Annotated in this window: 99 protein-coding genes and 1 pseudogene (2 of these 100 only partly in view); 49 read left to right on the top strand and 51 right to left on the bottom strand. The window is 42.0% G+C overall.

Features of this window, described 5'->3' with window-relative positions:
- Positions 1–100 carry the beginning of an STAS domain-containing protein gene (locus QNM16_RS08450; RefSeq protein WP_039608683.1) on the bottom strand. The gene continues 206 nt to the left of window position 1, outside the view, so only the first 100 of its 306 coding nucleotides appear in the window; it begins with the start codon at positions 98–100; the stop codon falls past the left edge of the window.
- A gap of 145 nt (positions 101–245) precedes the next feature.
- Here QNM16_RS08450 and yciH point away from each other — a divergent pair, with 145 nt between their 5' ends.
- A complete protein-coding gene (yciH, locus tag QNM16_RS08455) occupies positions 246–575 on the top strand; it encodes a stress response translation initiation inhibitor YciH (RefSeq protein WP_284020081.1) in 330 nt (109 codons plus the stop codon).
- Here yciH and QNM16_RS08460 read toward each other — a convergent pair.
- Positions 572–3,550 (bottom strand): bifunctional diguanylate cyclase/phosphodiesterase, encoded by a 2,979-nt coding sequence (locus tag QNM16_RS08460; RefSeq protein ID WP_284020082.1) that lies wholly within the window; start codon positions 3,548–3,550, stop codon positions 572–574. The genes yciH and QNM16_RS08460 overlap by 4 nt on opposite strands.
- 311 nt (positions 3,551–3,861) lie before the next feature.
- Between QNM16_RS08460 and QNM16_RS08465 the strand changes: the two genes are divergently transcribed.
- Positions 3,862–5,016 carry a chorismate mutase gene (locus QNM16_RS08465; RefSeq protein WP_284020083.1) on the top strand — a complete coding sequence of 385 codons (1,155 nt, stop codon included), beginning with the start codon at positions 3,862–3,864 and terminating at the stop codon, positions 5,014–5,016.
- A 79-nt stretch (positions 5,017–5,095) separates the two neighbouring features.
- On the opposite strand, the gene tyrA is transcribed toward QNM16_RS08465, so the two are convergent.
- From tyrA to QNM16_RS08495, 6 genes are all read right to left on the bottom strand, one after another.
- Positions 5,096–6,241 (bottom strand): bifunctional chorismate mutase/prephenate dehydrogenase, encoded by a 1,146-nt coding sequence (tyrA, locus tag QNM16_RS08470; protein ID WP_284020368.1) that lies wholly within the window; start codon positions 6,239–6,241, stop codon positions 5,096–5,098.
- Between the two features lie 255 nt (positions 6,242–6,496).
- Entirely contained in the window at positions 6,497–6,856 is a 360-nt protein-coding gene (rplS, locus tag QNM16_RS08475; protein WP_284020084.1) for a 50S ribosomal protein L19, read from the bottom strand.
- A gap of 33 nt (positions 6,857–6,889) precedes the next feature.
- Positions 6,890–7,654, bottom strand: coding sequence for a tRNA (guanosine(37)-N1)-methyltransferase TrmD (gene trmD, locus QNM16_RS08480; protein ID WP_065791929.1), 765 nt, complete (start codon positions 7,652–7,654; stop codon positions 6,890–6,892).
- Positions 7,654–8,187, bottom strand: a complete 534-nt coding sequence (gene rimM, locus QNM16_RS08485) for a ribosome maturation factor RimM (RefSeq protein ID WP_235405332.1) — start codon at positions 8,185–8,187, stop codon at positions 7,654–7,656. The genes trmD and rimM overlap by 1 nt, the downstream gene beginning before the upstream one ends.
- Before the next feature lie 17 nt (positions 8,188–8,204).
- Positions 8,205–8,453, bottom strand: a complete 249-nt coding sequence (gene rpsP / locus QNM16_RS08490) for a 30S ribosomal protein S16 (protein WP_284020085.1) — start codon at positions 8,451–8,453, stop codon at positions 8,205–8,207.
- Between the two features lie 270 nt (positions 8,454–8,723).
- The gene (locus QNM16_RS08495; RefSeq protein WP_284020086.1) at positions 8,724–10,823 is read right to left on the bottom strand and encodes a TonB-dependent hemoglobin/transferrin/lactoferrin family receptor; all 2,100 of its coding nucleotides are present in this window, start codon (positions 10,821–10,823) and stop codon (positions 8,724–8,726) included.
- Positions 10,824–11,065: 242 nt separating this feature from the next.
- Between QNM16_RS08495 and QNM16_RS08500 the strand changes: the two genes are divergently transcribed.
- Genes QNM16_RS08500 through QNM16_RS08515 form a run of 4 tightly spaced genes read left to right on the top strand, consistent with a single transcriptional unit; the run spans position 11,066 to position 14,456 of the window.
- The gene (locus QNM16_RS08500) at positions 11,066–11,884 is read left to right on the top strand and encodes a heme/hemin ABC transporter substrate-binding protein (RefSeq protein ID WP_284020087.1); all 819 of its coding nucleotides are present in this window, start codon (positions 11,066–11,068) and stop codon (positions 11,882–11,884) included.
- Positions 11,881–12,930, top strand: coding sequence for a FecCD family ABC transporter permease (locus tag QNM16_RS08505; RefSeq protein ID WP_284020088.1), 1,050 nt, complete (start codon positions 11,881–11,883; stop codon positions 12,928–12,930). Before QNM16_RS08500 ends, QNM16_RS08505 begins: the two co-directional genes overlap by 4 nt.
- A complete protein-coding gene (locus QNM16_RS08510) occupies positions 12,923–13,720 on the top strand; it encodes a heme ABC transporter ATP-binding protein (protein ID WP_284020089.1) in 798 nt (265 codons plus the stop codon). Before QNM16_RS08505 ends, QNM16_RS08510 begins: the two co-directional genes overlap by 8 nt.
- Positions 13,713–14,456 carry a HugZ family pyridoxamine 5'-phosphate oxidase gene (locus QNM16_RS08515; protein WP_284020090.1) on the top strand — a complete coding sequence of 248 codons (744 nt, stop codon included), beginning with the start codon at positions 13,713–13,715 and terminating at the stop codon, positions 14,454–14,456. The genes QNM16_RS08510 and QNM16_RS08515 overlap by 8 nt, the downstream gene beginning before the upstream one ends.
- 55 nt (positions 14,457–14,511) lie before the next feature.
- Here the strand turns inward: QNM16_RS08515 and ffh are convergent, their stop codons facing one another.
- Entirely contained in the window at positions 14,512–15,891 is a 1,380-nt protein-coding gene (ffh, locus tag QNM16_RS08520) for a signal recognition particle protein (protein ID WP_046354729.1), read from the bottom strand.
- Positions 15,892–16,054: 163 nt separating this feature from the next.
- On the opposite strand from ffh, the gene QNM16_RS08525 reads away from it, so the two are divergent.
- Together QNM16_RS08525 and QNM16_RS08530 are read left to right on the top strand one after the other, a co-directional pair.
- Complete coding sequence (locus QNM16_RS08525; protein ID WP_284020091.1) at positions 16,055–16,858, top strand: cytochrome C assembly family protein; 804 nt, start codon at positions 16,055–16,057, stop codon at positions 16,856–16,858.
- A gap of 82 nt (positions 16,859–16,940) precedes the next feature.
- A complete protein-coding gene (locus tag QNM16_RS08530; protein ID WP_063360235.1) occupies positions 16,941–18,218 on the top strand; it encodes an HlyC/CorC family transporter in 1,278 nt (425 codons plus the stop codon).
- A gap of 72 nt (positions 18,219–18,290) precedes the next feature.
- Here QNM16_RS08530 and QNM16_RS08535 read toward each other — a convergent pair whose 3' ends face one another.
- The 6 genes from QNM16_RS08535 to rluD all read right to left on the bottom strand — a co-directional run bounded on the left by QNM16_RS08535 (position 18,291) and on the right by rluD (position 26,093).
- Positions 18,291–18,899 (bottom strand): transglycosylase SLT domain-containing protein, encoded by a 609-nt coding sequence (locus tag QNM16_RS08535; protein ID WP_284020092.1) that lies wholly within the window; start codon positions 18,897–18,899, stop codon positions 18,291–18,293.
- Between the two features lie 117 nt (positions 18,900–19,016).
- On the bottom strand, positions 19,017–20,594 hold the full coding sequence (gene gshA, locus QNM16_RS08540) for a glutamate--cysteine ligase (protein ID WP_284020093.1): 1,578 nt from the start codon (positions 20,592–20,594) through the stop codon (positions 19,017–19,019).
- Positions 20,595–20,661: 67 nt separating this feature from the next.
- Positions 20,662–21,597: an NADP-dependent oxidoreductase gene (locus QNM16_RS08545; RefSeq protein ID WP_284020094.1), complete on the bottom strand. Its 936-nt coding sequence runs from the start codon at positions 21,595–21,597 to the stop codon at positions 20,662–20,664.
- A 133-nt stretch (positions 21,598–21,730) separates the two neighbouring features.
- Positions 21,731–24,307 (bottom strand): ATP-dependent chaperone ClpB, encoded by a 2,577-nt coding sequence (gene clpB / locus QNM16_RS08550; protein WP_284020095.1) that lies wholly within the window; start codon positions 24,305–24,307, stop codon positions 21,731–21,733.
- A gap of 78 nt (positions 24,308–24,385) precedes the next feature.
- Positions 24,386–25,111 (bottom strand): peptidoglycan editing factor PgeF, encoded by a 726-nt coding sequence (gene pgeF, locus QNM16_RS08555; RefSeq protein WP_284020096.1) that lies wholly within the window; start codon positions 25,109–25,111, stop codon positions 24,386–24,388.
- Positions 25,112–25,115: 4 nt separating this feature from the next.
- Positions 25,116–26,093, bottom strand: coding sequence for a 23S rRNA pseudouridine(1911/1915/1917) synthase RluD (gene rluD, locus QNM16_RS08560; RefSeq protein ID WP_063360241.1), 978 nt, complete (start codon positions 26,091–26,093; stop codon positions 25,116–25,118).
- Positions 26,094–26,216: 123 nt separating this feature from the next.
- Between rluD and QNM16_RS08565 the strand changes: the two genes are divergently transcribed.
- On the top strand, positions 26,217–26,975 hold the full coding sequence (locus QNM16_RS08565; protein WP_284020097.1) for an outer membrane protein assembly factor BamD: 759 nt from the start codon (positions 26,217–26,219) through the stop codon (positions 26,973–26,975).
- A gap of 50 nt (positions 26,976–27,025) precedes the next feature.
- Here the strand turns inward: QNM16_RS08565 and glnB are convergent, their stop codons facing one another.
- Positions 27,026–27,364 carry a nitrogen regulatory protein P-II gene (glnB, locus tag QNM16_RS08570; RefSeq protein WP_010382451.1) on the bottom strand — a complete coding sequence of 113 codons (339 nt, stop codon included), beginning with the start codon at positions 27,362–27,364 and terminating at the stop codon, positions 27,026–27,028.
- Positions 27,365–27,496: 132 nt separating this feature from the next.
- Between glnB and QNM16_RS08575 the strand changes: the two genes are divergently transcribed.
- Complete coding sequence (locus tag QNM16_RS08575; RefSeq protein ID WP_284020098.1) at positions 27,497–28,036, top strand: pilus assembly FimT family protein; 540 nt, start codon at positions 27,497–27,499, stop codon at positions 28,034–28,036.
- Between the two features lie 186 nt (positions 28,037–28,222).
- The gene (locus tag QNM16_RS08580; RefSeq protein WP_284020099.1) at positions 28,223–28,744 is read left to right on the top strand and encodes a GspH/FimT family pseudopilin; all 522 of its coding nucleotides are present in this window, start codon (positions 28,223–28,225) and stop codon (positions 28,742–28,744) included.
- Here the strand turns inward: QNM16_RS08580 and QNM16_RS08585 are convergent.
- The 13 genes from QNM16_RS08585 to murJ form a co-directional block, all read right to left on the bottom strand.
- A complete protein-coding gene (locus QNM16_RS08585) occupies positions 28,741–29,160 on the bottom strand; it encodes a type IV pilin protein (protein ID WP_284020100.1) in 420 nt (139 codons plus the stop codon). The genes QNM16_RS08580 and QNM16_RS08585 overlap by 4 nt on opposite strands.
- Positions 29,147–32,290 carry a pilus assembly protein gene (locus QNM16_RS08590; RefSeq protein ID WP_284020101.1) on the bottom strand — a complete coding sequence of 1,048 codons (3,144 nt, stop codon included), beginning with the start codon at positions 32,288–32,290 and terminating at the stop codon, positions 29,147–29,149. The genes QNM16_RS08585 and QNM16_RS08590 overlap by 14 nt, the downstream gene beginning before the upstream one ends.
- The gene (locus tag QNM16_RS08595) at positions 32,287–32,778 is read right to left on the bottom strand and encodes a pilus assembly PilX family protein (RefSeq protein ID WP_284020102.1); all 492 of its coding nucleotides are present in this window, start codon (positions 32,776–32,778) and stop codon (positions 32,287–32,289) included. The genes QNM16_RS08590 and QNM16_RS08595 overlap by 4 nt, the downstream gene beginning before the upstream one ends.
- Positions 32,772–33,749, bottom strand: a complete 978-nt coding sequence (locus tag QNM16_RS08600; protein WP_284020103.1) for a PilW family protein — start codon at positions 33,747–33,749, stop codon at positions 32,772–32,774. Before QNM16_RS08600 ends, QNM16_RS08595 begins: the two co-directional genes overlap by 7 nt.
- A 2-nt stretch (positions 33,750–33,751) precedes the next feature.
- Positions 33,752–34,303 (bottom strand): type IV pilus modification protein PilV, encoded by a 552-nt coding sequence (pilV, locus tag QNM16_RS08605; protein WP_284020104.1) that lies wholly within the window; start codon positions 34,301–34,303, stop codon positions 33,752–33,754.
- A gap of 98 nt (positions 34,304–34,401) precedes the next feature.
- A complete protein-coding gene (locus QNM16_RS08610) occupies positions 34,402–35,076 on the bottom strand; it encodes a LytR/AlgR family response regulator transcription factor (RefSeq protein WP_284020105.1) in 675 nt (224 codons plus the stop codon).
- Positions 35,051–36,097, bottom strand: coding sequence for a sensor histidine kinase (locus QNM16_RS08615; RefSeq protein ID WP_284020106.1), 1,047 nt, complete (start codon positions 36,095–36,097; stop codon positions 35,051–35,053). The genes QNM16_RS08610 and QNM16_RS08615 overlap by 26 nt, the downstream gene beginning before the upstream one ends.
- A 3-nt stretch (positions 36,098–36,100) precedes the next feature.
- Positions 36,101–37,030: a 4-hydroxy-3-methylbut-2-enyl diphosphate reductase gene (gene ispH / locus QNM16_RS08620; RefSeq protein ID WP_284020107.1), complete on the bottom strand. Its 930-nt coding sequence runs from the start codon at positions 37,028–37,030 to the stop codon at positions 36,101–36,103.
- Positions 37,030–37,470, bottom strand: coding sequence for an FKBP-type peptidyl-prolyl cis-trans isomerase (fkpB, locus tag QNM16_RS08625; protein ID WP_063360251.1), 441 nt, complete (start codon positions 37,468–37,470; stop codon positions 37,030–37,032). The genes ispH and fkpB overlap by 1 nt, the downstream gene beginning before the upstream one ends.
- Positions 37,467–37,973 carry a signal peptidase II gene (gene lspA / locus QNM16_RS08630; RefSeq protein ID WP_284020108.1) on the bottom strand — a complete coding sequence of 169 codons (507 nt, stop codon included), beginning with the start codon at positions 37,971–37,973 and terminating at the stop codon, positions 37,467–37,469. The genes fkpB and lspA overlap by 4 nt, the downstream gene beginning before the upstream one ends.
- A gap of 9 nt (positions 37,974–37,982) precedes the next feature.
- Complete coding sequence (gene ileS, locus QNM16_RS08635) at positions 37,983–40,811, bottom strand: isoleucine--tRNA ligase (protein ID WP_284020109.1); 2,829 nt, start codon at positions 40,809–40,811, stop codon at positions 37,983–37,985.
- Positions 40,812–40,831: 20 nt separating this feature from the next.
- The gene (gene ribF, locus QNM16_RS08640) at positions 40,832–41,761 is read right to left on the bottom strand and encodes a bifunctional riboflavin kinase/FAD synthetase (RefSeq protein ID WP_284020110.1); all 930 of its coding nucleotides are present in this window, start codon (positions 41,759–41,761) and stop codon (positions 40,832–40,834) included.
- Between the two features lie 93 nt (positions 41,762–41,854).
- Entirely contained in the window at positions 41,855–43,432 is a 1,578-nt protein-coding gene (gene murJ, locus QNM16_RS08645; RefSeq protein ID WP_284020111.1) for a murein biosynthesis integral membrane protein MurJ, read from the bottom strand.
- A gap of 412 nt (positions 43,433–43,844) precedes the next feature.
- Here murJ and rpsT point away from each other — a divergent pair, with 412 nt between their 5' ends.
- A complete protein-coding gene (gene rpsT / locus QNM16_RS08650; protein WP_010382487.1) occupies positions 43,845–44,105 on the top strand; it encodes a 30S ribosomal protein S20 in 261 nt (86 codons plus the stop codon).
- A gap of 86 nt (positions 44,106–44,191) precedes the next feature.
- Here rpsT and QNM16_RS08655 read toward each other — a convergent pair whose 3' ends face one another.
- The gene (locus QNM16_RS08655; RefSeq protein ID WP_063360256.1) at positions 44,192–44,575 is read right to left on the bottom strand and encodes a response regulator; all 384 of its coding nucleotides are present in this window, start codon (positions 44,573–44,575) and stop codon (positions 44,192–44,194) included.
- 92 nt (positions 44,576–44,667) lie between these two features.
- Between QNM16_RS08655 and QNM16_RS08660 the strand changes: the two genes are divergently transcribed.
- The 3 genes from QNM16_RS08660 to smrA all read left to right on the top strand — a co-directional run bounded on the left by QNM16_RS08660 (position 44,668) and on the right by smrA (position 46,270).
- Complete coding sequence (locus tag QNM16_RS08660; protein WP_284020112.1) at positions 44,668–45,129, top strand: hypothetical protein; 462 nt, start codon at positions 44,668–44,670, stop codon at positions 45,127–45,129.
- Positions 45,130–45,231: 102 nt separating this feature from the next.
- Positions 45,232–45,471, top strand: coding sequence for a hypothetical protein (locus QNM16_RS08665; RefSeq protein WP_284020369.1), 240 nt, complete (start codon positions 45,232–45,234; stop codon positions 45,469–45,471).
- Between the two features lie 217 nt (positions 45,472–45,688).
- Positions 45,689–46,270 carry a DNA endonuclease SmrA gene (gene smrA, locus QNM16_RS08670; RefSeq protein WP_284020113.1) on the top strand — a complete coding sequence of 194 codons (582 nt, stop codon included), beginning with the start codon at positions 45,689–45,691 and terminating at the stop codon, positions 46,268–46,270.
- A 43-nt stretch (positions 46,271–46,313) separates the two neighbouring features.
- Here the strand turns inward: smrA and QNM16_RS08675 are convergent, their stop codons facing one another.
- Positions 46,314–46,448 carry a hypothetical protein gene (locus QNM16_RS08675; RefSeq protein ID WP_284020114.1) on the bottom strand — a complete coding sequence of 45 codons (135 nt, stop codon included), beginning with the start codon at positions 46,446–46,448 and terminating at the stop codon, positions 46,314–46,316.
- 217 nt (positions 46,449–46,665) lie between these two features.
- Positions 46,666–47,586: a 2-hydroxyacid dehydrogenase gene (locus QNM16_RS08680; RefSeq protein WP_284020115.1), complete on the bottom strand. Its 921-nt coding sequence runs from the start codon at positions 47,584–47,586 to the stop codon at positions 46,666–46,668.
- Positions 47,587–47,746: 160 nt separating this feature from the next.
- Here QNM16_RS08680 and olsF point away from each other — a divergent pair, with 160 nt between their 5' ends.
- The 6 genes from olsF to QNM16_RS08710 all read left to right on the top strand — a co-directional run bounded on the left by olsF (position 47,747) and on the right by QNM16_RS08710 (position 55,086).
- Positions 47,747–49,471, top strand: coding sequence for a bifunctional ornithine lipid synthase OlsF (gene olsF / locus QNM16_RS08685; protein ID WP_284020370.1), 1,725 nt, complete (start codon positions 47,747–47,749; stop codon positions 49,469–49,471).
- Between the two features lie 117 nt (positions 49,472–49,588).
- Positions 49,589–50,074, top strand: coding sequence for a TlpA family protein disulfide reductase (locus tag QNM16_RS08690; protein ID WP_284020116.1), 486 nt, complete (start codon positions 49,589–49,591; stop codon positions 50,072–50,074).
- A gap of 113 nt (positions 50,075–50,187) precedes the next feature.
- Complete coding sequence (locus QNM16_RS08695; protein WP_284020371.1) at positions 50,188–52,260, top strand: TonB-dependent receptor plug domain-containing protein; 2,073 nt, start codon at positions 50,188–50,190, stop codon at positions 52,258–52,260.
- A gap of 140 nt (positions 52,261–52,400) precedes the next feature.
- A complete protein-coding gene (locus QNM16_RS08700) occupies positions 52,401–52,679 on the top strand; it encodes a peptidylprolyl isomerase (RefSeq protein WP_039608643.1) in 279 nt (92 codons plus the stop codon).
- Between the two features lie 128 nt (positions 52,680–52,807).
- Entirely contained in the window at positions 52,808–53,071 is a 264-nt protein-coding gene (locus tag QNM16_RS08705; RefSeq protein WP_063360264.1) for a GrxA family glutaredoxin, read from the top strand.
- Positions 53,072–53,199: 128 nt separating this feature from the next.
- Complete coding sequence (locus tag QNM16_RS08710) at positions 53,200–55,086, top strand: DEAD/DEAH box helicase (protein WP_039608641.1); 1,887 nt, start codon at positions 53,200–53,202, stop codon at positions 55,084–55,086.
- Between the two features lie 31 nt (positions 55,087–55,117).
- Here QNM16_RS08710 and QNM16_RS08715 read toward each other — a convergent pair.
- Positions 55,118–55,354 (bottom strand): annotated as a pseudogene (locus QNM16_RS08715) (zinc-dependent peptidase); the annotation flags it as partial.
- Positions 55,355–55,370: 16 nt separating this feature from the next.
- A complete protein-coding gene (locus QNM16_RS08720; protein ID WP_284020117.1) occupies positions 55,371–56,207 on the bottom strand; it encodes a M90 family metallopeptidase in 837 nt (278 codons plus the stop codon).
- Between the two features lie 104 nt (positions 56,208–56,311).
- On the opposite strand from QNM16_RS08720, the gene QNM16_RS08725 reads away from it, so the two are divergent.
- On the top strand, positions 56,312–58,642 hold the full coding sequence (locus tag QNM16_RS08725) for a DEAD/DEAH box helicase (protein ID WP_284020118.1): 2,331 nt from the start codon (positions 56,312–56,314) through the stop codon (positions 58,640–58,642).
- A gap of 219 nt (positions 58,643–58,861) precedes the next feature.
- Here the strand turns inward: QNM16_RS08725 and QNM16_RS08730 are convergent, their stop codons facing one another.
- The 6 genes from QNM16_RS08730 to QNM16_RS08755 all read right to left on the bottom strand — a co-directional run bounded on the left by QNM16_RS08730 (position 58,862) and on the right by QNM16_RS08755 (position 73,109).
- Positions 58,862–59,101 (bottom strand): hypothetical protein, encoded by a 240-nt coding sequence (locus QNM16_RS08730; RefSeq protein WP_284020119.1) that lies wholly within the window; start codon positions 59,099–59,101, stop codon positions 58,862–58,864.
- Between the two features lie 1,026 nt (positions 59,102–60,127).
- Entirely contained in the window at positions 60,128–60,367 is a 240-nt protein-coding gene (locus tag QNM16_RS08735; protein WP_284020120.1) for a hypothetical protein, read from the bottom strand.
- A 243-nt stretch (positions 60,368–60,610) separates the two neighbouring features.
- Entirely contained in the window at positions 60,611–63,430 is a 2,820-nt protein-coding gene (locus QNM16_RS08740) for a TonB-dependent receptor domain-containing protein (RefSeq protein ID WP_284020121.1), read from the bottom strand.
- A gap of 686 nt (positions 63,431–64,116) precedes the next feature.
- Positions 64,117–66,924 (bottom strand): TonB-dependent receptor, encoded by a 2,808-nt coding sequence (locus QNM16_RS08745; protein WP_284020122.1) that lies wholly within the window; start codon positions 66,922–66,924, stop codon positions 64,117–64,119.
- A gap of 682 nt (positions 66,925–67,606) precedes the next feature.
- Positions 67,607–70,243: a TonB-dependent receptor plug domain-containing protein gene (locus QNM16_RS08750; RefSeq protein WP_284020123.1), complete on the bottom strand. Its 2,637-nt coding sequence runs from the start codon at positions 70,241–70,243 to the stop codon at positions 67,607–67,609.
- A 493-nt stretch (positions 70,244–70,736) separates the two neighbouring features.
- On the bottom strand, positions 70,737–73,109 hold the full coding sequence (locus QNM16_RS08755) for a DNA polymerase II (RefSeq protein ID WP_284020124.1): 2,373 nt from the start codon (positions 73,107–73,109) through the stop codon (positions 70,737–70,739).
- A gap of 23 nt (positions 73,110–73,132) precedes the next feature.
- Between QNM16_RS08755 and dinG the strand changes: the two genes are divergently transcribed.
- From dinG to QNM16_RS08790, 7 genes are all read left to right on the top strand, one after another.
- Positions 73,133–75,202 (top strand): ATP-dependent DNA helicase DinG, encoded by a 2,070-nt coding sequence (dinG, locus tag QNM16_RS08760; RefSeq protein WP_284020125.1) that lies wholly within the window; start codon positions 73,133–73,135, stop codon positions 75,200–75,202.
- Between the two features lie 2 nt (positions 75,203–75,204).
- Entirely contained in the window at positions 75,205–75,984 is a 780-nt protein-coding gene (locus QNM16_RS08765; protein WP_284020126.1) for a sulfite exporter TauE/SafE family protein, read from the top strand.
- Positions 75,981–76,580, top strand: a complete 600-nt coding sequence (locus QNM16_RS08770) for a primosomal replication protein (protein ID WP_063360277.1) — start codon at positions 75,981–75,983, stop codon at positions 76,578–76,580. The genes QNM16_RS08765 and QNM16_RS08770 overlap by 4 nt, the downstream gene beginning before the upstream one ends.
- 1 nt (position 76,581) lies before the next feature.
- Positions 76,582–77,484, top strand: coding sequence for a histone deacetylase family protein (locus QNM16_RS08775; protein WP_284020127.1), 903 nt, complete (start codon positions 76,582–76,584; stop codon positions 77,482–77,484).
- A gap of 127 nt (positions 77,485–77,611) precedes the next feature.
- Positions 77,612–77,887 carry a late competence development ComFB family protein gene (locus tag QNM16_RS08780; protein WP_063360279.1) on the top strand — a complete coding sequence of 92 codons (276 nt, stop codon included), beginning with the start codon at positions 77,612–77,614 and terminating at the stop codon, positions 77,885–77,887.
- Positions 77,880–78,044, top strand: coding sequence for a YbaM family protein (locus QNM16_RS08785; RefSeq protein ID WP_284020128.1), 165 nt, complete (start codon positions 77,880–77,882; stop codon positions 78,042–78,044). The genes QNM16_RS08780 and QNM16_RS08785 overlap by 8 nt, the downstream gene beginning before the upstream one ends.
- Positions 78,045–78,141: 97 nt before the next feature.
- A complete protein-coding gene (locus tag QNM16_RS08790) occupies positions 78,142–78,927 on the top strand; it encodes an NPP1 family protein (protein WP_284020129.1) in 786 nt (261 codons plus the stop codon).
- Positions 78,928–78,974: 47 nt separating this feature from the next.
- Here the strand turns inward: QNM16_RS08790 and QNM16_RS08795 are convergent, their stop codons facing one another.
- On the bottom strand, positions 78,975–79,433 hold the full coding sequence (locus tag QNM16_RS08795) for a hypothetical protein (protein ID WP_284020130.1): 459 nt from the start codon (positions 79,431–79,433) through the stop codon (positions 78,975–78,977).
- A gap of 544 nt (positions 79,434–79,977) precedes the next feature.
- Here QNM16_RS08795 and QNM16_RS08800 point away from each other — a divergent pair.
- From QNM16_RS08800 to QNM16_RS08810, 3 genes are all read left to right on the top strand, one after another.
- Positions 79,978–83,100, top strand: a complete 3,123-nt coding sequence (locus QNM16_RS08800) for an efflux RND transporter permease subunit (RefSeq protein ID WP_284020131.1) — start codon at positions 79,978–79,980, stop codon at positions 83,098–83,100.
- Between the two features lie 9 nt (positions 83,101–83,109).
- Positions 83,110–84,198, top strand: a complete 1,089-nt coding sequence (locus tag QNM16_RS08805) for an efflux RND transporter periplasmic adaptor subunit (protein WP_284020132.1) — start codon at positions 83,110–83,112, stop codon at positions 84,196–84,198.
- A 181-nt stretch (positions 84,199–84,379) separates the two neighbouring features.
- Entirely contained in the window at positions 84,380–85,315 is a 936-nt protein-coding gene (locus QNM16_RS08810; RefSeq protein WP_284020133.1) for a glycoside hydrolase family 16 protein, read from the top strand.
- On the opposite strand, the gene QNM16_RS08815 is transcribed toward QNM16_RS08810, so the two are convergent.
- A complete protein-coding gene (locus tag QNM16_RS08815) occupies positions 85,312–86,946 on the bottom strand; it encodes a winged helix-turn-helix domain-containing protein (protein ID WP_284020134.1) in 1,635 nt (544 codons plus the stop codon). The genes QNM16_RS08810 and QNM16_RS08815 overlap by 4 nt on opposite strands.
- A gap of 388 nt (positions 86,947–87,334) precedes the next feature.
- On the opposite strand from QNM16_RS08815, the gene QNM16_RS08820 reads away from it, so the two are divergent.
- The 6 genes from QNM16_RS08820 to QNM16_RS08845 all read left to right on the top strand — a co-directional run bounded on the left by QNM16_RS08820 (position 87,335) and on the right by QNM16_RS08845 (position 95,096).
- Positions 87,335–89,296, top strand: coding sequence for an FAD-dependent L-amino acid oxidase (locus QNM16_RS08820; RefSeq protein WP_284020135.1), 1,962 nt, complete (start codon positions 87,335–87,337; stop codon positions 89,294–89,296).
- A gap of 73 nt (positions 89,297–89,369) precedes the next feature.
- Positions 89,370–91,160, top strand: coding sequence for an alpha-keto acid decarboxylase family protein (locus QNM16_RS08825; RefSeq protein ID WP_284020136.1), 1,791 nt, complete (start codon positions 89,370–89,372; stop codon positions 91,158–91,160).
- 154 nt (positions 91,161–91,314) lie between these two features.
- The gene (locus QNM16_RS08830) at positions 91,315–92,016 is read left to right on the top strand and encodes a spondin domain-containing protein (protein ID WP_284020137.1); all 702 of its coding nucleotides are present in this window, start codon (positions 91,315–91,317) and stop codon (positions 92,014–92,016) included.
- Positions 92,017–92,026: 10 nt separating this feature from the next.
- Complete coding sequence (locus QNM16_RS08835; protein ID WP_284020138.1) at positions 92,027–92,821, top strand: spondin domain-containing protein; 795 nt, start codon at positions 92,027–92,029, stop codon at positions 92,819–92,821.
- Between the two features lie 74 nt (positions 92,822–92,895).
- Positions 92,896–93,627, top strand: a complete 732-nt coding sequence (locus QNM16_RS08840) for a response regulator transcription factor (RefSeq protein ID WP_284020139.1) — start codon at positions 92,896–92,898, stop codon at positions 93,625–93,627.
- The gene (locus QNM16_RS08845) at positions 93,624–95,096 is read left to right on the top strand and encodes a HAMP domain-containing sensor histidine kinase (protein ID WP_284020140.1); all 1,473 of its coding nucleotides are present in this window, start codon (positions 93,624–93,626) and stop codon (positions 95,094–95,096) included. Before QNM16_RS08840 ends, QNM16_RS08845 begins: the two co-directional genes overlap by 4 nt.
- 23 nt (positions 95,097–95,119) lie before the next feature.
- Here QNM16_RS08845 and QNM16_RS08850 read toward each other — a convergent pair whose 3' ends face one another.
- Entirely contained in the window at positions 95,120–96,508 is a 1,389-nt protein-coding gene (locus QNM16_RS08850) for an MATE family efflux transporter (RefSeq protein WP_284020141.1), read from the bottom strand.
- Positions 96,509–96,734: 226 nt separating this feature from the next.
- Here QNM16_RS08850 and adhP point away from each other — a divergent pair, with 226 nt between their 5' ends.
- The gene (gene adhP, locus QNM16_RS08855) at positions 96,735–97,748 is read left to right on the top strand and encodes an alcohol dehydrogenase AdhP (protein ID WP_284020142.1); all 1,014 of its coding nucleotides are present in this window, start codon (positions 96,735–96,737) and stop codon (positions 97,746–97,748) included.
- A 57-nt stretch (positions 97,749–97,805) separates the two neighbouring features.
- Here adhP and QNM16_RS08860 read toward each other — a convergent pair whose 3' ends face one another.
- Positions 97,806–98,219, bottom strand: coding sequence for an ACT domain-containing protein (locus tag QNM16_RS08860; RefSeq protein WP_284020143.1), 414 nt, complete (start codon positions 98,217–98,219; stop codon positions 97,806–97,808).
- 43 nt (positions 98,220–98,262) lie between these two features.
- Positions 98,263–98,484 (bottom strand): hypothetical protein, encoded by a 222-nt coding sequence (locus QNM16_RS08865; RefSeq protein WP_284020144.1) that lies wholly within the window; start codon positions 98,482–98,484, stop codon positions 98,263–98,265.
- A gap of 148 nt (positions 98,485–98,632) precedes the next feature.
- Between QNM16_RS08865 and QNM16_RS08870 the strand changes: the two genes are divergently transcribed.
- Positions 98,633–99,343, top strand: a complete 711-nt coding sequence (locus tag QNM16_RS08870; protein ID WP_284020145.1) for a hypothetical protein — start codon at positions 98,633–98,635, stop codon at positions 99,341–99,343.
- On the opposite strand, the gene QNM16_RS08875 is transcribed toward QNM16_RS08870, so the two are convergent.
- The 5 genes from QNM16_RS08875 to QNM16_RS08895 all read right to left on the bottom strand — a co-directional run bounded on the left by QNM16_RS08875 (position 99,335) and on the right by QNM16_RS08895 (position 103,112).
- Positions 99,335–99,949 carry a GNAT family N-acetyltransferase gene (locus tag QNM16_RS08875; RefSeq protein WP_284020146.1) on the bottom strand — a complete coding sequence of 205 codons (615 nt, stop codon included), beginning with the start codon at positions 99,947–99,949 and terminating at the stop codon, positions 99,335–99,337. The genes QNM16_RS08870 and QNM16_RS08875 overlap by 9 nt on opposite strands.
- On the bottom strand, positions 99,933–100,658 hold the full coding sequence (locus tag QNM16_RS08880; protein WP_284020147.1) for an SIR2 family NAD-dependent protein deacylase: 726 nt from the start codon (positions 100,656–100,658) through the stop codon (positions 99,933–99,935). Before QNM16_RS08880 ends, QNM16_RS08875 begins: the two co-directional genes overlap by 17 nt.
- Before the next feature lie 84 nt (positions 100,659–100,742).
- Entirely contained in the window at positions 100,743–101,237 is a 495-nt protein-coding gene (locus QNM16_RS08885) for a proteasome subunit alpha (protein WP_284020148.1), read from the bottom strand.
- 315 nt (positions 101,238–101,552) lie between these two features.
- Positions 101,553–102,029, bottom strand: coding sequence for a winged helix-turn-helix domain-containing protein (locus QNM16_RS08890; protein WP_284020149.1), 477 nt, complete (start codon positions 102,027–102,029; stop codon positions 101,553–101,555).
- A 183-nt stretch (positions 102,030–102,212) separates the two neighbouring features.
- Positions 102,213–103,112 (bottom strand): DMT family transporter, encoded by a 900-nt coding sequence (locus QNM16_RS08895; RefSeq protein ID WP_284020150.1) that lies wholly within the window; start codon positions 103,110–103,112, stop codon positions 102,213–102,215.
- A 406-nt stretch (positions 103,113–103,518) separates the two neighbouring features.
- On the opposite strand from QNM16_RS08895, the gene QNM16_RS08900 reads away from it, so the two are divergent.
- The 9 genes from QNM16_RS08900 to QNM16_RS08940 all read left to right on the top strand — a co-directional run bounded on the left by QNM16_RS08900 (position 103,519) and on the right by QNM16_RS08940 (position 112,593).
- The gene (locus QNM16_RS08900) at positions 103,519–103,818 is read left to right on the top strand and encodes a hypothetical protein (protein ID WP_284020151.1); all 300 of its coding nucleotides are present in this window, start codon (positions 103,519–103,521) and stop codon (positions 103,816–103,818) included.
- Between the two features lie 117 nt (positions 103,819–103,935).
- The gene (locus QNM16_RS08905) at positions 103,936–105,336 is read left to right on the top strand and encodes a hypothetical protein (protein ID WP_284020152.1); all 1,401 of its coding nucleotides are present in this window, start codon (positions 103,936–103,938) and stop codon (positions 105,334–105,336) included.
- A 108-nt stretch (positions 105,337–105,444) separates the two neighbouring features.
- The gene (locus QNM16_RS08910; protein WP_284020153.1) at positions 105,445–105,891 is read left to right on the top strand and encodes a hypothetical protein; all 447 of its coding nucleotides are present in this window, start codon (positions 105,445–105,447) and stop codon (positions 105,889–105,891) included.
- Between the two features lie 116 nt (positions 105,892–106,007).
- Positions 106,008–107,069, top strand: coding sequence for a bifunctional nicotinamide-nucleotide adenylyltransferase/Nudix hydroxylase (locus QNM16_RS08915; RefSeq protein ID WP_284020154.1), 1,062 nt, complete (start codon positions 106,008–106,010; stop codon positions 107,067–107,069).
- Positions 107,070–107,125: 56 nt separating this feature from the next.
- On the top strand, positions 107,126–108,499 hold the full coding sequence (locus QNM16_RS08920; RefSeq protein ID WP_284020155.1) for a nicotinate phosphoribosyltransferase: 1,374 nt from the start codon (positions 107,126–107,128) through the stop codon (positions 108,497–108,499).
- Between the two features lie 138 nt (positions 108,500–108,637).
- Positions 108,638–109,999, top strand: a complete 1,362-nt coding sequence (locus QNM16_RS08925; protein WP_284020156.1) for a DNA-3-methyladenine glycosylase 2 family protein — start codon at positions 108,638–108,640, stop codon at positions 109,997–109,999.
- Positions 109,996–110,526: a methylated-DNA--[protein]-cysteine S-methyltransferase gene (locus QNM16_RS08930; RefSeq protein ID WP_284020157.1), complete on the top strand. Its 531-nt coding sequence runs from the start codon at positions 109,996–109,998 to the stop codon at positions 110,524–110,526. The genes QNM16_RS08925 and QNM16_RS08930 overlap by 4 nt, the downstream gene beginning before the upstream one ends.
- 264 nt (positions 110,527–110,790) lie before the next feature.
- Positions 110,791–111,828 carry a GGDEF domain-containing protein gene (locus QNM16_RS08935; protein ID WP_284020158.1) on the top strand — a complete coding sequence of 346 codons (1,038 nt, stop codon included), beginning with the start codon at positions 110,791–110,793 and terminating at the stop codon, positions 111,826–111,828.
- Positions 111,829–111,927: 99 nt separating this feature from the next.
- Positions 111,928–112,593: a hypothetical protein gene (locus tag QNM16_RS08940; RefSeq protein WP_284020159.1), complete on the top strand. Its 666-nt coding sequence runs from the start codon at positions 111,928–111,930 to the stop codon at positions 112,591–112,593.
- Positions 112,594–112,630: 37 nt separating this feature from the next.
- Here QNM16_RS08940 and QNM16_RS08945 read toward each other — a convergent pair whose 3' ends face one another.
- Positions 112,631–115,343, bottom strand: partial view of a two-component regulator propeller domain-containing protein gene (locus QNM16_RS08945; RefSeq protein ID WP_284020160.1) — the 3' portion only. It continues 1,169 nt past the right edge of the window; the window shows 2,713 of its 3,882 coding nt (coding positions 1,170–3,882); the start codon falls outside the window, past its right edge — the gene reads right to left on this strand; the stop codon is at positions 112,631–112,633.

The raw sequence follows: 115,343 nt of genomic DNA on the forward strand, positions 1-115,343 counted from the left end.
ATGCTTGGCGAAATGATTGCACTAAATTAAAGTCAAACTTCCCTTTAATCTGAATTGTTAAGGTCTTTCCGTCAGCTGAAGCATTTTTGCTCAGGCTCATTGCAAGCTCCTACTCTAAATTTGGTTTTGTTATCCATCTTTATGCTTTAAATATAATCGTATTACGTAATTTCGCCAAAAAAATATAACGACACAAAACACTTTTTGTTAGTATCCAAATTAAGGTAACTAGTTTGGAGTAAGTAATGTCAGATGGTCGTTTAGTATATTCTACCGAGCTGGGTCGAATTAAACCAGAAGACGAGCAGCCACAACATGAAGTTAAGCTGTTTAAAGATGGCCATATTCGTATCGAGCGTCAAACCAAAGGGCGAAAGGGTAAAGGTGTTATGTTAGTCGTAGGGATTGACCCTAGCGAACATGACTTGAAAAAACTCGCAAAAACACTAAAAAGCAAGATGGGACAAGGTGGTGCAGTCAAAGATGGGGTTATTGAAATTCAAGGCGACGATAGAGAAAAACTGAAAGGCCTACTGATTGCACAGGGGTTTAAAGTTAAAATCGCAGGGGGCTAATTCCCTGCTACTTTCATTATTTCTGGGTCCTGTGCAAACACCCCCTGCTCCGTCAATGGCGCACTGTAATAATACCCTTGCACTATATGACAGTTATTACGTTGCAAAAATGCCACTTGCTCGGCAGTTTCTACCCCTTCAGCAACCACTTTCATGCTAAGCTTCTGTGCCATAGCAATGATAGCCGCAGTGATTTCCATATCGTTCGTATCTTGAGGTATATCTTTAACAAATGATCTATCCACTTTAAGCACATCTACGGGGAAACGTTTCAGATAGCTGAGTGAAGAGTAACCCGTGCCAAAATCATCAATCGACAATGATACGCCTAACTTTTTCATCTCTTTTAACTGCTCAATAGCAGCTTCTACATCCCCCATCAACATACTTTCTGTCAGCTCTAAATGGAGCATTGATGGAGGAAGTCCAACTTCGTTTAAAGTGTAAGAAATGGTATCAATTAAATTTGAATCCTTAAATTGACGAGCAGACAAGTTGATTGAAATGTCTGCAGTATACCCTTTAGATTTAAGTACGGCAGAAAAGCGACATGCTTCTTTTAAAACCCATGTGCCAATTTCTACAATCAATCCAGTAGCCTCTGCAATAGGAATAAACTTCGTTGGTGGAATATTACCTTCAGTTGGGTGATTCCACCTGATCAGCGCTTCATAGCCCACTATCTTCCCTGTTCGGCTGTCAATTTGAGGCTGGTATTGCAGCGAGAATTGCTGACTTTTGATGGCTTGGCGCAGCTCATTTTCTATGTGCAGACGCTCATTTGCTGCTGCATTCAACTCCTGTGAGTAGAAGTGGAAAGTATTTCGGCCTTTTGCTTTTGCTTCATACATGGCCAGATCTGCATGCTTTAACAATTGCTCTTCTTCTTGGCTATCAAATGGTGCAAGCGTAATACCGATGCTCGCACTGACTATCACCTCATTGTTACCAAGCAGAATAGGCTGCCCTAACGTCTTTTGAATAGTGTGAGCAACGTCCATGGCATTATCTCGCGTGCTTATTCCACTGAGCAAAACAGCAAACTCGTCACCGCCTAAACGGGCAATGGTGTCTTCCGCTCTGAGGCGTTGCTTCAATCTGTCTGCAACTTCTACTAACAGTCTATCTCCAGCATCATGACCCAGTGTATCGTTAATGCGTTTAAATTCATCCAAGTCGAAATAAAACAACGCAAATGCATAATGCCCCCGAGACGCCAGCGCCATAGACTTTCGCAATTGCATACGGAAAAAAGTACGATTAGCGAGTCCAGTCAATGTATCAAAATAAGCCAATTCCTCCATTTTTCTTTGGCTTTCTTTGACAAAAGAGATGTCTTGCGCAGACGCAACATAGCTTGAAATACGTCCCCCATTCTCTCGAATTGGAGAGATGCTCAAGCTCACCCAAATTTGCTCGTTATCACTACTTTGTAGCAGTGTATCACCACGCCAGTAATTTCGGCTTTTCAAATCAAAGTCGATGTCGTCGATTAAAATCGCCATTTCGTTTGAAATAATGCCTAGTAACGGAGAGTCCAAAAAGTGAGACTCAGAGAATCCTGTCATTTCTACCATTTTAGGATTGACGTATTCTATCTTAAAACGTTCATTGGTAATCACCACGCCAGTGCCTGAGAAAGCAACTGCTTTAGACAACCTATTTGCTGCTTTTTCAGCGATTTCCTTTTCACTGATCCTTTGGTTTAAGCCATTCACCAACTTTTTAATGTCGTCACTCATATCATTAAATGATGCGTTAAGGAGTCCGATCTCATCATCACTATCAGTGAGTTTAGGGTGATCCCACTGGCCGCGTCCAAAACTAATTAGCACTTTTACCAGTTGATTTATACGCTTCAAAATCAGGTGATAAATCACTTGATGCAATAACATTGCGACGAAACCAGCATACAAAACAAATAAGCCAAAAAACTTTACTTTAAGTTCTTCGAGTGCATATAAAGCAGTATCTCTGCGTTTATACATACCCACATACCAGTCCAGCTCTCCAAGGTGCATCACATTGGCAATATGACCGGCCTTATCATGAATAAATTCGTCTTGATAACTTGGTAGCCTCACTTTCAATGCGGTGTCTATTACACGCTGAATCGCTTTTGGCAGAACCTCTTTTGTCTTTAATTCAGGCGTATCTGTCGCATCAATTAAATTGGGAGCAGACACTATTCGTCCTTGTTTATCGAAGATAATATAGCTTTGATCCGCTGTCGGCTTTGGTAAATGAGACAACAAGGTTTCTAGTTCCAAATCGCTGCCAGTAAAGCCTCGATATTCATCCCCTTCGTATAGTGGTACCAAAATGCTCACAACCCACTTATTCCAAACAGGATCATGATGCACATCAGACCAAATTGCTTCCCGAGTGGGATTTAACTCTTCATGCAGAAGTGGCTGTGCATGAATATTGGCTTGTCTATTTTGTGTACTGTCTAAAAGCACAGAATTAGGTGGTGCAATCCGGACAAAATTTTCAGTGGTATAGATATAAAAATTAAAAAAGTCCTGCAATAGAATTGGAGATAGTGTATTCCACAGTATCTCTGAGTTTTGGAAAAGTGCCTTATCAGAGTCAGTCAATGAGTCTTTTAATATATACGCTGCTGACATGCCATTTGCAGCAACACTATGTACCTTACCATCCAGTACATTAACAGGCACATCAACAGCAATGGGAGAGTTGTTAACAGGAAGCAGCTTTTTTGTCACGACTACATTCGTTTGCTGGGCTAAGTTTTTTTTCAGTTCTAGATACTGAACAAACTGCTGAAGCATTTGCTCACTTAAATCGTGTAGTTGCACAAACTCAGCTTCTATAAGGTGCTTCTCTTCAGACTTTAACATCAGAGCAGCAGCAAACACCCCCGCAATAACACACACGGCGGAAATCAAAATCGATAATTTCACACTTAGAGAATTAGCACCAAAACGTGAAGGGGGACGACGATTGCCCACGATAAACTCTTTACCCAGTTATGTTTTTTTTCATTTATTGTTTTGAATATATCAGATCAGACAAATCGTAGCCAATGCATTTCTGGTAAAATTTAAAATAGCTTGTTGTAATTGCCTTAATATCTGTGTTAATAATATTGATAACACTGTGAATATGAAAACGAACAGATTATGAACTATTTTACGCGCCGCTACTTTTTCTTTTTTAGCTTCTTTAGGTGAAGAGGCTTAACTGTTTGCGCGTGAAAACGAATAGCTAAGCCTCCCAACATTTGGGAGGCTTTTTTTTTGGCAAAATGGGAGTGAGGACCATGACGCAAGATACTTTAAATGCATTGAGAACAGAGATTAACGAAATAGACTCTGAACTATTAGTGCTACTGGCTAAACGAAGAAGAATTAGCCACGGAGTACTGGAGTATAAAATAAACAACAATAAGCCAATTCGAGATGAAGAGCGAGAGTTGGCACTACTTGAAAAGCTCATCAGTTACGGAAAATCTTTAGGTCTTGACCCGTTTTACATAAACAACGTTTTCCAAGTTATCTTGGAAGATTCTGTTCTTAATCAGCAGGCTCTATTGCAAAAGAGTTTAAATCCAGATGCAGTGAATGACACCCACCGAGTAGCTTATCTCGGTGGACAGGGCTCTTACAGCCAACTGGCATGTCACAAGTATTTTAGCCGACGTCCTGGCAAAGTGGTTGAACTAGGCTGTCAAACATTTGAAGAAATCACCACATCTGTGGAACATGGTAAAGCTGACTTTGGTATATTACCAATTGAAAATACCAGTTCAGGTAGTATCAACGAAGTATTTGATTTAATGCAGCATGCGCAAGTGTCTATCGTTGGAGAAGTGACACACAGCGTAGAGCATTGCTTGCTAGCAAAGCCAGGCACTGAACTTAAAGATGTGAAAAAGATATTTGCTCACCCTCAGCCTTTTGCCCAGTGTAGCCGATTCTTACAAAACTTAGCAGATGTCATTCATGAAACCTGTGATTCAACCTCCAGTGCTATAAAATTTGCCACAGAATGTGAGCACAGTGCCGCTATAGGTTCTGCGCAGTCTGGTCGCGCCCAAGGTTTAGAAGTCATTAAAAGTGAACTAGCGAACCAAGCTGAGAATCACAGCCGTTTTATTGTTGTGGCGAGAAAACCACTACAAGTCTCTACTCAAATACCCACTAAAACGAGTCTTATTATGGCAACCAAGCAGCATGTCGGTTCACTAGCAGATGCATTGATGGTGTTTAAAGAGAACAGTATCAATATGACAAAACTTGAATCTCGCCCAGTACCAGGTAACCCTTGGGAAGAGATATTTTATGTTGACCTTCAAGCAAACATTGCTGATCCAATTGTTCAAAAAGCTCTTGAAGCCCTTAAAGCGCACACGCAAACGGTAAGAATACTCGGCTGTTATCAAAGTGAGTCGCTCAAAGCGGTAGACCCAATCTAATAGTCAACCTTAGGTTTTCGTGAACGGGTAATAAAATAAAACAGTGGAAAAAGCGCTATATACATAGCGCTTTTCAAATTTAGGAAGCAAGCTCATCTAACACTTTCGCATCATTGGCTTTATTTAAAATCCCACGGCTTTGCGCTAAGAAGGTATACGCACTGTTAGAGAAGTAAGCCTGTGCTTTATCAAAGCCATCGATCAAGGCCTGCTTATCACCTTGCTTTAAGCTCTGCAGCGTTTGTGCAAAAGTATCTTGATAGCTGGCAAGCAGCCCTTCGACATCTTCGAACTGAGCTAACATGATATCAGCATACAATTCCGGAGACTGCGCAAATAAGCGGCCAACCATCATTAGTTCTAATTGATAAATAGGTGATGAGCAGCTGCGTAGCTCTTCCAGAGTGTGGCACTGTTTTGCTAAGAACTGCCCATAGACAAACGTTGTTAAGTGGCGCATAACCTGAATAATCTGCATTGCTTGATCATGCTTTTTCGCTTCCATTGGCACAATATGGCATCCCCATATTTGCAGCTGTTTTAATAACCCACTGCATGCGTTCTCATCACGGCCATGACAAGCAACTACAGTTTGCTTAACCCAATGCGAAATATCAGGTCCAAACATCGGGTGTAAGCCAACCACTGGGCCTGCGTGTTTATTGAGTAAACTTTTTAAAGGGCTTTGCTTAACAGAGGTAATATCTGCCAAAATGCATTCAGGGTCTAATGGCGGCAAATCTGCTATTACTTTATCTAAACTGTTTATAGGCACACTCACCAGTACGAGTTTAGCGCCTGCTAACACTGAGCTGGCATCCGTTTGCTGAGATTTGTCGAGTATTTTTACCTCATACCCTGAACGTTTAAACTGTTTTGCAAACAACTGGCCCATCGCACCTTGACCACCGACAATCACAATAGGTGAAAGTTGTGGCGCTGCACATGCCAATTTACTTTGTTGGTTTTCATAAGCTTCACGCATCATGCGACGCAAAATATCTTCTACCAACTCCGGGTTAACGCCTTTCTCTTCGGCCTGCTGACGGCGAGCAGCGATCAACGCCGCCTCTCGATCTGGAGCATGTAGCGCTGCGCCCTTCTGTTGTTTGATCTGACCAACCTGTTCGGTCAGTCTTCTTCGCTCAGCAAGTAAGCTCACCAGTTCACTATCACAACGATCTATCTGTATGCGCAGCTCATCTAGGCTTAAGTTCTCTCTCATTCCCATACCGTAAACCTTAATTTACACCAGTAAATAATAAATTACACTCAGTCTAACAGGACGAATTTTATTAAGAAAGCGTCAATTTGTTTCTTCATACTATTGTAGGGTACAAACGCAGGAGTTTTATACTAAGTAAAAAATAAGAAAGTGTTTTGAAGTGAGTTTGGTGGCTAATATCGAAAAAGTGAGAGTCTAAAACCAAACAGACCGCATAAAGCGGCCTGTTTGTTAAGCATAGGTATTATGCGCGTATTAGTTAAGTTTCTCTTTAATACGTGCAGATTTACCAGAACGCTCGCGTAAGTAGTAAAGCTTAGCACGACGAACCGCACCACGACGCTTAACTGTAACGCTATCAACCACTGGGCTGTGTGTTTGGAAAACACGCTCAACACCTTCACCGTTTGAGATCTTACGAACAGTGAAAGATGAATGAAGGCCACGGTTGCGCTTAGCGATTACAACACCTTCAAAGGCCTGTAGACGCTCTTTGTTACCTTCTTTTACACGTACCTGTACAACTACTGTATCACCAGCGCCGAACACTGGTACGTCTTTTTTAAGCTGCTCTTCTTCAAGCGCTTTAATAATATTTTGGTTTACTTTTGCCATTTTATTTCTCACATTCCTAGGAGTAACTGTCTTCTAGCCACAAGCTTCATGTTCTTGCTGAAATTCAGCGAGAAGCCTTGCTTGCTCCTCAGTCAGAGCTAGGTTACGCAACAAGTCCGGACGGCGTAGCCAAGTCCTGCCTAATGACTGCTTTAAGCGCCATTTTGCAATTTCTTTGTGGTTCCCACTGAGTAATACAGCAGGGACCTGCTTTCCATCCAATGTTTCAGGCCGAGTATAGTGAGGGCAATCTAACAGGCCATCCGAAAATGAATCCTGCTCAGCAGACTGATTGTGACCAAGCACACCTGGCACTAATCGCGCGACTGCGTCAATAAGTGTCATAGCGGGCAATTCGCCACCACTGAGAATAAAATCACCGATGGACCACTCTTCGTCTACATGAGACTCGATGATCCGTTCATCTATACCTTCATATCGACCCGCAACTAAAATCAACTTCTCAGACGTTGCCAATTCAGCAGCGCCTTGTTGGTCTAGTTTGCGCCCCTGTGGAGACATGTAAATTACTTTTGCACCATCGCCAGCTGCAGCTTTTGCATCTAGAATGGCTTTTTCAAGCGGCTCTACCATCATCAACATACCTGGACCACCGCCATAAGGGCGATCATCTACAGTACGATGTTTGTCGGTCGCATACTCTCTTGGATTCCAACAATTGAACTCAATCAAACCGTTTTTCACAGCTCGACCAGTTACACCTTGCTGAGTAACTGCATCAAACATTTCAGGGAACAACGATACAACGCCGACCCAAAGTTTTTGCTGTTCACTCATTAAAATGCTGGATCCCAATCAACCGTAATTTCACGTTCTTCATGCTTAACTTCAACAATGACAGAATCTGTCAAAAATGGAATTAAGCGTTCAGTCTGACCAAATGCATCTTTTTTGTTTGCTTTCACAACCAAAACGTCATTTGAGCCAGTCTCCATAAGGTCATCGACATGACCTAAGTTATAACCTTTATTGGTTACAACCGTCATACCAATTAAGTCTCGCCAATAAAACTCCCCTTCAGGTAATTCAGGAAGCTGCTCACTATTAACGGCAATTTCAGCATTGGTATAAGCCATTGCTTCATCTCGGTCGTTAATGTTCGCAAATTTAGCGATGAAACCCTTGTTGTGGCGACGCCAGTCGCTCACTTCAAGTGCTTGCCATTTACCTTGTTGCCCTATCAACCATGGGCTGAAATCGAAGATCCCTTGGGGATCATCAGTAAATGAATGCACCTTAAGCCAACCCTTAATACCATAAGGGGCACCTAATTTGCCGACAACAAGTGTCGAGGTGTTATCTTGACTCATGGTTACACTTACGCCTATTAAGCCGCTTTACGAGCGTCTTTAACTAACTTAGCTACGCGATCTGAAAGAGATGCGCCCTGACCTACCCAGTGATCAACACGAGCAAGATCTAGACGAAGTTTTTCTTCCTGACCAGAAGCGATTGGGTTAAAGAAACCTACTTTCTCGATGAAACGACCGTCACGCGAGAAACGGCTATCCGCAACCACGATTTGATAGAATGGACGCTTTTTAGCGCCGCCACGTTGCAAACGAATAGTTACCATACCGTCCTCTACATAGATTGACTGTTTTCATTAATAAGATATAACTTCCCACTACGGGAAGCTGGGGAATTGTACGAGTTTTTCTCAACAATGCAAGTATGTTTTAGATTTAATTCTCAATCTTGACATACCTAGGTCGGTTTAGACCTAAAATGCAATCATCATTTGGCTTCGTACCCGCCAAAATAAAGAAACGGATGCTGTTGAAAACACCCGTTTAAATGCTCAAGCAAAGCGAATATCGCCTTGCTCGCAGGGAGACATTACCGCCTAGAAGGTATATTTAGCATTAATCGCAAAATTACGTCCTGGCTGTGTGTATTGCTCTAGGTTCGCATCAGCCGCTTGCCCTGCAACACTTTCATAAGGAATATATTCTTTATCTAACAGATTAAAGACACCTGCATTGAGTCGCAGGTTGCCGAAATCATACTCAGCATAGAGATCGACAGTTCCCCAACCACCAGTTTTAATTCTGTCATCAGTTGGAACCTTAGTCATACGCTTAGCCGCTTTAAACGCTGCTGTAACTGACCAGCTGTCCATTTCATAACGCGTCTTTGCAAAGCCGTTTAGAGGACTAATTGAACTTAGATATTCGTTAGTTTCTTTATCTTTACCTTGTACATATGTAAGACCAGTTTCTACAGAAACATTATCATTTACCCAAACGGTAAAGTTCGCTTCTAATCCTTTAATCTCTACCTCACCAATATTGTGGTACTGATAATACGTCTTAGGCGGCATGTTAGGTATTTGACTAGGCTCAACACGAACTACCTTATTACCTATAAAGTCATCGAACTTAGTATTAAATAGTGTTACAGAAAACTGCTTTGAGTCAAAACCACCTTTCACACCAAACTCTATACTGTCACTGGTCTCTGGGTCTAGCTCAGGGTTCGGTAAAATCTGGTAAATAGGTTCAACACCGTGGCTTTGATATGCTAGATCATGAGGTGGAATTTTAAAACCACGAGAGTACTGTGCCACCACATTCAAATTATCTGAAACTGCATATACTAAACCAAGCTTTGGCGATAGTGCAGTTTCACTGATATCCCCAAACTCTGTGCCCTCATAAAGCTCGCTTTGTTTTGCATCCATATCATACTTATCAAGACGCAAGCCCGCGTTCAATGTAACAGCATCAGACAAAGCAATATTATCTTGTACAAAAAGCCCTAACATGGTGGTGTCTGCACCAGGGAATGTTTTTTGTCCCTCATTATCAAACACTTTATTACCTTGTGCATCAATTCGGGTTTTTAGACGAGGTCTTGATGTTTCATAACCATCATAATCAAAACCATAAACAAGTTGATGTGACACAGAACCAAACTCTAGCTGCTTATCTAATACTAAGCGTGCACCAAGAATAGACTGCTCGAAACGATAGTCGTTGTAATCCGTGTAAGGCCCAATACGGCTGCGACTTCCATCATTAGCACGAGTCTGATTACTGATCTGTTCAAAGTCAGTATAATAAACTTGTGTACTTAAGTTATCGTAAAAACTTGTCGCTGTTGAAGTATCAAACTCTAATGACAAAGAAAGGCTTTCGTTATCATCTCTTGTTTCATACTCATTTGCCGTGATTACTTGCTCGCTGTCTTGGTCAAAGTAATCAAGCGTCGCCAAAACACGCTCGCTGTCAGTCAATTTAAACTCCGACTTTAGCAATAACGCATTTGATGTGTAGTCAAATCCTGGAAGATTTTCTTGATAATTCTGCGTTTCTTCGCCATCTCTACGCGTCACTTGAATAGATGTGGCGTTTAGATCACTAAGTTGCTTAGCAAATGTTGCTGTGGCGCTTTTTTCCGAGTTAACGCCGTAATAGCCAATACCAACTTGAGCATAACTATCTTCATTAGCTAGGTAATCAGACGGATTTTTTGTCGATATAACAATAATGCCACCCAAAGCATCAGAGCCATAAAGAGATGATGCAGCACCTTTTGCCACTTCAATTTGCTTTACGTTATCAACATCAAAGTAACCGCGACCAATGATTAAGCCGCCACCACCAGAATAAGCATCATTCAAGCGGCGTCCGTCTTTGACGTAAACAACACGATTTCCACCAATACCACGAATATTGAGCGCTTGGGCTTCACCAGTTGAGCCCGTAGTTGTGATCCCTGTTTGATACTTAAATGCACTATTTAAGTCCACTGCTAACTCACGTTCAATTTCTTGTTCGGTGACAACATTCACAGAGCCCGCAACATCCTCAAGCTTTTGCTCAATACGCGACCCTGATACTACGATAACCTCGCTGTCTTTCTCAAATTGCTCCGCAACTGAACTTGGCGCAGTAAAGACCGCAGCTGCAATACTTAGCGAAATAGTAGTTTGTTTAAACATTATCTTTTAACCTCAAACAGGAAGAACGAATAAATTTCGCTGTGCACTATAAAGGTATTTTTAAACTATCACAAACGATAATTATTTGCATTTCTATAATCATGTAGATTTTAGTTTCTTGAGAATGTATTATTACCGCCATTGGATACACAGACTCATAAGGGATTTATCAGTCGCTCAAACTGCCCTTCAAACGAGCAGTAACGAGTCAAAAACTCAAGTAATTAACACGTGAGAGAACAATGAAACATACCCTTTATATTGGTATTTTACTGATGCTGAGTAGCTTCGCTGCGAACGCAGAACGCTTGGTCGTCGCAGGTGGCACCATTACAGATATCGTCTATGCGCTCAATGCAGGTGAGTCTGTAGTTGCAGTAGACACTTCAAGTACATGGCCACCAAAAGCAACAACTCTGCCAAAGGTTGGCTATTATCGTGATTTGGCCGCAGAAGGTATTTTATCGCAAAAGCCAACCATGGTTTTGACCCTAGAAGGCGCCGGCCGCCCTGAAGTACTCACGCAAATTAAAAGCACTGGAGTTCTACTCAAGTTGTACGGAAAGCCAAAACATGTTCAAGGGCTTTTTTCTCTTATCACCGAAGTTGCAACCGATCTCAATAAAAAGCCTCAAGCAGAACAGCTAATCAACTCTTTAAAAAAGCAATTGCCAAGTAAATCTAAACGCTCAGGTACGAAGGCATTATTTATTCTCTCTGCTGGTGAAAGAGGTGTGATGGTCGCAGGAAAAGAGACTGTACCAGATGTCTTATTTGACTATACGGGCATTGAAAATATCGCTGTACATAATGGTTTTAAGCCCTTTAACCGTGAAGCTCTATTAATCAGTAACCCAGACTTTATCGTCGCACCCAGTCATGTTGTCTATGGCGCAGGCGGCCCAGGAAAGTTCTGTAAGCAAGCATCCCTTGCTTTAATCCCAGCTGCGAAGGAATGTCGTCTATTAGTTATGGATTCTCTAATGGCACTCGGTATGACTACTCGATTACCTGAAGCCATTGCCAAACTAGACGCATTTCATCGTAAGCAGGCATTATGAGCAACACCGCACTTCCCCTTTTAAATTCAAATCAACATTTAAAGTGGTACTGGTTGAGCGGCTTATTGCTGCTTGGCCTTGCTTGGCTCTCTCTCAGTAGCGGTCCTGTTGGGTGGGATTGGAAAATGCCCATCGCTTGGATATTACCCAATACCATGACAATGGATATTAATGAGCTGCAAATGAGTGTCGTATCACAAATTAGATTACCTCGATTGCTACTCGCCATTTTAGTTGGCTCCGTGCTCGCTTGCAGCGGCGCTGCAACGCAGGCACTATGTCGCAACCCGCTAGCCGATCCTAGTTTAATGGGCGTCACAGGTGGCGCGGCGGTCGCTGCCATTGCCGTTATCGCACTCGCTCCCAAAGTCAGCTTTATTAATGAAGCCATGGTTGCACCTGCCGCATTCGTAGGTGCATTAACCATCACTTCTGTCATTTACCGTCTAGCCAATCATCAAGGTCAGGTTCAAATCACAACATTATTATTGGCAGGCGTCGCCATTAATGCCATTGCCATGGCCATTATCGGCTTATTCAGCTTTTTTGCTGACGACAGTTCATTGCGTTTGATGACTTATTGGCAGATGGGGTCTTTAGGCGGCGCGAGTTGGTCAGCAATGATTTACGGCGCTCCTCTTATCATCATCAGTACCATCATGTTGATTTTGAAGAAACGCCAAATAAACGCACTAATGCTTGGCGAAAGGGATGCAAGACATCTAGGTGTTAATGTGAAACGCCTAAAAACCGAAGTTGTCTTTCTCGTTGCGCTCGGTGTCGGTGGTGCCGTTGCTATGGCGGGTATGATTGGCTTTGTTGGGTTGGTTGTTCCCCATATCGCGCGCTTATTAGTGGGCCCAGATCTACGAAAAATGCTCCCTCTGAGCATGCTTTTAGGGTGCTTATTAATGTTACTTGCTGATTGGATAGCACGCCTGATTGTCGCACCCTCTGAGTTACCGATAGGTATTGTCACTGCGCTATTTGGCGCGCCATTTTTTATCTATCAATTAGTGAAACAAAAGCGAGGTGCTCATGCTTGAGTGTAACAATATCTCGATTACGCGCGGAAACAAGCGCATTATTCACGATCTGTCTTTTGCTGCGCAGCAAGGTCAATTTATTGTCTTACTTGGAGAGAATGGTGCGGGTAAATCGACCTTATTGAGCGCAATATGTGATGATCTGTCCTATTCAGGTGATGTGTTATTTCACGATCAGCGGATCCATCAACTTGACCCTCAGCAACTGGCGACCAAACGCGCCATGCTGCTGCAAAACAACCGTGTCAATTTTTCTTTTAGTGCTGCAGAATTGATTGCAATGGGGCGCTACCCCTATCACGAGACTAGATCAGCACAGGCTGAAGTGGTCAATGAGGTTATCCTGCAAATGTCTCTAGAAACGTTAGCTGACAGAGATGTTACCGTACTATCAGGCGGTGAGTTTCAACGTGTGCAATTTGCACGTTGCATTGCGCAGCTTGATGCACATAAGCCTGGAACGTCAGGCAAGTTGATGTTACTGGACGAACCAACCTCGGCATTGGATCTGCATCATCAACATATGACATTAAGCAAAGCGAAATCTTTTGCGGAGCAAGGTAATACCGTCATTGCTGTATTACACGACTTAAACTTAGCATCATTATATGCTGACAGAATTTTACTGCTGCACCATGGCGTCATCTATCACGACGGCAAGCCACAGGATGTCTTACGTCCTGAGGTGCTGCAACCAATATACCGTGCTGGCATGCAAATTAACTTGCACCCCAGCTTTGAAATCCCTATGATTTTTTCAGAACCGCTAACAGGAGCCTCCAATGCGTGAACAAGCCGCTTTTGAAGCACGCACCTTAGTAAGACAGTCATCTGTCTGTGTGATCTCAACTATTTCTAAAAACCTACAGGGCTACCCTTTTGGATCTGTGTCTCCTTTTATGACGGACAATCAAGGTAGGCTAATTTTTTATATTGCAGGGATAGCGCAACATTCAAGAAACCTTACTGAAGATAGCCGCATGTGTGCGACCGTATTTGATGCTGCTGATCAAGGTGACCAAAATGCACACGCACGAGTAACTGTCGTTGGTGATGCAGTGCCGGTGCCTGCTGAAGAGTCAGAAGCCTTGCTTGAGCGCTATGAGCGTCAATACCCTGAAGCCATATCTTACCGCCAAGCCCATGACTTTCAGTTATGGCGCATGGAAGTAAAGCGCGTTCGTTACATTGGTGGATTTGGTCATATCTTCTGGATAGAAGAAAACGAATGGCATGCACAAGAGCCAGAATGGACGCTAGAAGATGAAAAGCGCATGGTTGAACATATGAATGACGACCATGCTGATGCCAACCAGCTTATGCTGAACCTGATCCACCAAGTGCAAGCTGACGACGTCATCATGACAACCATTGTCCTCGATGGATGTTATCTTCGCGCCAATGACAAAAACTACTATGTTCAGTTTGAAAACGTGTGTATGGATAGTAAAGCAGTGAGAATGGAACTTGTTAGACTGACCAAGGCTGCACGCAAAGCACTTAGCTCTGAGGCCGAACAAGATTAGGGCTTGATAAAGTAAAAAGGGTAGTGACATCACTTCCCTTTTTTGATTCAGTTAATTAAAACTTAGGACCGCCGCCACCAAACATACCTGGAGGCATCATACCTTTCATGCCGCGCATCATTTTCATCATGCCGCCCTTGCCTTTCATCTTCTTCATCATCTTCTGCATTTGAGTGAATTGCTTAAGCAGCTTATTGATATCTTGTACTTGAGTACCAGAACCTGCAGCAATACGCTTCTTGCGAGAGCCTTTGATGATTTCAGGACGCGCACGCTCTTTTGGTGTCATTGAGCTGATAATCGCTTCCATCTGATTAAAGGTTTTGTCATTGACTTGACCTTTCACTGCATCAGGTAGGTTATTCATGCCTGGCAGCTTTTCTAACATCGACATCATGCCGCCCATGTTTTTCATTTGCTTTAATTGCTCAGCAAAATCTTCCAGTGTGAAGCCATCACCTTTAAAGACTTTTTCCGCCACTTTTGCAGCTTTATCTTTGTCAACTTTTGCTTCTACTTCTTCGATAAGTGATAACACATCACCCATACCAAGAATACGCGAGGCGATACGATCTGGGTGGAATGGTTCAAGCGCATCTGTTCGCTCACCCACACCCATAAACTTAATCGGTTTTCCTGTGATATGACGGATAGATAACGCTGCACCACCACGTGCATCACCATCTGTTTTCGTTAAAATCACACCCGTTAAAGGAAGCGCTTCATCGAATGCTTTTGCCGTATTGGCGGCATCCTGACCTGTCATTGAGTCAACAACAAATAGCGTTTCAATTGGATTAATCGCCGCGTTTAACTCTTTGATCTCGTCCATCATGTCACTGTCAACGTGAAGACGACCTGCGGTATCCACCAGCACTACGTCGATGAATTTCTTTTTCGCATGACTGACAGCATTATTGGCAATATCAACTGGTTTTTGAGAAATGTCACTTGGGAAGAACTCAACATCTACTTCCTGTGCTAACGTTTCAAGCTGCTTGATTGCCGCAGGACGATATACGTCGGCACTCACAACCAAAACAGATTTTTTCTTTTTCTCTTTTAAGAATTTTGCAAGTTTACCCACACTGGTCGTTTTACCAGCACCTTGCAAACCCGCCATCATCACAACAGCTGGAGGCTGAGCGTTAAGGTTTAGCTCTTCATTCGCTTCACCCATCGCCTTTTCAAGTTCTTCACGAACAATTTTAATGAAAACCTGACCAGGACTTAGACTCTTGGTGACTTCAACACCAACAGCACGCTCTTTCACTTTTTTTACAAACTCACGCACTACAGGCAGTGCAACGTCTGCTTCAAGTAAGGCCATGCGCACTTCGCGCAGTGTTTCTTTAATATTATCTTCGGTCAGTCGGCCCCTGCCGCTGATGTTTTTAAGCGTTTTTCCTAAGCGTTCTTGGAGGTTCTCAAACATGTATCGCTTCCACTATCTCGTAATTACGCAACATTATACTGATATGCGCGCAACTAATACAGTATTCAAGTTATACAAAGATTCTTTTTACAAAGTCTATGCAAGCGGCGAGGCTTAAAATACAATAGCCTATAAAAGGACCACGAAAGTAGACACAAAGTTCATGATCATCATTTTGTCATTATTGGCGAGCCTGTTTTACATACTAGCAACTGGACACGTGCTTTCACGTTTATTCCATAAAGAAGGCCCAAGTCAAAAGCTAACCGTTATTTTAAGTACGGTGGCGATATTGAGCCATATGCTGGTATTGGTGAATTCGGTGTTTACTCAGTACGGCCAAGACTTGAGTACCATTAATATTGCCCTGCTGACTTGCTGGGTTATTGTGGTCTCTGTTACAACGGTCTCATTAAAATTCCCTGCAACTTTATTGTTACCCGTGGTTTATGGATTTGCAGCGATTTTGCTTATTGCCAGTTTATTCATCCCTCACCACATTATCATGGATGACATCAATGTAGATATTGGCTTAGTCACACATATCTCTTTGTCGCTGTTGGCTTACTGTATTTTAATCATCGCCACTTTGTATGCTGTTCAGTTTTACTTTATTGATAAGCGTTTAAAAAGCAAAGATCTTGCAATCATGAATAGCCATTTGCCTCCGCTGATGCAAGTGGAGTCTCAGTTATATCAACTCCTCACTGTCGGCACCGGACTACTCACGTTGGCATTGATTGCTGGGTTTGTATTCTTAGATGGTATGTTTGATAAAGCGTCTATCCACAAAACAGTATTATCATTAATTGCGTGGACAATTTTTGCCTCAGTCACACTCGGCCACCACCAATTTGGTTGGCGTGGAAAGCCAGTCGTTTTTGCCATTATTGGTGCATCTGGCATTGTCACCTTGGCTTATTTTGGCAGCCGATTTATCCAAGAAGTCATCTTAGACAAATTTTAATACAAAAAAATAAGCGTCGAGCTTGACTCTGCTTCTATGCTGACGCTTAATAACCTTTCGAAAGTAAAAAAGGGATCCTCTGTTGGACGACATATCTACCAGCGCCTTGTTTATCATACTTGGCGTACTGATACTTATATCAGGTTATTTCTCAAGCTCTGAGACTGGCATCATGTCCATTAATCGCTATAGGCTCAGACATTTAGTCAAAGAGAATAACAAATCTGCCAAACGCGTTGATAAACTACTCAAAAGGCCAGATCGCCTTATTGGACTTATTCTTATCGGTAATAACCTCGTTAATATCGCCGCATCAGCGGTTGCCACCGTGATTGGTATGAGATTATTAGGTGATGCCGGTATTGTTGTGGCGACATTTGCACTGACCTTGGTTATTTTGATTTTTGCTGAAGTCACGCCTAAAACACTTGCTGCACTGTATCCTGAAAAAGTGGCTTTCCCAAGCTCTGTAATACTAAAAATACTCTTAAAAGTATTATTCCCTGTCGTTGTTACCGTCAATTGGATCACCAATGGCATGCTCAAGCTTTTTGGTGTATCACCAGAACAAATAGAAGAACATAGCTTAAGTAAAGAAGAGCTCAAGACAGTCGTAAATGAATCCAGTGCCATGCTACCCACCAATCATGGCAATATGCTGACCTCTATTTTAGACCTAGAACAAGTCACCGTTGAAGACATCATGATCCCCCGAAATGAGATCAATGCCATTGATATTAACGATGACTGGAAAGATATTTCTCGCAGGCTAACAAATGCGCAGCACACTCGAGTGCTTTTATACCGTGACCAAATCGATGACGCTGTTGGCTTTATTCACTCAAGAGATGCACTGCGTTTATTAACTAAAGAGCAGTTTGATAAGCCTTCACTACTGCGTGCCGTAAGAGAAATATATTTTATTCCTGAAGGCACATCACTAAATACTCAATTGCTCAAGTTTCAACAAAATAAAGAGCGTATTGGCTTGGTAGTTGATGAATACGGTGACATTCAGGGCTTGGTTACACTCGAGGATATTTTAGAAGAAGTTGTCGGTGACTTTACAACAACCCAAACACCAACACCAAGTGATGAAGTGACAGTGCAAAGTGATGGCTCCGTTTTAGTTGATGGCAGCGCCAATATCCGAGACCTAAACAAAGAAATGGGTTGGGAGCTACCAACAGAAGGACCTAAAACTCTCAGTGGCCTAATTGTTGAGTACCTTGAAGATATTCCAGAAAGTCAATTGAGCTTAAAAATCGCTAACTATCCAATGGAAGTCATGGAAGTCAAAGAAAACATGATAAAAATAGTGAAAATTTATCCACTTCAACAAGCACAAAAGCAAGCTTAATAAAAAGGGTTAGCATATGCTAACCCTTTTTTCTTTTTATTCGGTCTAAACTCGTTTACTCAACACTGATTGTTACGAAAACAGCCTCTCAAACCAGTTTTTATTCAGATCATCCTCACATCGTTTCAGCTGTGCACCGTAACGAGATGCTCTGTGCTTAACCTTATTGGCAACTTTCATCAGCCATTTTTTCTGTTTATAAGTGCCACGGCGGTATCCACCCCAGCCTTCATGATAATTTAGGTACTGCGCATAGGCATCCCACTTTGAAACACCATTTACCTTATGCGTTTTATAAACAAACCAGCCCATAAAGTCTATCGCATCTTCAAAGTCATCTCTATCGGCCCCTGAATTACCAGTCTCACGAATATAATCACTCCAAGTCATTGTTTTTGCTTGGGAGTAACCATAAGCTGAACTTGCACGGCCAATTGGAATAAAGCCTAAAAAATATTCCATCGGCGGCGCGGCATCATGCCTAAATGAACTCTCTTGGTACATCATGCTCATCAGCACATGTTTTGGCGAACCCCACTTATCCTGTGCATCACGCGCATCGTAATACCAGTCCTCTTTCTCCTCAAAAATCTTACAAATATCATTAGGTTGCTTCGGAGGAGCTGTTGCACAACCAGTCAGAGCTAGCAGTAGAGGTAAAAATATTATTTTTTTTCTCATTTTTTTTGAACTCACCTGAACTTTTCTATTTTGCTAGGGTCATACTACTTGAATGCAGCAGTTTAGCATTGTTTCATCCCTGATATATTTTGACGCAGCCTCATGGGCTGCGTTTTTTTATGCCTTTTCGAAATAATCTTGTAAAAATGCAGTCAACGTTAACTCATCTGCATCACAAACCGTTTTTTCATCAGTAAATGATTGTGCTGTTTTAGCATCCAACTCTGACTCACTATAAAACTGATAATCACTTTGCAAATGAGATTGCTTATATTGGCTGGCCAGTTTAAGGGCTTGCTCAGCAGAATCGGTACTCTGCTCTTTTAAAACACTAACTAATTGACCTGAAAACGTCTCATCTGGGTTATCTACCCAAGTAGCTAAGCTTGCAATCGTGTCAGAGTAAGTCTGATCACCATGCGCGTCATCAAACAGCTTTGCAACTTTCGTCAAGTCACGGAAAATAGACTCAGCCCACGCCGCAATAGAAACTTGCGTATCGCCTTGCTGTAAATGAGTTTCTGTATCGCGTCCTGTGCAAATTACACTTTGTAAGTTTCTGTCTGAAACCTGCTGCTCATCCCAGTCCATCTCTGGTGAGTCTTTTAACAAACAGTAAGTTAAGAACACGTCTAAGAATCTGATTTGCTCTAAGCTAATGCCTGTATCTGAGAATGGATTAACATCTAATGCGCGGATCTCAATATACTCGATACCACCGCGTGCTAATGCCTGTGTTGGCGTCTCTTGCGAATTAGCATTGCGTTTTGGTCGAATAGGCGAATAGAATTCGTTTTCTATCTGAAGAATATTTTTGTTTAATTGCTTAGGCACATCTGCGCGATAATCATCAATATTTTCGTATAAATCAGAACGACAGCGGATTGCTGTTTGTAAGCCTTTTACATATTCAGACAAGCTGTTGTACATCACTTTAAGTGAAGACTGAGCGCTATTGGTATACCCTAAGTCACCTAGCCTCAGTGCTGTGCCTTTATCCAAATATAAAGTGCCTTTGCCTGATTCTTGAAACGGTAAGTTACTTTGCTTACCCTGCAAGAATGAGCGGCACAATGCTGGTGAAGCACCAAACAAATAACTTATCAGCCAAAGTTCACGTTTAAAGTTACGAATAAGACCAAGGTATTTATTCGAGATAAAATCTTGCACCGAACCCGTATCTTGTTCACTGCTCTGCAATGCATCCCAAAAGTCACTTGGGAATGACATATTAAAATGCACACCTGCAATCGCCTGCATCATGCTACCATAGCGGTTTTTTAACCCTTCACGATACAGGGTCTTCATTTTCCCGATATTTGACTTGCCAAATTGTGCCAAAACAATATCGTCTTGATCTTCAATAAAACACGGCATACTCATAGGCCACAACATTTCGTCGCCCATATTCGTCAAAGTATATTTTTGTAGATCTCTAAGCTGAGATAGCGTTTGTTCTGCTGAGGTGCTAACAGGTGTAATAAACTCAAGCAGTGACTCTGAAAAGTCAGTTGTAATTGAGTTATGTGTCAATGGATGTCCAACACCTGCTGGGTGGGGTGTTTTAGCAATTTTGCCGGATGGCTGGATCCGTAAAGCTTCTCGTTCAATACCGCGCTGAATACCCGTTAATGAAGAGACAAGCGCAGTGTTGGCAAGTGTTTCTAACTTGCTATCTAAATTCGTGTGTTTCAAAAAAATACCTCGAGGCTCGGATCAAGCTTAAGTTATGCCCCCTTCAATGGGGGCTAATTTAAAATACTCAAGCCACAATAATAACTTTGCCAAAGTGCTCGCCTAGCTCAACATATTTATGAGCCAAAGCAATCTCGTCTAGCTTAAATTTTTTACTCACAACAAGCTTTACTTGTTGTGTAGCGACAGCTTTATACAGTTCATTTAAGTGTTTTGGATTAACATGGACTAAAATTCCTTCTCCATGAGCACCAAAAGATGCGCCGTGCTTCATTACTTCGTCTTTAGTAATTGAGGGCACGGTTACAAACGAAGTGCCAGCCCCCATGTTTGACAGCATTTTACAAGCAAGCTCGCCACCGACCAAATCCAAAAGTTGACCTGACTGTGGTTCGGCAAAAAACTCTTCATAAGACATAATCGCCATATCAAAGTTCAACGACTCAATTAATGACTTACGTGTTGTTACGGGAACCACATTAAATCCATTAAGCGTCGCAAGCTGCAGGGCTAAATGACCAACACCACCGGTCGGCGCATTAATAAACAAGGTCCCTGCGTTCGCATTTAATTTATCTAACGATTGTAGTGCAGTGAGTCCTGCTAAACTCAGACCCGCTAATTCATCAGAAACTTTCGAATCAACAACAATAAGTTCTTCACTTTCAGCAATGACATGAGAAGCATAGCAGCCTGGTGAAGAGGGAAAGCCCACCATACCCAATACAGTGTCACCAACTTTTAAGTCGTTAACTCCCTCACTTACCTCTTCAATGATACCCAAAACATCGTAGCCTAATGGTAAAAATGCACCATCCTGCTTTAACTGTGCAACATAACCTAAACCAGCGCGTGTTTTAACATCAATGGGATTTACAGAAGATGAGATAATTCGAATAAAAACCTGACCCCGTTCAAGTATTGGCTGAGAGAGGCTTTGTATCTGAAGTCTATCTGCAGTGCCAAAATTTACGACACCTGCCTGTTTGTAATTTTTATTCATGTTATGCCATCAAGCCAGACTAAATAGCTGTTAAATTTATCATATAAAAGTAAAACCCCCCAAATAACTTCATCGTGATCTTTAGGGGGTTCATAACAAATATTTTTAATTATATCTGAGCTGTCGTACGAGATTACTCGCCACTAAACAAGATCTTGCCTTCGTCAACATCTACCTTAATGCGTGCGTACCCATTAAAATCACCTTGCAACAAACTTTGCGCCAATGGGTTTTCAATATATTGCTGTATAGCACGTTTAAGTGGCCGCGCCCCAAACACTGGGTCAAAACCGCTCTGTGCTATTTTCTCAAGTGCGCCTTCGCTTACTTCGAACCCATAACCATTATCTTTAAGACGACCTGATAGCTTATCAAGCTGAATCCTTGCAATTTGCTTGATGTGTTCAGTGACCAGTGGATGGAATACCACAGTCTCATCGATACGGTTTATAAACTCCGGTCTAAACTGAGTTGTGAGTACGTCCATCAGTTTGTTTTTCAGGCCTTCATAATCATTACTGCTTGCCTGCTCTTGAATAACGTCTGACCCTAAATTTGATGTCATGATGATAACAGTATTCTTAAAATCAACCGTTCGACCTTGGCCATCGGTTAAACGGCCATCATCTAACACCTGTAGAAGAATATTAAAGACATCTGGATGCGCTTTTTCTACTTCATCTAACAACACAACAGAATAAGGTCTGCGACGTACCGCTTCCGTTAAATAGCCACCTTCTTCATAGCCGACATAGCCTGGAGGCGCACCAACTAAACGTGCAACTGAGTGCTTTTCCATGAACTCAGACATGTCGATTCGCACCATGGCATCTTCAGTATCAAACATAAAGTTAGCCAACGCTTTTGTCAGTTCAGTTTTACCCACCCCAGTAGGTCCTAAAAATAAGAAGGAACCAATTGGGCGATTAGGATCCGCAAGCCCTGCGCGCGAGCGACGGATAGCGTTAGCAATCGCATTAACCGCTTCGTCCTGCCCGATGACTTTTTGATGTAACTCATCTTCCATATGTAAGAGCTTTTCACGCTCCCCTTGCAGCATCTTCGCCACAGGAATACCTGTCCAACGAGAAAGGATCTCTGCGATTTCATCTTCAGACACTTGGTTTTTAAGCAAGCTCATTTCTTGCATTTCAGCTTGAGATGCCAAATCTAGTTTGCGCTCAAGCGCAGGAATACGGCCATATTGCAATTCAGACATGCGCTGCAAATCACTTGCTCTACGAGCAACTTCAAGGTCAAGGCGCGCTTGTTCGAGTTCAGCTTTAATTACTTGCGTGCCCTGTAAAGAGGCTTTTTCGGCGTTCCACACTTCATCCAGCTCTGTGTATTCAGTCTCTAACTGTGCAATAAGTGACTGCATTTCAGTGCGACGCTTTTGACTGGCTTCGTCTTTTTCTTTTGCCAAAGCATTGTCTTCTAATTTCAGCTGAATAATACGTCTTTCAAGCTTATCTAACTGCTCTGGCTTAGAGTCGATTTGCAAACGAATAGATGAGCCTGCCTCATCTATTAGGTCAATGGCTTTATCTGGTAGTTGGCGGTCACTAATATAACGATGTGATAAATTTGCCGCAGCAACAATCGCAGGGTCGGTAATGTCTACAGAGTGATGCAGTTCGTAACGCTCTTTCAAGCCACGTAAAATCGCAATGGTATCTTCAACTGTAGGCTCTGAGACAAAGACTTTTTGAAAACGCCTTTCAAGTGCTGCGTCTTTTTCAATATATTGGCGATACTCATCCAACGTCGTTGCGCCAACGCAATGCAGCTCGCCACGTGCGAGAGCAGGCTTAAGCATGTTCCCCGCATCCATTGCACCATCTGTTTTGCCTGCACCAACCATGGTATGGATCTCATCAATGAATAAGATCACACTGCCTTCTTCTTTAGCTAGCTCATTTAACACTGATTTTAAGCGCTCTTCGAATTCACCTCGATACTTAGCACCCGCAACAAGTGCCCCTAAATCTAGAGACAAAACACGTTTGTGCTTGAGCCCTTCAGGTACTTCACCGTTGATAATACGCTGAGCTAATCCCTCGACAATCGCCGTTTTTCCGACTCCAGGTTCACCGATCAGCACCGGGTTATTTTTAGTTCGACGCTGGAGGACTTGAATCGTGCGCCTAATTTCATCATCGCGACCTATCACTGGGTCTAATTTGCCCTGCTCAGCACGCTCAGTTAAATCTATTGTATACTTCTCAAGGGCCTGACGCGTTTCTTCGGCGTTTGGATCATCTACTTTTTGTCCGCCTCGAATGGCTTTGATGGCTTTTTCCACCTTGTCTTGGGTAATATTGAGGGCGCGAAAGATATCTCCTAGCTCGCCTTTATCCTCACATGCTGAGAATACAAACACTTCGCTAGAAATATATTTATCTTTGCGCTTTTGGGCATATTTATCACATAGGTTAATAAGTGAAATAAGGTTATTAGACAGTTGAACATCACCGCCAACACCTTCAACTTTAAAAAGCCGCTCTATAGATTGAGATAACTTAGTGTTGAGCTCGTCTGCACTCACACCTGCTTGCGCAAACAGCGCCCTGACACTCGAACCCGTTTGTTGTAGCAGCGCATACATTAAATGGACTGGTTCTATAAATTGATGATCTCGACCCAATGCTAGGGATTGAGCGTCTGACAACGCACTTTGGAATTTGCTAGTAAATCTATCTAAACGCATGAGACTCCACACCTAAGTATTCTAAACTACTTCTTTAAGTGGGTCCTTTGGTGAATATGTTCAAGTAGGGAATAAAATTTATTTGCGCCAGATCACGGTCGCCATGCGTCCACACTGCCCCTCACGGCGGTATGAAAAAAATTGCTCACTATCACTGTAAGTGCAAAGTTCATCGCTATAAATATATTTTATATTTAACGAATTTAACCGAATACGAGCCAATAGAAAAATATCCGCGAGAAACTTGTTTCCAGTATTAGGTGTAAATGCCTGAGCTTGCGCTGGTAATTTTTCAATGAAGGCATCTTTAACTTCAGCCCCCACCTCAAACGCAGTAGGTCCAATTGCAGGCCCAAACCAAGCCACTATCTCATTTGCAGGCGCACGAAAGCACTTTAGCGTGTTCTCGATAATACCACCAGCAAGTGGCCGCCAACCGGCATGAATTGCCGCAACTTCATCACCTTGTCGACTTGCTAATAGGATGGGCAAGCAATCTGCGGTCATGATTGCTAAGGGTTTTTTTCTTAATCGCGTATACAAAGCATCTGCACTACATGTCTTGTCAAACTCTGTATGCGCATCAACAACGTGTACATGTGAGCCATGAACCTGGTTAACCCAAATAGGGTCGGCAGGAAGAGACTCCCCTAATAACCTACGATTACTTTTAACGTCTTCAACGAAATCCCCGACATGACTCGCCAGATTAAATGTATCAAAAGGCGCCTTAGAATAACCGCCCAAGCGGGTGCTTGTTAAAGCACCGACTTTCTCTTGTACCGGCCATTGAGGCAATATCATATGACTAGTATTCAATTTGAGGGTTAGCTTTCGTATCCGCTCTTAACATCTCAGTAAGTGCCTGCATATCATCAGGAATTGGTGCTTCCCAAGTCATTTTCTCACCGGTAATTGGGTGCGCGATACTGAGCTTAACAGCGTGTAGTGCCTGACGCTTGAAGCCACGTAATGTCTCTAAAAATTCTGCAGAGGCATTTTTCGGCGGGCAAGGACGGCCATTGTAAAGCTGATCTCCAATCAAAGGGTGCTTTAAGTATGCCATGTGTACACGGATCTGGTGTGTTCTACCTGTTTCCAGACGTAGCCTGAGTCGCGTATGTGCTCTGAACTTTTCAGCAACACGATAGTGCGTAATCGCAGGTTTGCCCATTTCATGTACCGCCATATGCGTACGCTTAGTGGCATGACGACCAATCGGCTTTTCAATTACACCGCCAGCTGTCATTGTACCGTTACAGATAGCTTCGTATTCTCGGGTGAAATTGGTGCGCGCTTGCAAGTTTTTAACTAAATGAGTTTGCGCCTGAATGGTTTTTGCAACCACCATCAAACCAGTGGTGTCTTTATCCAAACGATGCACGATACCAGCACGAGGTACATTGATAATATCAGGGTGATGATACAGCAATGCATTAAGCACTGTACCATTTGGATTTCCTGCACCTGGGTGTACAACTAAACCCATAGGTTTGTTAATTACCAGAATATCATCATCTTCATAAACGATATCTAGTGCAATATCTTGCGCTTCATATTCGCGCTCAGCTTCTATTTGTGTTTCGATCTCTACGACTTCACCACCAAATAGCTTTTCTTTCGGTGTGCTCAATGTTTGACCATTAACGGTTACCTTCTCATCCAAAATCCAAGTTTTTATTCTTGAACGTGAAAAATCAGGGAACAATTGCGCTAATATTTGGTCTAGACGTTTACCGCCTAACTCGATTGGCACTTCGGCTTGTAGAGAAATTTGCTCTGACATGTGTAACTTTACCTAAATTACCAGTGCAAGCCTCGCTCGACTGGGTTAGAATCGCATAAATGCATAGTTTACTCGGTTTTACCGACTTGGCCTAGCCGAAGACAACGAAGGTAGTAAAATAAAATGATAATGAAGTTGGGAAAACGCGCTGCTGCAGTATTTATTAGCGCATCTATACTAGGATTAGCCGCATGTTCTTCAGCACCAGAACAAGAAGAAATTGAACGTGTACCAAACAAATCTGTACAAGCATTATATGAAGATGCCAAACGCACTCTAGATTCCGGCCTTTACGCTAGAGCTATTCAACTACTTGGTGCAATCAATGCTCGTTACCCATTTGGGCCTTACTCCAGACAAGTGCAAATGGATTTGGTTTATGCGCATTATCAAACAGGAAATATCGATCAAGCACTTGCAACAGTAGACCGCTTTATTCGATTGAACCCGAATCACAAAAACCTTGATTACATGTATTACATGCGAGGCTTAATTAATATTAAAGCCGATGAAAATGCGTTTCAGGAATACTTCGGCGTTGACCGTGCGGATAGAGATGTAAGCAAAACACGTGTCGCCTTTCAAGATTTGTCTACGCTTGTTAAAAACTATCCAGATAGCAGTTACACGCCAGAAGCGAAGAAGCGTCTTGCTTGGTTGCTTAACAAAATGGCACGTTATGAGTTAAAAATTGCCAATTACTACTTTGAGCGTGAAGCATACTTGGCAGCAGCAAATCGCGGAAAATATGTTGTTGAGCACTATTCACAAAGCAGTTATTTAACAGAAGCGTTGGATATGATGGAGAAAAGCTATGACAAACTTGGTTTAACCGAACTAAGTGACAATGTTAGAAAAACAAAAGCGCTTAACCAACGTTAATATAATAGTTCAGGCATCTTTGATGCCTGAACTTTTTAATAAACATAAAGTTAAATTGCTTCTTCGTCTTCTTCGCCAGTACGGATCCTAACAACACGCTCAACTTCTGTGACAAATATCTTACCATCACCAATTTTTCCGGTTTGAGCTGTTTTCAAAATAACATCAATTGCACGATCGACGTCTTCTTCTGCAAGCACAATGTCCAGCTTTACTTTTGGTAGGAAGTCAACCATATACTCCGCACCACGATATAACTCAGTGTGGCCTTTTTGGCGTCCAAAGCCTTTGACTTCACATACAGTCATGCCAGTAATACCTATATCAGACAGGGCTTCCCTTACATCATCTAACTTAAACGGTTTAATTATTGCTTCAATCTTCTTCATGATTATCATGCTTCCTCTGGTAATGCGTCGATTTTAGACAATAGGGGCAAGCATGGCAAACATAGCTGTTGAATAATATATTGAAAAAGCGCAAAATAAAGTATCAATCCTATGCTATATTTGGAGCTTAAGATGCGATATCAGCGCGGCATGAGCTTATTGGAATTGTTAATCACCGTTGCTATTTTAGGTGTATTAGCATCCATGACTTTTTTCTTCACAAGTTCCACTTATCAAGAGAATCGCGCACAGAGCTTCTTGTTAGAGCTCAAGCGCACAGTCACTTTTGCCAGAGCAAAAGCAACAGCCAGTGATGAAATTGTCATCGTATGCCCAGTCCTAGAAACCCTACTATTGGAAAATAAAGACTTTGCTTGCAGGACAGATTGGAAAAGCAATCGTATTGTTATTTTTGTAGATCGCGACAATAATGGTTCGTACACAACTGATACGGACGACTTGTTAAGAGTAATGGAAAGAGTATTAGATAATGATGACTTAAACTACCCAGTTGCATCGTTAAAATTTGACTCTAGTGGCCGACTCGGTGATGGCCAGAATGGCACTTTTATCTACTGTCCAAATGGCGCTACTACCCAAAATCAGAGCCTCAACATCACCCAAGCAGGTACTGCACTATTCACTGGTGATACAACGCAAACTTGCACCTAACTTACACACAACTAAATAAAAATTATAAATCAAAAAAGATTAACTTTTTCATCACCACAATAAGTAAAATCGTAATGCACCAAAAAAATAATAATGTGCACATGGCCAACGTTATATAAGCTTTACTCTCTTAAATCCACCCCCAAAGTCACTAAAATATGTATTCATACTCAAGGACTGAAGTGGATGAACAAAACTAAAGAGTCTGGTTTTTCACTATTCGAACTACTCGTCGTGCTAGCTATTTGTGCCATTGTAGCGTCCCTTGCTATTCCATCGATGAGTGAAGTGCTTTCCCAAAATAGGCCTCAGCACGCACTCATGTATCTAGATAGGTTAATAAGTTATGCAAGACTTAAAGCGATTTATTCTGGTGAACGCGTTACATTATGTCCATTAGTTTCAAATTGCTGTGCTAAAAACTATTGGCATACTGAACTCACTCTGTTCATTGATAGAGGACAGCTAAATTGCTTAAACGACCAAGACACTATTCTTACCATCAGCTCTAGAATAAACTCTGCTGACGATATTACTTACCAAAGAGCTGCTGTAACGTTCAAACATACCGGCAGCACTTGGGGCCTAGCAAATGGTACCTTTGTCTATTGCGTCACTAAACAAGATGGCAGCAAATACGGTAAAGCACTTTCTTTGAGTACTGCGGGCCGCACAAGGCTTCAAGATACGTCGAGATGCAAACTTTAGCGCTCCCAACATGTATCTGCACTCGCTGTACCTGTTACTGTTTTTACACCTAGGTTATTCACTGATAAGCTACTGCACTCAAGATCACCTTGAACAGGTCCAGCAGCCGCTGTTGCAGTTAAGGTATAACCACCATTGCTTAAAGTAACTGAAATAGTGAAGTAACCGTTTTCACTCGTTGTGGGTATGCCAATGTCTTCCAGTTTACTAGCATACTCTCTATTATCCACAAAGTACTGCTCTTGCTTATTTGCCGCATCCAATAAAATGGTCATGGCATCGGCTCTCGCGCCACGTTTAATATAACTAGAGTAGTTAGGATAAGCCAAGGTGGCGAGTACCCCGACAATCGCTACGACAATTACTAACTCAATCAACGTAAAACCTGAGTAAACACGCATTTTACTTTTCATCATTATCTTCTTTCTTGTATATATAAAGCTGTCTTGTCTCGTATGTGATTGTCAGTGGCGAAACACCCGGCACATTTGCAGAGCCATCAGTATTTTTGTATACATTAGGTGGCTCAAGCTTATAAGGGTCAATACCATCAGCAGGATTACCACCAAACATGTCATCTAATGCGTCCTCTTTTATCACAGTAGGGCTGATAATTTTGGCTTTGACAGTCTTTTTCTTGGTGATTGGATCTTCGTATACATCGTAATGCGTCCGCGGTGTATCCGGTAATGTTGCCGTTGTCCTGTAACGGCGCAGTTGGAATACTTGCATACCATAATGCAGGTGAACTATATACAAATACCCAGTGCCTTCACCAATCGAGCATTGATTTTCTGACACCGTTGTTGGCGAGAATGAGGTAAAGTAAGCCAACCCACCAATCGCAGTGGCAGCTGAGAGCGACTTTTCTCCCTCTTCAAGCTTGATCTTCCAACCTTTCGCTTTACCAAGTTCAACCTCTTGGTCTATAAAATTCTCATAGCTATCTAGGCTAGATTTGAATGGGTCATTAGTTACATTAAACAAATTACTTGCACGGATCACACTCGGCGTGTTGTCTGACGTAAATGACTGAGTTTTTGTATTTTCGTCTCTGACCATAAATAAAAAGTTTTTAATATTTGTTGACGTCGGTTTAGCTCGATTACCACTGCCAATCAAGATCCCTTCATAAGGCACATCCCTTCTGATTGTAGTTGCCTTACCATCTACGATTTCTTCAGTCACCTTGCTAAAGTAAGTCCTCGCTATCATTGGGCGATAGAAAAACCTTCTTTTCGCATTATCATTCCCGCCACTCAAATTAGCTAACATGAAATGTGTCCACGGCGCATCTTCATCATTCGGTTTACTACTAGGTAAATCTACTCTCCAAAGCCCACCACCTGTATCTGCTGCATATATCCTATCCACATAGCCATCGTAGTCAGAATCAAGCACACTTACATCCGCAGCAATACTATGCTCGCCCTTAAAGCCGTTATCGGGAGTCAAGGACCACACTGGTTTACCACTTTCTAAATCAACAATATATATGCCCCTACCTTTGCTATCTTCTGTGAAAGTAGCATTGTCCTTATTTGTGTCATACCCCGCGCCGAAGATTAACACTGGCTTCTCAGGTTGAGCTGTAATAAAAGAAACAATAGGCTTAGACCAGGACTGTCCTAACTCTGTGAAATCACCAACACCGCCCTTAATTGGCCCACCCCACAGCATTCTTGGCTGGTCAGGCACTGTAATATCAAAACCATAATATTCGTTCCCACCACGTCTCATACCTGCGATCAACCACACCTTTTCGCCAGAATCGACTACACCGCTATCATTTTTATCCCAAAAATACACAGTGATAGGCCCATCCATGCCATATAGTTTGGTATCTTGCCTGCGATCTCTAAGCGGTTTTAAAATATCAAGGAGAGAGTCTGGAATGAATGCCCAGCTTTCTTCGACAGTCTCACCTTTGTCTTTAAACATATGCAAAAAGCCAGCATTGGTGCCCACGATTACCCTCAAATCGTCATTGCCGTAATCAATGGTCACAGGCCTTGAGTGAAGCGGATCTCCAAATATATCTTTTCGTCTTTCATTCGTTATCCGATTACCGTTTTGGTCATCTATATCCAGACCCCTTGCCCACAAAATGGTGTTCTGCACTTCTGTCGTCGAACTATCAAGCTTTGCCGCCAAATTTACCAATGAGCCTTGATGGGCATTTAAAGCGGATGCATAATCAAAATCATAAAGCGCCCCTTTGCCATAATCGGAATATAAACGGCGCACTGTTTGCCGCTCAGTCAACTGGTAATTTATCCCGCCTTCCAACACCACATTGCCGTCTTTGCTACTTGGTGCCGACCAGTATGTCGTTACCGACTTATCAATTTGCCCTTGATCATTTATCGCATTTGTTGTGCTAGATGATCCGTGCACGATGCCACCAGACACTTTTAATTTTTTAAGATTCCCAGCCCATCGAGTATGAGTTTCAGGATAGAACATAGTAAAATAAACTGAATCGCCACTACGGCTCAAATCTGAACTGCTCGTAGACACTGAGGGAGATGAGAAACTATCGCTTTGCTCCCGTATTTTTGAAATCGTCAGTTTAAGTGCTTCAGATAACTGCGATGCCGTATTTGCATGAAGGTAATCACCGCCACCATCAATTTCACCCGTTTGTTTAAGCAGCGCTTTACCGGCATTAGACATACCAGTACCAAACCCTATGGTATACACACGCGCAAAGTCTTGCTTGTCCGAGGTCGTAGGGTATAAATCTATTTGTGTTTCTGAAGTGCCCCGCATTAACTTAGCCAACGAGTTGAGGTAACTATTCGATACCGCTGTCGGGTATGAGCCGAATTTATTAAAATATTCAGTCGCAATTGCAGAGTTTTTACCTGAATCACTGGTAGGATCACCATCAGTCATTAAAATAACGTTTGTAGAGGTATCACAGCGCTCGGGGTCTCCGGCTACTGGGGCAAATGGTGACTTGTATACACCACTTACTTCTATTGACTTATCTCGATTATTTCCACCATTATATCCATAATCGACAGCCCTACCTGTCAGGTATAAGTACGCCTCCCACAAGGTCTCAGAAAGCGGTGTGCTGCCACTAGCTCGCAAACTGTTAATTTTGCTAATTACAACACTAGGATCGGCACCAATGCCGTTCAAAACATAGCCTCCAGAGCTGGAATACAAGCGCATTAAACCAAAATCAAAGTCTGGGTTATTATTTACCAAAGACACCATGGCGTCTTGCGCTACTTTTAACCTACTATCTCCACAATTAACCGAACGGTAGCGCCCGTTTATATACTTGTAGCACGCTTTTGAGGTTTTCGAAGTATCGAAGCAATCAACAGAGCGTAATCTCCAATTTCTGTACTCATAGCATCGCCTTCCATCATTAACGTCCCATGCCATGCTTCCAGATGTATCAAAAATCACAATAACACGAGACTTTTCAGAACCGCTTACATCGTGTTTTACATAGAGCTCAATGTCTTCAGCATATGCGCCGCAGCTTATCAAAAAGCAGACTAACAATATTTTTTTGAAATACTTCATTGATTTGCCTTAACATCTTGAATTTCTTGACCAATACCTATAACGACAGTCACTTTATGGCGACCTTGATCACCATATTCAACTGAACTCGTTAACTCAGTCATATTGCAGACAACCCCTTCTGTATAACCATATATCCGAGGGCATGGAACTTCTAACTGTCCTTTATTCAAGTTTCTTAATTCATAATCCACAAGACTATCTTGGTTTTCGTTATCAAATTTATGAACACCACCATCATTAGCATCAATTTGACCATTTGTTAGATGAAACTTACTGCCACCAAACATTTGTTTTTGATTTTTTACCAAGCGTTGTACTTCACCCATTAAATAAGCTTCGGCTGTTTCTCGCTCTTGTGCTGCATTGGTAATTTTAATATCGATTGTACTGCTGCTCATCAGCGTCACGGCGATACTCGTCACTGCAACAATCAATACCATAGAGACGATTAGTACCATCCCTTTTTGTCTCGAATGATTTACCATGCTGAAGACCCCATGTTATATAGCTGAACAGTCGTTGAAAAAACAGTTCGCCTATAACTGTCTGAAAATGTATGAATGACTTTGTCGGTGTCGTTCCCTAGTGTATATTTCTGATTCTTCAAATTTATACCAGGATCAGGCTCTAACGACCTAACCAACACAATAACTTGAACAGTCAATACACCTTCCGATCTTTCCCAATCAGCAGCTGTCATTTGCTTAACGCTGCGATAGCTATCAACTCGACTGTCACCATCAATATCAATACCAAATAAAAAACGCATATCCTCAACGCCTTCAATGACGGTTTCAGTAGTCATTTGCCCGTTCACAGTCAGTCTCTTTCTCATCAACACTGGAATAGTCAGTGGCGTATTACTTATGGTTATTTGCTGCTCGCTAATGTAATAAGCATGATGGCTATATGGCCAAAGAGTTGCGTTCACATTTGGTAAAGCAACAAAGTCATTCCCTGCGATGAATTCACCCTGCTCTTGCTGTGCAATAAAGTAATATTTATTATTACTTACCACATCATTGGTTATCTGCTCGCCTTCAAGAAATTTCAGCTGCAGTACTTCTGTATTCTTTTTAGCTCCGGATATGCACTCCAGCGCAGTCCCACTGGTCGTATAATCAGCGTATATGGGACGAAAGTTAGTAGGTGTAATATCTGGGAAGCTGCCATTATTTAAACCACCAAAACAATCACCAGCAGGGTTTGCTGGGCCAGAGGAATTGTCGCTGCTGAAACTTTTATCATAAAAGGTGCCCCAAAACCCAACCTGTTCTAAGTCTCTACGCAGCAAGGTTAATGACAGCCGACCTATTTCTTGCAACTCACCAATGGCCATAGTGTCTTTCGTAGTCACCCTCATACTGACATACGTTGCGACAACGCCACCTAAGAGTATGGCCCCGATAAAAAGCGAGATTAAGATTTCGATCAGAGTAAACCCACGTTGACGCATTGCTAGCTCCTTACAAGTACAAAGCTAGATAAAGACACGAGCCTTCTATAATTATCGTTGGTACCGCAGTTAATAGCCGATGTCGTGCTGTTTGCTTTGATCGCTTGACGACCAACCCAAGCGACGGTAACAGTAACCTCAAAGCCGTCACCATCGCGAACGGGTGTAATACACACCGTTGTATCGTCCAAAGAACCTGTATTTTCTTTGGCTCGAATTGCTTGCTTCCATTGTTCTTTGTCTAAATTAGCTATCGCTTGGTTGTTACAAAAACTGGAAAAGCATGTCGTATCCGTATTAAGTTTAGTTTCACTCGTGAAGGAGCCGCCATATAAATCAATTAATTCGGTTGTATCATTGGATCTGATCCGCTGAATGATGTCTCCAGCTAAGGCTACTGCGGCGGCCCGCTGCATAGAATCAAAGCTTGCTTGCTTCGCCTTAGCCTGCAGTGCAACCGCACCTAATAATCCAAAGCTAAGTACCATAAAGGCCACTACCACCTCTAATAAAGTAAAACCAGCTTGGATTTTTTTTGGAAACAAATTACCCATTAAAAAAACTCAATATGTATTCTAAGTTACATATTATCGCTTTTTTTAGATAACCAAACCGCTACATGACTAAACGGTCAATCAATGAGGGTCAGTGGTTAAAACACCGTTTTAAGACTCGCGTAGGCACGCCTGCTAACCTGTACAGGCTCTACTACACCACTGAGCACAACTTTGTGCACGCCTTCACAACTTTCTAATTTTACAATACTTGCCTTTTTAACAATGGTATTTCGGTGTACCTGAACAAAATGATGGGGATAATCAGAAAGTAGCTTCTTCAATGGTATATCAATCAGCGCATCACCACCTTCGAAGTATATATGCGTATACCTCTCATCTGTTTGCGCAATCAAAATATCAGGCACATTCACCCAACGAATATCATGCCCTACTTGATATTGCAGTTTTGCTAATGAATCAGGGAAAAGATGATTTAAAAGTTCAGATATCTGACTTCGGTCAACAGGCTTCACAAGATACCCTGAAGCGAAAATTTGATATGCTTTTAATGCATGTTCAGGGTATGCGGTTACATATACCAACTTCAAATTAGCATTATGTTCTCGCAGATACTTTCCAAGTGCTATACCATCCATGCCCGGCATGGAAATATCCAAAAATACGAGCTCAGGTTTTAGGCTTTCAACAAGCTCCATAGCTTGCTGACCATCCTGTGCCTCCCCAACAAACTCTAAAATCTTGAATTCACCTAGTAACCGCTGTATACGTCGTCGTGCAATAGGTTCATCGTCTACTACCAGATATTTCATTCAAAGCTCCAAGCGGTAACATTACTGTTAACAAGAATCTACCACTTTTTTGCGATGTCTTCAAAGACGCTTTTTCACCATAATAAATTAAAAGGCGACGACAAATGTTTTCAAGAGCTATTCCCTGACCTGAGCGTGACTTTGAGTCAGCATTAAGTGGGTTATCTACATTAATAACCAACATTGTATTTACAGTGCTAATGTCAATATTGATCACCCCACCTTCGCGAGCGGGCTCAATGCCGTGAACAACTGCATTTTCAACCAGTGGCTGCAAAATAAGAGCCGGTACATTTGCACCTAAATCAACATTATTAATAGACCATACAACTCTAAGTCGATGTTCAAAACGATACCTTTCTATTGTGAGATAGCCCTTCGTCAAAGATAACTCCTGCCCCAAGCTATGTGTTTTATTACGTGCGAAAGCAATTTGCATCAATTTAGCCATGGTTAAAGCTGCATCTTCAGCATCATCTGGGTTTTCATGGCAAAGCTCAGCCAAAGTATTTAAAGCATTATGTAGAAAATGAGGTCTAATTCTCGCCTGTAACGCGTCTAGTTCAGCATTAGCCACACGAGCAATGGTGTTAAGGTTATCGATATAAATAGCCATGAAATGCAATAGCAAAATCACAACAAAACCACAGATAGCATTATTATTAATAATAAACGGCCAATCTATTGGCTCAACGGGAGTAAATGGGGAGTATTGGACAACTAAACTTGTCACGATACATACAGATTGGAAGAAAATCAGCACCAAACCAAGCTCGCTCTTAAACGAAAGTGATTTTGAATACCTCAAAACGAGCGCTATTAAACCGAGTGTGATAAATGCATTTGCATGCGTGAAAAGGCTTACTAAGCCAAGGCTTAACCAAAAATCCTTACCACTAGCTAGAGTATAGATAAAGGCGACAGCTTGCGAGGCAATAATCATTGCAAGTATGCCTCGCTCAGTGAGCATCGCCTTAAATAAACCACGGTCAATCGACGTCGAATGAACCCATGGTGTCATGTGTTATCTCAGCTCTACAGGCACTGCAAACACAACATTCTCTTCTTGCCCAGGGTTTTCTACAACAGTATGCCCACCCAGTTCTTTTAATCGAGAAATGACCTGCTGAACCAAAATTTCAGGTGCTGATGCGCCTGCTGTGACGCCTACACGCTCTACGTTTTTAAACCAACCCGCATCAATACTTTTCTCATCATCGATAAGGTGCGCAGCGGTGCCCATTTTATCTGCCAATTCACGTAAGCGATTTGAGTTAGAGCTATTTTTTGCTCCCACCACAAGTAACAAATCAACTTTATCAGCTAAGTCACGCACTGCATCTTGACGGTTTTGCGTTGCATAGCAAATATCATCTTTGCGTGGTCCATGTATCTCAGGAAACTTCTTACGTAGTGCATCAATAACATCTGCCGTATCATCTACTGACAGTGTAGTTTGACTACAATAAAACAAATTGCTCGCGTCTTTCACTTCTAGCGAAGCAACATCTTCCGGTGTCTCAACAAGATAAATCCCGCCTTCAGGATTATCGTACTGCCCCATAGTACCTTCAACTTCTGGATGACCGTGATGACCAATTAAAATGCACTCAGTGCCTTTTCTACTGGCTCTAGTTACTTCCATATGTACTTTGGTCACTAAAGGGCATGTTGCATCAAACACTTTCAACTCGCGCCTTTTCGCTTCTTGTCTTACCTGCTGAGATACGCCATGAGCACTAAAAATGACGATACTATCGTCTGGTACTTGATGAAGTTCCTCAACAAATACAGCACCTCTGTCTCGAAGGCCATTTACGACATATTTGTTATGTACAACCTCATGGCGTACATAGATAGGTTTCTCGAAAATATCCAGCGCACGCTCAACAATGCTTATCGCCCTATCAACACCTGCGCAGAACCCTCGTGGATTAGCTAACAAGATTTCCATTAACTATGAACCTCTAAGATATCTACTTCAAACGTCACAACCTGCCCAGCAAGAGGGTGATTAAAGTCAACTGTCACTGAGTCTCCTGCCACTTCACGAATAAGCCCTGGTAACTCAGTGCCATCGGGTTGAGTAAAGGCAATAATACTGCCAACTTCTGCAGGTGTATCAGCACCAAACTTAGTGCGATCTAAATAATAGATATTATCTGGATTTGGCATGCCAAAGGCATCTTCTGGCTGGAGCTCAAAGGTTTTATTGTCACCTTCTTTTAACCCCAGTAAACAGCTTTCAAAATTTTCAGTGAGGCTTCCATCTCCCATAAACAACTTAGCAGGCTTATTGTTCACCTTTGTTGAGTCAGCAGCAGATCCATCTTCCAGCTTTATTGAATAGTGGAACAGCACTTCTGATTTTGGGCCTATGACTTGTTCACTCACGCCTCTGTCTCCCGAGTATTGGTTTTATCACCAAAGAATGCATCAAATAAAAGTAAACCAGCACCACCGACGATCGCCATGTCAGCGACATTAAAAGCAGGGTAATGCCAATCTTGATAGTAAAAATGTAAAAAGTCGACAACGTAGCCTAACGTCACGCGGTCATATAAATTGCCTATGGCGCCAGCCAGTACTAATGAGTATGCGCCGCAAAGTACCCAGTTATTGGCTTTCAAGTTTTTTAGCCACACAACTAATAATACACTGATAACCACAGCAATACCGCTAAGGAACCATCTTTGCCACCCACCGGCTTCACTTAAGAAACTAAATGCAGCACCATAATTATGCATGTATGTAAAATTGAAAAACGGCAAAAGCTCTATTGATTCATACAGCTTCATATTTGCAACAACTAATGCTTTTGTGACGTAGTCTACTGCAAAAAGCAGTAGACTCAGCCATAACCACACTAGACCACTTCGTTCGGTCAATTTGGTCACTTGCAACTCCTATGCAAATTTACGTTGCTCGCCTTCACCGTCAACATTGGTTATACAGCGACCGCATAGCTCTGGATGCGCTTCACTTGTACCAACATCTTCACTGTGATGCCAACAACGATCACATTTCGCCGCATCTGTTGCAGCAACTTTAATGAATAAGCCGTCAATCTCAGAAGCCACTGAGCCATCTGGTTGGCTTGATACTACTTCAACATGTGCTTTTGAAGTAAGTAATACGAAGCGTAGTTCATCTTCTAAGCCTTGAAGTTTTTCAGCTAATTCACCACCTGTGTACAGCGTTACCTCAGCCTGTAGTGTTGCACCAATGACTTCTTCTTTACGTGCGTTCTCTAGTACTCGGTTCACTTCATCACGAACTGTTAGCAACTCTTGCCAGAACGCATTATCAAGTTGACCACATGTTGCGCCTGTAATTCCGCTGTACCAAACATCAGTGAAGACAAACTCACCACGTTCACCTGGCAGTGCTTCCCAAAGCTCTTGCGCTGTAAAACTTAAAATAGGGGCCATCCAGCGCGTCATTGCCTCTGCAATATGATATAGCGCAGTCTGACATGAACGACGAGCATGACTGTCACTCTTCGCTGTGTACTGTCTATCTTTAATAACATCAAGATAGAATGAGCCTAATTCGCCTGTACAGAAATTCATTAGTTTCTGCGTGACCACCAACATTTGATAGTTGTCATAAGCTTCAACAATCTCACTTTGCAATTCTGATGCACGAGACACAATCCAACGATCCAACTCAACCATATCTTCAATGGCAACTGAATCCGTTGCTGGATTGAAACCGCTTAAGTTAGACAATAAGTAACGACTAGTGTTGCGAATACGGCGGTAACGGTCAGCTGAACGTTTGAAGATTTCATCAGAAACTGTCATCTCAGCCGTGTAATCGGTTGAAGCAACCCATAAACGTAGGATGTCAGCGCCTAGTTTATTCATGATGTCTTGTGGTGAAATCACGTTACCTAAAGACTTTGACATCTTGCGGCCGTTTTCATCAACTGTGAAACCATGCGTTAACACTTGCTTGTATGGCGCGTGACCGTTAATAGCAACAGACGTCATCATAGATGACATAAACCAACCACGGTGCTGATCTGAGCCTTCTAGGTATAAATCTGCAGGACCAGTTAGCTCTTCTCTTGCATCAACAACACATGCATGTGTAACACCAGAGTCAAACCATACATCCAGCGTATCTTGCACTTTAACGTACTGCTGAGCGTCTGCTTCATTAAGTAATGTGCTTGGCTCTAAGTCATACCAAGCTTGAATGCCTGATTGATCAACTAAGTCAGCTACTTTTTCGATTAGGGTTTCAGTATCTGGGTGAAGTGCACCTGTGTCTTTATCAACAAATAGTGCAATTGGCACGCCCCAAGTACGTTGACGTGAAATACACCAATCAGGGCGACCTTCTACCATGTTAGCAATACGGTTTTCACCCCAAGCTGGGATCCACTGTGTTTTCTCGATTTCTTTCATCGAGTCTTTACGTAAATCGGCTTGATCCATGCTTACAAACCATTGCGGTGTTGCACGGAAAATAATTGGCGTTTTGTGTCTCCAACAATGTGGATAGCTGTGCGTTAATGCATGATGATGCATTAACATGCCTTTTTCAGTCAGTAGCTCAATCACATTTGCATTCGCTTTGAACACATGCTGACCTGCAAAGATTGGCGTATCAGGTAAGTATACCCCGTTCGCACCTACAGGATTTGCAACCTCTAGGTTATATGCTTGACCTGCCACGAAGTCTTCTTGACCGTGGCCAGGTGCGGTATGAACGATACCAGTACCTGAATCTGTAGTAACGTGCTCACCAAGGATAACTGGAACATTAAAGTCGTAGAAAGGGTGCGCAACTTCAAGGTTTTCTAGTATATCACCTTTACAGTAGCCTAATACGTGATATTGCTTGAAGCCAAAGCGGTCAACCGCATCTTTAACTAGCTCAGAGCCTAATACTAGGCGCTGTTCTTTGCCTTCATCTTCTATTTGGACTAACGCATACTCAAGGCCACCGTGTACAGCAACAGCTCTGTTTGCTGGCAGTGTCCAAGGGGTTGTCGTCCAGATAACTGTACTGATGTCGCCTTTACCTTCATGACCTTCAGACAGTGAGAATGCTTTTTCTACTGCGGCCGCTTCAGTAAATACAAAGCGTACATCAATTGCAGGAGATTGCTTATCTTGATATTCAACTTCTGCCTCAGCCAGCGCAGAACCACAGTCAGTACACCAATGCACAGGTTTAGCACCTTTGTGTAGATGACCATTTTTAATGATACGACCAAGTACTCGAATCGCATTCGCTTCGAAGTCAAAGTTCATAGTCAGGTATGGCTTATCCCAATCTCCAAACACACCTAGGCGTTTAAAGTCTGTTTTTTGGCCATCAACCTGCTTGCGAGCATACTCGCGACATTTTTCTCTAAATTCAGCAACCGACACTTTCTTGCCCGGCTTACCTACTTTTTTCTCTACCATCAACTCGATTGGTAAACCATGACAGTCCCAACCAGGTACGTAAGGCGCGTCAAAATCAGACAACGTCTTCGATTTGATAATGATATCTTTTAAAATCTTGTTTACTGAATGACCTAGGTGAATATTGCCATTCGCATAAGGAGGGCCATCGTGCAGTATAAATGGCTTTTTACCTTTCTTCGCGTTACGAATTTGACCATATAAGTCTTGTTCATACCATTTTTTAAGCATTTTGGGTTCGCGTTGCGCCAAATTGCCACGCATCGGAAACGATGTTTCCGGTAAATTTAAAGTATGTTTGTAATCGCTCATTTAACTTACTTTCCGTTCGGCTACCTAATTTTAGAAAATACTGCTCTTGCTGCATCGACGTCTGCCGATATCTGCTTTGTCAGATGCGTCAGTGACTCAAATTTTTGTTCATTGCGAAGCTTATGTATCAGCTCCACCTTAATAAATTGACCGTAAATATCTTGGTCAAAATCAAATAGGTGTACTTCTAATAGAGCACGCTTGCCATTTAGCGTTGGCTTTGTACCAACATTAGCTACACCGTTATAAATCTTGTTATTTATATAAACATTTACAGCAAACACCCCTTGAACAGGGCTCACTTGTCGCTTCAATGCTACATTTGCGGTCCGAAAGCCTAGCTCTCGACCCTTTTTCCAGCCATGAATAACTCGCCCAGAGATAGCGTAAGTATGACCTAACATCTCGTGTGCTTTGTGAAGATCACCTTGTGCTAGTGCATTACGAATAAGCGTACTACTGACACGGCTGTTTTGCTGCCTAAAGCTCAATGTATCTTTAACATGTACACCAAGCTCTTGCCCGATATTTGATAACATCGTAAAGTCGCCTTTGCGAGCTTTACCAAAACGAAAATCATCACCTACGGTCAAGGCTTTAACCCCCAAACGTTGATAAAGTATTTCACGGACAAAAAATTCAGCTTCTAGATTTGAAAACTTATTATTAAAGCTGACACAAATAACCCGCTCTATGCCATTCTCAGCGAGTAACGCAAGCTTATCACGCAGTCGCGTTAATCGTGCTGGCGCTTTGTTCTTTATAAAAAACTCTTGCGGCTGCGGCTCAAAGAGCATCACGGTACTGGGTAAGTTGTATTTTTCAGAGTCAGCTTTGAGCCCTTTTAATACTTCAGTATGGCCTAAATGAACACCATCAAAGTTTCCTATAGTCAAAACACAGCCATAGTGGTGTGGTCGAATATTATGGATGCCCCTGATTAATTGCATACAACGCGTGCCTTTTGCTCGAGTCTTCAAAAAGCCCGATTATACCCAAGTTAGTTAGAAATGCGAGCTATGAAGACCTTCAATCGAGTCTATTTATTCTTCTATCTGCTGAATTTCTTTTATCGTCGATACCCTAACGCCGCAAACATACAAAACACAGAAGTACAAAACGATTGCACTCGCGAGCAAACTACCCAAAACCCACAACTGTGTACCAATACCTTCTCCTTGCCAAGCAAACTGTTGTGATAGCCAATAAACACTGCAGGCCATAACCAAAGTTGCAAAAATAGATTTTGCGGCAAACCACAGTGAAAACGTTGAAATGGTATAAACCTGCTCTTTTTTAAGCCCTCGATAAAGTAAATAAGCATTACATGTCGCTGACAGAGAAGTGGCCAGAGCGAGTCCCAAATAACCGATGAAAGGCGCTAATGCCAAATTGAAAACCATATTAAGAGTTAGTGCTTTGATGCCAATCTTTACTGGTGTTTTAGTATCTTGCCTAGCATAAAAACCAGGGGCCAACACTTTTATCAGCATAAAGCTGACCAAGCCTACACTATAAGCTGTCACACCCGCGCTGACAGCTGCGATATTATCAACATCACCACTTTTAAACTCACCGTGGCCGAAAAGCACAGAAATTATTAAAGGACTTATGACAATCAAACCACCCATTGCCGGGAATCCAAGTAAGAGTACAAACCTTACTCCCCAGTCCATTGTCTGCTGGAAGTTTTCACCTTTATCATTTGCATGCAACTTTGATAGCGTTGGTAAGATAACAGTGGCAATGGCAATACCAAATAGCCCCAGCGGAAACTCTATTAGCCGATCCGAGTAATACAACCAGGCTATTGACCCAGTCATTAACGCAGCAGCAATAATTGTATCAAGTAATAAATTAATTTGACTAACCGAAACGCCAAAAATGGCGGGCAACATCAGTTTACGAACTTTCGTAACATGTGGCGCATGCCAAGCAAACCTTGGCCGAGATAACATGCCTAGTTTACCCAAAAAAGGAAGCTGAAATGCCAATTGCGCAGCTCCGCCAATAAACACACCAATAGCCAGTGCATAAGCGCCTTGTTCAAAACGGTCATGTAATAACACCGCGCAACTAATTAAACAAACATTTAATAATACTGGTGTAAAAGCCGCGACGGAAAAGCGGTTGTATACATTCATTACCGCACCACACAGTGCAACCAATGAAATAAAAAACAGATAAGGAATAGTAAATTTGAGTAGCGCGCTAGCGAGTAGAAATTTATCTGCATTTTCTCCGCCTTGCCACCAGTCGATAAACCAAGTCGTGCCAAATAATGCTGCTATGACAGGAGAGCCGACAACCCCAAATATGGTAACACACAGCAAAATGGTCCCCAGCGTACCCGCAGCTTGAGCCACAAACACACGTACTTCATCATCGCCATGCTTTTCTTTAATCTCTGATAAAACAGGAACAAAGGCCTGTGCAAAAGCCCCTTCAGCAAACAGACGTCGAAAAAAGTTTGGAATGCGATTTGCAAATAAAAACACATCTGCTGCCAGTCCAGCTCCAAGTAAATTTGCAACGACAGCATCACGCACTAACCCCAAAATGCGAGATAACATCGTCATAGCACTGACAATCATGCCTGACTTGAATAACCCTTTTGCCACTGAGCTTACCTTAAGAAATAAAAATAAGCGCCAAGTATGCCACAGACCAGCATGAACCATAACCACAAAACAACACCCACCGACGAGAAAGCAACGCACTCCATTATTAAAGCTAGGCTTGGGTTCTGTGTTTTGCTACAATACACGCATTAATCATCAGCCCTAAGGCTTATGATTCGTAATCTGTTCACACCGTTGCCGACGACCTTAGGTTTAGGAGATGGTTTTTACAGACATATAAAGGCGACACATCTTACGCTGAAGCAAGTTTGTAGGCATTAAAGGTGTGTTAAAGCCGTACTGAAATACTTAGGCCGGACAGGTTATTTTTTATTGACATTGGATCATAAAACAGGCATAGTCCTCGGCCTTTAAACTAAGCTTATTTTTAAAAGATTGTTAGGAGCATACCTTGGCTAACATCAAGTCTGCAAAAAAACGCGCTATCACTAGCGAAAAGCGTCGTCAGCACAACGCAAGCCGTCGTTCAATGATGCGTACATACTTCAAAAAAGTTATCGCTGCTATTGAAGCTGGTGATAAAGAAGCTGCACAGCAAGCATTTGCTGTTGCAACTCCAATCCTAGACCGCTACGCAACTAAAGGTCTAATCCACAAGAATAAAGCTGCTCGTCACAAGAGCCGCCTAGCTGCTAAGATTAAAGCGCTATAATCTGTGGAAATGGATATAAAAAAACCGACGTAAGTCGGTTTTTTTATGCCTATCACACAGAGGTAAAACGTAACGCTTTCATGTCATTACGCTATTTCCAACTTTGGATAAAACTTTTTTAACATCGCTGCAATTTTCTTAGGAGAGAAAGGTTTCACAACAAACCCTTTCGCACCTCGCTCAATAGCGTCTTTAACATTATCAACTGTCGAGTGGGCAGATACCATTACTACGTTTATCTCAGGGTTTATTTGAGCCAACTCAGCAATTAATTCTTTTCCATCTCCATCTGGTAATTCTATATCCAAAAAAACAATGTCAAAGTGCCGCTCTTTACAGGCTTCAATACACTGTTTTGCGGTTGATGCTTCTTTGACATTGTCAATTCCCAAATGCATCAATGTCTGATGCAAAAAACTTCGAACGGTTCCTACATCATCAACAATGAGAATAGAGATTTGTTGTTCCATATCCTTTCCCGTGGGCTAGTAATTAGAAATGCGCTATCATCTATAGCATAGAACTATTATAGAGTCCTGCAACCAAAAGGCTACACCTAAGCATGGCAATTAATCCAAAAAAACAAACACTACTAAATAAAAGTGACTTTCAAAAGCAGCAAGCAAACAAAAATAAAAAGCGTCGCCTCTCTGCACAACAAATTAAACGACAGCAAGAACTCGTACAGCAGCATGGTCATCAAGGAGTACAAACCGAACCACCCAAAAAAAGTCTGACAACACTTATTGTTATCGGGGTTATAGCACTGTTAGTTATATTACTTCCAAAGCCTAAACTTATTACATACAAAAAACTCAACATGGTAACCCAGAGCGTCTATTGGCCAGGATTACCTGGTGTCGAACCTATTTTATTTGATTCCATCTTACAGCCAATTAAAGCCTCGGAGCGCAGCACACTTTATTTGTGTCAAGATGTGTCCAAGCCTAATACTTGTCAAAAATACGCGATCATTGAAACCCAAGGTTTCATCGCGGCGATAAAACACCTGATAGCCCATTAAAAAAACTAATCTGAAAATCATAAAATTACTCGTTTGAGATGACTAAAAAAGCGGCGCATAATGGCGCCCCTTTTTAATCATCAATGGAGTTTATTTAAGATCATGGCTAATGAGTTTGACTGGTTACTGAATAGTTTATTACTGGTACTGGGATTTGGAGCTCTTTTTATTAATCATAAAACATGGCTTAGGGTCGCAGCAGTTATGGCTTGTAGCTTATTGTTTGTTTTGTTCAGTCTAGATCTTATGGATACTTCGGTGATTTCTAATCTTGGATTAATCCTAATTAACTCATTTTATTTATTTAAAGTGTTTACGCTAGAACACTACGATACCAACTAAAATGTCTGCCAGCTGAGGCACCCGGACCTCAGCTTATTTTCATAAATAATATCTATTAAATAAAAATACATATCTATTCACATGAATATATTGATTGTCAGGCCAAATACGTTTTTCACCTCAGTTTGGATCAAAAAAATATTCAACCCTACAAGGCTATCCAAGGTTTCATTGATAAGCTAGAATCGTGAAAATTGTCCCTTATTGGAGATTCGTCATGGCAATGACAGATGAAGAGTTATTTTTAGCTTCAATGGGCGATGTTGTTCCGCTGGCACAAGATAATCGCGCACAACTTAAAAAACAACAAAACCAACCAACAGATGCTCAGCTAGCAAGACGCAAAGCAGCACAAAAAGAATTAGACTTTGACCCCAACTTTTTGTCCACAGAATATGTTGACCTATTAGATCCTCATGACCTGCTCGGTTATAAAAAAGATGGTGTTCAAGAGGGCGTGTATAAAAACTTAAGATTAGGTAAATATCAAATAGACGCAACACTAGATCTACATGGTAAATCTTTTATAGAAGCTCGCCAAGCCATGTTCGAATTCGTCACAGACTGTCAAAAAAGAAATATCCGAGTTTTGCTTATTCGCCATGGTATCGGCCTCAAAAGCAAGCCATTCCCTGCTATTTTAAAAAGCTATTGCAACAAATGGCTCCAAGAAATGCCAAATGTATTGGCTTTTCATTCAGCCTTGACATGCCATGGTGGAAGCGGTTCTACATACACATTGCTCAAAAAAAGTGATGAGAAGAAATTAGAAAATAGAGAAATACACGCAAAAAGATAAATCATCAATGGGGCAGCGAGCCCCACGATCACCTAAAAATACTTTATTGTGTTTGGACGAAGTATGTGCAGGTTTGACATTCAGCAGCCTGCGCTTGATTAAACCAAGCTGAAACGCCTAATGCAAGTACAGAAATAACGACAAAATAAAGCTTTACACCACCTTGACCGTTTTTCATTTTTTTTCCTGTCTTATTATTGTTTTTTTCCTAACATACTGAATATAAATAGATGTCTCAATATGTTTTTATATACAGTAATTATGTAAATTAGAATAACTATTACTTACATTTACTTACAAATCAGCAGGTTAATTTTTCCTCCACACAATCATTCATGAATAAAATCAACTTGAGAGAATTTCAGCCAAAATTAATTTTTTAGTATCTCAAAATATTAGTAACCTTTGTTCACATCCACTGTATTTTTAATCGGTAGACCCGCGATGCAAGCTCGGATATTTTCTGCAATTTGTGCAACAACCGTATCTAGATTTGTCACAGCTGCAATATGCGGAGTGACTATCACCTTAGGGTGGTTCCAAAAGGGATGTGTTTTGGGCAATGGCTCCGTAGCAAAGACATCTAAAACTGCACCAGCAAGCTCCTCTTTATCTAGCGCTTCAATCAAGTCTTGTTCATTTAAATGCTGACCTCTTGCAACATTAATCAGTAAACACTCATTAGACACATGATGAAAAATAGACTTGTTCAATATGCCATGTGTTTCCATAGTTAATGGTAACAAACACACTAAGTAGTCGAGTTCAGACGCAAATACTTCAAGTTGTTCCTCTCCATGAAAGCAATCAATGTTATCAATCTCTTTATGACTTCTAGACCACCCTCTGAGCGTAAAACCATTATCTAATAACCGCTTTGCAACAACTTTACCCAGTTCACCCAAACCGAGTATGCCTACACTTTCACCTGTCCTCGCACGGCGCGGCTTCCAATATTGAGTGTATTGATTAGCAATGTATGATTGGTGTCTCAATTTATGAGCCAGTGCATGAGACAATACATATTCCGCCATATCATCACTTAGCTGGGGATCAACAATCCTTGCAACTTTTACATCCGATGGAAAGCTATTCATGGGGATGCCATCTACACCAGCGCCGAAAGACTGCACCACTTTCAAGTTCGGTAATTGCTGCCAAAGTGATTCGGGCGCTTTCCATGTTAATACAAACTCTATGACTGACAAGTCTTCACAATCAGGCCATAACTGCAAATCCACATCAGGTAGAGCAACTTGTAATTTTGCCATTAATTTTTCATTATTTCTTCCGGTTACACAAACCAACACCGACATATTACATCCCCATTTAAAATACAAAGTTCACCACACACAGTATATCGTTTAGTAACAAGCTGATAATAGTGTGAGATCACCATAAAATTGACATACCTATGCAACGCAATTGTCACATTCAGTTTTTAATCTGCTATAAACACAGCCGTAGAGAATTATGATGATCAGCGTTGATAAAGTGATCGAAGCCAACTTACCACAACTAGAAAACTCACCAAAAGTGAAAGGTTTAGTAAAGAAGGGATTAGGCTACTTATTACATGAACAAGAGTTTGTCGCATTTGCAGATACGTACCCGCACTTAGAAGGCCTTGAGTTTGTAGAACAAGTACTTGAAGAATTAGATTTTGACGCGCGGTTTAAGCCTAAGCAAATTGAACATATACCCAGCGAAGGGAGCGTCGTAATTGTCGCAAATCACCCTATTGGCTCATTAGATGCCCTAGCACTAATTAAAGTTTTAGCGAAGGCCAGACCTGATTTAAAAGTAGTTGCAAATCGCATGTTGATGTCAATTACACCCATGCACTCACTGTTACTACCTGTAGACAACCTCTCCAATGCAAGTCGAAAACAAGAACTTGCTAATATTCAAAAACATCTTAAAAGTGAGGGTGCATTACTCATTTTCCCTGCAGGAGAAGTGTCTAGGTTAGGCCCCACTGGTATCAAAGATTGCAAATGGAATACAGGTTTTTTGCGTATGGCTAAAAAAGCCAACTGCCCTATTCTACCTATCTATATCAAAGCAAAGAACAGCCCTCTGTTTTACGGCACCTCTATGATTTACAAACCTCTGGCAAGCTTACTTTTGGTCAAAGAAATGTTTAAGCAAAGACAAAAGTCTTTGGAGTTTGAAATTGGTGCAAGTATTCCCCCTGAATCCTATCGTTTGGATAACCTTAAAGACAAAGAGATAGTTGCGCTCATTCGTAAGCAACTTTACCGACTGAACAGTAAAAAAGCGCTCCCTTTAAAAACTCAGACTCCCATTGCAGTTCCTGAATGTAAGAAAGAGCTCAAAAAAGCTATTGAGCAATGTGAACGCCTTGGTGAAACCGCAGACGGTATGCAAATCTATCTTTACCAATATGCGGGCAGCTCACCAATATTTAGAGAGTTGGGTAGATTAAGAGAAATTGCGTTTAGAGCTGTTGGCGAAGGCAGTGGCAAAAGGCGAGATACAGATAAATATGATATGTACTATCAGCAATTAGTGCTTTGGGATGCTACACAACTAGAATTGGTTGGTGCCTACCGCCTCGCAAGTGCGCGACAGGTTATTGAACAGCATGGTGCTAATGGATTGTATACAAGCAGCTTATTCTCGTATACAGATGATATGAACTTCTACTTTGATCAGGGCCTAGAGTTGGGTCGGAGCTTCGTGCAACCTAAATATTGGGGACGCAAAAGTTTAGATTACCTTTGGTATGGGATCGGAGCCTTTATTCAGCGCTACCCTGAACATAGATACTTATTCGGCCCTGTCAGCTTATCCAATGCACTACCTGATAAAGCAAAAGCCATGTTGGTATATCACTACCAGCATTACTTCTCTGAACTTGAGAATTTAGCTCACCCCAACAATGAATATAAGCTTGCTCAATCTCAGCTCGACACCTGTAGAAACCTGTTTTGCGGTGATGATATAAAAGAAGACTTTGCTGAGCTTAAGCACATACTGGCAAATATGGGGGCACAGGTTCCAACGCTTTTTAAACAATACACCGAGTTGTGTGAACCAAGCGGCGTGAACTTTTTAAGCTTCAGTATTGACCCTGATTTCAATAATTGTATTGACGGACTGGTGCTCGTAGATCTGACTAAATTAAAAGTAAATAAAGCCAAACGTTATCTTGGTGAAAATATTTATCGGTCATAAGTTAGTTTAATACCTCTAAAGACGAAAGAGGTTACAACAAACTCCTTGCAACCCTGTTGCAATTTTTTATACTGGCGCTCGGTCTTCATATATAATAACGCAGATTAAGCGCCAATAATGATTAAATCTTTCTTTAATATCATCGTTTTTGTTGTCATCTTTGCTGCCGTTTTGGCATATCAAGAGCTGGGGATGTTAGAAGATGATGGTAAGCAATCAGCTCCCTACTTTTCACTCCCCTTATTAGAGAATACGTCGCAAAGATATGACATTAGCCAGCTTCAAGGAGATCGCTCCGTCATTTACTTCTTTGCACCGTGGTGTAACATTTGTCGTTATAGTATGCCAAATATAGATAAGCTCCACCGCCAGGGGAAAGTAAATGCGGTGGCCATCGCCCTCGACTTTCAAAGTCCAGAAGAAGTTAAAGCTTTCAGCAAAGATTTAAACTTATCCATGCCGGTCTTGTTAGGTAATCGAAAAACAGCACAAGATTATAAAGTAAAAGCCTATCCAACTTACTATGTTATGGACCCTCAACTCAAAGTTGTCGAGCGCTCTATCGGTTACTCTAGCGAACTAGGGATTCGACTTCGCCTGTAAAAAAGTGTACAGCTGAAATACATTTTCTTACCCAAACCCTCAATAAATCAACGCTTTTAGTCCGTACACTATCGTCAAATTTTAAAGTTACTCACTGCCAAAGGGATTCGATGATGTTTGCACTTACTGCGAAGAAGCGTTTTATTTTATCTCCAATTATGCTGTGTATGGCGATGTCAGCACATGCTCAAACCAAAAAAGAGGACATTGAGCATATAGAAGTTATTTACAAACGCAGCTCAATCACCTCAGAAATTACAGAAGATACTGAAAAACTCATTGAAATGCCCGGTGCACTCGGCGACCCACTGCGTGCTGTTTTTGCACTACCCGGTGTCGTCGCTGCAGGCGGCTCAATGAGCGAGCCTGCGGTTAGAGGCTCATCACCCAGCGACAATATGTTTGAAGTCGACTTCATGCCAGCAGGATATATTTTCCATGACTTTGGCAGCTCCATTTTTAATCGTCATATTATTCAAGATTTTCAGTTATACTCAGCAGGCTATGGCGCTGGTTATAGCAATGCTACCGGTGCAGTTTTTGATGTTACGTTAAGAAACCCCAAATACCAGCCAATTACTACCACACTAGACTTTTCGATGTTTAATGCTGGTTTTTTTGTAGAAGGTCAGGCAACTGAAAATACGGCGTTTTATGTGTCCGGCAGAAAAAGTACGCTCCCTTTATTTTTCAGTGAAGGAGAAGAGCTAGAAGATGACGATGGCGAGCCATCAGGGGTAACCATTAACGACGCCCCAGATGATCATGACTATCAAGGCAAGTTTTTATGGGACATTAATAACAGCAATACCCTCACCTTTAATTTTACCGGTGCTGAAGACTCCGCAGCAGCAGGGTTTAGTGAACGTGCAGAACTCGCACAAAAAACGCCTGAGTTTCAGGGAGATGCCCGATTTATTCGAGACTTTAACAGCCAGAGTATTCTGTGGGATCACTACAACAAAAAGTTTCATTTAAGAGTCGGTATTGGCGCACTGGATCATTCTGGACGACTCGAATTTGGCAAACAACCAAACAATCTAACAGGCTTTTTTGAACAAGAAGGTGAAAAGCAACTTACCTATAAAGCACGCTTAAACTATAGCGTTAATCCACAACACCGATTTGTGTTTGACGCAGCCTACTTTGATAATGAAACGTCTTATGAATACGACACATTTCAATATTTATGTACTGAGATTGACCCAGACTGTGACTTGAAAAAGGGCGATCGTATTTCAGGTAAACGTACCATTGACTTGGACTCAGGTTTTGTTGGAATCACGCATATCTGGCAACCCCATGAAGACTGGCAAACCGAAATTGGTGTTCAAAGCCAGCATAATCGTTACACCGACGAAACATTCACTTCGCCCCGTGTCGCGGTAAATTATCATGTGACACCAAATAGCGTGATAAGCGCTAAAGTCGGTCGTTACAACCGCATGCAAGATGTTGAATACATTCTGCCTGAGATAGGTAACCCAGCGCTCAAATCACAAGTTGCAACACACAGCACCCTTGGATTTAGACAAATGCTTGAAAACGAGTGGTCTTGGTCAATTGAAGGCTATTATAAAACCATGGAAGATTTACCATTGGCGATCGACGCTGGCAGCGATGCACACCTTTTATATAGCAACCAAGTAGAAGGACGTGCATACGGTATTGACCTTCTGGTGAATAAGAACAAAACCGATAATTGGTATGGTTGGATGGCGCTGAGCTATGCCAAAAGTGAACGCACTGACTTAAGCCGTAATGTCACGCGAGATTATTATGCAGATACACCGCTCGTATTTAACGCAGTCTTAAACTATGACATTAATGAACTTTGGCAAGGTGGATTTAACTTTACCGCACGTAGTGGGCAAGCTTATACCCCAATCGTCGGTGTTAGAGAGAATCCAGATCATGCTGGACGCTTTTTACCAGTTTATGGCGACCCGTTTTCTGAGCGCTTTAAGACTTACCACAGACTGGATGTGCGATTTGAAAGAAAAACCATCGTATTTGGTTTAGAGGGTAAATTAATACTTGAGCTCATGAATGCCTATGGCCAGGACAATGTCGCTTACATTGATTTAGATTACGACAAGATCTCGTCGGTGAATGACCTACATATAAAAGAAGAAAATGACGACTTTGAAATGCGCCCTTCAATTGGTTTTAGTGTGACCTTTTAATATAACGCCGTCATCTACACTGAACAACCCGATGACGGCTTACGCTTTCCTGATAAAGGCGTGGCGAGCAAGCAATTGCCTCTTGCGTTTTTCGCCATCGCCTTGCATGATCCGCTCCTTAAACATACCGGAGTATTATCATGCCTAAAGCTTGCGCGTATCACATCTTAGTCAAAACTGAAAAAGAATGCTTAGCCATCAAAGCCAAACTCGCAAAGGGGGGGGATTTTAATAAGCTAGCAAAACAGCATTCAACATGCCCTTCAAAAAAACGAGGCGGTGACCTTGGTGAATTTAACAAGGGCGATATGGTTAAAGCATTCGACGACGTAGTTTTCAAAAAGCCGCTTTACGAGGTTCATGGCCCAGTTAAAACCAAGTTTGGCTTTCACTTAATTAAAACGGTGTACCGTTCGTAAAACACTGCTCAGCCTATCCTTATTTTCAAATCGAAAAAACAGATTGGTGTAATAGCTTTTAATCAATTTTAATTCCAGCGCGCTCAACTATACTGAGTGTCATTGAAATCATTGAGAGAGTTATTACTATGTTTACTGTTATTTTTGGTCGTGAAGGTTGTCCTTATTGTGTACGTGCGAAAGAATTGGCGACACGTTTAAAAGATGAACGTAACGATTTCAATTTTCGTTATATCGATATAAACAAAGAAGGGATCAGTAAAGCTGACCTGGAAAAGTCTGCTGGCAAGCCATGTAACACGGTGCCACAAATATTTGTAGACCAAGATCACATTGGTGGATTTGATGATTTTGAGGCCTATGCCAAAGCAAATTTAGGGTTATATCAATAACCCTAAAAAAATTACAGTTTATTTTTTAACCAATTTCAAACACCTACAAATTTAGTGCCAATTTATACAAGCAATTATCTTTTCTTTACTGTACAATGCCGCCTCTTTTAAATTGTTGAGGCGCATTAATGTCAGAACCAGTAACGTTTGAATCTTTAGACCTTTCTCCTGCAATCCTAAAAGCAGTCGAAGAGCTAGGGTATCAATCACCTTCTGAGATCCAGGCTCAATGTATACCGTTATTGCTAGAAAGAAAGGACGTGCTGGGACTAGCGCAAACGGGTACGGGCAAGACGGCGGCTTTCGCACTGCCGCTATTAAACAATGTTGACGCATCCGTTAAGCAACCACAAATTTTAGTACTGACTCCGACTCGTGAACTTGCATTGCAAGTTGCTGAGGCATTCGAGCAGTATGCTAAGTACACCAGAGGCGTAGAAGTACTTGCGCTGTATGGTGGACAAAGCTATGGCGTGCAGTTAAGTGCACTTCGCCGTGGCGCACAGATCATCGTGGCAACTCCGGGGCGTTTAATCGACCATATCAACCGTAAGACCATTGATCTATCAAACCTAAATGCATTGGTATTAGATGAAGCTGATGAAATGCTACGCATGGGCTTTATCGATGATGTTGAAAGCATCATGGAAAAAACACCAGAAGAAAAGCAAACATGCCTTTTCTCTGCAACTATGCCAAAGCAGATCCAATCTATTTGTTCTAAGTACTTAGATAACGCAGAGCAAGTAAAAATCACACCACGTAACTCAACTGTTGACACAATTGAGCAGGTGTACTGGCGTGCAACGACACATAAAAACAAAGCAATTGTACGTTTCTTAGAAGCGGAAGATTATGATGCTTCTATCGTGTTTGTACGTACTCGTAACGATACGGTTCAGCTTGCTGAACTGCTTGAGCGTGAAGGTTTCTCTGCTGCACCACTTAATGGTGACATGAACCAACAGGCACGTGAGCGCACAGTTGAAAGACTGAAAAGTGGTTTACTAGATATCGTTATCGCAACAGACGTTGCAGCACGTGGTCTAGATGTTGACCGCCTAAGCTTAGTTATCAACTACGATATTCCGCAAGACAGCGAAGCATACGTACACCGTATCGGTCGTACTGGTCGTGCGGGTCGTAAAGGTAAGGCTATCTTGTTCGTAAAAGGTAACGAGCGTTACTTACTACGTAACATCATGCGTCATACTCGCTCAGACATCGAGCAAGTAGAGCTTCCAAGTGCAAAAATTGTTGAGCAAAAACGTATTGAAGCACTTCAAAACAAGCTTAGCATGTCACTTGATCACAAAGACATTGAGTTCTTCAGTGAAGTTGCTCAAGGCCTAGGTGAGAAACTAGAGCTAAGCCAAGAACAACTAGCAGCTGCGCTACTTTGCCTAGCACAGCAACAGTCTCCGCTTAAAGTTGAAGAAATTAAAGTTCAACAACGCGAGCGTCGTGACCGTGATGGTAACCGTGACCGCCGTGACGACAGACGCGGTGAACGTGGCGACCGTGGTGATAGAAAAGGCCGTCGCAATAGCTCGGCACCTATGGATACTTACCGCATTGAAGTGGGTCGTGAGCACGGTGTTCAGGTTAAGAACATTGTTGGCGCAATCGCTAACGAAGCAGATATCTCAAGCAAATTTATCGGTGAAATCCGTTTATTTGATGAGCACAGCACTGTTCAGCTTCCACAGGATATGCCTGCTGAAACGCTAACACACTTCCAAGGTGTTCACATTTGTCAACGCCCAATGAAGATGACTAAGAGCACACACCCTGCTGATCAGGCGCGTGGCAACGGTAATCGTCGTGAAGGTGGTAGACGTTTTGAAGAACGTGGCGAGCGCCGTGATGGTGGCAGACGTTCTGAAGGTCGTGACGGTGGCAAACGTAGCTTCAGAGATCCTCGCAGCGATAAACGTCGTGACGGAAACAGAGATGGTAACCGTGACAACAGACGTAAAGAGCGCGGTGAGCGCAACGAAATCAACTTCTCATAAGTTGTAACCGTTATTAATAAAAGCCGCTGACTCAGCGGCTTTTTTGTTTTTGTTGACCCGTCCTATATTGCGTTATCACTTTTTCAAACAGCCCTACCCAACTAGTCCCGAAGGTCAAATCTAAAAGATTAAACAGTTCAGCGTTTTCTTGTTTTAGCTCAATTGGCTTTTCAATCAAAGTCTCCGTTAAGACTGCAAAATACTCTGCTTCATTGGTCGCACCATATTCATGAATAACGTAAGGTATCTGGTACGCAAGCTTCAACTTTTTGTGTTTACCAATTTTAAACTGCCCTACCCAACCAGTCCCTAGGATCAAATCTAAAATAACTCACTAACAGGTTAAACAGTTCAGGGTTTTCTTGCTTTAGCTCAACTGGTTTTTCAATGAAAGTCTCCGTTAAAACTGCAAAATATTCTGCTTCATTGGTCGCACCATATTCATGAATAACGTGCGGCATTTGATACGCCAATTGAGTTTTTAGCTGACGGTAGGCACGACTTAACACATCAGCCCAATGCTGATAACTGATCCCTTTTGGCAGCTCTGGCGTGCCATTGGTGTTGCCAGCTTGCTGATCTAATTGATGAGCAAACTCATGAAATACCAAGTTGTGCCCATCCCCAGGCAAGCGGTTACCCTCAAGAACATCATGCCAACTGAGCACCAAGGTGCCACCCGGCCAAGACTCGCCTTGTCTCACAGCTGTGTGATAGCTTACCAACCCTGCACTGTCTTTATTGGTTTGCGGTGCATAATACTGACTTGGATATAGCAGTACTTCTTTGACATTAGGGTACAAAGGCCAAGTTTGATTTAACACCAATAAACAGGCGTCCGCGGCAATAATTAACGACATCGACCTTGTCACTTGCAAGCCGTCACGTCCAATCACACGCTTTTCCCCTAAAAACCAAATGATGTGCTGCTCTAAACGCGCACGATCTGTATCTGTCATGTTGCGATAAATTGGCATGTAATTACGCAATATTTTTTTATCTGCCCGTGACAGGCTTTGCTGCTGGTATTTTTTACGCCAAAAGTAGCGTTTAATGTCGTTGAGATACCAATAAACAACCACAAACACCACTAAGAACACGATCAACATTAGATTTATCATACTTGCTCATTTACTGTGCTTTTTTATTTAAGTGTGTTCACTCTTGTCCCTTTTCAATTGTTTTTTGATAAAATCGACAAAAAAGTACCGAATAAATAACAGCTATGACCTTGCCCATTGAATCCATCAAATCAGAATTTTTAGCCACTATTATCAAGCAAGATGTTGTCGTGACAGCAGCCACTGGCTCCGGAAAATCAACGCAACTGCCTATCTGGGCAGCCTCAATGGGAAAGGTATTAGTTGTTGAGCCTAGGCGCATTGCCTGTACATCACTTGCTGAATATGTCGCTAGCTTATGCAGCTCAAAACTGGGGGACAAGGTGGGCTATGCAATCCGTTTTGAAACCGAGTTTGATGAGCAAACGGATATTGTGTTTGTGACGCCCGGTGTAGCACTAAGGTGGTATTTTGAGGATAAATTAGCCGCTTATTCACATATCGTACTCGATGAGTTTCACGAGCGCCGCTGGGACATGGATTTACTATTAGCACTGATCAAGCAACATGCTAAACACAGACTAATACTGACCTCTGCGACGCTCAATGCACAAAGCCTGAGCCGCTACCTTGAAGCGCCTATACTGCATAGCGAAGGCAAAATGTATCCAGTAGAGCAAGATTTTATCGCAAAAGATCAGCGTACTATGCCCAGTAAAGACCGTCTTGTCGAACGTGTTGCTTTTGCCTGTCAACAAGCGCTTGAGGATACACATGGCGACATTTTAGTGTTTTTGCCAGGCAAAGGTGAGATCCTCGCCTGTGCCAAAGCCTTAAAATCTCTCGAAGCCATTATTGTCCCGCTGTACAGTGGCTGTAGTAAGCAACATCAGCAACTTGCTCTATCGCAACAAACAGCGCAACGCATCATACTAGCTACCAATGTCGCTGAAACATCTCTTACAATCCCAAATGTTACCTGTGTTATCGATTCAGGGTTAGAGCGACGTACACACCTTAGAAATGGCAAAACAGTGCTTGGGCTAGATGCCATTGGGCAAGACTCAGCAAAACAGCGCATAGGTCGTGCAGGCAGAACTCAAGCTGGGATGTGTATTCGTCTATACGGCCAATATGCCCCTTTGATTGAGCGTACACCACCAGAAATACAACGAGAAGCGCTTACTGAGTTTGTCCTCGCAGCAGGGTGTGCTGCACAAGGCGTTGACTCACTCTCCTTCATTGACCCATTACCAGAAGCATCTAAACAGCGAGCAATCTCAACACTGCATAGTATAGGTGCTATTGATGGCAACCAATGTGCGACCGACCTTGGCAGAATGCTATACCCATTGCCAGTCGATGCTGAGCTTGGCTTTCTTATTGAAAAAATGCCATCAAGTACACTCAAACAAGCCATTATTGACTTAATTGCTGTTATCTCAGTACCAGCGCGCGTTTACCAATTACCAGCGCATGTTGAACAGCTAGAACAACTTAACATGTTATTACCAAATCACTGTGATATCGAGCTTGCTATCGCAGTAATAAGAGACAAACTTGATGGGCTCGTTCAGACAGAACCTGAAGCGTTGGCTGAAGCAAAGCAGTTTAGTGAGCAATTAAGGGAGGCATTTTCTCTACCAAGTCTCGAAAAAGCAGCCAGCTACGACCGTCAAGCTCTCATTGAGGCAATTGCAGAGGCTCGCCCCGAGTGGGTATTTATAAAGCGGAATAACCGCAGAGGTGGCTTTGGTAATGGTAAAATAGAAGTTTCTCCTTCAAATACTTCACGTATCACTGAAAATACAAAAGCGATGCTAGTACTCGATACTTTCTCCCTTGCCGGAAAAGGAAGTAAACAAGCTATGACGATGGCGACATTGGCAGCACCATTACCAATAAAAGTGTTAGCATCTCAAGAAATCGGAGAACTTAGTTTTTTGGAAGCTTATATTGATAAAGGTACAATTTATACAACAGTAGCCAGACAATATGCGAATGTAGAAATCTCTGTTTGTTCCACTATTGCAAAGGGTGAGATGCTCATAGATGCATGCACCTACCTTATTCAGAAAGATAAGCTGTTTGAAGGTCTTTATTCTCGTTTAAACGAAAATATTGCATCACATAAACTGTACTTTGATTACATAGAAAAGCCCGATAACCTACCTAATGCAAGTGAGTTCATCAGAGCTAAGCTAATCGAATTAGGTGTTGAATCACAAGAAGATATACAACTTATTGAAGCTGAGGACTTTAGTTTTCAGCAAGTCGGTGACTGGGAGCTCGGTAAGTTCATCGAGAAACACCCTCTCTTTGTCACAATTCCAGAGTTAAAAATGCAAGTAACCTATTTTTTCAGAGCCAAAAGGGTATTATTAGAGTATTTAGAAGGAAAAAGAAAAGATGCGCCAAAGAGATGGGAGCTCCCTAGTTTTTCTGGCTTTAAAGTTCAGTATAAAAAAGCGAGCAAGGTAATAGACATAAAATAAATATTTTTAGTGCCGAGCAACATAGCTTTGATGTTAATGAATAAACAAACTATAAGCTAAGCCCGATATTCAAGAGCTTTGGCACACTACCTTGCTACAAAAAATAACCACCTATAAAAGGCAAGATTTATTTTATAAAGTTAATACACATAGCATCTATAGAAAAATAATTTTCAACTTAACTTATACAGAATAAATCTTAAATTAAAAAACCTCTAATCAAGCTCCATCCCCTCCACCAGAAAGAACGCCACTGCGCTGATGTTGTCTCAATGACTCTTGAGATTCGTCACGAATTAACTTTCGTTGTTTTGAAGTTGTGCAACGCTTTTTAGGTATGATAGAACCTAATGAATTTACCTGTTTACAGCGATATCCATCTTCTTTCTTAGCAGTGATATCACCATTGCTCGCGCAACCTACAAGAGTTAATAATGCTGTCAATATTAGTACCTTCATTATAACGCTCCTTATTTAAATAATTTACAAAGGTCAATTTTAAATTATTACCAACCCCTCAAATTGTCAACAACAAAGGCTAATAAAAATAGAAACATAAAATAATTAATTAAACTAAAAGAAAAAGTTATTATAGGAAATTCAGTACACAAGTTTTTCGAGAGTCGAACTGTTTTCCTGTGTTAAGATACACAGCGCGAGCTTGGATAATAGTGATGACATGACCGTTCTTAGTTCAGTTCTTCAGAAGCTGAGAAGTGCTTTCTTTACACACTTATCAACTGTTCAAAACGTTTATATACTCTAACTAAGGTGAACTTGCTCAAATTAATCGTAACTTATATAAAGAGGCTACGCGGTACCACCCAGCAATGAACTCAAAGCGAGCTGCCCACTTTAAACAACATATAACTTACAATTAATAAACCTCTTAGTTAAGCTAAATATCGGCTATGATAAATTTGGGAAAAGTCTAATGTACTTGCTTTTCTGTCGAGTAATATCAAGATAAGTAATTTATTGACAATTAACACCACAGCTTTATTTCACTACGTTAACATCTACTGTTCATTGAGATGAGCTAAATATAAAAATTGAATCTCATTATTTAAAACCCACAACCCCTATATATCCACCAATAACAAAATAAAAACACCACCACGTTGAGATAGAACACAACTTATAAGCATAAACACATCTAAACAAAGGGCCTATTAATATTTTTATTGGCTTTTATATCCTGATTTAGGAGAAGGTTAAGGCTAAGAGATAGAGAAATAAAAACATAAAGCCCACCATTAAATATTCAAGCCATAAAACCATAAAAAATTAATACTACTTTACTTTGAAGCAATTATTTAGCGTGTTAATCAATAAATAATTTTAAATAAAAAAAAAGTCGTTTCGTCTTGCCAGATAGGTTTTCATTGTCGATAAAGGATGATTTTATAAGCATAATTTAACGTGAGGGGGGAGGAGAAAATATGAAGCTAAAGAGGCCTATGCAGACCTCATGAATTGTTCAGGTTATCTGCCATCGCCACCGCCGGAAAGCGCACCATTACGATGATGTTGTCTCAAAGACTCTTTAGACTCTTCCCGAATAAGCTTTCGTTGTTTGGATGTAGTGCAGCGTTTTTTCGGAATAATTGAACCTAGTGAACTTACTTGTTCACAACGATATCCATCATCTTTTTTAGCTGTTGTATCGCCGCTACTTGCACAGCCTGCAAGAGTGACGGCCATAACCATTGCTAACACTTTCATTATAACACTCCATATTTATTTAATTATAGTTAACCATTTTAAAGTATTATCAATGTGATTTTTTGTCAACAATAAATCTAATACTAACTAATTATATAAATTGATTAATATTAGGAGTAGACAGAATACTGCGGAATGTTGATATTTAAAATTAGAATTTCTTAGATTACAAATACATAAAATAAAAAACAAAAAAACCCGCTTTCTTTCGAAAGCGGGCTTATTATATTAACCAGCTCTAAATTAGAATGTGTAATCTAGGCTTAGGTAATAAGTACGTAGGTACTGGTCATAGTAACGACCTTCATAACCTACTAGGTGACCTTCAGCATCACCAAGTGACATTGGAGGCTCTTTGTCGAACAGGTTGTTAACACCAACAGTGATGTTCATGTTCTCAATTCCACGGTAGTCAATTTTGTAATCAACAGTCATGTGAGAAGGAACTTTGAACTGAATATCAGCAGTAGTGAACTGAGTTGTACCAACACCTTGGTCATTGTAAACAACTTCAGTTGCAGCTTCAGCAATTGTACCTACACCAACAGTAGATGGTTGGTCATGCCAGCCTGATCTGTACTTCATACGTAACGTGTGAGCAAAGTCACCGTGAGTAAGTACATTTTGGATATTCACGATATTACGGAATACAACACTTTGGTCAACACCGTAACGACCTAAGCTGCTAGCCCACTCATACGGGAATACACCTGCAAGAGTGTACTCTGACTTGTCCATGTACGTGCCCTGAACCATAGTTTTCAGCTCACCGAATGAAAGGTCATTAGTTAGCATAACTTTCCAGTCAAAACCAGCACTCTTACTTTCACCGATGTTGATTGGTGCAGTAATAACACTTAGAAGTGTGTTAGTTGGGTCAGAACGGTCTGTTCTAAGAACGAAACGCTCGTCAAACAGTTGTGGATTAGCAAACATGTAGTTCTGGTCAGGACGCTGAACCATGTCTTCAATGTTAACTTGCCAGTAATCTAGCTCAAACGTGAAGTCTGTTGTTGGAGAGTAAACGAAACCAACTGAGCTTTGCTTAGATGTCTCTGGAGATAGTGTGTTACTACCTAGGTTAAAGCGTTGATACTGTAACGCACCTGGAGGACAGTACTGAGCACGTGCATCTGAAGCAGGTAACGGACAAGTATATGGAGAACCAGTTACACCGAATGATGTTTCAGGCTCAGCAATCTGTAGCAATGAAGCAGCTTTGAAACCTGTACCGTATGAAGCACGGAATACTAAGCTATCTGTCGGAGAATAACGCAAGCTTAGCTTGTAAGTTGTGTCATTTTCTGAATCGTTAACCTTACCGCCGTTCATCGTATCTTCAACAGCACCGATGTTATCGTAACGAACTGCAACGTTTGCACTCAACTCATCTAGTACAGGGATTTGTAATTCTGCAAATACACCGTAAGTAGAACGCTCTAGCTCGTAGTCGAAGTCACCACCGCCATCACCAAAACGTGCATTGCTGATGTTTGCTTCAGAACGAACAACCTTGTAAGAGTTTGTACGGTAGTCTGCACCGTAACCGATATACGCTTCACCAGCTGGCAATTCAAATAGAGCTTGTGATGCTTTAAAATCGAAAGATAGTGACTCAGTTGTCGTAGTATCTTCAAGTGCACGGTACTGTGAATCTTCTAATGCAGCTACTGCATCTGGGTTTTGAGAAAACTCTTCAGGAGTAAGGAAGATATCAATCAAACCGCTACGGATGTTTTCTACAAATTTTTCTGCGTTATAGAAACCATTTGTTAGAGACTGGCTTCTTTCAGAACGAGAATATACAACCGCTGTGTTGAAGTCGATTGCATCAGCAATTGTGCCTTCTAAACCAACGATTGTGTTAAGTGAATCTGTTTCCCACTCAGTAGTACGGTTACCACCTGGAAGTGCTCTCCAACGGCCACGGAATGTATCAACACCTGCAGCAAGCTGTTCAGCTGTTAAATTAGGAACAACATACTTGTCGTAAAGCACACTCTCAGTACCGATATTGATGTTACCAGTCGGGTTTGGCGCGATACGAGGAGTCATTACGTAGTTTGTTAATGCTAGTGTAGAGAACAAGTTCATGTCATCAGTTAGGATGAACTCACCCTGAAGCATTAGTGACGTACGCTCGTCTTCTGGAACAATCTCTAGAGTACTTGTGTAGTCGAATGAACAGAAGTTACTACCTGGAGCAAATGCATTGTCAGGAGCACATTTGTCACCATTTGAAACTGCGTATGGAGTAAATGCCGTGTTTGTACCGTCATTGAAACCAATAAAAGCGTTACCAGGGATAGCGTTTGAAGAACCCTGAACGTCATAGTATTGATTACCGTTATGAGTGAACTCTAGTAGACCTGTTTTCGCGAAGTCACGGTCTTTTGAACGTAGAGATTCACGCGTGTCGTGGCTCAATGAAGCAACGATTGTAAAGCCGTCAGAGTCTAAGTCACCAAAACCAGTTACAACACTTAAGTTAACTGATTCAGCACCGTCTTTTGGACGGTCAGTACGTGCAGCAATAGTTGTGCCATCAACTTCAGACTTTGTGATGAAGTTGATTACACCAGCGATTGCATCAGAACCGTATAGTGCAGAAGCACCATCAGTAAGTACGTCAACACGCTCGATTGCTGCAAGTGGAATTGTATTTAAGTCGATTGAGTTACCTGAACCCGATGGAGCTAAACGACGACCATTTAGTAGTACTAGCGTGTACTGCTCGCCGATACCTCTTAGTGAAGCAGTTGAAGTACCGCCACCGCCGCCACCAACAGATGATACAGGAGTTGTGAAACCCTGCATTGATGGAATTTGAGCTACAAGATCAGGAACAGATGTTACACCTGTTGCTTTGATATCTTCAGCAGTGATTACGTTAATAGGTAAAGCACCAGCAAGGTCAGAACCCTTGATACTTGAACCTGTGATTTCGATTTTTTCAATTTCTTCACCGTCAGCTGCGTTTACGTTTGTCGCAATCGCTGTTGCTGAAACAGCACCAAAAGCAATCGCTAGGCGAACTGCTTTTGAGATCTTACTATTTAACATTCAATTTCTCCCTGAGCTTCTATCAAAGCTTTTATTTTTAATAAGGCCCTTCATACAAGGTTAAGCACGTTACTATTTTGTGTACCTTATATGCAACACCACCAGTATAGTAACCACAAAGTAAATACCCATGCAAGCTTGTAAAAACCGGTTAATACATTGCTTAATTTATAAAAACGCAACAATAAGGAATTCTTAAATCCACTCCCAATTATCAATGAACAGCTAAAATCATGATCAAAGAAACAAAAAAACAGGCTTAAAAAGCTGAACAAAAAACCATAAAGAACAAAATTATAACCATACAAAACAGAAATATACAAAAAACAATCCAGAGTAATGGTTTTACTATTCACACAAATGACAAACAATAATTTATGATGTAACCAACGCATCTCCCCCAAATCAAACCGCATCAAAACAAAACAAAATAGAAACAAAAAAAACAAATTAGAAACAAAAAAAAGATAAAATAACAATAAAACAAATGAAAAAAAACCTGCAATCGCAGGCTTTTTCACACAAAATCATTTCAATTGGAAACTTAATCTACATAGCATCTACCTTGTTTACATAAATATGGTCAATCAGATTTATTAATAAAGTTATAAATGCTCAAAATTGTTATTGTTTCCTTTAAAATAAGTAACTTGGCTCCAAGTTAAACTTAAAGCCAGACGCCGATATTAGAAAGTGTAATCAGCTTGTAGGTAGAACGTGCGCCCATACGGGTCTGCGTAACGCGGGTCATAACCAACCTGGTGACCTGCAGCTGCGTTAAGCGTAAATGGAGGTTCTTTATCAAACAAGTTCTTGATACCAAAGCCTATATTTGCATTATCACCCCAAGCATATGCAAGTCGGTAATCAACCGTCATGTACACTGAGATGTCTTTTTGGATTGCGCTACCATCGACAGCTTCATTCCAATCATCAGCTTTAGCAACGTAAAAACTCACATCTGCAGCAGCATCTGTGTAACCACTGCGTGCTTTAAAGTTTAAGCTATGAGTAAAATCACCATGCGTGAAGGTGTTATTAAAGTTGACAATATTACGGAAAGTAACCGCTTCGTTTGTACCAACTTTACCTAAGCTAGAGTCCCAGATATTGTCACTGCCAACACGCAAGCTCTCACTTTCAAGCATGTAAGTACCCATTAATTGAGACTTAAGTGTGCCGAAAGAGAACTCTGTTGTGAAATCAAAGTGCCAATCAATGCCTGAATTTCTTGATTCACCAACGTTGTCAGCAGCTTGAATAATTGCAACGACAGTATCACCCGTACCTTGATCGATCTTAGTCGTAAACCACTCAGCATAAGTTACTGGGTCACCAAAAATTTGGTTTTGCGTTAAACGCCTAACCTGATTCTCCATTTGCACGTTCCAGTAGTCCATACCAAAGCTCATGCCTTGATCTCCAGACCATACGAAACCAAACGTATACTGCTTAGAGGTCTCGGGCTTAAGATCTGCGTTACCTTCACGGAATACATCATACTGCAATTTGTCAGAGTAACAGAATTGTGCAATTTCTTGTCTTAAACCAGCGGGACAATCATAAGGTGAAGCTGTTACACCAAATTCAACACGAGGCTCTGCAATTTCACGCATTGTAGCCATTTTGAAACCTGTACCATATGAAGCACGCAATAACCATTGGTCGTTAGGACGGTATGATACACTCAACTTATATGTTGTATCATCTGCACTATCATTTACAGTTTGGTTTCCAGTCCGCTTAGAGTCTGTGATCTCACCTATTTCATCATAACGTAGTGAACCGGTTACTTCTAAGTTTTCAAGAACAGGCACGACTACCTCGGCAAATGCACCGTAGCTGTCACGCTCTAGATCAAATTCTTCACCAGCAGATTCAAATAAGACAACTTCAGCATTTTGGCCTTCGCCATTAGTTAGTGAATAGTTTGACATGCGGTAGTCAAAACCAACAGCCATATAAACTGTACCAGCATCTAGCTCAGCGATTGGACCAGACGTTTTACCTTCGATAGCGAATAGACCTGTCTCTGTTGTGTCCCAAAGACCATTAAACATTGTATTTCTTACCGCAGTGTTCTGCTCATCTGTTAATGAATCAGGGTCCGCAAATATATCTACTTCACCAGAAGTCACTAGTTCAATGAACTCTTTCTCTAATGGGTAACCAGTTACACGAACTTGTTCACGCTCTGCATCAGAAGCTGTAACGGCTAAATCATAGTTCCATTCGCCAATATCGCCACGTAAGCCAGCTACAAAGTGTTTCGTTGTTGCAGTATATTCGTCAGTACGATTTCCACCAGGAAGTACACGCCATCGAGCAGCTACTTTAGTCATATCTGCTAACACATTTTCAGGAAGATATTTAAGAACATTATCCTTCACAATCTGTGAGTCGTTAGCAAGCGTAAATGTACCTGTAGGGTAAGGCGCAATACGCGTAGTCATTTTGAACTCAGAAGCTGACGCTGTTACATATGCTTCTGTATCGTCATTTACAGTAAATGTACCTTGTAAAAATAAGTTATTACGCTCACTCTCAGGCTGTATTTCTAATGTGCTTGTATAGTCAAATTGACATGCATTACCAGATGGTGCACTTGTCGTGTGACAAGAGCCATTCGCTTCTTTGTAAGGATTCAATGCATACGTTTTAGTAACATTTTTACCTGCTTCATTCAAAACTAGCTCACCGCTTTCGTCACGTGTGTTGTATGTCACGTAAGCGTTACCAGGGATCGCATTTGAGGAACCAGCAATTGCTACTAAATCTTGACCCTCATGTTCAAATCGAACAAAACCTGTTTTTGCAAAGTCACGATCAACAGACCTTAGATTATCTTGCTCATCACGGCTGAAGCTCACCATGAAATTGTAGCCATCACTACCTAAATCACCAAAACCGGTTGTAATGGCGAAATTCGAACTAGACGTATCTTTTGGCTTGTCATATCGAGCACTGATCGTAGTTTCTTGTACATCGTCTTTAAGAATAAAGTTTACAACACCAGCGATAGCATCAGACCCGTACAGCGCAGAGGCACCATCTTTTAAGATCTCAACGCGCTTGATTGCTGATAATGGAATTGAGTTAATATCGATACTTGAACCTGAATCAGAAGACGCCATACGACGGCCATTAATAAGGACAAGCGTATATTCAGAACCCAAGTCTCGTAGCGACGCAGTTTGAATACCGCCACCACTGCCACCCACGGACTCACCAGCAGCAGTGAAACCCTGCATTGATGGAATGTTCGCAATTAAGTCGGGCACACTTGTTACACCAGACTTAGCAATATCTGTTGCGTCAATCACATCTACAGGCAATGCACCTTCAAGATCTGTGCGTTTAATCGCAGAACCCGTAATTTCAATGCGCTCTACTTCTTGTGTACCAGCTTCATTAGCGGCCACAAAGCTGGTTGCTGAAACAGCACCTAAAGCCAATGCGAGGCGCACAGCCTTGGTTACTTGATTGTTTAACATTTGAATCTCCCAGGACCACCCTTTTGAGTGGTTATAATTATAATAAATGGTGTAAACCAATTTTATTATTGCTCTACAAGCAATTAATCGATGAAATATTAAACAACACAAAGCACTACCGTCAACAACTTTATTGCATTTATTGAAACAAAATAAACATCACTAAGCACAAAAAGTCACAAAAGAAACAACAAAAAAACATCAAACCAATGAATTAAAAGGATTTAATTAACTGCATTAAGAAAGGGAACATTAACACCTAGTGGAACACCACCTCTAATCAACCAAAACAGCACACAACAAAGACTACAAAAATGACAAAGAAATAATAAATCTATAATTATCATATTGATATAATTTAAATACGCATAAAAAACCACCTCTTGACAGTATTAAATTTAAAATGTGCAAACAGTACCCCAATGGACAAGGTAGAAAAAACCAGTCACAATTTACACAATGCAGACCCAAAACAAAAACAACACACCAATAATTTACCTTTATGCAATTATATGCGATTTCATTATTTGATTTTAAGCAATAAATGTTGGCGTAATATTCAACCTATACGGAAAACACTTAGGTTGATTAATAGGCAAGTCAGTAGAGGATTAGAAAATAACGAAAATGACTCAAAAAAAAGCCTCGCATGAAGCGAGGCTTAGTAAGTGAAATATAAAGATTAGAAGCTAACGTTGTAGCCTGCAAAGATTTCACGACCAATGTGGCCAGCGCCGTAAATTGAGTAATTTACCCAGCGGTTAGCATCATCAAGCACCACACCTTTGTCAAACAAGTTTCTCACACCTAGTGTCCAAGTACCGTAACCTTCTGTGAAGTACTTAGTATTTAAGTTATGAACAACGTAAGTTGGGTTGTGGTTGCTGTAAGTATAGAAGAAGTCATTGTTTTCAACAGTTAATACTTCATCTTCAGCTGTGCTAGCAACGATATCTGTAGTCCAGTTAACTGCTACGTTGTCAATTGAGTAGTTAACAGATAGTTGTGAACGCCACTCAGGAGTCTCTGGTGCACCCGCAGTATCTTGTGATGGACCACCGAAGAAAACATCTTCTTTCGCTTCAAGAATGTAAGTCGTTACTTTCTTAAACTTGAACTCCCCGAAGCTTGTGTCTAAGCGGTAAGAAAGGTCTAAATCTAAACCCTTACGAGACATGAATGAACCATTTTCATAACGCGTCGTTACTAAGCCATTGATATTGCCGTTGGCATGACGATCTAAGTTCACGCCAGGGTATGCACTCTCAATGTTACCAAGCACACCAGCATAATCTGCATTCATCAGATCTTGAACTGTGATTAGAGAGATAACGTTATCAATTTCTAGTGAGAAGAAGTCAAGCTTAATACCAACATCTTCAAAGCCAGAGTAAACAATACCTGCATTGATATATGTTGACTCTTCTGGACCTAAATTCTTATTACCATTACGTAGATTAGAAACTGCACCAGCCTTACAATCTGCTGGAGCGAAACCATTTTTCTCACATTTTACATAGTCGATAACTCGAGGGTGGCTCTCCGACGGTGCCGCTAGTAACTCGTTTAGAGATGGTGCACGGAAACCTTTTGAGTATGAACCACGAACAAGTAGATCATCCATAGGACGGTATTCAACTTTAAAGCTTGGAGTACCCTTGCTACCAAAGTCACTGTATCTGTCATAGCGGTATGCGGCACTTAGGATTAAGTTATCCAGTACAGGCATTGCGATTTCATAAAATACAGCTTTCGTATCACGCTCACCAGCTGAAGAACTACCAGCAGAACCACCTACTAGGCCAGCTTCACTTTGTGCATCATATTGTGAGCGAAGCTCTTGGTCGAAGTACTCGGCACCGATGTAATGCTGAATTTCGCCGCCTTCTAGTTCACCAGCAGCAAATGAAACACCACCAAAGATATGGTTAAGTTCGTTTTGATCTTCTACATAAACAGTAGTTGCTAGGTTGTTGTTCCACTCTTCAGAACCTTGAACGATAGGTGTTTCATCGTTTACTCTGTCAAAGTTATATGCCAAACCACCTGAGCTTAGGTAATTACGACCCGCACGACGGTAATCTAATTTTGCTTTGTGGTAAGCAATTTCGTATTCAGCCGTTTCACCGAAGAAACCTTTTAAGCCGATCATATAGTCTTGTTGATAGTCCGTTACATTCGTGTCACGGTTACCAACTTGGTACCAACGGAAATGGCCATTTACGCCGTCTTCACCTAATTCATTTAATGGGTGATCAGCTGGCATATTCCAAATTGTTGCAGCAGGAGGTGCATATCGACCAAAAGAGTCATTACGGCTTAACATAGCACGCGTATAAAGCTCTAAATCGTCAGTCAGGTTATACGTCATGCTCGTCATAACAGAGTCACGTTGTGTAGACGCAGAGTTAGCCGCTACATCAGCGTATGAGTAACCACATACTGTGCCACCTGAAGTTGTACCAAGAGTACCAACAAAGCCAGGAACATCGTTCTTCAATTGCTCACAATTCGCAGCAGCTGTCATCACACCATTTTTATCAGAAAATGTTGCGCCCATTAAGCTAACACCAATAGTTTCCTCACCGTGAACAATCACGCCGTCACCATTGTCATCGTTTACGTACTTTTTAGTGTAATCACGGTCACGCTCAAAAATTGGGTTACGCGTCTGGTGATCGTAAACAAACGTGATGTTACCTTTATCAGAGCTGATACCAAAAGCAAGAGACATTTGCTTGCTGTCGGCACCCTCGGCTTCTGGGCGACCTACTTGAATGTCAAATGAAGCGCCTTCATAGTCTTTTTTCAAGATAACATTGATAACACCAGCGATAGCATCAGAACCATAGATAGCAGATGCACCATCTTTAAGGATTTCAATGCGCTCAACTGCCGCCATTGGAATCGCACTTAGGTTTGCCGCAGAGCCACCAAGAGACGGTGAACCCGCCATACGCTTACCATCAACAAGTACTAGTGTACGGTCTTGGCCTGCACCTAATAAGCTTACTGTTGATTGTGACTGCCAGCCAGAACCTGAAGCTGGAGAGAATGAACCAAAGCTATTTGACGTAACGCTTTGTAGTGCGTCGGCTACTGATACACGACCTTGGCTTTCAAATTCAGCAGTTGTAATAACTTCAACAGGGCTCGCGCCTTCCATATCAACACGTTTGATACGTGAGCCAGTTACTTCAATACGTTCTACTTTTTCTGCGCCTTCTGCAGCTACAGCATTAGTTGCAAATGCAGCTGAAGAAGCAGCACCAAACGCTAGTGCAATACGCACAGCTTTAGTTACTTTAGTGTTCAACATGTGATTCTCCCTGGGCTTACTACTTAGCAGTAAGCTTGAGTTTTATAAGTCTTTACTTCTGGCTCTAGTGGCCGGTTTTAAAAATTCGGCATGGATACTAATCGGGACTCATGTTAAACGTCAAACAAGGGCAAGTTAACACTCACTAACAAAAACTAAACAGCAAAACATCAAATTTTAATACCTTTTTGAAGTTAATAAACACTTACTCCAATATGGATTAAATTTTTAATTAAATTCACAGAAATCATGGACAATAAAAATACACCACCGTATTTTATTAAAAAAAGCAAGCCGCAATCGCGTTAATAAAAATATTTTTATATTCCGTTTAAGTGGTCGATTTTCAGCCAACGAAATAACTGACTACAAATAATTTGCACAAATGGGAAGGTGCATTTACATCGCTGTAAAAGCAATTTTAAAGATTGGCTATCTGTTGTGCTGCAAAATCTCGAATATTACAAAGCGATAAAAATTCGCATCTAGAGATTTACAAATCAAAGGATCGTTGACCTGCCAAATTGATCGCATTTTCATCAATATTAGGCAGCATTCTATATATAGGTAATATTTGCTTTTCTATATAATGGGTGTAATCAAGTTGTGTAAGCGCTTTGATATATAGTTGAGGACCGGACTGGCTGATATAGTATGCAATTTGGCTCCCCTTACCGAGCCCATTCACCAAGCCCAAGCGCGTCGCTTCTTTAGCTGCACGCACATGGGGGGGAATATTCTTGACGTATGCATCCAACGGCTTGCCCAGACGCTTTTTATAAATAAGCTTATCATCCACTTGTCCGGAAGTAATGAGGCCGATGTAATGCTCTGTGATTTCTACTACGCTTTTATCATCGAATAGTGCACGGATCAGCGCTTGCTGATACTCTTTGGCAACGCTCGTCCAATCACTGCGTACAGTCTCCATCCCTTTAAACACCAACTCAGGTTGCCCTTTACTCTCAATTTGGCCAACATAGCGCTTTTTTGACCCCGTTTCTTGGCCTCTAATAGTGGGCATAAAGAAAGGGCTATAATGTGTTTCAAACTCTATCTCTAAAAAGCTTGAGAGCTGATACTGCTTTTCAAGCTCATCAGCCCAGCGCTCATTGATCATTGCCATCAGTGATTTGCCAATGTCCTGACAGTCTTTTGCACTGGCAGCATCCGCTACCTTAACAAATGTAGAGTCTGTATCGCCATATATCACTTCATAACCCATTCCTTCGATCCATCGTCGCGTGGTTTGCATGATTTCATGACCGCGCATCGTAATTGAACTGGACAGTCTCGGGTCATAAAAGCGGCACCCTTTAGAGCCTAATACACCATACAGACTATTCATAATGATTTTTATCGCCTGCTGCAGCATCTGCTCTCCTTCGAGCTTGGCTTTATGTCGAGCCGCCCAGAGCTGAGCAACTAGTTGAGGTAAATGATGCTGCTCTCTAGAAAATAATCCCTTATTAAATCCTGGAATGGCATTGAGCACATCTTGCTCCCCCTCTATGAGCCCCATAGGGTCAATACAAAAGGTACGTATAATGGAAGGATAAAGACTTTTGAAATCCAGTACCAAGACGTTTTTATATAGCCCAGGCTTAGAGTCCATTACATACCCTCCGGGACTATCAAAGTTTAAACCATGCTCTCCAAGATTGGGCGCAATATAGCCACTGCGATGGAGTAAGGGTAAATAAAGGTTAGTAAACGCTGCCACTGAGCCACCCATGCGCTCGAGTTCCAACCCTGTTAATCGTGTTCTCGCAATCGCAAAGTCAAGCAATGACTGCTGCTCAAAAATATCCCAAACTAACTGGCAGTCTTCTAAGTTATATTTGGCAAGGCTAAGTTTGTCCTCATGGAATTGTCTGATAATTTCTTCTAATTGATTATCCTGAGCAATCAATTTATCGCGACCAAGTACTTCTTTAGCAACAAAGCTTAACTTAAATGTTTCAAAGTGATAGGTCGCATTTTTCATGGTATCAATGCCATCTATCACAACGCGACCCGGGATCAGTACACGGGTAAAATTCCCACTAGATACTTGCATCGCTTCACCATCACGGCCAATATTAAGCGAGACGCCCAAAGCCTGAGCGCGCTCATGAAGTACCACGCAGTCGAAGTCAATGACATTCCAGCCAATCAATACGTCAGGGTCTAACTGTACTATTAAGTTACACAAGGTATGAAGTAACGCGATTTCATCTTCAACCCAAACAATATTTATGTCGCTTAACTGTGGCTCCCCTATCATGATCACCGTTTTTCTGTCACCCGATACCAAGCCAACTGAAAACAAAACGCCATCACCACTGCACTCAATATCCAATGACAGCATAGTTAGATCTGGTACAAACACAGGGTTAGTTTTTAATTTTGCACGTCGTAGCTCAATGTAACCACTGCATTGCACGGGCTGACCGGTGACCCAAACGCCGCCTTTAATATAGCGCTCCATTAAATATCTATCAGCATGACGGATATCTTCCTCGTACATTGGCACATATCCAGTCAGTGTTTCTTTGGCATTGTAAAAGTCACTTAAACTTGAAAAATACAGTGCGCAGACTTTAGATTGGTCAAAATGCTTTAATGCAACGTCAGCTAACCTGAACCGGCAGCTCGCTTGCTCTAGCTTCTGTTTTACCTTCTCACTATGCTTTTGCATGATAAAAAACACGCATTGCTCATCTTCAACAAAAGCCTTAATGACCCCTTGCTGCGTCTTCAACCAATAACACAAGCGTAACTTGCCTTTATATGAAGTTTGTTGCCGTGACAAAATAAAGCCCGGATATACTGCTTGTGCCAATTGTGAACCCCGCCTAAAATACACCCCTGTAATTATATCCATACTTTTTTGCTTAGGCGATCCACATGTTGTCAGACTCTTTAAAAAAAACCGTACGTCATGCCCATCAAAATATCGCTCAGCAACTTGAAGATTATCGCCCTCGCAGTAGCCAAAACTACCTAGTAGCTGAAATCGCAAAAACGCTTGCCGGTGAATATCACAAATCACAGCGGATCTGCGTCATCGAAGCTGGAACAGGTACAGGTAAATCACTAGCTTATTGCCTTGGTGCGCTGCCATTAGCACTAGCAAAAAAGAAAAAGCTCATAATTTCTACAGCAACGGTCGCTCTACAAGAACAGTTAATTGAGAAAGAGCTGCCTTTTTTTAAAGAGCATAGTGGCATTGACTTTAAATTTGATTTGGTGAAAGGACGCCAGCGCTATATTTGCGTACAAAAGCTTATGGCTGCGGTAAATCAAGACGATATGCAAATGTCTCTGGTACCGACGACCACGTCACCACTGTCTGACATGGAACAGAAATGTTTACAGACACTTGCCAATGCCTACCAAAACAAGCAGTGGGCAGGTGACAGAGACAGCTGGGAAGATACGATTCCTGACAAAGTATGGAATTTAATTGCCTGTGACAAACACGCCTGTCAGCGCCAAATGAAGTCCCATCATTTATGCCCTTTTCATCTTGCACGACAAAAAATTGCGCAAATGGATGTTCTGGTTATTAACCATGCGTTATTGCTCGCAGATCTAGAACTTGGCGGTGGCACAATATTACCTGAGCCTGAAGATACCTTTTATGTTATTGATGAGGCCCATCACTTGCCCCACATTACACGCGACTTCTCATCCGCTGCCGCAACCATCAAAGGCACCATAGAGTGGCTCGAAAAGCTGTTAAAATTTAGTGGCAAAATGGCCAATACCATTGTCTCGCAAAGAGCGATTGGACAAAATTTCAAACTTAATGACGCTGCCAACGACGCCAGTAAATATCTTAGAACAGTTCGGGACAGCCTTGATAAGGCTGATTTTGAATACAACGACAACGATACTTATCGATTCATCAACGGAGATGTCCCTGAGTCTCTAACGACTCAAGCGAAAGAAATCGCAGATGCAACGCTTGATGCGCTTAGGGCACTAAATAAGATGCATGATGCACTGACAACAGATGTATCGGATGGTGATGTACAAGCATTTTTAGCGGACCCTCTACTGGTAGAAAGCGGCCAATACATTAATCGTCTAGAACAGCTCAATAAATTATGGTTCAGCTATGCGGCCAAAGGTGAAAGCACTCCGCATGCGCGCTGGATCAAGCGCATGGAATATAAAAACCATCACGACCATTTGTTATGTGACTGTCCAATAGAAGTTGGCTTTTACTTAAAAGACAAGCTTTGGCGAGAATGCGCTGGCGCTGTGCTTTGCTCTGCGACCCTTACTGCGCTTGGTAGCTTTGATCATTTTTCCAAAGAAAGTGGATTAATTGGTGAAGATGGTGTGAAATTCATCAAAGCAGACTCGCCCTTTGCATATCAGCAACAAGCTACTTTGCATTTGCCCAAAACAACCGTTGAACCAACGGATAAAACATTCAGTGACTTTTTGGCTGAGGCATTACCGCAATACTTAGATAAAAACAAAGCAAACCTCGTATTATTTGCCTCATATTGGCAAATGGATCATGTCGTCGCAGCGCTGCGCAAAAAGAAACTTAATATTCTTGTGCAGGGAGAAATGTCGCGAGAAGCCTTGCTTACCCGTCATAAGGCTGCTATTGATTTAGGCGCTGGTAGCATTTTATTTGGCACACAAAGCCTATCTGAAGGGCTCGATCTACCTGGTAAATATTTAGAAAATTTAATTATTACTAAGATACCTTTCGCTGTACCCACCTCGCCAGTTGAAGAAGCACAAGCTGAATTTATTCAGTCAAAAGGAGGAAACCCATTTTTATCTATTACTGTACCTGATGCTGCAAAGAAATTAGTGCAAAGCTGTGGTAGACTGCTGCGCAAGGAAACTGACTCTGGTCGCATCACGATACTTGATAGGCGCCTTGTAACAAAACGTTATGGAAAAGCCATGCTCGACACGCTACCACCCTTTGCAAGACAAATAGATTAAGAATGCTAGAACTCGCTTTTGACCCTCTAACATGGGCACTTTTATGTGCAGTTGCGCTGGCAGCTGGTTTTATTGATGCAGTCGCAGGTGGCGGGGGCATGCTCACTGTACCTGCACTTTTAACTGCGGGCTTACCGCCGCATGTAACATTGGGTACCAATAAGTTAGCTGCAAGCTTTGGTTCACTTACCGCAAGTTTTACCTATTATAAAAAGCAATTATTCAATCCACGCTTTTGGGCGGCCTCAACCATCGCTACCGCCATTGGGGCAATTCTTGGCACCTTACTGGTTGATAAATTAAGTATTGAGTTTTTAAATAAGCTGCTTCCTGTGATCATCATTATTGTCGCTTTATACAGTTTGTTCGGCAGTCTCAGCTCTACTGAATTAAATACCTTGCCAAAGAAAACGCCAATGTTAAAGGTTAAGCAATGGATTCAAGGCTTATCTTTGGGCTTTTTTGATGGCTTAGCAGGACCAGGAACGGGCACGTTTTGGACCGCGTCAAATGGCTTATTATATAAAATGAGCTTGCTACTCAACTGTGGTTTGGCACGCTCAATGAACTTTGTGTCCAACTTCATTTCGTTGATCACATTTGTCGCTTTAGGGCATGTGAATTTCTTGCTCGGTGTCACCATGGGTGCCTTTTTGATGCTCGGTGCTTGGATAGGCGCGCATTCAGCCATTAAATTTGGCAGCAAGCTAATAAAGCCTATATTTAATACTGTCGTGATACTTTTAGCGGGTAAGCTCATTTTTGAGGCGTATCTTTCATGAGCCAAGCACTGAACAAGCTCAACAGCAAACTTGAACAATTGGGCACTCAAGCCTATCAATTTGATAATGCTAAGTGGTTTGATAAAAACCGCTATATTCAAAATCAGCCTAGCTTATTTGATAGCCATTTGTTTCACACCAAAAGTCTGTTGCTCAGTGATTATGTCGAAGAGATTAAGCTCACACTAAAAAACCTCCCACCGGAGCAGAACCGCCATGCATACCAATTTGCTGTAGAGCAAGTGGGTGAGCAAATGCAGGCCGTAATTAAAGTGCTTAAATCAACACCGGTATGGGCAAAAGAGAACAAACTGAGTCAACCTAAAAAGGCCAAAGTATATAAAAAAGCCATTCAGCGTATTATGCAGTCTTCTCATGAGTTGTATCAGGAACTGTCTCAAAACCATGAATTTGAGCGGCGCCTACAAGAGATGATCGATCTTCGACGGGCCCAACTCGATGGTGCTAACGCAGAGCAAAATGCTAAACTCAATGCTGAAATTTTGGCGCTTCACACCCGTTTAGGGCGCTGTCGAAAAGCCATTTCAGCCACCGAAGAAAAAATACAACAACTCGAAAAGCAAGGTAATCGCTGACGTGTTGTTTTACGATGATATTTACAGCAGCCTTGACCTTCCCCCAAGACATCGCTTCCCTATTTGTAAATATGCAAAACTCAAAGCCCGCATCGAAGACATTGGACTCGGTCAGTATCTTAGACCCGTCAATGATAAAGCCACTCAGCAGCAACTCACTCGTTGTCACACCCAAGCGTATGTTGATGCTTTTTGCAATGGCACCCAGAGTCAAGTCGACATTAAACGCATGGGGTTTCCTTGGTCTGAGCAATTAGTCGAGCGTACCTTAACATCTGTTGGTGCCAGTATAAAAGCGGCCAACTACGCCCTTAAAAATGGTTTCTCAGCAAATTTAGCCGGTGGATATCACCATGCATTTACAGACAGAGCCAGTGGCTTTTGTATTTTTAATGATTTGGCCATTGCTGCGTGCGAATTAATAGATACACAACAAGCCGATGTCGTGTTGATCTTAGATTGTGATGTCCACCAAGGTGATGGCACAGCAGCTATTTTAGAGTCTCGCAGTGATGTGGTTACCTGCTCAATTCATTGCGAACAAAACTTTCCAAGGCTCAAAGAAACCTCTGATTATGATTTTGCACTGCCAGCAAACACACAAAACAGCGAGTATTTAAGCACACTTAAGCAGGCCCTTGACCTCTGTGTTCGTGTCCATCAACCAGATATTGTTTTATACAATGCAGGCGCTGACATCTTTCACAAAGATGAGCTAGGCCACTTTAACATTTCCCTTCAAGGTGTTTTAGAGCGTGAGCAAATTGTTTTGGACTATTGCTATCAGCATGCTTTGCCGTTAATGTGCGCCTTAGGTGGCGGTTACCAGCGTGACACAGACAGCTTAGTGACCGTACATCAGCAACTATTTAGTGCCTTACAAGCATCTCGCTTCCTTGCCTAACCCCCTTTTTCTTGACGGTTTTTGTGATTACTCGAAACAAACTTTACTTTTGTCTTAAGTCGCGCAGTCTACTTTTATGATATAGACTTTAAGTAGTATTGAGGGGGAAAACTGAGGAGTTAACACGATGAAACTACATGATGATTTGCATAATTATTATGAAAAGGTCATGATCGAACAAATCTTAGAACGTAAATTAAACGATAAGTATGACGATAACGTCATGGCAGATTTTTGTTGTACCGTTCTCAATCAGTTACCAGCTCGATATATTCGCTATGATGTAGATATGGAGTTTTACCTGCCTCAATCTGAACGACAACAAATGGAAGAACGTGTTAAAATAGCCATAGATGTCGCCATTGAACAAGTATCCAAAAAGAGACAATTCTCGAATGAATAAGCCCCCATCAGTTGACCAGGCCCCCCTACATATAAAACTAGCAGTTGACCTCATTATGTTATTAGAGCAACACGAAGTGCCGCCACAACAGGTCCTCGATGCATTGGAAATCGTCAAACAAGATTACCAACAAAAGGCGGGTTTAGAGCTAGAGTAAAAAATCAAAAACAAACAATTTATATACATTTCGTCATAAACTCCTTGTAGAATAAATGCTCAATTAACTAGTATCACTATCGATAACAAGGAGTATTATGATGGCCAAAAAAGTGATATATGGTGCTGTTATACTTAGCTGCACGTCCCTTAGTTCGCTCTCGCACGCCAACGACTTTTTAGCGCTCACGCCCGCATTACCACCTGCCTATATCATTAACAACACGGAGCCAGTATTTGACTTTGATACGGATGGCTGCCTACCTAGTGCAGGTATAAGCCGCACCGGACAACAAAATTCAGGACTAAAAACAACAGGCTCACTAGGCGGGCACTGTCGTGATAACCAATTTTTATTGACCTCTAATACTGTGCACAGACATGCCTGTAAGGTGACAAATGATGGACAATTTTGTGCCCACTTTTATGCCCTATATTTTAAAAAAGATCAGGTTTTTCCATACTTAGGTGGTGGTCATCGTCACGACTGGGAATATGCAGCCATTTGGACAATTGACGGCATCGTTACCCATGGCAGCTACAGTGCACATGGGGACCTTTACACCAAACCTGCTAGTCAGCTGCCTTTTGATAATGGACATTTAAAAATTGTCTACCATAAAGATGGCCTGCTAACACATGCATTGAGGTTTGCTAAGCAAAATGAAATCGCTGAAAACAACTACGGGTACTTTGTAACCCCGCCTATCATTAGTTGGTATTATATGACTGGAGATGGGATAAACAACCAAACACTGCGTGACAAGCTAAATACATATGATTATGGTTCAGCTACATTACCTGTAAAAGATAGTCGATTTCTCATCAATATAAACCGCTTTAAGCCAAATAATTATCCCATTTTTTCAAGTCAGGATTTATAACTAAAAGCTATTATTGAGGGCTCTTAGTTGCCCTCACTCTTCATGGGTTAAGCGCTATGCAGTAAACATTTGCTATGCATCATCAACTTATATTGCACAAAAAACCTACTATCCGACTCGGATTCATAAGGGCAAACAAAATAAGCCACATCATCTCTAAAAGGCTTACTCTCAATATGTCTCCCATCTTCCCAATACAAAACAGCATGCTTTACCAACTCTTCAAGGTAAGTATGATCCCATTGATAATGCGCATAACCGTGATGATCAGATAAATAAGGTGAATAATCTTGTTCACATGTCACACTGGCAACACCATTTTTATGATCAGCAAATGCTTTTGCGTCTTGCTCTGCAGTTTTAGGGTTGACGAAATATGCAATATCACGCCGTGGAGGGATAGCCTGTGGCAAACCAAACTTATCTCTAATTGCAGCGCACTCCACAACTAGCCAAGACACAAAATGGGCGCCAATTTGGTGATCCCACTTCAAAGCAACAAACATGATTATACTCCTTACAACTGTTATCAAATGTCGAATGCGTTCCTGTTTATCCTTATCCAGCTACTTTAAGCTCAATATCACGCAAATGATGTTTCGTATGGTGATACCCTTCAGCTTGTGAGTTAGTCCCTAAACTTAGAACGAAATATTAATGCACAGCACGCTATATATACAGATAAACTTTGACAGAAAGAGCATTGTTTAACCTATATCAAATTACTGTACTTTTATTGTTAAAAAGTATTTTATTAGCTGGATTTTTGATCCGTATACACATTTATTTTAGAACTATGATTTTCATAAGCGCTATTTAATTGTGTAGATTTCACGCTAACGGCGAGTCAATAGCACACTTATTCAATTAACCACGTGAAAGGCATATATTTCAAACGATGAAAAATTGTTACAGCGTATTGCAAAGATGCAATCAACCGCTTTAAAACCGCATTTTATCGCGCAGTGAGAGCTCTAATATTTTTTGAGGCTGGCACTTTTCAGCTCAATCGTTACACTCCATCATGTACTGTTAAACTTGGATGTTGTAATGAATTTAACGCGCAGTTCTCTTAAAAACCCAGCCAGCGTCATCGTCATTTTGGCGCTCGTTTTGGTGTTTGGATTATTAAGTATATTCAAACTTCCCATACAACTCACACCAGATATTGAACAACCACAAATCACTATTTTTTCTGGATGGCGTCAAGCTGCTCCGGAGGAAATTGAGTCTGTGATCATAGAGCCTCTCGAAAACGCAGTCAAAAACACCCCAGGTGCACTTGAAGTCAATACTACAATTAACCGCGGTAATGGCTCCATCTCTCTCACTTTCGCGATTGGTACGGATATGCAGCAAGCAATGCTAGACGTCTTAACCAATCTTAATCAAGCACCTCCTTTGCCCCTTGACGCCATTGATCCTGTGGTGTCTGCAGGCGGTGGCTTTGGCGGAGGCGGTGGCGCAGCAGCAGCGACCTTACTTGTCACGCCATTAAATACAGGCGATGAAGGCCTTAGCCTTGATATGGCTCAATACCAAAAACAAATAGAAGAAATTATTGAGCCTAAATTATCTCAAATTCAAGGAGTTTCCCGCGTCGATCTCGCCAGTGAACGCTCAAGAGAGCTGCGTGTCACGTTTGACCCACATAAAGCGGCAGCACTGGGTATTAGTATAAATCAGATTAGGCAGACTCTGCGTACCTCACAAGATACCTCAGCAGGTTTAGCTAACGTCGGGCGAAGACAATATACAGTGCGTTTTACCGGCCAATACGACTTGCAGGACATGTTGCAAATGCGCATTGGATATTCTGATGAACGGCCCATATATTTGGGCGACATCGCCACTGTCAAAGAAACTTTTTCTGACCGTTTGGGTATGAGTGGCCGAAATGGGCAACCGGCCTACTATATTCGTATAGCGCGGATAAATGATGCAAATACAGTGGCGTTGTTAGATGATATTAACCTAGCCATTAAAGAGCTCAATGCTGGTCCATTAGCCGCAGAAGGCCTAAGTATAGAGCTCAGTTATGATGCTTCAGTACATATTCGCAATGCACTGCTATTAGTCAAAAGTAACTTAGGTTTGGGTGTACTCCTATCCTGTATTATTTTATGGCTGTTTTTTCGTGGCGTTAAAACGACCCTCATCATTGCAGCAACTATCCCTGTATCTTTAATGATGGCGTTCTTAGCACTGAATGTTTTTGACCGCAGCATCAATGTTATTTCTTTGGCTGGTCTTGCATTTGCGGTTGGTTTAGTACTCGATGCAGCAATCATAGTACAAGAAAACATCGCACGACTAAAGTCAACTGGCTTTGATAATCACAAGGCCGCACTCAAAGGGGCGACACAAGTCGCTGGAGCCTTATTTGCCTCAACCGCTACTAGCGTAGCTATCTTTTTACCTATATTATTTATGGCCGGTATTGAAGGGCAGCTATTTTCAGATTTAGCGCTTACCTTATCCATTGCGGTGATTGCATCACTTATTAGCGCATTAACCATTATTCCAGTGGCTAACCGTTACTTGCCTGATAGCAAAGCTAAAAGAGACCCTTATCAAGCATATTGGAAAAAGTTAACCAGACTAATCATGTTGCTAACTAATTCACGCGTTAAGCAAATAAGCTGGATCGCAGGCTTATTAGGCAGTTCCATGCTCATCACGGTCACCATGCTGCCAAAAACAGATTTCATGCCGCAAGCACCTACAGACGGCTTCTTCTTCTCTCTAACGACCCCGCCAGGTGGAAATGTCGCTTATATGGAAGAAGAGCTTTTAAAACGGGTAAAAGCTCGTTTGATGCCTCATTACACCGGGGAAAAGCAACCAGGTATTAAAGATTTTAATTTTTATTTGTTCGGCACTAACGCTGGCGGATTCATTTACTCGGCAGACCCTCAAAGAGTAGAGGAATTAATGAAAGTTACTCGCGAAGAAATCCTCGTTGATTTGCCTGATACCCAAGTTTTTCTCTTTAGAGGCTCTATGATCCAAGTATCAAATGGTGGCGACGGACGTAATATTGATATTGAGATTACAGGCCCGAACATGGATGACCTCATTACTGGCGCACACGTTGCTTTGAATGCTGTCAAAGAGGCTATTCCAGATGCAACAGCCCAGCCACAGCCAAGATTGGATATGGCCGAACCCGAGCTAAGGTTGCATCCAAATGATCGTCGTATTACACAGGCAGGTCTCACACGTCAAGATGTCGCTCAAGCTGTACAAGCGTTTACCGGTGGCTTATTCGTTAATGAATATTTTAACGGTAATGATCGTATGAACGTGATTCTACGAGCCAAAAATTGGGACTCGCCAGAAGCGCTCAAGGCATTACCAGTTATCACACCAGATTCAGGCATTCAAACCATTGGAGAGCTTGCACATGTTGAACGCACAGTCGGGCCAAGTCAATTACGTCGAGTCGATGGTCGCAGAACGGTGAGTATTGTCGTCACGCCTCCAGCGACAATGTCATTAGAACAAGCTCAACAAATTTTAACCGCACAAGTTATTCCTCAAGTCAAAGACTCACTGCCTGAGAATGCTGGTGTTATTCTTTCAGGCAACGCCCAGAAAATGAATTCGGCCATTCAGGAAATGGCCATCAACTTTGTGTTAGCCCTTTTCATTTTATTCTTATTAATGAGTGCGCTATTTAAATCAGCTAAAGACAGTTTACTTGTACTCACGGTCATGCCATTGGCTGCTGCAGGTGGTGTGATAGCGCTATATGTACTGAATTTATTTACTTTTCAGTCTCTTGATTTACTTACGATGATCGGTTTTATAATTTTGCTTGGTCTGGTTGTGAACAACGCTATCTTACTTGTCGATCAAACACGCGTCGCAGAAGCCTCAGGTATGTTGAGACAAGATGCAGTCAGACAAGCTGTATTGCTACGAGCAAGACCAGTCTATTTAAGTACATTAACAAGTCTCTTCGGCATGCTTCCTCTCACGCTTGTGCCTGGTGTCGGAGCGGAAATCTATCGCGGTTTGGCAACAGTGATTGTCGGAGGCATGGCAATCAGTGCACTATTTACCCTGATATTAATGCCTAGCTTATTGCAACTTGGTAAAGGGAAGCAGCCAAAACCAAAGCAAGATAGTGAATCAAAACCCGCTTTAAATTTAGTGTCAAACCAATAAGGACCGACAATGCGTACAACATACTTAACTGCCAAACTCTTCTCCTTTGCTTTGACATGTAGCGCACTCATGATGAATGCCACCAGCCATGCTGCGCTCCCAGTATCTGTTGAGTCAGTTACTCAAGCGCCATTATCTAGCTCGCTTGCGGTCAGTGCTACCTTATTTGGTAAGCAAGACGTGGTTATTACTTCGGGGCTTGCTGGACGATTGTTGTTTGTTGCAGAGCCTGGGCAACAAGTAAAACAGGGAGATGTCTTAGTTCGCATGGATACCTTACCTCTGGAACTTGAGCAAGCTCGTCAACAAGAAATGCTGGAGCGCGCAAAAGTAAATCTTAGGTTTCATAAGCAAGAACTCAACCGCTTACAGAAGCTTGCTAAAACAAACAGTGCTGCAGCGACACAGGTAGATCGTGTACAGAACCAACATGATTTGGCCCTCTCTGATATTGCTCTTGCTGAAATTGAACTTCGAGTTATTGCTGATAAACTATCTAGAGCAACAATTAAAGCCCCTTTTACTGGCGTAGTCAGTGAGCGATTTAAACGTGCAGGTCGAGAAGTCAGCCGTGCAAGCGATTTACTTAACTTTGTAGATATTTACAACCTAGAAGCTCGGCTGTATGTTCCCGTTAAATACTTACATTATCTCAAGCCCGGTATTTCTCTCCCATTTCAAAGTGGCGATTTAAGTAATCCAATAAAAAATACAGCTACAATAAGCAGTGTTATCCCTGCAACCGACCCTCGTTCACAAACAGTCGAAGTCAGGGCTGACATAGAGACTGATCCTCAGCATACATACGCAGTTGGCCAGCTTGTCGATGTAACTGTACCACTAGAATCAAAGCAATCTGTGCTTTTGATTAATCGCGACGCTTTAATTATCCGCCAGCAAGGTATCCATATTGTTAAAATCTCTGATGAAAACACAGTTCAGCAAATCCCTGTGCGTGTCGGTAAAGGTGAAGGAAAGCTAGTCGAAATCAAAGCTATGGATATCGCCCGTCAGTTAAACATCGGCGACCGCATCGCGGTTCGAGGCGCTGAGCGCTTAACAGATGGACAAGAGGTAGACGTTCAAAACAACAACTAAAATCCAAATTACTAGCCCAATGAGCCTGCTTATGGATGAGTAAGGTTCATTTTTATATTATTAAAAATCATATATTTAATATTTTTTAATAAATTAGATTAAGTAAATTTCAGTAAGTTTAATTCGCCCTTTCTTTATCTGTACAACAAGCTAGCTCCAAACAAAAAATGGAGTAAACTAGATGCTAACGCAAAAAATCTTAATGAAAGCACAACTTAGCTTATTGGTTGCAGGTACAATTGGTATTTGCACAACAGCCCATAAAGCCAACGCAAACTCACCTCAAATCATGTTTGATGATTTTAGTTATCGTCAGTTTTCTGATGCGCAAAAAAATGGCTGGCAAATTCGTGACGAAGTCGGCCACCCAGGGATTAAAAACGCAACTTGGTGGAAAGAAGGCGTGACTTTCCACCCTGACCCTATCAATCACAACAATACAGTAATGCGCATTACCGCGAAAACTGATGGTACGGCAGAGAATACGCGCCACACACAAGTGTGCCACAATCGAAAATATAAAGAGGGAACCTATGCTGCACGAGTCTATTTTAATGACGCGCCGCAGTATGGACCAGACGGGGACGCCGTCATACAAACGTTTTATGCCATTAGCCCTTTAAAAGCACCGATGGATAAAAACTACAGTGAAATGGATTTTGAATACCTGCCCAACGGTGGCTGGGGAACCGAACGCTTGGCTCTATTTGCCACTTCTTGGGAAACCTTTCAATTGACACCTTGGACTAAGGTCAACGCATATGACTATCATATCGAGTCACTACAAGGGTGGAACACACTGGTTTTGCAAGTCGCCAATAATACGCTGAAATACTATGTAAATGGGCACTTATTTGCTGAGCATGGCCCAGAGGTTTATCCAGAAGTCCCTATGTCAATTAACTTTAACCAGTGGTTTGATCCTAATAAGTTGGTGCAATCTACGCAAATGCGCCAATACTATCAAGATGTCGACTGGGTCTATTTTATCAAGGATAAAGTCGTTAAACCGACAGCCGTTGTCAAAGCAGTAGAGCAACTAAGAAAGTTCAAAGTCACGCAGCGAGATACAGTGCCTGACTGGAGCCCAAAACAGCCTGATTACTGCAGCCTTTAATTCACTGTGTGAATAGGCACATGGGCAAACCAAGCCTGTACTCTGGCGATGAGTTGTGGGCTATCTGCTAGGTGAGCGATATCTAGCGCCTGTTGCGCCATTGTGTGCGCACGGGCTTTTTGCCCCAAATCGCGATACATATCTGCCTGAGCTAACAATACCCAAACTTGATTGGGCCGAGCATTACTTTCATTAGCAACTTGCATCGCTTTGGTGAAATAGAGTTTAGCCTCACTGATCTCTTCTTGAGCAATGGCTATTTTCGCTAGCTCTATCAAAGCCGTAGTTTGCCCATATCGCCCATGAAAGCTGTCGTGATAATCTAATGCTTCCAATAGCCATCTGGTCGCCTCACTATATTGACCTTGTAAACGTTTAATTTTACCCAGCTCTTCATACGAGTAAGCAATAAATAACCTGTCTTGGCTGGATTGAGCCAACCCTTTTGCCCTCGCTATGTATTGCTCTGCTAAATCTAACTCTTGCTGCCTATTGTCACCTTGAGGCCAATGGATCAATAGGTAACCGATCAGTAAATTAGCACGTAAATGTTCTTTTTTACTCACTGAGTTATCTTCTAGCAATAAACTGTCTTGAAGCAAATTGATCGCTTCGGGCAACCTGTAAGTGTTGGCTAAACTGCCGGCTAAATACCGCCTTGCAGCTAACATATTGGGTTGCTCAACTAACGCACTTTGAAACAACACAATGGCAGCTTCATAATCACGCTTTAAAAATGCATTTACCCCCTTTGCAAAAGCTTGATTACTAAAAGCGCCTTCATAATGTTTACCAATTGTAACTTCTCGCTGATCAAACTTATCCGCCAATGTACTAATCAACTGATTTAATGCATCGTCAACACTGTGGGATAAAATCACACCTTGCTGTGGGCCATGCTGAGAATGCAAAGTGTAATGTAACTGCAAGTCTTCAGGGTAACCTGTCAATCGAGTTTGTACTATGAGTTGTGCTTCGAGCTTTTGCTGAAGTTTAAACACCAGCTGTGCTATAGGCGCCGTATGTCGGAGCTCACTTTGCTGTAAGTGTTCAATTGCCAATAACACTTCATCAGTATCGCTCACTGCCAACTCGGTTTGTTGAGCAAGCCCATAAGTCAGGTGATCCATCCCCTTTATCGGCACCCAGTCATGCAGTTTATCAGGCATATCGTTATCTACAGGGAGAAATGCAACACGAGGTAACTGCTGTGTACTGGATTTATCCAAGATATAATGTGCCAACCCAGCTACTAATATCAACGCTAAAAACACCAAAGCTAAAATACGGATTGGAATAAACGCTTTAAGTTGAAACGGCTTTTGTACACGCTCGATTTCAGCTACCCAACGGTATCCATTTTTAGGAAAAGTTTTAATCGTATTGGGACCGAGAATATCTCTTATCTCTTTGATTGACTGTACCAAAACTTGATCTTGTACAACTAAATCGCGCCATATGATTTCAAGTAACTCATGCTTAGTCACTACACGATCGGCATTTTCAACTAATACAGTCAAAACTTGTAAGGTTTTTGCGCGGATCTCATGCCGCTTTCGTTGCTGTGTGTCTAAGGTATAAACCACACCGCGAACTAGGTCGACTTCCTTGTTATCAATTTTAAAGCGCATGACTTTACACCATTAGGTTGGCTTTCGCGTTAATTTAATATAACCATATGTTTTGCATATAGTTTGCCTCATTGTTTAAATGCACTCAAGCATCATAAGATAATCTTCAGTCGACATATTTTTTAACTAGGGCTCTCACCTTATAGATCGAAAAACACATTCAACCTCACAATCACAAAGTTAACCTTTGTGCTACATTTAGTTTGAATTATTCAAATTCGCCGTGCGATAGCACTTCATAAGGCCATTAATCAACTTACATAATTAATGTAAAGCTTTATATAAATCGCAGATTTAACTATCTGCTTTTGCAGCACAGTCGCAGTAGTCGTTTATAGGAGTAGTCGTCTGCCAAAGTAGACTTAACCATCAAGGCTAAGGAAAAACTATGACACATTACACATTTGGCAAAGAGATCACGGATAAACCCCTCCCATCTAAAGTAAAAGTCGCCATTGTTGGCGCGGGTATGTCAGGTCTATATAGTGCCTGGCGATTACAGCAAGAAGCGCAAGTACAAGATCTGGCTATATTTGAACGCTCAAATAGAACCGGTGGACGTTTAGACTCCGATCTGATCGAATTTAATAATCTGCGTTCAGATCAGCCAAAAACTATCACTGTTAAAGAAGAGCAAGGCGGCATGCGCTTTTTGTTTGATGGAATGGACGACTTAATGGCACTGTTCTTGAAGCTTAACTTGCAAAATGACATAGTTCCTTTTCCGATGAACAGCGGCGGAAACAACCGTTTATTCTTTCGCGGTGAAAGCTTTAGCGTGACAGACGCGCAGCAAGATAATTATGCTATCTGGTCACACTTATATAACCTTGATCAATCTGAGCAAGGTGTGAACCCCAAAGACATCGTTAATGTCGTGTTTAATCGTATATTAGAGGCTAACCCACAGTTTCAGCAACGCCCTGAAGTCAGGGGCCCTGAGTTTTGGCAAGCGTTTAGATTAGAATGTCAGTGGCAAGGACAAACGCTTAATGAGTGGACCTTGTGGGACCTTTACACCAATATGGGCTACTCACAAGAGTGTATAAATATGCTCTATCGTGTACTTGGGTTTAATGGCACCTTCCTATCGCAAATGAACGCGGGGGTTGCATATCAACTCCTAGAAGACTTTCCTGCCAATGTACAATTTAAAACCTTTAAAGACGGCTTTAGTACATTACCTAATAAACTCGTGGAAGAAGTAGGCACTGATAATATTCACTTACAAACTAGTATTGAAGAAATCGACTTTGCTGAAGAATCTGGGCTGTATTCATTACACTATAGCCACACTGATGAACACGGGAAAACACACAAAGGGGTCGTGCAAGCAGAAAAAGTGATATTGGGTCTACCCAGACTTGCGCTTGAAAAACTGTTTGTTCGCTCCAACGCATTTAACCAACTCGACAAGGAAAAATCTGAGCAACTTTGGAATACACTGCAGTCTGCCAGCAACCAGCCGCTGCTAAAAATTAACCTGTATTATGACTCTGCATGGTGGGGTCGTGGCACCACTGGCCGGCCCGCCGTTGAATTTGGTCCTAACTTTGCCGACTTACCTACGGGATCAGTATACCCTTTCTATGCCGTCAATGATGAATTAGCCGCAGCGCTTATGTATCAAGAGCGAACAACGCACCCTTCAAAAGATGTACAAGCTAAATTAGACCGTATCGGCAATGACAAATACGAGAGACCTGCCGCATTAACCATCTATTGCGACTATTTAAATATCAACTTCTGGAGCAACTTACAAAACATTGGCGAGACTTACCATCACCCGAATCAAAGTCATTATGTACAAGATGTCCCAGATGATATCTATCCAGCGTCGACAGCTGTTGTAGCTCAGGCAACAAAATTCTTCAAAGAAATATTTAACACCCACTACGTACCAGAACCGATCCTAACCAGTGCACGTATTTGGGAGGGTAGTACCAAATTTGATATCCCAGCAAGCCGACAATTTGGTTATGGCGTTCACCAATGGGCGGTTGGTGCAAATGATAAAGAAGTCATGGAAACACTCAGTGAACCATTGCCAAACCTATATACATGTGGTGAAGCATTCTCTGATTATCAGGGCTGGGTTGAAGGTGCACTACGTTCAACTGATTTGGCATTAGAAAAAAGCTTTGGTTTGAAACCATTTAGCCAAGTGTATTTTGAAAATACCAACATTCACGCTGCGGATGCAATCAAAGCAATTTACGAGGAAAACTCTAGCAAGCTCATCAACCAGTACATTGAGACTAACTTCTCAGCAAATGCAGCGCCAATAGACCAAACACAAGACTTTGATAGTGTTATCGGTGTTGACCTTTGCTACTTCGATACCAAGTAATCGACAATATCAACGCGGCGGCTAAGCAAATCGCTGAGCCGCTATTTTTGCGAACTAATCTGAGAATTTAGTTATGAGTTCATGTTTCAAAGAATATACGGTAGCAGACTATTTCAAAGACCGGCTGGAAGAAATTGGCGTTGATCACATGTTTGGCGTCGCTGGCAATTACACCGCGGGTTTACTTGATACTATTTTGGCCGACAGCCAATCCCCCATCACTATTAAAGGCAATGCCAATGAGATTTGCGCTGGGTTTGCCGCCGATGCGTATGCCAGACTAAAAGGCCCCTGCGCCGCTTATGTTACATACAGCGTCGGTGCATTTAGCCTACTCAACACCATCGCCGGTTCTTATGTTGAGCAGGTTCCGGTTATTTTAATCAATGGAGCTCCCACCAATAAAGAAGACCAAATATCAAAGTGCCAAGGTTTGCTTTATTCCCATACTACAGGGTATGAGTTTGTCGATATTCACATGTTTCGCCCAGTCACCGTGGCCGCAGAGCGAATCACCAATGCACTACAGGCCCCCTATCAAATCGACTCGGCATTAACAGCATTGCTCAGTGAGCAGCGTCCCATCTATTTTGAAGTCACCGAGGATATTTGGCGTAGCCCGTGTCAAAGACCACAAGGGCGAGTCAGAGAGCGGCAAAATGATACGCTCACAGTCAGCTGTGCCAAACAAGCAGCCGAAGCAACCCTAAAGCTTATGCTATCAAAACCGAAAAGCATATTTTGGGCCGGCATTGAACTGCAACGCCTAGAGTTGCAAGATGAGTTTCTCAATTTAATGGAAGTGATCAACCGCCATCATGCCATGCCCGATGGACAGATACATTTTGTGACCTCTGCATTGAGTAAGTCCGTCATTGCTGAAACACACCCTTGGTTTGAAGGCTGCGTGACACTCTCCCCATCGGAAGTAAAAGATCTGGTTGGAGAAGATGGCGTGTTAATCGGTATAGGTGCATGGACAACGGGTAAAGATACTGGCAATCAAGATATTCGTAGCAGCAACACCATATTATCGGCTCATAAAGGTGTCTATGTGGGTGCTGACTTTTATCCATCGGTCCAACTTAAAGACTATTTATTATTCCTCACAGAGGCCTTTGAGAAATTAGCTAAAGAACAGCCAGCCCAACTTAGCGGCATTCGCAAACCAATGCCAATAAGCAGCATGCCTACGCCAGAGCAGCAATTGGGCTATGATAGCTTTTTTTCTGCAATCAGCAGCTGGCTATCAGAAGAGGATGTTTTAATTGTGGATGCCGGCTTCCCACTGATCGGTGCCCAAAAGGTTAAAATTCCGTCTCGAAATGGCTTTGTTGCACAAGCCGCTTGGTTATCGATAGGTTACTCTGTGCCAGCTGGCACAGGCGTAAAGTGTGCTTACCCAGATAAGCGCTCCATTGTGGTGGTCGGCGATGGCGCCTTTCATGAAACCTGTCAAGCGGTGGCCGATCAACATGCATATGGACAAAATACCGTTGTGTTTGTCTTGGCAAACGGTATCTATGGTATCGAGCAATACCTTGTAAATCCAAATCCATTTCGAGATCCGCCGGTAGATTACCAAGATAAACTACTCAACACAGTTTATAGCTACAATGATCTGCCTGCTTGGAACATAGCTAAGTTACCGGACGCCTTTGGTGGTAAGGGGATCAAAGTCACCACTGTAGCACAGCTGCTCAATGCACTAGAAGAAGTTCGCCAGCACGACAACACCAACTATGTTGTTGAGGTGTGTATACCAAAAGAAGATACCCCTTCAAGCATCACAGCCGAAGCGCCAACGGCCGTAGGAGAAGATGAAATATGCAACCCTCAATGGCCGCCAGCCGGTAAATTTTAACCCCCGATACCAGCCCAAGTGGCTGGTTTTGACTTTTTTGAGCTTGCATTAAAAAATGATCTTACTGTGATAAATTTGTGATAATTGAGGGAGGCTTTCGCAATAATTGCCCTGCATGCTTAATGTTGTCAATTACAAACAACAAGAGCCAATTATGAAAACACGTATTCTATCACTCATCGCAGGCACACTTCTTAGCTCCGGTGCTGCACATGCAGCCTCGCTTGAAGTGAAGGTTACTAACCTAACCCAAGGAATATACTTCACCCCTATACTCATTTCTGCGCACACCAAGGATGCCATGTTATTCAATGTTGGAGACACAGCATCCGATGAGCTTGAAGCCATGGCCGAAGGCGGCAGCTTAGACGGTCTTAATACCATATTAACAGGCATAAATGCGAATACTGCCCTAAACCCTGCTGGAGGCTTACTCGCGCCCGTGACAAGTACGACAACAAATTTAGAAACCACCGATGGCAACGATAAGCTGTCTATCGTTGCCATGATGTTACCAACCAACGACGGCTTTATAGGACTCAATAGTTGGCAGATCCCAACTGAAGCAGGCACCTATCATGTCTATCTGAACGCATATGATGCAGGTACAGAAGCCAATGATGAATTGGTAGTAGACGGTTCCGGTGCACCGGATGTGCCGGGTATTCCAGCATCTCCAGGTGTTGCACCAGGCACCAATGGCTCTGGTGTAACGGCTGATGAAGCCAATGACATGATACATATTCATAGAGGCAACCTAGGCGATGATAATGCAACAGGCGGTAGCAGTGATTTACACAATACTGTGCACCGTTGGTTAAACCCAGTTGCTAAAGTGACTATTACAGTAAAATAAGGTGGCTATCATGAAACTCTCTAAATTGATTATACCGATTGCTTGCCTGACTCTGGTTGCTTGTAGTGATAATGACGATGAGCCGACTATGGTTGTTGAAACTCCAGCACCGGCACCCACGCCAGATCCAACGCCGGACCCAGCGCCTGATCCAACTCCAGACCCGACACCTGATCCAACGCCGGACCCAACACCTGATCCTGAGCCTAGCGAGGCCATGTTAAAAGTCACTGTGACAAACATGACTTATGCCCAACCTCTGTCCCCTGTAGGTGTAGTATTACATAAAGAAGGGCAGCTTTGGGAAATTGGCCAACCAGCCAGTGAAGCGCTTGAAAAAATGGCCGAAAGTGGAGACAACAGTGAACTTCTAGCATTAGGAGTAGTGCAGAGTAAAACTTCTGGAGAAGGGGTGTTACCCCCGGGGGCAAAAACAGAACTTATGTTGTCGCAATCTTCTCTGGATGAACAAAAATTATCATTATTTACTATGATGGTGAATACAAATGACGGCTTTACCGGTCTTAATGCCTTAGATGTGTCTTCTATGGCTGTAGGTGATGAGATGCACTATGTCACCTATGCGTATGACGCTGGTACTGAAGCGAATTCAGAAACCAGTGGCACCATTCCTGGCCCCGCTGACAATGGGGAAGGGTTTAATGCGCAAAGAGAAGAACTGAACAAGGTTGCCATGCATCCTGGTGTTGTCGGTCAAGACGATGGTCTGACGAATTCTGTGTTAAGCAGCGCTCATAAATTTGACAACCCACTGATGTCAGTGACCATTATGAGAACCAAATAGCCTCCTACTCGCCCCGGCAACCGAGTAGCTGGGGCGTGTTTGCTTGTGCAATATCACAGGCAGGAGGTTAGTCTATGCATCAACGCGTGCTCATTGTCGAAGACGATTTAGACATCGCTCGTTTACTTCAAGTACATTTAAACGAGCTTGACCTTGAAGTTGATCACCTTGCGACTGGAGAAGGTGTTATGTCTCAACTAACGCAACAACACTATGCCATTGTATTGTTAGACGTCATGCTACCAGTCGTTGATGGTTTAACATTGTGCAGAGAAATAAAAACACTCCACCCCAAAATCAGTGTTGTCATGTTAACTTCAAAAAGCAGCGAGATGGACCGCGTCATAGGTTTGGAGGTGGGGGCCGATGACTATATATGTAAACCCTGTAGTTATCGTGAGTTTCAAGCCCGTATCAAAGCACAGTTAAGACACATAAAGCTGTTAGAAGCACAACAGTCTATTGAAATACCTAAGGGTGTTTCGGCACCAATAAAACTGGGTGATCTGCAAGTTGATCCACACTGCCATGAAGTATCTTTACATCAAAAGATGTTGGAGCTAACCGCAACTGAGTTTGAGCTTATGCTATTTTTCGTCAAACACCCCAATCAGGTATTTTCCCGTGCGCAATTACTGGAGTCTGTTTGGGGCTACGACCATTTAGGCTATGAACATACCGTCAATTCTCATATTAATCGTATACGGACCAAAATAGAAAAGCTCACTGACCAAGCGATCATCGAAACCGTTTGGGGCGTTGGCTATAAACTCAACTCTAAGCCTTTGCAACAGGACAGGTTATGACCTTTTCACTCTATCACCGTCTTGCGCTAATCATTACTGGTGTATTCATGCTCACAGTCTCTGCGTTTGTGTTCTGGACACAAAACCTTTCTTCTATTTCCAGAGCCCAAGCGGAGCAACAATTACATTTAGGGCTTGCCGAGCATTTAGCGCAAGATAACCCGCTACTTAAGCAAGGCGTCTATGATTACAAAGCACTTGAGAACTTGTTTCATACACTGATGGTACTTGGACCTGCATTTGAATTCTATTTTGTCGACCCAAGTGGCAAACTTCTTACTTTTTCAGCAAAGCCCGGTGAAGTAAAAAGGCAATCTGTTGATTTAAGACCGCTTATTCAGCTTATTAACGAGCCGACCAAGCTGCCCGTATATGGTGATGACCCGCGTTCGGTTGAGCAAAACAAAATATTTTCCGTCTCCCCCGTGTATAACGGAGACAAGCTACAAGGATACTTATATGTCATTATCGGCTCATCAATTGCCGACTCTATCAGCGCGCATATAAAAAGCTCTGAACAATTAGCGCAAAGCATCGCTTGGCTAATCGCCATGGCCGTTTTTCTATTTGCCATTTTGTTGCTGCTATTTCGTACCATGACTCGACCACTAAAACGGCTTAGCCAATTTATTCAAAAAGTTGAAAAAAATGATTTTGATATGCAGTCCATTAACACATTAGTTTGGCCATCCAAACACAACGAAATTCATCTCGTCGGGCAAAGTGTCAACAGCATGCTAGAAACGATAAATCAGCAAATGACGCAGCTAACCGCCATAGATGAACAACGTCGCAAGCTGTTAGCGCATCTATCTCATGATTTGCGTACGCCACTTGCGTCACTACAAGGTTACTTAGAGCTCATAGAAAAAAATCCTCCGACGGGCAGCAATGAGCAAGAGTACCTTGCGATTTCGCTTAAAAACTGCAATCAGTTAAAAAGCCTCATCGATCAGATTTTTGAACTTGCTCATTTAGAATCAGGACAGTCTAAAGTCAACTTTGAAGTGTTTAATCTTGGCGAGCTTATTTATGACGTACTCGCTAAGTTCGCATTAAAAGCGCAAAAAGCAGATATATCATTAAGTGTGTACCCAGTTGAATGCGACTTTACCGTCTACTCTGATATTGCAAAGTTAGAGCGAATTCTCAGCAATTTAGTTGAAAATGCACTGCGCCATACACCAGCAAAAGGCAATATTTGTATCTCAATTTGCGCCACCGAAAAAGCTTACAGTATCGCCGTGCAAGATACAGGCGTTGGAATAAGCCCCAAAGAGTTACCTTATATTTTTGAAGCGCGTTATCAAGCGAGTAATACACGCGGCTGTAAAAAGTCTCATGCAGGCCTTGGACTTGCCATCACAGCACGACTCATCGAACTCATTAAATCCGAGATCAAAGTTAATAGTCGCCTCGGCCAAGGCAGCGAATTTGTTTTTCAAGTCAGAGGGGCTGATGCTTCATAGTAATGCTGAATTATTAGCTATATCTAAACTCGATAAGATGGACGCTGCTGAACTTCATATTCACCATAGGGCATAAACTGCACACCCTTTTTGTGCAATTCTCTTTTAAGTAAAAAATGACTGACAACCGCTTGTATGTATACAGAACCTGCGGATATTAGCCATATTGTTTCTAAGCTAATGTTAGTGATTATGGACAATGTGATCACTGGCGCTGAAAATAAAATAAACCGGAACACTGTGCTCAACAATGCAGGCCAAACATTCCCTAATGCTTTAAACATGGCTGACACGGTAAGTACATATCCAGCAGGTATGAAGTTAAAGCAAACATAGCTTAAAAAACCAGTCGCGACGGCAGCAATCTCTCGTTCATTTGAAAAAGGCGTAATGAAAACATCAGCGTAAAACACACATAGCCCATTTAAAATCAGCATCAATCCACAAGTCATCCACGCCATTTGATGATAGGTATTTAAAACACGGGAGGGATTGCCAGACGCAAAATTTTGCCCTGCAATTGCAGGGCCGGCTAACGCCACAGCCATAGCGGGTAAAAATAGTGCCTGCATCACTCTAACCCCCACACCAAAACCTGCTTGTGCAGAAGAATCAAAATCACGCAAAACCAAGTAAATGACGGACATATAAAAAAATGTGAATAGCAGCTCACCACCCGCAGGTAGACCTACCCCTATAATACGTTTAATTTCCACCCCATTTGGCAAGCATTGCTTAAAGGTCAAACGTAAATAACGCTCTTTATATTTCAAATATAAGCACAGTGCCAAAAAGCCCAATGCCATAGCAATTGAGCTAGCAATTGCCGCACCGGCTACCCCGAGCGCCATGCCAAAGACTTTGCCTGTGATAAGTAGAGGAGACAGCAACATGTTGATGATTACAGCAATAATATTAATCAATATGGGTAGCTTAACAACGCCTGTTCCCCTCAATGCTGCAGCAATAGCAGTGATAGGAAACTGAAGCACTAATGCAGGCAAAAACCAGTAAAAATAATCTAGACTGGCTTCTAACGTCACAGTATCTGGTGCCAAAGTACCAAAGTAAACAGGTGCTGCAAATAGCCCAAATAATATCATGCCAATCATGCACAAGATGGATATGAGTATGCCTTGATTAAACAAAATATTGGCATGCTGTTTATCTTTTCGCCCTACAGCATGAGAGATCAATGTACCCATACCCACATTAAGTACTTGCGTTGCAGCCAAGACAAAAAAGACTAACACGCCAACGCTCCCTACCCCAGCTAAGGCGGCGCTGCCCAATTGACCCACAAAATAAAGCTCAACCATAAAATTTAAAGTATGTATAAACATACCCATCATAATGGGCACACTCATGGATGTGAGGTGCTTATATATCTCACCCTGTGTTAAATCCTTCAATTTAATTCCTTATACTTTGGCACGGGCTGTACCGATTCGATTATGTCCACTTTAAGGCATAGCAAAAAAAAAGACAGAGAAACAATTTCACTTTGAAGGTGAACTTAAACACGATACCCATTTCATCAAGCGTAAAACATTGCGCCGGATCAACCCCAACAGTTCAAAACTAGATACACTCAATGTCAGCACAATCAATTGTCTTCTATTTACAAAAGGATCTACCATGAAAGCAGCCGTTGCTCATGAATTTAAAGCGCCGCTGTGCATAGAGACTGTTGCACAGCCACAAATCCAACCTGGAACAGTTTTAGTTAAAATCGCAGCTTGTGGGGTATGTCACACCGATTTACACGCCTGTCATGGCGATTGGCCTGTAAAACCAAAAATGCCGCTTATCCCCGGTCATGAAGGTGTTGGCGTCATTGAAAAGAAAGCAGATGATGTCCACCATTTAAAGGTTGGCGATAAGGTTGGTATCCCTTGGTTACACTCAGCGTGTGGACATTGTGAGCACTGCTTACAAGGAGACGAAAACCTCTGTCCTCAGCAGCAAAATAGCGGCTACTCAGTTGATGGTGGCTATGCTGAATATTGTTTAGCTGATGCCAACTATGTTGTGAAAGTGCCCGCTGATTTGGGGTTTGTCGAAGCTGCGCCTTTGTTCTGTGCAGGCGTTACAACCTATAAAGCACTCAAGGTCAGTGAAGCTAAACCGGGGCAATGGGTATCTATTGTTGGCATTGGCGGGCTTGGGCATTTAGCAATTCAGTACGCTAAAGCCATGGGCTTAAATGTGATTGCAGTGGATACGGGTGACAATAAACTTGCTCTGGCCAAAGAGCTCGGGGCCGATCATTATATCGACTATCAAAAAACCGACCCTGCTACGCATATTCAATCAAATTTTGGCGGCGTGCAAGCGGTTATCTGTACAGCTACCTCAAAAAACGCTTTTGACAGTGCATATCAAAGTGTCAAACGCGGCGGTAAATGCGTTTTGGTTGGACTTCCCAATGATTCACTACCGATCCCTATCTTTGATACGGTATTAAAAGGGATCAGTGTTATAGGCAGTATCGTCGGAACGCGGCAAGATCTCATCGAGTGTCTTGAGTTTGCCGCCGCTGGAAAAGTTCGTGCCATTGTACAAACTCAACCTCTAGCCAATATCAATCAAGTCTTTGATCAAATGCTAGAAAACGATATTCAAGGACGCATTGTGCTGACGCTAGATTAAATGCCCTGCTTTATCCCAACTTGCTAGGCTACAATGGTAGCCTTTTTTCATAAAAGACTACGTCTCTTGATGGCTTTCAGACAACTTTATTAAACACTGCAAGGCCTTGTCAGCACATTCGTTTTGTACAAAAATATGGTCATGATAATACCCTGCAACGACATTCGCACTGAGTCCTTCTTCTCCCAATGCTGTTGCGAATGAGGCAGTCAGGCCAACCGCCTCTAAGCTTGAATGCACATTTAAAGTAATACAGCGATAGTCCCCTTGATAATTGATACTCACCTCTTGTGCATACGTCTTGCTGGTGATCACAGTGATCCCCTCTTTTTCTCGGAACATACCGTGTATCTTGCTCAGCGAAAGATCCACTAGTTGCCGCTCCGATACAACACAATAGACATACAACTGCGTAGATAAAACAGGCTCCATACTGGCTAGCAGCACCGATAAATTGGTTTCTCCCGACATAGTTTTACTCTCTTTATTGTTATTTTAAATATCAAGTGATGCATTAATCTTCTTCAGATTTTTGCTTTTTCCGCTGTTCTTGCTTGGCTTTATCTATATTCTTAAATTGTGGCGGCGGAATTGGAAATAGCGCAATTAAAGGCATTAAAGCCATAAATAAAAAAGCGCCTTTGGGCATTTTCTTGGCCCAACTCACCGCACGATACATGAATATAACAACACCGAATATGCAAAGCATGATCAGCACGCTAGTTTGCCAGTCCATACTCGTTAGTCCTTTGTTAAACTGTTACATTGCTATGTGGTCACTCTGTATCTTTTTCAAGCTAAGGGAATTTTCGCGAGTTTTTATGGTGTAAAAAAAAGAGTAAGATTACGATAGTCATCGCATCGCTGCTAGGAGATAAACATTCATGACGCAGGCATCCAAAAATCAAACCCAAGACCAAGCCATTGCTGAGTTAATCTTAGCTATTCGAAGCAAAGAGCTGTCAAAAATACTCTCTGCATATCAAGTGCAAGATGACAAAGGCCGTGCTGCACAACTTAAATTTTGCTATGAAACCGGTGAATCGCAACCTAATCGTTATGCCGATTATCAGAATATCGCTGCACAATGTATCGCAGCGCATGGTCTGCCTTCAGGAATTATTGCCGGGCTAAATAATAATGACAGAGTGAATTTTTTTATGCCCGCACTGCAAGCATCGGACTCATTCACACAGACAAATCATCAAGGCAATACTTTTTTACACGCCTTATTTGCCAATACAGAGCAGTCCCCTCCCCCGTTTAATTTCATTCGTTCATTATTATTATTTGAACGCAATGAATCACTGGCTAATACACTACGCGTGCGTAATCAAAACAAGTTAACGCCATTGGAGTGCTATTTTATTTATAGTCTCGATGAACAACTGCTGCCCGAACATGAACTCACAGCCCTGTTTGCGCTAATTGAGGCAGAGCAATCAGACAATACACCTGTACTTAAAAATAACCTAGCTCAAGTGAAAGCCGCCATGAAAAACCGTAACATCACGCTTAATGCACAAAATCAAACGCTACTGATTGTCGCAAGCTATTATCAAGTCGATATCAACCAAGTGTGTCAGTTACACTAACTGCTTATTCTCAAACTCATCACGAGTCACCCCATATAAACAGTGCGACTGTAAAACATGCCCATCTGGTAAATCTGGATGGGCAAAGTTTTTATTTAAATTCGTCATACCTAAGCGTCGCATCAATTGTTGCGATGGTCTATTTTGTAAAGCCGTGAACGCGTAAACCTGCTCCACAGACAATAACTCGAACGCAAATTTCAGAGCCGCTTGAGCAGCTTCATATGCATACCCTTGGCCCCAAAAATCACGATGTAACCGCCAACCGATCTCCATAAAAGGATGTTTTGGATTTACCCTTGTTTGCCAATGTAACCCTACAAAGCCAATAAACCTGTCTGTGCTTGGGCTAGTGACTGTAACTTCATTACCCTCTTGCAACTCTACAGCCCAAAAACCGTAACCACGCTCATCTATCAGTGCTGCAATTTTATCACACAGCGCATTGCTTTCATCGATGTTTAATTTAGATGGAAAGTAACGCATCACCTCTGGATCTGCATTCATTTGTGCAAAACGGCCTTTATCAATTTCTTGCCATTGTCTCAGTACGAGGCGCTTAGTCACTAATTCAGCAACACCGTGATACTCAGGTATCTTTGCCATACGCTATATATTCCTTTGCAGTCATAGGAAAGTATTTAACTTGGCTATGCAAGATATGAGTTGGCTCTGGATCAACAACCTCTACCGGAATGTCTTTATGACGTGCAATATCTAACGCCATTTGCGTAATATTGACACTAAAAGATGTACCCATAAATACAATTTTACTGGCATCCCACATACGCTTTTGGGCTCTACCAATACCGTATAAATCAGTATAAAACTCATCAAACAGCAGCACAAAAGGCTTCAAAGAGACGTTAAGCTCCGGCCCTTTACTAGAAATTTTAAAGAGTTCTAACAAGGATGAAGTTAAATTAGTTTCATCAACTAAACCCCAAGGCGCTGTTTCTATCTCTACATCTTCTCCTTGAACGTGATATTTGGTCATTTTATCAATTCGGCCATGGATAGAAATGTAATCATCATTACCAGCTTTGCCATCTAACCCATCTATGTTCTGCGTTACCAATAATTTATCTGCTAGCCAATGATGCACTTCGTTTGGGCCATGATGCCGATATGTAACAAAGCGATGGTAATACCACTTTAAAAATTCAGTGGTATTTTCTTCATACATGGTACGTGTCGCCATTTGCTGAGGCGTATAGTTACGACTGCCAATTGTCCAAAAACCATCCTCGCCGCGAAATGTAGGAATACCACTTTCGGCACTTACACCAGCGCCGGTAATATATAGTGTCGTCATTTAAAATTACTCGACAAAAAATTAAACAGACAATTGAGTTTGGCACTTACCACAACACAAACCTAATAAGTATACTTTTAGCACTCAAACAACATTAGCATCAGGCATTAACTTTATATGTTGTGGCGCTGCGCAAAAAGGTAGCCATTTCGATGTATTTTTTAGACTAAAACTGTGCACGGTGCCGCCAGATGACTTATCTCTTTTACACGCATACTGAACAGCTTCCATTGCACTTTTTCCAAAGTCCATTGCAGCAATCGCCCAATTCGCACCAGAGCCAATCGCCCAATTCATCTGTAAAGGTTCTAAGAAACGTTTTCCATATCGGATTTCGCCGTAAAAAACTTCATCACGTTTATTAATAAAGAAAAATGTGCAATTTATCGCCTCAAAACAGTTTTTTTTCCAATTACTAAGTAAATGGTATATTTCTGTGCAATTACCTGTTGCAAAAACAAAACCATTATAAACGCGTTGGCACTTTTGTGCCTCGTCAGTCACGATACTTTGCGATGTGGTCGTTAAACTATCAACACAAATGATTTGCGTTGAGTGATGGTATGCTATCGTAGTCAAATAACACTCCTTTTGGTCAAAATAGCCTAGCACGCAGGCTAGCTTAAAGGCACCATTAAAAACAGGTCAGATATGTCCTAATATAACGCCTTTATTCCTATCTTTGACAAAAAAAATTAAACTAAGTTCTATGTTCTACGCTTTGATATAAACAAAACAAGCTCATATTGCTATTTTAACCAGCGAAGTGTTGTTCTTTAGTTTCTTGAGGAATATACGCATACTTTACTGCAAGATTTTCATCCATACCCCTTAAACTTAAAACCCTTTTAAATAATCATCCTTTCTGGTAGCGACTACATACCAAGGCGTTATTTAGGAAAACGCTAAAAAGCCCCCTATGGCAGCGACAGCAACAAACGCAGGAACAATGAGTCTCCAAGGCAACTGAGTAGTTATGCTTTCAGGTGTATGCTGTGCTGTGTTGATAGCCTCTGAGTCTGTACTAGAGTGTGTTTCGTTTTCTTGAGCAACATTAGATTCTTGCACGTGGCCATCCACAGGGTCACAAGGTAACTGCCATTGATAACCTTTTTTCGAAAAGGTCTTAATTGCTTCATCACCAAATAACGCTCTTAAATGGCCAATGTTTTGAAATACGACCTGCTCTGTAACCGTTCTCCCTGGCCACACCTCCTCTAATATCTCAACCTTACTGTGGATCTTATCTGGCTGCGTGATTAATAAAGCTAGAATTTGCGCGGGTTTCTCTTTTAGAGAGATTTTTCGTCCATCTTTTAATAACGTGAGCGCCTGAATATCAAATTGAAAGTCTTCGAATGCTAATTTCATTGTCCCTAAGCTTATAATTATAATTTTCACCGATGTTACTATTTTTACCACAGAATGTTATGGAAATTAAACCTGTTATTTCTTTGTGGTTTGAATTTCATACAATTTGTAATAAACACTGATTAAGTTAATATAATTGCAAACTTCGAAGGAAACTTATATAGCTCTCTCATCTTATTTGATTTAAGACGCCTTTTTATTGACCCGAAACAATCCGCTTATCTGTCCTCCAAACTGATATAAAGTCAGGCTTAAGATTATGATAATCGTACCTACCAATAACAATGGTGTAATCGACTCATTATTAATCTGAGCCCCTAATGTCATTGCAAGTCCTGGTGTGATCAAAGTTGTCAATGCAACGGTGCTGGCTTTCATTTTTTGTAAAATATGGAAATAAGCTAAAAATCCAAAGAACGAGCCAAAAATACCGAGGTACAAAGTTGACCACATTGACTTTTCACTCCATCTATCAACATCAAATGGTGCGCCCGCCAACAGCCACATAATCAAAAAGCCAGGAACAGCTACAATTAAGGAACCCAAAGTTGTCGCCATTGGGTGAATCACAATGCTAACTCGCTTTACAAGAATGCCACTAATACTAAAATTGATAGTCGCAAATAAGACGTATATCAGGCCTAAAGGCTCAATATGTAACTCTTGGAGTTGAGTAAAGCACACTAAAAACATGCCCACTAATGCCAAACCAAGCGCACATTTTTTTACCGTTGTAAACTTATCCTCTCCCAGAAGCTTCTGCGCTAATACCCCTGAGATAATAGGTGCCAAACCAAATACTAAAGATATGACACCGGAAGGAACTGTCTTTGATGCCAAATATGACAGCATCATACCAGCTAAAATCCCTCCGCCTGAATAGGCATATAAGCGCCATGCAGTGTTTGTCCAATGCATTTTAATTTTACAAAGCTTCACTACGACTGATGCGAGTATTAAAGCTATAACCATCCTTAGTAATACACTAGTAGTCGGTGCCATAGATGAGCTACTCCAGACAATTGTCAACGGTGTAGTAGACCAAATTAAAACGACAAATGCATAAGACAATTGCACGGGCATTTCTATTTATCCTTATCAATTAAGGACGATAAATGGGGTGATTTATTCAAGATAAGCTAACCGCATTCATCGTCGCGGTTAGAAAAACGCTAAACCGCTACACACCTAGCCATGTGACAGAGAGCCACTTGCAATTTATATGTGTATTGGAAAGCAATTTCATGGTGATTTCTTATTATCCTGTGAAGTAGAATGGTTACTATGTACCCTTCAATGGGCTGAGTCAATACGATTCACAAATAAAATCTGATAACCTCTCAAAGCAATTCAGATAGACAAATAAAAGAGCTTTAACATAGCATCGCTCAGTCATTAATTCAGAGTAATTTAAAAAATGTTTTTGGCCTATATTTTAGTAATTGTGCTTGTTAAGACGTCCCTTCTAGGCTTAGGTGCTATTAGCATCTTGCTCGCAGCACTCGCGCTATTAATTATAAAATATGCCCCATTAAAAATGGTGCAAACAACGAAAAATCAATTCAAAAAAATATACTTAGTAGTCCTATTTGGTCACTTAAGTGCTTATATCGGATTACTCATAAAGGCATTTTTTATCGATGGCGTTGAAGATATTCCAACATTTATTGTGAGTCATTTAGTGCTACACCATATTCTATGCGCATTGGTTGCAGGCGTTACAACATTTATGGCGCTGCGCATATTCATTGCAAAGCGCAGCCACAATAGCGCCACAATCAAACACTAATTTATTAAAGTTCATTATTGACTTATCCTTGAGCGTATTTTAGGCAAATCGTACCTAAAGAAATAACAGGGTTGGCCGATTAATAGATCAGTAAATCAGACTCTAAAGGATAAGGTGATGATTAATCGACTGGTCAATTCAGTTCATGGCAGTGCACATAGCTATTCTAACAACAATAAAAACACGCCTCTCAATTCAGCACTCAAAGATGCAGACTCAAGGTATGAATCGAATACATTACCCAGTGGCGCTGGTTATCATGTATCACTTTCAACTTCTCAAAACGACGATTTTTTCAAAGATGTCATAGATGATATATTCTTTAAAGCAATACCGGACTTGGTTTCTTTTGGCTATGTCAGTGTATACAGGGTTCAAGCTGATAGTTATGAGGAAAATAGGTTTCAATATGGAGAGCTCACAGAGCAAAGCGATATTGATGCATTCTTAGCACAAAAAGACAGACTATCCTCAGACGGACAAATTCGATTTTCATTTGTAAAACCCACGAAAGAATTACTCAATCTGAGCCAACGTTTAAATGACGATGAATTAGAAAAACTGGCCGAAGTCCTAACATCTGCGCCGCGCTATAATGAGTACACCAACTTAATCAGCGATCACAGTGAAGACATCGTCTCAACATTAAGCACATTATCAGATGATGTGCTCAGTAGTTCACTGGACGTTATGGCTCACTTAGTTCAACAAAATAAAGCACACGATAGAACGCCTCCCTTCACGCCTGAGGGGCTGCTAAGTGAGGATGGTATTGAAAGCCCATTGCTACGAGTTGAATACGGCCCATTTGAAGATCTGGGATTAAGGGAGTTAAACGATTACTCTTCTCACCTGATGCAATACGTTAAATTGCTTGATAACAATAAAATGCATGATGGCCAATTATTAGAACTCAATCAACATATTAGCCAAGGTGATTTTGTAACAAATGCAGGGTTCGTTGATATGGCCATTACCATCAAACCTTTTGAGCAAGACAGTTTCTTTGCCATGTTACAAGAAGTAGATAAGTCTAATAGTGAGAATATTTTCGCCATGCTAGGACAACAAACAGATAAATGGGCGCATACTCAGTACTTTATGACAGAAGACCAGGAATTTGTAGTACATCATGATGAAGATACCAATGAAAGCGAGCGCAGGGATTTGCATAAAAGCGTCTTGGAAGCGTATGAAAATAAAGGGCTAAGCTGGATGAATGAAGTCATTGAGCTTACTTTCGATACGCCCGCAGCGACTCACGGGGATATGTGGAAACAGCTTTTGCATGATGTAGAAAACCATCCAGATGGATTTATACATTCTGACTCCATTGAGGTTTGGGCAGAGAATAATATAGACACTATCAAGCAAAACTTTGTGCAGCAGCAGTTACAAAAAATCTATGCTTTCAACCTCGATTTATCTGTCCCGTACCAATTAGGCGAGTTGAAATACATCGAACCTGAAATTGAAGAAGTACTAGACAGAAATGATATCAAAAATAATGAAGAGTAAAGTAAAGATGGTTCTTGCCAGAAATAGCGAGTTATCATTCGCGCTTCCACATTATTTGCGCAATTAGTAGTCAAAATAAAATGACTAACCTGTTGGAGCTAATTGCCCATGATCACACAAGCTACGCAATCATATTCACACTCTGCACAAGCAAGTCGCCCTCAGATCACATTATCTGAGCAGCAAACAAGTACTATCAAAGAAACATTGGAACAGTTTGACCCTGAAAACTTGTCGGAAGCCGATGCACAAAGCATCGTAAACAGTTTCAGTGAAGCCGGTATTAAACCGTCAAAAGCATTGGCTGAGCAGATGTCTGAACTCGGCTTTGATGCCAAAGCAGTTGGCGAACTCGCAGGCGCACCAACAAAGCCCCCAAAAGACAAGTCTTCTCCACAAGTGGATTTAAAGCAAGTCGTGGATTATTTAAGTGACGCATTGTCCGAAAAAGATACTAATCAATTAAATGATGAGCAAAAGCAAGTACTCTTATCTGACTTAAAGTCTCAACTCGGTTTGCCTGAAGATGGAAACTTAGTGAATATTCATGTTTGAAATTTAAACGGTGTTGTGTCATTGTAGCGTTATCGAGTGGGAACCATTCGATAATCACAACGTAAGCGGGATAGACCTGCGTCGCGTTTTACAACAACAGCAAGGGGTTTGCTGCAATGACATTACAACACGATCAAAAGTACGACTTTCTCGTATTTATTGGCCGTTTTCAGCCTTTTCATCAAGGTCACTTAGCTGTGATACAAGAAGGGTTGATGCGTGCTGAACATCTTATCATTTTGTGTGGCTCTGCCCACCAGCCAAGAACAGTAAGAAACCCATGGACATGCTCTGAAAGAGAGTTAATGATCCGCGGTTCACTCACCACTGAACAAAACAATCGAGTCCACATCGCTCCTCTAATGGATACTGTCTACAACGACGATTCTTGGGTTCGTAACGTGCAAACAACCGTTAAAGGTATCATTACCGCGCAACATAAAGTGCCACACAAAACGCCTCAAGTAGGTTTAATTGGTCACAGTAAAGACCAGTCATCTTACTACTTAAACTTATTCCCCCAATGGGGATCGGTTCCTGTAGAAAACTACCAATCTATCTCTGCCACGCCAATTCGGAAGCAACTCTTTTCATCTCAAGGTGAAGATTTTTTAACTTCGCAAAATGCCCTAGTGTTACCTCACTTTGTGCGTGATACGCTAGACAAGTTTATGCGAACCGATGACTACTCTGCCATTCAAAGCGAGCATGACTTCATCGAAAAATATCGCCAAGCATGGCAAAACGCCCCTTACCCGCCGACATTTGTCACCGTCGATGCGGTGGTCGTACAAAGTGGCCATGTATTGCTAATTGAACGAAAAGCACGCCCTGGAAAAGGGCTGTGGGCGCTACCCGGTGGTTTTGTCGATGGCAGTGAAAAGCTTGTTGATGCTTGTTTGAGAGAACTCAGAGAAGAAACCAAGTTAAAGGTCCCTGCCCCGGTATTAATGGGGTCAATGAAGCAACAACAAGTATTTGATGACCCAAATAGATCGGCACGAGGACGCACTATCACTCATGCATTTTATTTTGATTTGGCGCCGAATAAATTACTGCCCAAAGTCAAAGGCGGGGATGACGCCAAGCATGCCATGTGGGTGCCGCTTGCAGAGTTAGAGCCAAGTAAATTATTTGAAGATCATTACTTTATCATTCAAGAATTAACCGGTATGTAAATGCCAATGCCGATTGGGATAGACCCAGTTAGCAAATAGATAGGAGGAACTCCATCATGACTAATATCATACTTAACGCAGATAGCTACAAAGCCTCACACTTTAAGCAGTATCCAGAAGGCACTAGCCAAGTATCTAGCTATATTGAGCCTCGAGGTGGGCAATATGACAAAGCGCTGTTTTTTGGTTTACAAATGTTCATTAAACAGTACTTAACTACCCCACTCACGCATCAAGATGTTGATGATGCTAAAACCATTTTAGAGGCCCATGGCGTGCCTTTTCATGAGGCTGGTTGGCGACACATAGTCGACAAACACCAAGGCTTGCTGCCCATAAAAATCCAAGCTTTATCTGAAGGGAGCGTTGTGCCTATCAGTAATGCATTGGTCCAAGTTATTAATACCGACCCCAAATGCGCATGGCTAACCAGCTATGTTGAAACCGCCCTACTGCGCGCAATTTGGTACCCAACCACAGTTGCCACTGTGTCTTACCACTGCAAACAAATTATTCAGCAATATTTGGCCGAAACGGCTGACTCACTAGATGGGCTTGAATTTAAGCTACATGATTTTGGTGCGCGCGGCGCAACCACTGAAGAGGCAGCTGCTGTGGGTGGCGCTGCGCACTTACTCAATTTTATGGGTACAGATACGCTCAGTGCCATTGTCGCTGCAAGACGATTTTATGACGCAACTATGCCAGGGTTTTCAATTCCTGCGGCAGAGCACAGTACCATTACAGCATGGGGTAAAAACGGCGAAAAAGCAGCATATGAGAATATGCTCAAACAATTTTCAGGCCCTGGAAAGCTCGTCGCAGTAGTCAGTGATTCATACGACCTTTGGCATGCTATCGATAACATCTGGGGCGATGAGCTGAAAGAGCAAGTAGAGCAAACAGGTGGCACTTTGGTGATCCGCCCTGACAGTGGCGAACCTGTAGAAGTGGTTACCAAAACCATCGAAAAGTTGATGGTAAAGTTTGGCTATCGCATCAATAGCAAAGGCTATCGTGTATTACCTGATTGCGTTCGTGTGATCCAAGGGGATGGCATTGCAGAAAACAGCATTCGCGAAATTTTACACACCATGAAAACCAAGCAACAAAGCGCTGAGAATATCGCATTTGGCATGGGCGGTGCGCTGCTGCAAAAACTCGATAGAGACACCATGCAATTTGCCATGAAAGCAAGCGCTGTCAAAGTCAAAGGCCTGTGGCATGATGTATTTAAAGATCCCATCACAGATCACGGAAAACGCAGTAAAAAAGGTCGCCTTGCAGTGGTTCACGATAAGGTTAAAGGGATGAAGACCATTCGTGAGAGTGATTTGGGCAACCGCGAGAACTTACTTAAAACTGTATTCAAAAACGGGCAATTATTGATTGAGCACAGCTTTGACGAAATCAAAGCGAACATCCGCTAATACAATGTTTAGTCACATAATGGCGTATGCCATTGTGTGACTTTTTTCCATTCAACACCAACAGTGAGTTCCGAAACTGGCCAGTAGTAGAGGGTAATTCGCATATACTTACCTCATTGACGAGGAAGGACTGATTTGATGTTAGATGTAGAAATCTGTAAAAAAGCACGCCATTCAAGAGACCCGCGCTTTGACGGTAAGTTTTTTATTGCAGTAAAAACCACAGGTATCTATTGCCGTACCACTTGCCCTGTGCATCCTCCTAAAGAAGAAAATGTGACTTATTTTAGTACTGCAATGTCCGCAGCACAGGCGGGGTATCGTCCATGTCTACGCTGCAGGCCAGACAGTGCACCTGGCTCTGCACCATGGAAAGGGGTTGGCACAACATTAGACAGAGCCCTTCACTTAATAGATCAAGGTGCGCTACAACAGGGCTCCTTACCTCAACTTGCCAGCCGGCTTGGCGTCAGTGACCGATATGTTCGTAAGCTATTTAATCAGCACCTTGGGGTGTCGCCAAAAGCTTATGCGTTATATCAGCAATGCCTGTTCGCCAAGAAATTACTGCATCAAACTCAGCTCCCTATCACAGAAATTGCCTTGGCAAGCGGCTTCGATAGTATACGTCGCTTCAATGACTGCTTTAAAAACCAGTTACAGCTGACCCCCACGAAAATGCGCAAACAGCAAGACCAAAGCAATTCAAACATTACATTGACGCTTTATTATCGTCCCCCCTTCAACTGGCAAAAAATGCAGCAATTTTTGTCCAAGCGCCAAATCGACGGACTTGAATGGGTAACGGACGATAGCTATGGCCGCACCTTTTTTTGGCAAGATTGCAAAGGGCAATTCACTGCCAAGCACTGTGATCAAAAGCATTGTTTTGAAGTAGACATTGAAATAGACGAAATCAAATACCTTAAACCTGTGGTAAACAATATCCGCCGTATTTTAGATTTGGACGCCGACTTGGGCCAAATTGAAGGGGATTTGAAAAATGCACTACCCAATGAGTTTACATTGGTCACTGGGCTAAGGTTACCCGGGATCTGGAGCTTATTTGAAGCAGGTGTACGGGCCATACTTGGACAACAAGTCTCAGTGCAAGCAGCGAAAAATTTGGTCACTCAGCTGGTACACGAGCTGGGAGAAAAACATGAAGAACAGGCGTTTTTCCCAACCCCAAAAGCAATGGCGACCAGTGATTTGGCTTTTTTAAAAATGCCCACCGCACGCAGGCAAACGCTGATCCGCTTTGCTGAGCATTTTTCACAAAACGATGTGACCGACAATGCAGATGACTGGTTACCGATTAAGGGAATTGGCCCTTGGACAGTCGCTTATGCCAAAATGCGTGGACAAAGCGACCCGGATATTTTTCTGGCTTCCGACCTTGGTGTGATCAAAGCCCTAAAATCACAACAAGCATTTGATGATAAAAAAATTTCACCTTGGCGCAGCTACCTCACTTTTCAACTATGGAGTCAATTATGAGCTTGTACACAGACTATTTTCAAAGCCCACTGGGGCTGATTGAAATAAAGGCATCTGATATCGGCGTGCGCCAACTGATATTTTGCGGGGAGCAAACGTCTGATGTACATCCCAGCGCATTATTGCAAGAGTGTAAACAGCAATTATCTGCATATTTTGACCAGAAGCTGACGCAATTTGATCTCGACCTTGACTGGCAAGGCACGTCTTTTCAAAAACAAGTCTGGCAGGCTTTAACGACCATCCCATTTGGCCAGAGTTTATCTTACTTAGAATTAGCACAACAGCTTAATAACCCCAAAGCTGTGCGCGCAGTTGGCGGTGCCAATGGCCGAAATCCGATTACCTTGATCGTGCCCTGTCATAGAGTAATAGGCGCCAATGGTAAAATGACAGGCTATGCAGGTGGCGTGCTACGTAAGCAATGGCTGTTAGCCCATGAAGGCTTAATCGATCAAAAGCCAAATGATCAAGCTATCGCACAGCTAGCTTCTCAACGCCAAGCCAAAACTGAGTTTTTACAATAGGTGTTCTGACAGCAAGTCATCGACACTTCGAACGTAAATACCGATCAATCCGCTGTATATTGGTAGCAACCAAACCACAGCGGATAAGCCAAAAGTACATCAACAGCCCAAATCATTTAGACACTTGGTTGACCCTGATAACCCCCCTGTATTAACGACACAAAGAGTTATCAAATAATTAACACAAAAAACCTTTAAAGTAAGAATAAATTATATATATTTATTAGGGTGACAGTGCATAAATTATGGTAGAGAGTATGTCGCGTGCCAGTAAAAAGTAACAGTCAGTATTCGCTGCGTTTAAACACCTATTTTGATGGTAAAGGCAGAGTGTTTCCGCTTTTATCGTTAATCATTTTGGCAGTGTTTACCCCCTTAGCAATCAAAAACCTGATTATCGGTGAGCATGCCCTCGGTACACTCATTTTGATTTTTGTGTGCGCTTTTATTGCCGATGCACACGCATTAATTAAAGGCCGTGCCTTGCCCATTCATGAGCATATTATTGCTACTTTAGCCATATCATGTGTCGCATTATCGCTTTTTACCTTGGGCGCTGGCACTATTTTTTGGGTATTTCCTGTGAGTATTATCATCAGCTTCGCATTTCCGTTGGCCACATCCATTCTCTTTAATTGTGCATTACTACTCACCGCAACCACCTATGTGTTTTTGAATTATGATATGGCGGATGCGCTGAGGTTTTTCTTTGCCTATTTACTCACGGCTTGCTCAGTCCACTTGTTACTCAAACATATTGATGCCCTGCACACGCTATTAAAAGAGGAGTCAAGCAAAGATGCCCTCACAGGGGCGCTGAACCGAAGACAACTCAACCTATTTTTGAAAGACGCGTTGGCAAATAAGGTGCACTACCACTATGACTCGACACTGATCATGATTGATGTGGACCATTTTAAGCAAATAAACGACGTATATGGTCACGCGAAAGGTGACGAAGTACTTATCAACTTGGTGTCTGATATTCGCGAACAGATCAGAGAAACAGATTTACTGTTTCGTGTTGGGGGAGAGGAATTTGTCGTACTGCTCCCAAATACAGATCTCAAAACAGCGCAAAAAGTCGCACAAAAACTCAGGGCAAATATCAAATCTCTCGCCCTACTCGATAATCAAACTATCACCGTCAGCTTGGGCTTATGTGCAAGTGCTGATGACCTGACACAAACAAAATGGATGAACTGCGCTGACAAAGCTTTATATGCAGCTAAGCAACGTGGACGCGACAGGGTTTGTCAGTACAACTTGCATCACAACCGTATCGAAGACGTGGCAGCCTAACTTGATAAAGAACTAGCCCCTGATAGTCAAAACGGCTGTGTAGCGCTTCACTGAGCACTTGCTATACTCAGCCCAAGTCCGAAGCACAAAGGAAATACTATGAAAAAAATTTTTCTGTTCACGCTCATCTTTGCTTTTAGCTTTATTGCGCTCGCTAAAGAAGAAAAAAAAGAGCTCCCGCCATTAAACCCTGCCTATCAAGGTGAGCATGGTATGGTACTGATGAACCGGGGTTCCAAAATCTACGCTACCAACTTTGCGTCTTATAAATTACCCAGTGATATTCAAATTGTGTATAAGATTGATAACCCAGACGTCGCCTTTTTAAATCTTGTCAGAGATTCAGATCTCATCACCATCAAACCAAAGCCTTTCAACTTGCAGCGTCTAGAGCGCGGAGAAGAAGTCAATATTGTCGCCGATGTATATGAAGGTAACTATAAACGCGACGGCTTTAAAGTGTACAGTGATCGCACCATTGTTTTTAGCAAAAAGCTATATGCACGCAAATTAAAAGATTTACCCGCAGCTTCTCAATGGCAAGAGTATGACAGTATTGAGATCAATAAATCTGAGCGGATTTACATCCATAAATTAACCCAGCCACCGAGTTTTAATCACTTAATTTTTGTTGATTTAACGAATGCATGTATGCAGAAATTTAAAACGTCAAAGCGTGTACCAAAAAGCTCAGAGCTAATGTATAAGTTTGTGAATTGCGGTACGTTAAAACACCTGTATTTTGATGAAGAAGACTACCGGTAAATTTTAGCATCAACGGGTAAAAGCGAGGTCAGTTTGTTTAATCTACTTTTGCATTGCTACTAGGCAATTTAATAACAAACTGACACCCTTGATCGTGCGAACTTTGGCAAGTTATCTCACCATGCAGCTTTTGCGTCACAATGTTATACACGATATGCATACCCAGCCCAGTCCCGCCTGCACTGCGCCTTGTGGTATAAAATGGGTCAAATACCTTTGCCAACGTTTCTTTACTCATACCCACCCCGTTGTCTACAAAAAGCCACTCGATATACGAGGCTGTATATTGCAAGCTAATCTCTATTTTGCCTGCATGCTTACCCTCTTCAAAGCCATGACGCACTGAGTTTTCAATCAGATTTGTCAACACTTGCGCAATTGCGCCTGGATAAGTCGACAGTACAATACCGTCATCAAAGTTAGTTTCCACAACTATTTCAGTATGCTTCCATTTTGGCCTTAAGCTCATCAAGGTATCTTCAAGATATTGACCTAGATTGATCTCCCCGCGCTCCTCGATTGATTGATCAACAGCAACTTGCTTAAAGTTTTTAACCAACTGCGCGGCTCGAGATAAATTCGATTCAAGTAAGTACAAACTTTCGCTCATCACCTCAAGGAATGAGTGCAGTTTATTTTTTGTCAGCTTACTGCTATCAAATAAACCTTGGCATTCACCCAGTTCTTTCATCGCATGTGAGCTCGCTGTAATACTAATGCCCAGTGGCGTATTGATCTCGTGAGCAACACCTGACACTAAACGCCCAAGACCTGCCATTTTTTCCTGTTGAACCAATTGCTCTTGTGTTTGCTGAAGGTTGTTATGCGCCTCTTTGAGCTGCGAGAAAGTAGCCTCAAGCTTTTCCACTGACTCCGCATTAGCCAGTGCGATTGCTGTATAGTTGGCAATGGTGCGTAGCATTTGCACATCATTGTCATTAAATGCCGCCTGCTTAAAACTCTGTACCGTGATGCAACCAAGTACTTGTTTGTCGATAAGCAATGGTAGGTAAATTAAAGACTCTGTATTAGCCCCGCTCACAGGGGCTGCCACATATTCCACATAGTGCTTTAATTCTTCCACGCGGTTAACGACCAATTCGCTCTGATTATTGATACACCAAACAGCTGGGCGACGTAAATCGGTCAAGGCATATTCAAAAGGCGGGAGTTTTTCCCCTTGTTCAATCGCTAATTGACATAAAATTCGCTGACTTGGCGCATCTAAAATTCCCACCACAAAGACATCCGCATTCATAAGCTCATTAACATGCTTATAGACCCGCTCAAGCACAGAGCCTAAGTGCAAAGTCGAGGTAATCTCTTGGCCGATTGTACCAAGCATAGAAATATTTTCTGTGCGAGATTGCACCAAAGAATCTAGCGCAGCTTGCTGCTGCTTGAGCTCTTTCACTCGCCAGCGATAAAAGCTATAAAGACCGAACGCAAGTACAGTAAATAACAGCAGTTTAATCCAAATCGTTTCGAACCACTTAGGCTGCTGTACAATAAGCAAATCGATTTGATGCTCGCTCCATTTGCCTTTGCGATTAGTGCCTTTAATGTGCAAATGATAATTCCCCGGCGATAGTCGGGTATAGGTGATGCGGCGTTTAGATGCATCGGTATAAATCCATTTTTCATCAAACCCCTCAAGCTTGTATGCATACTGATTGTGTTCAGGTGCAGTGAAGTCCAAAGCGGCGAATTCAACAGAAAAGCTCTTCGTATCAGCAGGTAAAACCAGTTTCTCAGGGATAGGAACAGCTTGGTTATTGACCTCTAATTCACTGATCACCAGCTTGGGTTGATATTGCCAGTTTTGCCAAAGTGATGGTCGCATCAATAATATCCCTTTCGTGCCACCAAAGAGCATGGTGCCATCACGAAGCTTGATGTAAGAGCCTGTCCACATGGTGCCTACATCCCAATCATCTGCTCGAGCCAAATTTTGCCATGTTCCTTGATTAGGATCTAACCAACCATAGCCATTCCAGATCCGTCCTTGCGCGTCTTCGAGCAAATTACCGGCAGTACCCACAGGCCTACCAACCAAGGTGTTTAACGACTCAAATTTTGCAAAGCGACCATTAAAACTGACCAAGCGGTCTAAACCATGAGGTGTGGCTACCACCAACCTTTTTTGGCTATCCAAAAGTAAGCTATTGATATAGTTATCGGATAAACTTTGGGTTGTGCCCGCTTCAGGACTTACCTCGAGTACCTTTTCCTCACCAATAAATATCACTAACAGGCCATTGCGAGTGCCAACCCAAAGCCTGTCATTGTGATCATACACAAAGCTCAAAATTGACTTGCCTGTAAATAATTCACTACCAGAGAAATGAGAAATATCCTCGACTTGATTGGTTTGCGTATTTATCAATACGACCCCTTCTCCGGTCCCAACCCAAAGCTTATCGCCCGGCGTCTCATGCAAGGTCACGATTTGTATACTCGGCAGACCCTCAGATGTGGTGTAACGATAAAAGCGCTGCTGTGAAAAATCGTAGCGATGCAACCCCTTATTTGTGGTGCCAGCCCATACGCTGCCGTCACGTGTTTGCCGCATAACACGGACATAGCCTTCCGACAGTGCTTTAGGGTTGTCAGGATCAGGTCTAAAGCCTCCAACCACGCCAAACTCTGGTGAAACGATATCGATACCTGACTGCGCTGTGCCAACCCAAATTTGACCATTATTCAGTTCTACAAACCCTCTCACATCTTCATGTGTCAGTGTATGTTGT

This window comes from Pseudoalteromonas umbrosa, assembly GCF_030125375.1.
Classification (GTDB): domain Bacteria; phylum Pseudomonadota; class Gammaproteobacteria; order Enterobacterales; family Alteromonadaceae; genus Pseudoalteromonas; species Pseudoalteromonas umbrosa.

What these genes read in the sequence shown, in the direction of transcription:
- yciH (WP_284020081.1), top strand. Translation starts at nt 246, where the DNA reads ATGTCAGATGGTCGTTTAGTATATTCTACCGAGCTGGGTCGAATTAAA.
- QNM16_RS08465 (WP_284020083.1), top strand. Translation starts at nt 3,862, where the DNA reads ATGACGCAAGATACTTTAAATGCATTGAGAACAGAGATTAACGAAATA.
- tyrA (WP_284020368.1), bottom strand. Translation starts at nt 6,241, where the DNA reads ATGAGAGAGAACTTAAGCCTAGATGAGCTGCGCATACAGATAGATCGT.
- rplS (WP_284020084.1), bottom strand. Translation starts at nt 6,856, where the DNA reads ATGGCAAAAGTAAACCAAAATATTATTAAAGCGCTTGAAGAAGAGCAG.
- trmD (WP_065791929.1), bottom strand. Translation starts at nt 7,654, where the DNA reads ATGAGTGAACAGCAAAAACTTTGGGTCGGCGTTGTATCGTTGTTCCCT.
- rimM (WP_235405332.1), bottom strand. Translation starts at nt 8,187, where the DNA reads ATGAGTCAAGATAACACCTCGACACTTGTTGTCGGCAAATTAGGTGCC.
- rpsP (WP_284020085.1), bottom strand. Translation starts at nt 8,453, where the DNA reads ATGGTAACTATTCGTTTGCAACGTGGCGGCGCTAAAAAGCGTCCATTC.
- QNM16_RS08495 (WP_284020086.1), bottom strand. Translation starts at nt 10,823, where the DNA reads ATGTTTAAACAAACTACTATTTCGCTAAGTATTGCAGCTGCGGTCTTT.
- QNM16_RS08500 (WP_284020087.1), top strand. Translation starts at nt 11,066, where the DNA reads ATGAAACATACCCTTTATATTGGTATTTTACTGATGCTGAGTAGCTTC.
- QNM16_RS08505 (WP_284020088.1), top strand. Translation starts at nt 11,881, where the DNA reads ATGAGCAACACCGCACTTCCCCTTTTAAATTCAAATCAACATTTAAAG.
- QNM16_RS08510 (WP_284020089.1), top strand. Translation starts at nt 12,923, where the DNA reads ATGCTTGAGTGTAACAATATCTCGATTACGCGCGGAAACAAGCGCATT.
- QNM16_RS08515 (WP_284020090.1), top strand. Translation starts at nt 13,713, where the DNA reads ATGCGTGAACAAGCCGCTTTTGAAGCACGCACCTTAGTAAGACAGTCA.
- ffh (WP_046354729.1), bottom strand. Translation starts at nt 15,891, where the DNA reads ATGTTTGAGAACCTCCAAGAACGCTTAGGAAAAACGCTTAAAAACATC.
- QNM16_RS08525 (WP_284020091.1), top strand. Translation starts at nt 16,055, where the DNA reads ATGATCATCATTTTGTCATTATTGGCGAGCCTGTTTTACATACTAGCA.
- QNM16_RS08535 (WP_284020092.1), bottom strand. Translation starts at nt 18,899, where the DNA reads ATGAGAAAAAAAATAATATTTTTACCTCTACTGCTAGCTCTGACTGGT.
- QNM16_RS08545 (WP_284020094.1), bottom strand. Translation starts at nt 21,597, where the DNA reads ATGAATAAAAATTACAAACAGGCAGGTGTCGTAAATTTTGGCACTGCA.
- clpB (WP_284020095.1), bottom strand. Translation starts at nt 24,307, where the DNA reads ATGCGTTTAGATAGATTTACTAGCAAATTCCAAAGTGCGTTGTCAGAC.
- pgeF (WP_284020096.1), bottom strand. Translation starts at nt 25,111, where the DNA reads ATGATATTGCCTCAATGGCCGGTACAAGAGAAAGTCGGTGCTTTAACA.
- rluD (WP_063360241.1), bottom strand. Translation starts at nt 26,093, where the DNA reads ATGTCAGAGCAAATTTCTCTACAAGCCGAAGTGCCAATCGAGTTAGGC.
- QNM16_RS08565 (WP_284020097.1), top strand. Translation starts at nt 26,217, where the DNA reads ATGATAATGAAGTTGGGAAAACGCGCTGCTGCAGTATTTATTAGCGCA.
- glnB (WP_010382451.1), bottom strand. Translation starts at nt 27,364, where the DNA reads ATGAAGAAGATTGAAGCAATAATTAAACCGTTTAAGTTAGATGATGTA.
- QNM16_RS08575 (WP_284020098.1), top strand. Translation starts at nt 27,497, where the DNA reads ATGCGATATCAGCGCGGCATGAGCTTATTGGAATTGTTAATCACCGTT.
- QNM16_RS08580 (WP_284020099.1), top strand. Translation starts at nt 28,223, where the DNA reads ATGAACAAAACTAAAGAGTCTGGTTTTTCACTATTCGAACTACTCGTC.
- QNM16_RS08585 (WP_284020100.1), bottom strand. Translation starts at nt 29,160, where the DNA reads ATGATGAAAAGTAAAATGCGTGTTTACTCAGGTTTTACGTTGATTGAG.
- QNM16_RS08590 (WP_284020101.1), bottom strand. Translation starts at nt 32,290, where the DNA reads ATGAAGTATTTCAAAAAAATATTGTTAGTCTGCTTTTTGATAAGCTGC.
- QNM16_RS08595 (WP_284020102.1), bottom strand. Translation starts at nt 32,778, where the DNA reads ATGGTAAATCATTCGAGACAAAAAGGGATGGTACTAATCGTCTCTATG.
- QNM16_RS08600 (WP_284020103.1), bottom strand. Translation starts at nt 33,749, where the DNA reads ATGCGTCAACGTGGGTTTACTCTGATCGAAATCTTAATCTCGCTTTTT.
- pilV (WP_284020104.1), bottom strand. Translation starts at nt 34,303, where the DNA reads ATGGGTAATTTGTTTCCAAAAAAAATCCAAGCTGGTTTTACTTTATTA.
- QNM16_RS08610 (WP_284020105.1), bottom strand. Translation starts at nt 35,076, where the DNA reads ATGAAATATCTGGTAGTAGACGATGAACCTATTGCACGACGACGTATA.
- QNM16_RS08615 (WP_284020106.1), bottom strand. Translation starts at nt 36,097, where the DNA reads ATGACACCATGGGTTCATTCGACGTCGATTGACCGTGGTTTATTTAAG.
- ispH (WP_284020107.1), bottom strand. Translation starts at nt 37,030, where the DNA reads ATGGAAATCTTGTTAGCTAATCCACGAGGGTTCTGCGCAGGTGTTGAT.
- ileS (WP_284020109.1), bottom strand. Translation starts at nt 40,811, where the DNA reads ATGAGCGATTACAAACATACTTTAAATTTACCGGAAACATCGTTTCCG.
- ribF (WP_284020110.1), bottom strand. Translation starts at nt 41,761, where the DNA reads ATGCAATTAATCAGGGGCATCCATAATATTCGACCACACCACTATGGC.
- QNM16_RS08655 (WP_063360256.1), bottom strand. Translation starts at nt 44,575, where the DNA reads ATGGAACAACAAATCTCTATTCTCATTGTTGATGATGTAGGAACCGTT.
- QNM16_RS08660 (WP_284020112.1), top strand. Translation starts at nt 44,668, where the DNA reads ATGGCAATTAATCCAAAAAAACAAACACTACTAAATAAAAGTGACTTT.
- QNM16_RS08665 (WP_284020369.1), top strand. Translation starts at nt 45,232, where the DNA reads ATGGCTAATGAGTTTGACTGGTTACTGAATAGTTTATTACTGGTACTG.
- smrA (WP_284020113.1), top strand. Translation starts at nt 45,689, where the DNA reads ATGGCAATGACAGATGAAGAGTTATTTTTAGCTTCAATGGGCGATGTT.
- QNM16_RS08675 (WP_284020114.1), bottom strand. Translation starts at nt 46,448, where the DNA reads ATGAAAAACGGTCAAGGTGGTGTAAAGCTTTATTTTGTCGTTATTTCT.
- QNM16_RS08680 (WP_284020115.1), bottom strand. Translation starts at nt 47,586, where the DNA reads ATGTCGGTGTTGGTTTGTGTAACCGGAAGAAATAATGAAAAATTAATG.
- olsF (WP_284020370.1), top strand. Translation starts at nt 47,747, where the DNA reads ATGATCAGCGTTGATAAAGTGATCGAAGCCAACTTACCACAACTAGAA.
- QNM16_RS08690 (WP_284020116.1), top strand. Translation starts at nt 49,589, where the DNA reads ATGATTAAATCTTTCTTTAATATCATCGTTTTTGTTGTCATCTTTGCT.
- QNM16_RS08695 (WP_284020371.1), top strand. Translation starts at nt 50,188, where the DNA reads ATGTTTGCACTTACTGCGAAGAAGCGTTTTATTTTATCTCCAATTATG.
- QNM16_RS08700 (WP_039608643.1), top strand. Translation starts at nt 52,401, where the DNA reads ATGCCTAAAGCTTGCGCGTATCACATCTTAGTCAAAACTGAAAAAGAA.
- QNM16_RS08705 (WP_063360264.1), top strand. Translation starts at nt 52,808, where the DNA reads ATGTTTACTGTTATTTTTGGTCGTGAAGGTTGTCCTTATTGTGTACGT.
- QNM16_RS08710 (WP_039608641.1), top strand. Translation starts at nt 53,200, where the DNA reads ATGTCAGAACCAGTAACGTTTGAATCTTTAGACCTTTCTCCTGCAATC.
- QNM16_RS08720 (WP_284020117.1), bottom strand. Translation starts at nt 56,207, where the DNA reads ATGATAAATCTAATGTTGATCGTGTTCTTAGTGGTGTTTGTGGTTGTT.
- QNM16_RS08725 (WP_284020118.1), top strand. Translation starts at nt 56,312, where the DNA reads ATGACCTTGCCCATTGAATCCATCAAATCAGAATTTTTAGCCACTATT.
- QNM16_RS08730 (WP_284020119.1), bottom strand. Translation starts at nt 59,101, where the DNA reads ATGAAGGTACTAATATTGACAGCATTATTAACTCTTGTAGGTTGCGCG.
- QNM16_RS08735 (WP_284020120.1), bottom strand. Translation starts at nt 60,367, where the DNA reads ATGAAAGTGTTAGCAATGGTTATGGCCGTCACTCTTGCAGGCTGTGCA.
- QNM16_RS08740 (WP_284020121.1), bottom strand. Translation starts at nt 63,430, where the DNA reads ATGTTAAATAGTAAGATCTCAAAAGCAGTTCGCCTAGCGATTGCTTTT.
- QNM16_RS08745 (WP_284020122.1), bottom strand. Translation starts at nt 66,924, where the DNA reads ATGTTAAACAATCAAGTAACCAAGGCTGTGCGCCTCGCATTGGCTTTA.
- QNM16_RS08750 (WP_284020123.1), bottom strand. Translation starts at nt 70,243, where the DNA reads ATGTTGAACACTAAAGTAACTAAAGCTGTGCGTATTGCACTAGCGTTT.
- QNM16_RS08755 (WP_284020124.1), bottom strand. Translation starts at nt 73,109, where the DNA reads ATGGATATAATTACAGGGGTGTATTTTAGGCGGGGTTCACAATTGGCA.
- dinG (WP_284020125.1), top strand. Translation starts at nt 73,133, where the DNA reads ATGTTGTCAGACTCTTTAAAAAAAACCGTACGTCATGCCCATCAAAAT.
- QNM16_RS08765 (WP_284020126.1), top strand. Translation starts at nt 75,205, where the DNA reads ATGCTAGAACTCGCTTTTGACCCTCTAACATGGGCACTTTTATGTGCA.
- QNM16_RS08770 (WP_063360277.1), top strand. Translation starts at nt 75,981, where the DNA reads ATGAGCCAAGCACTGAACAAGCTCAACAGCAAACTTGAACAATTGGGC.
- QNM16_RS08780 (WP_063360279.1), top strand. Translation starts at nt 77,612, where the DNA reads ATGAAACTACATGATGATTTGCATAATTATTATGAAAAGGTCATGATC.
- QNM16_RS08785 (WP_284020128.1), top strand. Translation starts at nt 77,880, where the DNA reads ATGAATAAGCCCCCATCAGTTGACCAGGCCCCCCTACATATAAAACTA.
- QNM16_RS08790 (WP_284020129.1), top strand. Translation starts at nt 78,142, where the DNA reads ATGATGGCCAAAAAAGTGATATATGGTGCTGTTATACTTAGCTGCACG.
- QNM16_RS08795 (WP_284020130.1), bottom strand. Translation starts at nt 79,433, where the DNA reads ATGTTTGTTGCTTTGAAGTGGGATCACCAAATTGGCGCCCATTTTGTG.
- QNM16_RS08800 (WP_284020131.1), top strand. Translation starts at nt 79,978, where the DNA reads ATGAATTTAACGCGCAGTTCTCTTAAAAACCCAGCCAGCGTCATCGTC.
- QNM16_RS08805 (WP_284020132.1), top strand. Translation starts at nt 83,110, where the DNA reads ATGCGTACAACATACTTAACTGCCAAACTCTTCTCCTTTGCTTTGACA.
- QNM16_RS08810 (WP_284020133.1), top strand. Translation starts at nt 84,380, where the DNA reads ATGCTAACGCAAAAAATCTTAATGAAAGCACAACTTAGCTTATTGGTT.
- QNM16_RS08815 (WP_284020134.1), bottom strand. Translation starts at nt 86,946, where the DNA reads ATGCGCTTTAAAATTGATAACAAGGAAGTCGACCTAGTTCGCGGTGTG.
- QNM16_RS08820 (WP_284020135.1), top strand. Translation starts at nt 87,335, where the DNA reads ATGACACATTACACATTTGGCAAAGAGATCACGGATAAACCCCTCCCA.
- QNM16_RS08825 (WP_284020136.1), top strand. Translation starts at nt 89,370, where the DNA reads ATGAGTTCATGTTTCAAAGAATATACGGTAGCAGACTATTTCAAAGAC.
- QNM16_RS08830 (WP_284020137.1), top strand. Translation starts at nt 91,315, where the DNA reads ATGAAAACACGTATTCTATCACTCATCGCAGGCACACTTCTTAGCTCC.
- QNM16_RS08835 (WP_284020138.1), top strand. Translation starts at nt 92,027, where the DNA reads ATGAAACTCTCTAAATTGATTATACCGATTGCTTGCCTGACTCTGGTT.
- QNM16_RS08840 (WP_284020139.1), top strand. Translation starts at nt 92,896, where the DNA reads ATGCATCAACGCGTGCTCATTGTCGAAGACGATTTAGACATCGCTCGT.
- QNM16_RS08845 (WP_284020140.1), top strand. Translation starts at nt 93,624, where the DNA reads ATGACCTTTTCACTCTATCACCGTCTTGCGCTAATCATTACTGGTGTA.
- adhP (WP_284020142.1), top strand. Translation starts at nt 96,735, where the DNA reads ATGAAAGCAGCCGTTGCTCATGAATTTAAAGCGCCGCTGTGCATAGAG.
- QNM16_RS08860 (WP_284020143.1), bottom strand. Translation starts at nt 98,219, where the DNA reads ATGTCGGGAGAAACCAATTTATCGGTGCTGCTAGCCAGTATGGAGCCT.
- QNM16_RS08865 (WP_284020144.1), bottom strand. Translation starts at nt 98,484, where the DNA reads ATGGACTGGCAAACTAGCGTGCTGATCATGCTTTGCATATTCGGTGTT.
- QNM16_RS08870 (WP_284020145.1), top strand. Translation starts at nt 98,633, where the DNA reads ATGACGCAGGCATCCAAAAATCAAACCCAAGACCAAGCCATTGCTGAG.
- QNM16_RS08875 (WP_284020146.1), bottom strand. Translation starts at nt 99,949, where the DNA reads ATGGCAAAGATACCTGAGTATCACGGTGTTGCTGAATTAGTGACTAAG.
- QNM16_RS08880 (WP_284020147.1), bottom strand. Translation starts at nt 100,658, where the DNA reads ATGACGACACTATATATTACCGGCGCTGGTGTAAGTGCCGAAAGTGGT.
- QNM16_RS08890 (WP_284020149.1), bottom strand. Translation starts at nt 102,029, where the DNA reads ATGAAATTAGCATTCGAAGACTTTCAATTTGATATTCAGGCGCTCACG.
- QNM16_RS08895 (WP_284020150.1), bottom strand. Translation starts at nt 103,112, where the DNA reads ATGCCCGTGCAATTGTCTTATGCATTTGTCGTTTTAATTTGGTCTACT.
- QNM16_RS08905 (WP_284020152.1), top strand. Translation starts at nt 103,936, where the DNA reads ATGATTAATCGACTGGTCAATTCAGTTCATGGCAGTGCACATAGCTAT.
- QNM16_RS08910 (WP_284020153.1), top strand. Translation starts at nt 105,445, where the DNA reads ATGATCACACAAGCTACGCAATCATATTCACACTCTGCACAAGCAAGT.
- QNM16_RS08915 (WP_284020154.1), top strand. Translation starts at nt 106,008, where the DNA reads ATGACATTACAACACGATCAAAAGTACGACTTTCTCGTATTTATTGGC.
- QNM16_RS08920 (WP_284020155.1), top strand. Translation starts at nt 107,126, where the DNA reads ATGACTAATATCATACTTAACGCAGATAGCTACAAAGCCTCACACTTT.
- QNM16_RS08925 (WP_284020156.1), top strand. Translation starts at nt 108,638, where the DNA reads ATGTTAGATGTAGAAATCTGTAAAAAAGCACGCCATTCAAGAGACCCG.
- QNM16_RS08930 (WP_284020157.1), top strand. Translation starts at nt 109,996, where the DNA reads ATGAGCTTGTACACAGACTATTTTCAAAGCCCACTGGGGCTGATTGAA.
- QNM16_RS08940 (WP_284020159.1), top strand. Translation starts at nt 111,928, where the DNA reads ATGAAAAAAATTTTTCTGTTCACGCTCATCTTTGCTTTTAGCTTTATT.